Genomic DNA, 115,343 nt, shown 5'->3' with positions numbered 1-115,343 from the left:
GCGGTCGCCTGCGGCACGCCGATCTTCATGGGCGCGGCCGGCCGGCTGGTCGCCGAGGTGCTCACCGGCGACGCGTACGTGCTCGGGCGCTCCGCCCTGAACGCCGCCTCCTCCGGCGCCCAACTGCTCGGCCTGGCCGTCGGTGGCGTCGCCGTCGACGCCCTCGGAGCACAGCAGGCGCTGCTCATCGCGGCGCTCGGCCACGCGCTGGCGGCGTTGATCGTCCGGCTGGGCCTCCCCGACCTCGACGGTGTCCCCGGCGAACCCGGCTCGGCGGTCCGCGCGAGCCTCAACGGCGTCGGCGCGCTGCTCGGCGACCCGGTGATCCGCCGCCTGCTGCTGCTCCAGTGGCTGCCCTCGGCGTGCATCGCGGGCGCCGAGGCGCTGCTGGTCGCCTACGGTGACAACCGCGGCTTCCCGTCCGGCGCGGCCGGCGCGCTGATGGCCGCCCTCCCGCTCGGCATGCTGCTCGGCGACCTGATCGTCGGCCGCTGCGTCCGCCCGGCCACCCGGGAACGCCTGGTCAGACCGCTGATGCTGCTGGCCGGCGGAGCACTGGCCCTGCTGGTCACCGGCCTCCCGATGAGCGGCACCCTCGCCATCCTGGTCATTTCCGGTAGCGGCTACGCGTACCAACTCGGCCTGCAACGCCCCCTGCTGGACGCCACCCCGGAAGCCCGCCGCGGCCAGATGTTCGCCCTGCTCTCCACCGGCCTGATGACGCTGCAGGGCCTCTCCCCGGTCGCCGTCGGCGCGCTCGCCCAACTCACCACGCCCGCCACCGCCATCGCCGCGGCCGGCGCCGCCACCATGCTCTGCACCCTCCTGGGCACCCGCCGCAAACCCGCTCGCCCCGACCACGAGCGATGATCAACTTCAAGATCCATTTCTTGGTACGACCTACGGGTCCCGTGGCCAGGCTCGAGCCGAGTCCCGTGGCATCGGCCTCGAGCCGAGTCCCGTGGCATCGGCCTCGAGCCGAGTCCCGTGGCACCGGGCTCGAGCCGGCCGGCTCCAACACATCCGGCCGGCTCCCGCCAGCCGCTTCAGTTCACGGGTTACCGCGCAGCTCAGTGACTTTCCGAGGCCCGCAGAACACGACGGCGAGGACACCCAGCAGCAGCGGCACCAAGCCGAGGACAAGGCCGGCGTCAGACCCGATCACACCGTCGGGGCCGGCGAACCCGGTCGCGGTGGCGGTCCACATGAACGCGACAACCAGCAGAGCGGCCCCGAGCAGGAACCCGAACATGGCCGCCTCACCCGCACTCCGCCACGCCCGCCCCGCGGCCTTCATCGCCGGAGCCGCACCGCGGAGCAGCACCACGACGCCCCAGCCGAGCAGGGCCAAACCGCCCGCCCCGGAGACGACGATCTCCCCAACGTGATCCACGGCCGGGAGCATAACGTCGCCGCTCCACCCGATCGGCGGCGTGTTCCCTGCTCCCGGCGCACCCGAAGCCGCCGCTTGACGATGGGTTCCATCGTGGACTGATGAGTGATGAGGGTGACCTCCGGCCGGTGTCGCAGCTCGCGCATCGAGTGGCCGAGCGTCCCGCCGGAGCAGCCGAACCACACCTGCCGGTCACGCAGTGGTTCGAGCTGCACCCGGTCCCGGTCGACCGCCCCGCCGCGGGTGTCACCGAGGCACAGGTCCGCTGCGGCACCTGCGGCGAGACGGTCGACTGCGTCGTCGCCAGCGTCGCCGGACGGAACAGGGAGCGGGCCGCCGCCCGCTGGGTCCGCAACCTTCTGCGCGCCATCCAGGTGTTCGGGGCGGGGCTCGGGGTGGCCGCGGTCGTCTACGGCGCGGCGAACGGCACAGCGATCAGCGGAGCCGGGCTCATCGGGCTCATCGCAGCGGTACTGACCGGCGGCGGGCTGGTGATCTGGGCCGGCGAGACGGTCACCGAGGTCCGACCGGACCTGACCTCCGACGGAGTGCGGCTGGCGTCCCCGTCACCGGTCCACGAGATCCGCCGCCCCGGCGACAATTACAACTACACGTTCCACACCGACAGCGCCCTCGGCGGCGAGTGATCCCCGACAGCGCCCTCGACGGCAACGATCCGGAAGGCACCACGCCCAACGCCCCACGGGAGGGCACCCTGCCCAATGCCCTGCAGGAAGGCACCACTCCCGACGCCATGTCGGAGGGCACCACGCCCGACACCCCACCGGAAGACACCACGCCCGATGCCCTGCAGGAAGGCACCATGTCCGACCCCTTGCCGGAGGGCGCCACGCCCGACGCTGTACCGGACGACACCATGCCCAAGGCCCTGCGGGAAGGCGCCGCTCCCGACGCCATGCCGGAGGGCGCCACGCCCAACGCTGTACCGGACGACACCATGCCCAAGGCCCTGCGGAAAGGCGCCGCTCCCGACGCCATGCCAGAGGGCGCCATGCCCGCCGCCCTGCCGGACCCCGCCGTGTGCGCCGGCTGGCGGTTGACTCCCGGCGCCCTGCTGAGCGCCCGGTCCACGCACACCTGGGCCGCCACCCGGGGCGACAGCGAATACGTCCTCCAGCGGGTCAGCCGGGCCACCTCCCCGGACTGGCGCTATCCGCTGCGGGTCGCCGCCGCCCTGCGCGAGCGGGGCTGGCCGACACCGGAGCTCGCGGAGGAACCGTGGGAGACAGCGGACGGCGTCTGGCTGCTCGCCCACCGGCTGCCCGGCCGCCCACGCTCCGCAGCCGGTCCGGACAGCCCCACCGAGCAGCGCGAACGCGGCCGGCTGCTGGCCGGGCTGCACGCGACCCTGGCCGAAACCGGCATCACCGAGCAGCGAGACGGCTACCGCTCACCCGCGGAGGTCGTCGGCGATCCGGAGCTGGACCGCACGCTCCGGTCGTACGAGATGATCCATCCGGAAGACGGCGCCCAGCTCCGCGCGTGCCGCGAGGAGACCGCGGCCTGGTTCGAGGCCAACCCCGCCGACGACGCCCCACGCGGCGTGATCCACGGCGATTTCGCCCCGTGGAATCTGCTGTTCGACGGCGAGCGCTGACCGGCGTGCTCGACTTCGAATTCACCCACCTCAACTTCCGGGTCGCCGACTTCGCCCTGGCCTGGCGCGGCTACCAGTACGAGGTGATCCGCGGCTACCACGAGGTCCAGCCGCTCTCGGAGCTGGAGCAGGAGCTGATCCTGCCGACGTACCACGCCTGGCTCTTCCTGGGCCTCGCCGGTGAGGACGCCACCGGCCTCGACCTCACCTGGAACCTCGCCCACCTCCAACGCCATCTGCCGAGCTGACCTGCGCCAAACCGCGGAACGCGGGAAAGGCGAGCCACACCAGCATCAATGCCGCCCGACCCAAGTCGATCTTGCACTGGGACGTCGGGTCGCCGCTGTGCGACGGCGGGCGGGCTACTGCCGATGAAGCTGCCCGCGCTTGCTTGTACTCGGACGTCGGGTCGCCGCTCCGCGACGGCGGGCGGGCTACCGCCATGAAGCTGCCCGCGCTTGGCAAGCGGCCGGGCTCGACCACCAAGCGACACAGCCACCCGGGTCACTCCCGATGGACCCACCCACGATTAGCGCGTCGCCGAGGTTGAACGCCAGGCAAGGTGGCCAGCGGGTTGCCGCCGTAGAGCCGCTCGCGGTTGCCGGGCGGCGATACGTTTCCGCAGGGCGGTGGGTTCCTTGATGAACCAGCAAGGTCAGAGGCACCAAAGTTCGCCGATACCGCACTCCTCGACGAAGCCGAGCAGGCCGGCGACCGCTTGGGCCACGAGGGCAACCACATGTGGACCGCCTGACAACCGGCCTGACTCCCCCCGCTCCCCGGTTCCGAGTGCCGAAGAGCACGCTGACCAGCATCGCACCGACAGCGGCCGCCGTTCAGGATGCGACTCCCGAGGCCACCTTCAAGATCAGCTCAGGCGAAGCGGCACTGCGCCCCAGCGTGGCTGACGCGGGGAAGATCGTCGCTCGGCCTAGGGTGGTGGGTGCTATGACGACGCAGGATCAGCCCGCCGAAGAGGCGACCGAAACCCGACCCTGTTCCCACTGTGGCCGTCCGGTGCCCCAGCGCGCCTCCGCCGGCCGCCCGTTCCGGTACTGCCGGGACAACGACGGTGAGTGCCAGCGCGCCTCCCGCAACCTGCGGATGCGGCACCGTTCCTCGCCGGGGCTGGCCGGTTCGGTGGCCCGCACCTGGGAGGTGGTGGACCGCCTCGACCAGATGGTCGGGACCCTGACCGAGGCGTTGCATTCGGAGATGTCCCCGGCCGGCGTGGAACGGCAGGTCGCCGAAGTTCGCGCGGAGACGTCGCGAGCGGTCGCGGCCGCGCACGGCGAGCGCGACGACGCGCGCCGGGACGCGGAGCAGGCGGCGACCGCGACCGCGTCGGCCCAGCAGATCGCGGCGGCCGCGACGGCCGAGCGCGACGAGGCGCGGCAGCGGGCGGCGGCGGCGCAGCGGGCCGCGGAGGAGGCCGGCAAGCGGGAGCAGGACGCGGTCACGGCCCGCGACGAGGCGGTGAAGGCGGCGACGGCCGCCGCCGCGCTACGGGAACGTGCCGAGGCGGAGCGCGACACCGCCGGTGCGGAGCTGGCCGTCGCGCGCAGCGAGGCGCAGGAGACGAAGAACCAGCGAGACGCCGCCGAACGCGATCTGGCCGCGGCCCTGCGCGACCACAACGATTTCCGCCGTACGACGGAGGAAGCGGCCGCCCGCGCGGAAGAGGCCCTGGCGGCCGCCCGGGGGACCGCCGACGAGTTGCGGGAGGCGGGCGAGCAGGCGAACCGCCGCGTGAAGATCGCCGAGCAGGCGGCCGTCGAGGCCACCAGGCGCGCCGAACAGGCGATCACCGACGCCGGCACTCGCGCCGAGCAGGCGATCTCGGAGGCCGCAACGCGCGCCGAACGGGCAGCCGCCGAGGTGGCCGAGGTGCGGCGTGAACTGGCCGCGGTGACCTCCGCCCGCGACGAGTTGCGGCGCACGGCCGACGACTTCGAACGTGCCCGCAAGGACCTGGAACGGGCCGCCGAGGAGCGCGCCGACCTGGAGCGCCGTCTGCTGGCGGCACGGGCCGACGCGGACGCCGCGCATCAACGGGTGGCACAGCTGACCGGCCAGGTCAGCGACTTGGCATCGGCCCTTGCCGCACTCGGCACCGGCCGCCCAGCCCAGCCCACCCCGGCCCACTCCAGCCCAGCGTCGACCCCCGCCCCACCCCAACCCGGCCCACCCGACGACTGACCGCCCCAACCCAGCCCACCCGACGACTGACCACCCCCAACCCGGCCCAGCGTCGACCCCCGCCCCACCCCAACCCGGCCCAGCGTCGACCCCCACCCCAACCCGGCCCACGCGACGACTGACCGTCCCAACCCGGCCCACCCGACGACTGGCCTCACCCCACCCCTCCTCAGCCCGGCCTGCGGGCATGTCCTGCTTCCGCCGCCCGCGCCGCCCTCGATGCGTTGTGGGCAAGGCTGTTTCGCATGTGCGAGCGCACCGTCAGAACGAGACCAGCCGACGCGGGACATCCCCCGGGCGCGCCCCACGACCAACCCCGGCCGCCACCCCGCGCCAGCAAGCTTCCAACGCCCAGCGACTACGTCCCGAGACCCCAGCCAGGCCCATCCACGACCAGCCCCGACCACCACCTCACGCCAGCAGCCTTCCAACACCCGGCGCCACATCTCAGGACCCCAACCCAGCCCACCCCCGGCCACCGCCCCGCGCCAGCGGGCTCCCAACACCCGGCACCTCTGTCCTAGGACCTCAGCCAGGCCCACCCCACGACCAACCCTGGCCACCGCCCCGCGCCAACGGCTCCCAACACCCGGCAGCTCCGTCCCAAACCCAAGCCAGGCCCACCCCACGACCACCCCCGACCACCGCCCCGCGCCAGCGGGCTCCCCACCCCCGGCACCTCTGTCCCAGGACCTCAGGCAGGCCCACCCCACGACCGGCCCCGGCCGCCACCCCGCGCCAGCGAGCGTTCAACGCCCAGCGATTACATCCCCGGACCCCGGCTACGCCTGCCCGATGACAGACCGCCCCAGCCCGGCCGACGATTGGCCTCCGCCACCCACTTTCGATGTGATCTTGGCGAGTTAGGGCTGATATATGGGCATGGGTGGTAAAGATCGAAGTGATGGAACGAGGCGACGGGTGGGGACAGTGAGCTAGCGTTGTGTCAGCGCGCGATCACAGCGCGGGATCCGAAGCGGTGGCGGGCGATGGATCGAGGGGCGGCGGGCACTCGAGTGACCGACATCGCACCACCCGCAGATGTGTCAAACGGTCGTAAAATGGACCAAGGTCCACTTCACGACCGCTCAATTAGCGATGTAGAGTCGCACGCCGGTTACGCTCATAGCGTTACTTCGCCTTTACCGGGCGGGTAAAAGACCGATAGAACACTCGGCGGGCGCAGGAATCCGGCGGCCGCCCCTCTCGTTACATCAGCGAGAGCAGCACCACGAGCGAGGGGAAGCCGATCATGGGCGAACGCATGCTGCGCGGCAGCCGTCTAGGCGCAGTCAGCTACGAGTCCGACCGTAACACCGAGCTGGCACCCCGACAGACCCGTGAGTACCTGTGCGTCAAGGGTCACCAGTTCGAGGTTCCGTTCGCCGTCGACGCCGAGGTGCCGACCACCTGGGAGTGCAAGTTCGACGGCAGCGTGGCCCGCCTGGTCGACGGCAGCGAGCCGGAGCAGAAGAAGGCCAAGCCGCCGCGCACCCACTGGGACATGCTGCTCGAGCGGCGCTCGATCGCCGAGCTCGAGGACATTCTCAACGAGCGCCTGCAGGAAGTCCGCACCCGCCGCGGTCGCTGACACCAGCTAACGAACACTGAAAAGGCCGTCCCGGATGGGACGGCCTTTTCGTGTGCTCTCTGGACAACGGGTGCGGAATCGGTCAGCAGTAGCCAATTAACGCAGAAGACAGCTGATTAGCGAACAATTTCGCCCTCGATCGCGGCGACCGGATCGCGCGGAACGTCATCGCTTACGACGCTCGAGTCGACGACCGTCGGGTCGTCGACGCGGACCCGGACCTTGCGCGGACCGAACAGGTCACCAGTGAGCCCACCGCCGAGACGGCGCTCGGCGAACCGCTCCACGGCCCGGCGGGCCAGGATCCGCCCCGGAGGCACCAGCAGGAGCAGGCCGACCACCCCGGTGACGAAACCGGGCAGTGCCAGCAGCAGCGCCCCGCCGAGGCCGACCAGCGAGTTGGTCACCTCAGTGCCGGGTGGCTGTCCGGCCGCGGCGGCCTGCTGGAAGGCCCGCCAGCCGCGCATGCCCTCCCGGCGCACCAGCGAGAACCCGGCGAGGGTGGCCGCCGCGAGCAGCAGGAACGCCCAGCCGGCCCCGATCAGGTGGGCCACCGTCAGGAAGGCCGAGATCTCGACGATCGCGACCAGCGGGAAGACGAAGGGCAGATAGGCCATCCGGCTACGACGCATGGGATCCTCCAGGTTTTACGTGCCACTCCAGCATGACACCGGAACCTGCGACTCGCCTGAGTGCGCCGTCACTGCCAGGTCTGTTCCTGCTTCGGCTTGCGGCCCATCATGTTCAGCAGGCTCTCCTTGCGGGCCTGCGCGCCCCACAGGGTGACCCGGAGCAGCTGCTCCTTGAAGATGTTGCCGCTCATCTTGCTCACGCCGTGTTCGCGCTCGGTGAACGTGATCGGCACCTCGACCAGCCGGAACCCGCCGCGGTGCGACCGCCAGGCCAGCTCGACCTGGAACGAGTACCCGGTGGAGGCGACGCTCGAGACGTCGATGGCGTCCAGCACGGCCATCCGGTACGCCCGGTAGCCGCCGGTGGCGTCCTTGAACGGCATGCCGAGCGCCATCCGGATGTAGATGTTGCCGCAGCGCGACAACAGCAGCCGGTGCACCGGCCAGTTGTGCACGCTGCCGCCCGGGATGTACCGGGTGCCGAGCACCGCGTCGGCCTCGCCCAGCGCGTTGAGCAGCTTGGGCAGCTCCTCGGGGGCGTGCGAGCCGTCCGCGTCCATCTCGACGACCGCGTCGTAGCCCTTGTCCTTGGCCCAGGCGAAACCGGCCTTGTAGGCGGCGCCGAGGCCCTCCTTGCCGGCCCGGTGCAGGACGAAGATGTGGTCGTCGGCCAGGGCGAGCTCGTCGGCGATGGCGCCGGTGCCGTCCGGCGAGTTGTCGTCCGCGATCAGGATGTCGACCTCGGGGACGGCGCGGCGGACGCGGCCGGTGATCAGACGTACGTTGTCGGCTTCGTTGTACGTGGGGATGATCACGAGGACACGCCCCACTCCCGGGTAGCCTTCCGCCTCGCTCAACTTTCCTCCACGCTCTTGTTGTCACCAGTGATGTCAGCCATGCGCCGGCGACGCAGGAGCGCGGCGCCGGTCAGGGCGATCACGGTCAAACCGACCGCAATCAGCTCGGGCCAGATGCCCGAACGAGTCGCCAGCGTACGCGTACGACCGGTGGACATTTTATGCACCACCACTTCAGCGGTGTTGAACGATGTCCCACCGTGCACGCCACCGGCGGTGTCGACGAAGGCGGAAACGCCGACCGTCGATACCATCAGCGAGTCGAGACCGTGCTCGACCGCCCGCAGCCGCACCATGGCCAGCTGCTGCCGGGCCTCGCCCTCGTCGAACGTGGCGTTGTTGGTCTGCACGGCCAGGATCTGCGCTCCCCCGGCGACGGTGTCGCGCACGATCCCGTCGTAGGCCACCTCGAAGCAGATCACGTCGCCGACCGTCAGTGCGCCGGTGTCGATCACGCCGGGGTGGTCGCCGGGCAGCATGTTCCTGACCAGGTCGACCTTGTCGCTGACCAGCCGCGCGACCGAGCGCATCGGCATGTACTCGGCGAACGGCACGGGGTGCTGTTTCACGTACGTCTGCGAGAGGTCCGGCCCGGTCAGCGGCATCCACAGCAGGCCCGCGTTCTTGATGTCGGCGGGTTTGTCGGTGCGCAGCACCGTGCCGACCAGGATCGGCACCCCGATCGCCTGGGCCGCGGCGGCGATCTCCTCGGCGGCGTCCGTGTTGCGCAGCGGGTCGATGTCGCTGGAGTTCTCCGGCCACACCACCAGGTCCGGTTTCGGCTGCCGGCCGGCGGCCACGTCGGCGGCCAGCAGCCGGGTCGCGGTCACGTGGTTGTCCAGCACCGCCCGGCGCTGGGCGTTGAAGTCCAGGCCGAGCCGGGGCACGTTGCCCTGCACGATCGCGACGGTGCGGGTCGCCCCGCCCGGCTCGGCGAGCGGCACCGCGGCCGGGCCGCCGATCAGCACCGCCGCCGCGGCCGCGAACCCGGCGACCGGCAGCATCGCGGGCCGCCGCCAGGACCGCCAGGCCAGCGCGACCAGGGCGCCACCGGCGGCCGCGACCGCGAACGTCACCAGCGGGGCGCCGGCCCAGACGGCGAGCCGCAGCGACGGCGCGTCGCCCTGGCTGAACGCGAGCCGGCCCCACGGAAAACCGCCGAACGGGGCGCGGTCGCGCAGCGCCTCGTCGGCGACCCAGACCAGGCCGGTCAGCAGCGGCCACAGCGCCCGGCGGCGGTCGATCAGCGGGGAGAGCCAGGCGGCGGCGAGCCCGGTCAGGCCGAGCACGGCCGCCTGCATGGTGGCCAGCAGCGCCCAGGGCAGCCAGCCGGCCGCGATCCCGGTCCACCTCAGCAGCGGGTAGAACAGGACCAGTCCGGCGAGGAAGCCGAGACCGAACCCGGACCGCAGCCGCCGCCGGTGCACCGCCGCCGCCAGCAGCGCAACGCCGGCCGGGGCCAGCCACCACAGGTCGTACGGGGGAAGGGCCAGCAGCAGCGCCGCGCCCGCGGCCACCGCGAGCGCCGCGGCCACCGGCAGCCGCAGTGGCCGCCCGGATGCGGGGGGCGGCGGGGCGCCCGGACCCGGCTCGGCCAGTTCCGGTGGCGGCATCGTCATTTCCACGCCAGGCAGGCTACCTGCCGTTCCGCCCCACCCCGGCTGGACAGTCGGCTTCGATGTCGTACCAAGCGGATGGGAGTCGGCTGGGAGAACTGGCGGAGGGGCGCGGCGTCCAGCGGCCGCGCCCCTCGGGTGCTTCTGTCCCGCCACGGCTGGTCTACCCGGCGAACGTCCCGCTGACCTTCGGACCGACTCGTCACAGGCTGGCTGCCCGCGCCGTGCCGTTGTCTACTGGCCAGGGTCTGCTCGCCCCGGCTTCCGGTGTCGCGACCCGGTCCGCGCCGCCTGCGCACCCGGACCCCCTGGACCTGGCTGAACGCACGACCCCTATGAGGACGGCACTGCGGCCAGTGGATACGGGAACGAAGCGGATCACAGTCGCATGCCGGTGGGACAGGACCTGAAGACGGTACGTCCGGACGGGGGCGGTCTGTCAACCGGGTGATACCCGTTCCGGCGTGTCGCATCCTCCGGCGTGTCCGAAAATGCACTCTATCGATATCGCTCGGGGGTGAGCAGGGTGTCCAGCAGCCCACCGGCCGCGACCGGTTGATCGACGGCCAGTAATCCCGCGGCGGCCAGCACGTATTCACGGTCGACGACACTTCGCGCCCGGTCCGGAAGCGCCCAGCCACCGGCCGTGTCCCCGAGCACCGCGCCCAGCACGTGGTCTCCGCCACCGTGACGCAGGACTCCACCCGAGCCGACGACCAGGCGCACGTCGCGCAGGTCCCGGCCACCGGTCCGGGGCAGGCCGGGACCGGCCGAATGACCCCGGGCGTGCCGGCGCAGCGCGATCATCGCGGCGGTCGCGGCCAGCTGCGGATCGGTTGCGGGAGCGGCCAGCTTCTCCACGGCCGCCGCGTCGCGCGTGGATGCCGCGCCGACCGCCACCCCGAGGTCGCCCTCGACCGTGCGCGAGCGCCACAACGTCCCCGCCACCTCCCGGCGAGGACCGGTGGCGAGCTCGGCGTCCGGCAGCAGGGCCGAGTACACGTCGGTGGTCGCCCCGCCGACGTCGACCACCAGGACCCCGAACCCGGCCCGGTCGGCGAGCAGCTCCACCCCGGCCAGGACGGCATCCGGGGTGGCCGCGCGCACCAGCGACGCGAACCGGGGCCCCTTCGACAGCCGCTTCCCACCGATCACGTGCCGCAGGAACACGTCGCGGATCGCGGCTCGGGCGGGCAGCGGGTCGAGGACCCCGATCCTCGGCAGCACGTTGCCGGTCACGGTCACCGGCACGCCGCGCGCCGTCAGGATCTCGAGCGCTTCCGCCCGTACGTCCTGATTGCCGGCGAGGACCACCGGCAACCGCAACCGGTTGTTCGCCAGCCGCCGCGCGTTGTGCAGCAGCACCTCGCCGTCGCCGCCGTCGGTTCCGCCGACCAGCAGCACGACGTCCGGGCGGGCGGCGCGCAGCGCGGCGACCGCCGCCCCGGTCAGCGGGCCGGCGGTGACATGCACCACCTGCGCGCCGGCCGACAGGCCGACGCGATGTCCGGCCTCCGCGGTGACCAGGCTCTCGTAGCCGACGACCGCCAGCCGCAGGCCGCCGCCGGCGGACGAGCAGACGTAGAGCGGCGCGCCGTGGCCGTCGACGGCGGCCACGGCGGCGTCGAGACCGGCCAGGACGTCCGTCCCGGAGGTCGTCGGCACCTCGGCCCGGCGGATCAGTCCCCCGCCGCTCAGATCGATCCTGGCCGCCTTGGTGTACGTCGAACCGACGTCGACGCAGACGGCCTCCGACGACTTCCTCACCGGTCCACCGTCGCCGCGCGGCCGGCCCGGCTCACGCCTTGGGCGGCACGACGACCGTGCCCACCGCGGTCACCGCGACGATCGGCTGCTCCAGGACGGCGGCCGCCGAACCGCCGGTGCCCCGGCACACCACCGTCGAGGTGAACTCGATCCGGCGGCTGCGGGTGCCCATGTGCACCACCGTCGCGGTGATCTCCAGTACGTCCCCGGCCTGCACCGGCGCCTTGAACTGCACGTCGTCGTACGACGCGAACAGCCCCTCGTCGCCGTCCAGCTGGATGCAGACCTCGGTGGCGACGTCGCCGAACAGGCCGAGCGAGTACGCCCCGTCGACCAGGTTCCCGGCGTAGTGCGCGTGCGAGTACGGCACGTAGCGCCGGTGCTTAACAGTGATCATGCTCGGTTCTCCGTCAACGCGTGGACCAGGTAGGAAGCGACTTCACGAGGGGTGGTGCCACGGCTGAAGATCCGGTCGACGCCCAGTTCGCCGGTCATCAGCTCGTCGAAGCGGGGCCCGCCGACGATCAGCAGCGGCCGTTTGCCGGCCGGCAGCGCCTCGCGGAACGCCGCCGACATGGCCCGGGTGTTGTGCAGGTGCGCGTCGCGCTGGGTGACCACCTGGGAGACCAGGACCGCGTCGGCCTTCTTCTCCCGGGCGGTCTCCACCAGCTCGGGCACCGACACCTGCGCGCCCATGTTGGTCACCGACAGCTCCGAGTAGTACTCGAGGCCCTTCTCGCCGGCGATGCCCTTGAGGTTGAGGATCGCGTCGATGCCGACGGTGTGCGCGTCGGTGCCGATGCAGGCGCCGACCACGTTGAGCCGGCGCCGCAGCCGCCGTTTGATGGCCGCGTTGACCTCCTTGGCGCTCAGCAGCGGGAAGTCCCGCTCGACGACCTGCACCTTGTCGGTGTCGACGAGGTGGCCGACCTTGCCGTAGACGACGAAGAAGGTGAACCCGTCGCCCATCTGCTTGGCGTGCACCAGCATCGCCGGGTCCATGCCCATCTTGCCGGCCAGTTGCAGGGCGGCGCCCTCGGCGCGCTTGTCGTGCGGGATCGGCAGGGTGAAGGAGAGCTGGACCATCCCGTCGCCGGTGGTGTCTCCGTAAGGGCGGACGATCACAGCATCTCCTCGACCGGGTTGTAGTAGTCCTCTTCCTGCCTGGCGACGCCGTCGAGCCCCTTGCCGCGGTCGGCGGGGCGCTTCATCAGGCCGAAGGTGCCGTCGGCGATCGCGTCCATCAGGGTGTCGTCGACGATGCGCTCGAGCAGGTCGATGGCCTCGTTCAGGACCTGGTCGGCGCGGCCCCGGATGAACGGGCCGGGGGTGAAGTCCTCGTGCAGGTTCCCGGCGCCGTTGAGCACGTACTTCACGTTCTGCAGCGCGATGTCGCGGTCGGAGAGCCACGGGGTCACCACGGCCTCGGTCATCATGCCGACCAGCAGGATGCCCTGCCCGGTCAGCGCGCCCGCGAGGTTGAAGAACCCGTCGAGCAGGTTTCCGCGGAAGACGTCGCCGGTCATGTGCTTGGTGGGCGGCATCCACTTCAGCGGCGCTTCCGGGAACAGTTCCCGGGCGAGCAGCGCGTGGGCGAGCTCCAGGCGGAACGAGTCCGGCAGGTCCGGGTTGATCTCGAACGCGTGCCCGAGCCCGAGCTGCCAGTCCTGCAGCCCGGCCTCGTGCGCGAAGAACTCGTTCAGCAGCTGGGAGACGGTGACGGTGTGCGCGGCCTCGACCGCGTCCGCCGTGGTCAGGTAGTTGTCCTCACCGGTGTTGATGATGATCCCGGCGCGGGCGTGCACCTGCCGCGAGAACCGCTGGTCGACGAAGGTCCGGATCGGGTTGATGTCGCGGAACAGGATGCCGTACATCGAGTCGTTGAGCATCATGTCCAGCCGTTCCATCCCGGCCAGCGCGGCGATCTCCGGCATGCAAAGCCCGGACGCGTAGTTGGTCAGCCGGATGTAGCGGCCCAGCTCCTTCGACGTCTCGTCGAGCGCGGCCCGCATCAGCCGGAAGTTCTCCTGGGTGGCGTACGTGCCGGCGAACCCCTCCCGGGTCGCGCCCTCCGGCACGTAGTCCAGCAGCGACTGCCCGGTCGACCGGATCACCGCGATGATGTCGGCGCCGGCCCGGGCCGCCGCCTGCGCCTGCGGGATGTCCTCGTAGATGTCGCCGGTCGCCACGATCAGGTAGATCCACGGACGCTGCTTCGGATCGCCGAACCGCTTGATCAGCCGGTCCCGCTCGGCCCGGCGCCGATCAACGATCTTGAGACCGGCCCCGGCGGCCCTGCGCGCCAGCCGCCGGGCCGTGGCGATCTCGGCCTTCTTCTCCGGTACGTCGAATCGCACCGAGCCCGCCGCCGCCTTCTGCGCGAGCACGGTCAGGTCCTCGACCCCGGTCGTGGTGGCCGCGTGGAACACCGGCACCGCCACCCCGTGGCCGAGCCCGACATCCGCGCGCACGGCGTCGACCAGACGGTTCACCCAGGGGATCCCGTCCGCGTCGGCGCCGTGCACGCCGGCCAGGCGCAGCACCGCCCGCTCCACCGAGACGGTGGTGTGCGACCGCGCGAGGTCGACGACGGGCTGCCCGGCTTTCGCGGCGAGCGCCCGTGCCCGCGCGACGGTCCGCGGGTCCAGATCCAGCTTCCCGGCCAACTGATAGCTCCTAGCTCTCGTAAATCGTGTCGCCGTGCAGCACTGTGCGCCGGCAGACCGGCCGCTGCGGAACAACGCCGTCGAGGTCCGGCAGCAGCGCCGGCAGGCCCTCGACGACCGCGGCCGGGGTGTCCCAGGCCGCGAAGGTGGCCGAGGCGCCGGGCGCGAGCACGCCCACCCGGTCCACACCGGCGGCCCGCCAGCCGCCCCGGCTGCTGGCCGCGAACGCCGCCCGCACCTTCATCCGGTGCACCGGATTGCGCGGGGCCGCGGCGGCCACCACCATCGCCCACGGGTCCAGGGCCGTCACCGGTGAGTCGGAACCGAACGCGAGGGCGACCCCGGTCGCGTGCATCGCCCCGATCGGGTTGCTGGCCAGGGCCCGGTCGACGCCGAGGCGCTGCGCGTACATCCGGTCGGTACCGCCCCAGAGCGCGTCGAAGACCGGCTGCACCGAGGCGATCACCCCGAACTCGACCATCCGGGCGATCATCGCCTTGTCGATCAGCTCGACGTGCTCGATCCGGTGGTTGCCCTCGCGCAGCCGGTCGACGCCGACCTGCTTGGCGGCGATCGCGAAGCCCTCGAGGACGGTCTCGATGGCGGCGTCGCCGATCGCGTGGAAGCCGCCCTGGAAGCCGATCCGGACGCAGTCGAGCAGGTGCTCGGCGGCCTGCTCGGCGGTGAGGAACGCCTCGCCGCAGCCGTGGTCGCCGTCGAGGTACGGCGAGCGCACCGACGCGGTCCGCGACCCGAGCGCGCCGTCGGCGTACAGGTCACCGGCCGCGCCGTGCGCGCCCAGCTCCCGGGCCCGATCGGCACCGCCCAGCTCACCCCAGTAGCCGAACACCTGCGGCAGCCCCTGCCCGGACAGCTCCAGCACCGACCGGAAGTCGGCCTCGCTCGACGTGCCCGGGCCGCCGCACTCGTGCACTGCGGCGATGCCCAGCGACGCCGCCCGGCTCAGCGCGGTCCGCTGCGCCGCGGTCCGCTGCGCGGCGGTGAGCGAGCCGAGCGCGACCGCCCGTACCGCGTGGTGCGCCTGCTCGCGCACCCAGCCGGACGGGTGGTAACCCTCCACGCCCTCGGCTTCCGGCAGCAGCGCCGACGACACCAGGGCGGAATGCACGCAGGCCTGCGACAGGTACACCATGCGGCCCCCCGCGGCCCGGTCCAGCTCGGCCGCGGCCGGCGGAGTCTGCTCGGACCAGGTCGACTCGTCCCAGCCGTGCCCGTGCACCACGGCACCGGCCGGGCGGGTCGACGCGAACGCGGCGACCGCGTCCAGCAGCTCGCGCGCCGAGCGCACGCCGGACAGATCGAGGCCGTCGAACGCCAGACCGGTGTCGGTGGCGTGCAGGTGCGCGTCCACGAACGCCGGGGTGACCAGCGCGTTCTCCAGGTCGACGGTGTGGTCGGCGGCCGGCGCGTCGGCGGTGTCACCGAGCCAGGCGATGACACCGTCACGGACCAGCATCGCGGTAGCGCGCGGCTCGGCGGCGGAGTAGAAGCGACCGTTGGTGTAGCGGACCGAGGGTTGAGTCATGCGGTCAGTCTCCCGCTACCCGCGCCTCGAACAACGCGCGCACCGCTGGCGTCGTGCGCAGCAGGTCCACCGCGAACTCGGCGTGGCCGGGCACGTAACCGTTGCCGACCAGCATGGTCACGTCCGCGGCCAGGCCCTCGGCACCGAGCGCGGCCGCGGAGAAGCTGGTCGCCATCGAGAAGAAGATCACGGTGCCGCCCGGCGCCGTCGCCAGGATCGCGCCGTGCTCGCAGCCGGGCACGTCCACGCAGACGACCGTGATCTCCGCCGGCCGGTCGAAGCTCGCGGCCACCTCGACCGGGTTCCGGGCGTCGGCGATCGCGATCTGGTCCGCGACGCCGACTCGCGCCAGCGTGTCCCGCTCCGCTTCGGAGACGACGATCGCCTGGGTACGGGCACCGGCGCGCTTGGCCGCGGCCAGGCTCAGCGAGCCGCTCTTGCCGGCCCCGCCGAGCACCAGCACGGTCGGCTCCCGATAGCCGCGGACGACCCGGTCGACCAGGGCCGGCGCGCCGCACACGTCGTAGACGGCCAGGGCCAGCTCGGGCGGCAGGTCGTCGGGGAGCACACCGACGATCGAGCGGCCGAACAGGATCGCGGTCCCCTCGGCGGGGACCTGCTCGCTCAGCCCGTCCCAGGCCTTGAGCCCGTCGGTGATCCGCAGTGGGGTCAGGGTCAGCGAGACCAGCGTGGCCACCCGGTCACCGGGCTTGACGCCCAGCGGCGACTCCGGGCCGACCTGCTCGACCACGCCGATCAGCATGCCGCCGGAGCCGGTGACCGGGTTGTGCATCTTGCCGCGGGTCTCCACGATCTCCAGGACCTCGGCGCGGATCTTCTCGCCGTCCCCCTCGTGTTTCTGCGCGAGCTGCCGATAACTGGCGGCGTCGAGGTTGAGCCGCTGCACCCGGATGCGCACCTCGTCCGGGCCGATCTCCGGGGAGGCGTTCAGACGCCAGGCGGCCTGGGGCAGCACCCCGGCCGGCTCCACGACCCTCGACAGACCCACCGAACCCGACATCAACATCCTCCTTGACCACAACAATTATCGTCCAGAGCCGGTCTACCGTAAATCTTTCGTACCCTGGGTTTCTAGACCGAAGATTCTCCAGTACGTTGGGGATCCTATACAACCGATCATGGGAGGACGCGGTGGCCGAGCTCTCTGCCGGACAGCCCTACGAGTACCAACGGCGCGAGCTGGTGGAGCCGGACTGGACCCGGTTCCCGGGGTGGCGCGATGTCACCGCCGCGCAGTGGCAGTCCGCCCAATGGCAGCGCGTCAACTGCGTGAAGAACGTGAAGCAGCTGCGAACCGTGCTCGGCGACCTGGTCGACGAGTCGTTCTACGCCGACCTGGAGGCCGACCAGGAGCGCCTGGCCACCATGTCGATGCTGATCCCGCCGCAGATGCTGAACACGATGGTGCCGCACCAGGTGCCGGACACCGCGTCGTTCTACGCCGACCCGGTGCGCCGCTACATGCTGCCGGTCGCCAGTGACCGGCAGCTGGACTGGCCGTCACACCCGAACGCCAGCCGCGACTCGCTGCACGAGCACGACATGTGGGTCGCCGAGGGCCTCACCCACCGCTACCCGACCAAGGTGCTCGCCGAGCTGCTCTCCACCTGCCCGCAGTACTGCGGGCACTGCACCCGGATGGACCTCGTCGGCAACAGCACGCCGGCGGTCGCCAAGCTCAAACTCGTGCAGAAGCCGGTCGACCGCTACGCGGCCCACCTGGACTACCTGAAGGCCCACCCCGGCGTCCGCGACGTGGTCGTCTCCGGCGGCGACGTGGCCAACGTGCCGTGGAAGCAGCTCGAGGCGTACCTGATGGGCCTGCTCGCGGTGCCGACTGTGCGCGACATCCGGCTGGCCACCAAGGCGCTGATGGGTCTCCCCCAGCACTGGCTCCAGGACGACGTCGTGGAGGGAATGCACCGCGTCGCGGTCACCGCCCAGCGGCGCGGCGTCAACCTGGCCGTGCACACCCACGTCAACCACGTGAACTCGCTGACCCCCGCGGTCGCGAAAGCCACCCAGACGCTGCTCGAGGTCGGCGTGCGCGACGTGCGCAACCAGGGCGTGCTGATGCGCGGCGTCAACGCGACCACCCCCGACCTGCTCGACCTGTGCTTCGCGCTGCAGGGTGAGGCCGGGATCCTGCCGTACTACTTCTACATGTGCGACATGATTCCGAACGCGGAACACTGGCGGGTGCCGGTGTGGCACGCCCAGCAGTTGCAGCACGACATGATGGGCTACCTGCCGGGTTACGCGACGCCGCGGATCGTCTGCGACGTGCCGTTCGTCGGCAAACGGTGGGTGCACATGGTCGCCGAGTACGACCGGGAGCACGGCATCTCGTACTGGACGAAGAACTACCGGACGTCGATCGAGAAGGACGACAGCGAGGCGTTGAGCAAGCTGTACGCGTACTACGACCCGATCGACACGTTGCCGGAGTCCGGACAGGAATGGTGGCGTAAGCAGCAGAGCGTGGCGACGGTCTGAGAAAAGGGGCTCCCGCGGGAGCCCCTTTTCACGTCCTGCCTGTCAGTCGTGCTGCCGCTCAGCTCAGGGCGTCGCGGACGTCGCGGCCGGCGTCCTTCACGTGTTCACCGGCCTGCTTGGCATGCGCGGCGGCCTCCTGAGCCTCGCCCTCGGCGTACAGGCGGGGGTTGTCGGTCGCCTCGCCGACGCCCTGCTTCGCCTTGCCGGACAGCTCCTCGGCCTTGTTCTTGATCTTGTCGCCGATGCTCATGATGTCCACCCTCCGTGGTCTCTCCGGACTCTGGAAATGCCTCGATCATCAGGGTTCCCGCCCGGCGCGTCTTTGAAACGGATGAGTGATCGCAGCCGATTCATAGACAACGCCCATAGGATCGCTTCCGTGGATCAGGACACCACCTCCGCCGCGTCCTCCTTCGGTGCGGCGGCCGCCGCCTACGAACGGGGCCGTCCGCCGTACCCGGAAACCGCCCTTGATTTTCTGCTGCCTCCCGGCCGCCCCCGCGTCCTCGACCTGGGCGCCGGCACCGGCAAACTGACCCGGCAGATCCGCGACCGTGGTCTCGACGTCCTCGCCGTCGACCCGTCCGAGGGAATGCTCGGCGAACTACGCCGGGCCATACCCGAGATATCCGCCCAGATCGGCACCGCCGAACACATCCCGCTGCCGGACGCATCCGTCGACGTCGTCCTGGTCGCACAGGCCTGGCACTGGATCGACCCGGCCCGCGCCATCCCGGAGATCGCCCGGGTGCTCACCCCGACCGGCCGCCTCGGCCTGATCTGGAACCTCCGCGACGAACGCACCGACTGGGTCCACCGGCTCGGCAACATCATCGGCCGCGAGGACCGGCACCGCGACATCACCATGGGCCCACCGTTCGGCCCGGTCACCACCAGCACATTCGGCTGGACCCACAACATGCGACCGGCCGAACTGCTCGACCTGGTCGCCTCCCGCAGCCGGCTGATCCTGATGCCCGCCGACGAACGCGCCGCCGTATTGGCCCAGGTGCGTCAACTGAGCGCAACCCATCCGGCGCTGCTCGGCCGTGACGCGTACGCCCTGCCGTATCGCACCCAGTGCGCCTACGCGGACCTGAAGCCCTGACCGGAAGCACTGATCCGGGAGCAGCTGCGACCTTGCCCGGCGGTGGGATTTATGGTCGGATGTCGGGCAGCATCGCGTGTCGACGGCGGACTGCGCCGGACATGGAGGTGTGGAACCGAAGGGACTGCCTGCGTGGCCTCCCCCAACGGCGACCAGGTCGCCGGGATCGACCAGAACCACTCGGCCGGCGACAAACACGTCGCGGCGATCAACCAGAGCCACTCCCCCGACGGCGACCATGTCGCCGGGGTCGATCAACCTCTCGCCGCGGGGACGAGCCGGGGCATTTCCCCCGGCGGGGATCGTGTTGCCGCGCTCAGCAGGCAGCTCGCCGAGGCTCATCAGGAGCTGCGCCGGCGGCTGGCCGACCTGCGTAGCGGCCGCCTTCAAGCAGCCGATCTACGCACCCACTGCCTGGCCTTCTGCACCGCGCTGACCACCCATCACCAGGGTGAGGACGGCGGACTGTTCGCGGCGCTGGCGCGGGAGCGGCCCGACCTCGAGCCCACGATCGGGAAGCTGGTCGAGGATCATGTATTGATCACCGGACTCCTGACCCGGATCACGGAGGCCGACCCCGCGGCGATCGGCCCCGAACTGGACGGGCTGGCCGCGATCATGGAATCGCACTTCCGCTACGAGGAACGCGCTCTTTCCGCGGCCCTCGACGCCGGTGTCCGCGACACCGGCTGGTCGGATCCGGTTCTGCGCCTGCGGTAGTTGCCGGGGAACGGGTGCGGCGGCAGCCCTGCCACCCCAGGAGCGCGATCGTTCGGTCGACCCCGAACGATCAGCCCTCACGGCGTACCCGCCGGAAGATCGATGTCCTTAGAATGGCCCGATGGTGAGCGCGATGTCCTGGCTCAACGAGCCTCCACAGTGGTCGGACAAGGACGGCGTTCTCACCGTCGTCACCGGGCTGAAGACCGACTTCTGGCGGCGGACGTTCTACGGCTACGTCACCGACAACGGACACTTCTACCACCGTCCGGTGACCGGCGATTTCACCGCCGAGGTGGTGGTCGCCGCCGGGCATTCCGCGCTGTTCGACCAGGCTGGGCTGATGCTCCGAGCCGATGAGCGCAACTGGCTGAAGACCGGGCTCGAGGTCACCTCCGGCGCGGTGCAGCTCAGCACGGTCCTCACCCGCGAGCACTCGGATCTTTCCGTGGTGCCGCTGCCCGGCCATCAGGGAACGATGGCGCTTCGCCTGACCCGGTTCGGCTCCGCGGTGTGCGTGCACCGCGGTGGCGAGGACGGATCCTGGCACCTGGTCCGGCTCGGCCACCTGGATCTTCCGGAGACCGTGGACGTCGGCGTGATGTGCTGCTCGCCGGAGCGGGCCGGGCTGGAAGTCACCTTCCACGACTTCCGGATCGGCGGCCCGATCCCCCGCGACGGCCTGGAGTGACCGGAATGGCCAGGTCAAGCTACCGGGCTCGAAATGATCGGCTCGGACCGCTGAGGGCATGAGGACGGGCCGGCTCAGGCGGGGCTGCTCAATCGCTCGGCGATGAAGGCGAAAGCCGCCGGAAGGACGGTGCTCCAGTAGCTGAAGTCGTGCCTGCCCGGACCGAACGTCCCCGCCGCGGGCGCTGCCGGCAACGCCCGCCGTAGCGCCCGCACATTCGAGAGAAGCGGGTCGTCACGACCGCACCACAGCCCGACCGGCGTCCCCAGCAACCGGTCGGCGGCCCGGAACACCGCGTCCCCGGGCACGACCTCCGGGGAGAACGCCGCCACCGCCCGTACGAACCGCGGGAAGGCCTCCGCCAGCAGCAACGAGCCGTACCCGCCCATCGACCAGCCCCACGCCGCCAGCCGCGCGACGTCGAATCCGCGCGCCGCGCACCAGACCGGCAGTTCCTCGCGCACCATCCGCTGCGGATCGTCCCGCCCGGCCGGCTGCCACGCCAGCCGATCCCCGGTCGCCCCGGCCAGTACGAACGGCGCCGCACCCCGGGCCACCGCCTGGGTCAGGAACCGCCCCAGCCCGAGCCCGCCGAAGTCGGCCGGCCGCTTCGAGCCACCGTGCAGCACCAGGCAGACCGGGAGCCCCGATCCGTCCCCGTGCCCGGCCGGCACCGCCGTGTAGAAGTCCACGGTCGTCCCCCGCGCCTTGGAGTACCGCAGCTCACACCGCTCGGGTCCGGGCGGCACCGACGGCACGGCAAGCGGCGCGACGGCCGCCCGTCCGCTGCCGTACGCCCACAGGCCGCCGACAGCCACTGACGCGGCGCCGGCGCCCAGCAGGGTTCGTCGTCGCATGGTGTCCACCTTCCGCTCGCGCCGTTCCTCGTGAGGACAACGCGCGCCCCGGTGAACCTGACACGGGTCACTCCATGGCGGCCCGCAGGGTCCACGAGGCGCGACGGGGATGGCCGGTCGGGGAGGTCTCGGCGGCTATCGCATCCATGGCTATCAGCTTGCCAGCCGTCGAGTGGCGCGGTACACAACCCGCTGGGCGTCCTAGGAGGCTAGGTCGAGAAATCTCGGCCGGGAACGCCGGCAGGCGATCACTCAGTGGACGCCGGCGGCGCGATCCGCGGCGGCCGATTCTCGTACGGCGTCGACAACACCACCGTCGTACGGGTCGTGACGTTCGCCGCCGTCCGGATGTCCTGCAACAGACGCTCCAGATCCGCCGGGCTCTTCACCCGCACCAGCAGCATGTAGAAGTCCTCCCCCGCCACCGAGTAGCAGGAGTCGATCTCGGAAAGATGCGCCAGCCGCTCCGGCGCGTCATCCGGCTGCGAGGGGTCGAACGGACGGATCGCCACGAACGCCGTCAACGGCAGGTCGAGCGCCTCATACGACACCTTTGCCGTATACCCGGCGAGCACCCCACGCTGTTCGAGACGACGGACCCGCTGGTGCACGGCGGAGACACTGAGGCCCACCCGCTCGGCCAGATCGGTGTAGGACAGCCGGCCGTCCACGGTGAGGGCGGACACGATCGCCCGGTCGATCTCTTCCACGCCGGTAAGAGTAACGACCGGGCTCCCCGAGCCGCTCAGCCGGTCAGCGACCGGGCGATCACCATCCGCTGGATCTGGTTGGTGCCCTCGACGATCTGCAGCACCTTCGCCTCGCGGAACCAGCGCTCGGCCGGGTGGTCGGCGACGTACCCGTACCCACCGAGCACCTGCACGGCGTCCGTGGTGACCCGCATCGCGACGTCGGTGGCGAACAGCTTCGCCTTCGCCGCCTCGATCGAGAACGGCCGGCCGGCGTCCTTCAACCGGGCCGCCGCCAGCAGCAGCGCGCGGGCCGCGGAGACCTGGGTGGCCATGTCGGCGAGCAGGAACCCGACGCCCTGGAATCGCCCGATCGGCTGACCGAACTGTTCACGCTCGCGGGCGTACCCGGTCGCGTAGTCCGTCGCCGCCTGCGCGAGCCCGACCGCGCACGCCGCGATCCCGAGCCGCCCCGCGTCGAGCGCCTGCATGGCGATGGCGAAGCCGCCGTTCTCCTCGCCGACGAGGCGGTCGTGCGGGATCCGCGCGTTGTCCAGGACGATCTGCGCCGGCGCCGACGAGCGCAGCCCCATCAGCCGCTCCCGCGCCTGCGGCAGCAGGCCGGGCGTGTTCGCGTCGGCGAGCAGGCAGGAGATGCCCTTCGGGCCGGGGCCGCCGGTGCGGACGAAGATGTTGTAGAAGTCGGCCTGGCCGCCGTGCGTGATCCACGCCTTAACGCCGTTGACCAGCCAGTCCTCGCCGTCGGGCACGGCGCGGGTGGCCAGGCTCGCCGCGTCCGAGCCGCCCTGGGGCTCGGAGAGGCAGTAGGCGCCGAGCAGTTCGCCGCCGAGCATCTCCGGCAGCGCTTTGCGCTGCCGTTCGCTGCCGAAGGCCGCGACCGGGAAACAGGACAGGGTGTGCACGCTGACCGCCTCGGCGATCCCGAGCCACGTTCCGGCCAGGATCTCCAGAACCTGAAGATATATTTCGTACGGCTGGCCGGCGCCGCCGTCGCTCTCCGCGTACGGCAGACCGAGCAGGCCGGAGCGCCCGAGCGTGCGCAGCACCTCCCGGGGGAACTCGCCGCGCGCCTCGAAGTCGTCAACCTTGCCGGCCAGCTCACGGGTGGCGAGCTCCTGCGTCAGGTCGAGCAGTTCGTGCGCCTCGGCGGTGGGAAGCAGTCGATCCACAGTCACACCGTCAGCTTAACGCTCGTTCATCTCCCGGGACAGGCAGGACCGCGAAGGTGCTCAAGTGCGGGGTGAGACTCCTGACCGGGAGATCAGTCGGCGCTGGTGGTCGCGCTGCCCCGGACCCGGCGCCCGACCTCGGCGCGGAGCCGGACGAACTCGGGCTGCTCCCGGGTCGTGATCTGGTCCCCGCGGATCGGCAGACGCACCGGCAGATCCGCCACGACACTGCCGGGCGCCGGCCCGAGCACCACCACCCGGTCGCTCACGTAGACGCTCTCGTCGATGTCGTGGGTGACGAACAGGATGGTCATGCTGGTCCCGCGCACCTTCAGCAGCAGGTCCTCCAGATCCTCCCGGGTCTGCGCGTCCACCGACCCGAACGGTTCGTCCATCAGCAGCAACGACGGCCGGTAGGCGAGCGCCCGGGCGATCGACACCCGCTGCTGCATGCCACCGGAGAGCTGCCACGGGTACTTGTGGCCGACGGCGGCGAGGCCGACCGCGTCGAGGGCCGCCGTCGCCTCCGCTCGCCGCTGAGCCCGGCTCCGGCCGCGCCGGCGCAGCGGCAGCGCCACGTTGTCCCGGACCGTGAGCCACGGCAGCAGCGAGCGGCTGTACTCCTGGAACACGACGGCGAGATCGTCCGGCACACCGGCCACCGGGCGGCCGTCGATGCGGATGCCGCCCGCGGCCGGCGGGACCAGCCCGGCCACGCAGCGCAGCAGGGTGGACTTGCCGCAGCCGGACGGGCCGACGATGCCGACGAGTTCGCCGCGCGCGATCCGGAGGTCGACGCCGTCCAGCGCCACGTGGCCGTCGTACGCGTGCCCGAGACCGGTGATCTCCAGCATCGTGGTCACTCCGGCTCCTCCTCGTAGGCGGCGGCGCCGTCCGCCACGACGGGGACGACCAGCAGGAACGGGCCCTCCGCGGTGAGCGCGTCCGCGAGCGCGGCAGCCAGGCCGGCCGCCGCCGGCACCCGGGCGCCAGGGCAGCCCAATCCGGCGGCCACGGCCACGAGGTCGATGCCGGCCAGCTCGGTGCCGACCGGATCGGGCGTGCCCAGGCGCCGGCCGATCTGCCGGACCGCGGTGTAGCCGCCGTTGTCGAGGACCACGAAGGTCACTCCGGCCCCGTACCGCGCCGCCGTCCACAGGGCCTGGACGGAGTACATGCTGGAGCCGTCGCCGATCACGCAGACGACCCGCTCGGCCCGGGCCGCCAGGGCCCGGCCGACGGCGAGCGGCATCCCCCAGCCGAGGGCGCCGCTGCCCGTGGTGAGGAAGCCCCCGGGCCGGGTGATCGGAAGCCGGGCGTGGAACACCTCGCGGTGGCTCGGCGCCTCCTCCACGACGACGGCACCGGCCGGGAGCAGGGACCGCAGCGTATCGATCACCAGGGCGGCCTCGATCGGATCCCGCGCCGGCGCCGGCCGCGGGGCCGCCCGTGGCGGCGGAACCGGGCGCTCGTGCTTCTCCACCAGCTCCAGCAGTCCGCTCAACCCACTTCGGACGGTGGTCAGCACGCTGGTGCCGACCGGTGCCCAGGACGCTTGCAGCGGATCGCAGTCGAGGTGGAACAGGCGCGTGCCGGCCGGGACGAACGGACCCGGCGTGTGCACGTGGTACTTGAAGAACGAGCCACCGAGCGCGACCACGACGTCGTGACCGTCGAGCCGCCGGGCGATCTGGTCGCGCACCGGCGGCAGGAACCCCCGGAACAGCCGATGATCCTCCGGGAAGCCGGACCTCGCCGACAGCGGCGTCAGCCAGACCGGGGCCGACACCCGCTCGGCCAGTTCGACCGCGAGTTCCTGGGCGTCGTCCTCGTCGACGCCGGCGCCGATGACCAGCACCGGGCGCCGGGCGCCGTTGAGCGCGTCGGCCACCTCGCGCAGGTCGGCCGGATCGGCGCGGTAGCCCCCGCGTACGTCGCGGACGGCGACCGGCTCGGCGGGCTGGTCCCAGTCGTCCTCCGGTACGGACACGAACACCGGCCCGCGCGGCGGCGTCATGGCCATCCGGTACGCCTCGGCGACCGCTGCCGGCACGTCCTGCGGGCGGTCCGGCTGGGCACTCCACTTGACGTACGGACGAGGGAAGGCGGCCGGCTCGTCGGCGGCCAGGAACGGGCGGGTCGGCAGCATCGCCCGGGTCTGCTGACCGGCGATGATCAGGAGCGGGACCCGATCGCGGTACGCGTTGAAGACCGCGCCCAGCGCGTGCCCGACCCCGCCGGCCGAGTGCAGGCTCACCACCGCGGCACGCCCGTTGCCGATCGCGTAGCCGGCGGCGGCCGCGACGGCCACCGACTCCTGCAATCCGAGGACGTACGTCAGATCGGCCGGCCAGTCCCGGAGCATCCGCAGTTCGGTGGAGCCCGGGTTGCCGAAGACCCGGTCCACCCCGCACCGGCGCAGGAAGTCGAATACGGCGTCGCGCACCGTGCACCGGTCCATGGTGAAGCTCCTCTCGGTCAGCGGTCGGTGCCGCCAAGCGCGGCCCGATGCGGACGCAGGACTCGTCGTTCCAGCATCAGCAGCAGCGTGTTGAGCAGGTAGCCCAGGATCCCGAGCAGGACGATGGCCGACCACACGGTCGGTAGGTCCGATCGGCTCTGCGCGTCGGTGAGCTCGAAGCCGATGCCGTCGGCGGTGCCCGGCAGCAACTCGGAGAAGACCATGAGGATGAGGGCGAGGGAGAGGCTGAGACGCAGCCCGGCGAAGATCTTGGGCAGGGCGGACGGGACGACGATCTGCAACAGCCGATCGGTGGCGGACAGCCGGAACACCCGCGCGATGGCGATCTGGAGTGGATCGACCGAGCGGGCCCCGTCCGCGGTGTTCAGCAGGATCGGCCAGAGGGCGCTGACCGCGATCGACACGATCTGCATCGGTGTGCCGAGGTGCATCAGCACGACGAAGACCGGCACCAGCGTCGGCGGCGGGACGGCCCGGCCGAACTGCAGCAGCGGGTCGAGGTAGGCCCGGACCCGCGCGGAACGGCCCAGCGCGAGGCCGAGGGTCACCCCGGCGACCAGCGCCCCGGCCAGCCCGGCCGCCATCCGGCCCAGGCTCGGCAGGACGTTGCCGATCGCGTCGGAGGTCAGCCAGAGGTGCGCGGCGGGCCCGGAGAACCAGAGGTCGTACATCCGCTCCGCGATCCGCGACGGCGGCGGGAAGAACACGTCCGCCGCGCGGCGGGCGGCAAGCTCCCACCCGGCGATCGCGATCATCGGTACGACCCACCGCCGGCCGACCGCGCGCAGCCCTCGCAGTGCGGCGGCGGCCGGCCGCCGGCCGGGAGCGGCGGCGGTCATCGCCCATCCCCGGCCTGGTCGACGTGCCAGTGGAACAGCCGCCGCTCGCCGCCGGCCAGCACGGCGTTGCTGAACAGGCCCAGTCCACCGGCCCAGACCAGGCCCGCCAGCACGTCGAGGGTGCCGTCCGGCGCCTGCTGGGCCTGGGCGATGACGACGCCGAGCCCGTCGCCGAAGCCGGCCAGGATCTCGGTCCCGACCGCGAGGATCAGGCCGATCGCGGCCGCGAGCCGGACGCCGGTGGCGATGAACGGGGCGGCGGCCGGCAGCGAGACCCGCCACAGGACCGCCGGGCGGCTGAACCCGAAGACCCGCAGCGTCTCCCGCGGGACCGGGTCGACGCCCTGCAGGCCGTACAGGGCGTTGAAGAGCACCGGCCAGACCGAGGCGTACACCACCAGCGTGATCTCGGTGGTGAGCCCGGCGCCGAGGACGAGGCTGACCAGCGGGATGAGCGCGACGGACGGGATGGGCCGGAGGAACTCCAGGACTGGCCGGACCGCGACGCCGAGCGCGGGGACGCTGCCCAGGAGCAGGCCGAGGGGCACGCCGACGGCCACCGCGAGCGCCACGCCGGTTGCCCAGGCGCGGACGGTGACGGCCACGTTCAGCAGGAACTCCGGATCTCCGCCGAGGCGTACGGACCGGGTGAGCACGTCCGCCGCGGTCGGCAGGAACTCCCGGGGCACGGCACCGGTCACGGCGAGAAGCTGGCTGATCGCCACCGCGACGGCGAGGCCGGTCAGGCCTCGTAGCCATCGGCCGGTACGCCCGATCGGCGGTGCCGGCGACCGGGACCTCGTCATGGCCGCCAGGTCACGCGCCGCACGTCGATCGGCGTCGTCAGCAGCTTCTGCTGGACCATCAGGTCGGTGAGTCGTTGCAGCCCGGCCGGGTCAACCACGGTCGGGTACGCGGGAAGGGCGAGCTTCGCGGCGGTCGCCGCGTCGACCTTGGCGTAGCCGGGCAGCACCCGCTCGACCTGCGTGCGATCACCGGCGGCCAGCGCCTGGGCCTTCTGGATCGCCCGCTGGAAGACCGCCGCCGTCTTCGGATACCTCGTGACGAAGTCTTCGGTGCTGACGTAGCCGCTGACCGGCAGCCCGGTGTTCGGCGCGGCGCCGCCGTCGACGACCATCCGGGCGTTGAGCTTCTGCTGGAGGACGGTGCCGAACGGTTCGGCGGTGTGCACCGCGTCCACGTCATGGTTCGCCAGAGCCTTGTCCATCAGCGGGAACTGCACCGCCCGGTATCCGACGCTCGCCGGATCGACCTGATTGGCCTTGAGGAGCTCGTTGAACGTCAGCGACTGGATGTTGTTGAGGATGTTGACGGCAACGGTCTTGCCGGCGAGGTCCGACACCTGTTTGACCGGCGAATCGGCGGGCACCAGCAGTCGCATGAATCCGGGTGCGACGGCGGCGGCGTCCGCGATGATTCTCAGGTTCAGAGTTCCCTGCTGATAAGCCTGAAGAAAGGTCACGTAATTGGCGCCGGCGATGACATCGACCTGCCCGTTCTTCAGCGCGGGCAGGGCGGCCAGACTCTGCGCCACCGGCTCGATCTTCACGGTCAGCCCGTCGGCCGCGAAGAACCCCTGTTCCTGCGCGATATGGACGGCGGCGGCGTCCAGCAGCGGCAGCGCAGCCACGGTGATGGTCGACTTCTCCAGCGCGCCGGATTCGGCGGGCTTCGCGCCGCCGTCGCAGGCCACAGCGAGGGACGAAGCGAGCAGAAGGGCGCCGACAGCTGCGGGAAATCGATTCCATCGCATAGTCGGTAGTCAATACCACGCGGCACGCGGACACAAGCGGAAACGGTTCGGCGCGGTCCGATTCCGGCGGGCGTTTCCACGATTCGCCGATCACCTGGGCCGGTGGATCTCTCACGAACCCGGGGTGACCAGGCCCGTCTCGTAGGCGAGGACGACCGCCTGGGCGCGGTCGCGCAGGTCCAGCTTGGCGAAGATCCGGGCGATGTGGGTCTTCACCGTCGCCTCGCTGAGGGTGAGCGTCCCGGCCAGCTCCGTGTTCGACAGCCCGCGCCCGAGCAGGGTGAGCACCTCCAGCTCGCGGGGCGTGAGCGGGGAGAGGTCGCGGTGCACGGCCGGCTCCTGGCCGGTCGCGAAGCGCTGCACCAGGCGGCGGGTGATCGACGGCGCGAGCAGCGCGTCCCCGGTGCCGACCAGGCGGACCGCGGCGGCCAGGTGGTCGGCGGTGACGTCCTTGAGCAGGAAGCCGCTGGCGCCGAGGGCGAGCGCGGAGTACACGTACCGATCGAGGTCGAAGGTGGTGAGCATGAGCACGCGACACCGTGGGCTCCGGGCCAGGATGCGCCGGGTCGCCTCGAGGCCGTCCATGGCCGGCATCCGGATGTCCATCAGTACGACATCGGGGCGCAGCCGGCGCTCCGCGTCGACCGCCTCGACGCCGTCACCGGCCTCACCGACCACGTCGATGCCGCGCGCGGTGAGGATCAGCCGGAAGCCGGCCCGGATGAGCTCCTGGTCGTCGACGATGAGCACGCGCGGCGACGCGGTGCCGGTCCTGGCCGCGCCATCGGTCGGTGCGACGTCCGTCATGGCCGCTCCACCGGGATGCGCGCCCGGACGCGGAATCCTCCGCCGAGTCGTCGACGGGCGTCGAGGTCTCCGCCGTACAGCGAGACCCGCTGCCGCAGCCCGAAGAGACCGCGACCGGTGCCGGAGTCGTCCGCGTCGCCGCGCTCGGCGGGGGCTTCCCCGGTGAGCACGCTGGGCCCGGTGGTGAGCACCTCCACGCGGAGGGCCTTCTCCGCGTAGCGGATGGTCACCTCGGCCTTGCCGCCCGCGCCGTGCTTCAGCGCGTTGGTCAGCGCCTCCTGGACGATCCGGTAGGCGGTGACGTCGATGCCCGACGGCAGTGGTCTCGGCTCGCCGGAGACCCGGACCTCGACCGGCAGCCCGGCGAACGCGATCCGGTCGACGAGCGACGTGAGGCTGCGCAGCGTCGGCTGCGGCGCGAGATCGGAATCGGACCCGTCGGCGGCGGGCGCCAGCAGACCGAGCAGCGCCCGCAGCTCGGTCATGGTGGTGCGACCGGCCTTCTCCACCTCGGCGAGCGCGGAATCCGCCGTCTCCGGCAGCGATCTGAGCACCTCGCGTGCCGCCGCCGTCTGCACGATCATCACGCTCACGTTGTGGCTCACGATGTCATGCAGCTCGCGGGCGATCCGGGCGCGCTCCTCGTCGACCGCGGCCCGCGCCGCGCTCTCCCGCTCCCGTTCCAGCAGCCAGCCGCGCTCGCCGAGATCGCGGGTGTGCCGTCGCCGGGACCGGACCAGCGCGATCCACAGCGCGGCGACGGCCACGCCGGCCACCGCCAGCGCACCCGCCGTCCAGACTGTCCCCACCCGTCATACCTTGGCAGACGGCCGCCGCGGGCACGTCATCCCCAGCGCCTACAGCGCCTACATCCGTGGGATGACCCGGCGCCGGGTTGCAACCATGGACGGATGCTCTTCCGGTACGCCCGTCCATACGGTTGTCGTCCATGACCGATCAGAAACCCGTGGTCCGCCTCGATGGCGTCCGCAAGGAGTACGGCGAGACCGTCGCCCTCGACGGGGTGTCCCTGGAGATCCGCTCCGGCGAGGCGGTCGCCGTGATGGGCCCATCCGGGTGCGGCAAGTCCACCCTGCTCAACATGATCGCCGGCCTGGACCGGCCGACCGGCGGCACGATCGAGGTGCACGGCGAGCGCGTCGACGCGATGAACGAGACGAAGCTGGCGCTGTTCCGCCGGCACCACCTCGGGATGATCTTCCAGTTCTTCAACCTGCTGGACGACCTGCCCGCGCTGGACAACGTGGCCCTGGCGGCGCAGCTGACCGGCAGCAAGGCCGGCCCGGCCCGCAAGCGCGCCCTGGAGCTCCTCGACGAGCTGGGCATCGCCGACCGCCGCAACATCTACCCGGCCGCGCTCAGCGGTGGCGAGCGGCAGCGGGTCGCGGTGGCCCGGGCGCTGATGAACCGGCCGGCGCTGCTGCTGGCCGACGAGCCGACCGGCGCGCTCGACTCGAAGGCCGGCGAGCAGGTGATGGACCTGCTGCTGGACCTGAACCAGATCGGTCAGACGCTGCTGATCGTCACGCACGACGAGCGGCTGGCGCACCGCTGCGCGAGCCGGCTGGTGGAGATGGGCGACGGTCGGATCGCCCGCGAGTCCGCGCTGGAGCGGTCATGAGCGAGCTTGCGAGCGAATCGGCTGGCTCAGTTGTCGGCTCATGCCGACGCCGGAGCGCAGCGGAGGTGGCGGAATGAGCGAGCTTGCGAGCGAATCGGCTAGCTCAGTTGTCGGCTCATGCCGACGCCGGAGCGAAGCGGAGGTGGCGGAATGAGCGAGCTTGCGAGCGAATCGGCTGGCTCAGTTGTCGGCTCATGCCGACGCCGGAGCGAAGCGGAGGTGGCGGCATGAGCGCCGTCTGGCGGGCGGCTCGCGCGGCGGTGCGCCGGCGCAGGCTGCAGACGTTCCTGATCGGGCTCGTGGTGCTGCTGTGCAGCGCCACGACCGTGGTCTCGCTCGCGCTCCTGGACGCCTCCTCCGCGCCCTTCGACCGGACGTTCGCGGCGAGGCACGGAGCGCACGCGGTCGCCGCCTACGACCCGGCCAAGGTCACCGAGGCGCAGCTGACCGCGGCCCGGACCGGAGTCGCCGCCGCGGCGGGCCCGTTCGGCCAGATCGTCCTGGAACCCGACGACCGGAGCGTCGGGCCGTTGCCGCCCCACGCGATCACGGTGGTCGGACGCGCCGATCCCGGCGGGCCCGTCGATCAGCTCGACGTGTGGCACGGGCGCTGGCCGTCCGCGCCGGGCGAGATCGTCCTGGCCTTCCCGCCGGAGGAGAACATGGACCGGGGGCCGCTCGCGGAGATGACCTCGGTCAGCGCGAACGGCGTCACGCTGAGGGTGGTCGGATTCGCGTACGGCATCAGCGACTCGGCGGACGGCTGGGTGACCCCGGAGCAGGTCCGCGCCCTGCACCCGACCGGCCTGCAGATGCTGTACCGGTTCACCGGCGACGTCTCGACGAAGGAGGCGGTGAACGCCCGCCTGTCCGGGGTGACCACGGGGCTCCCCACCGGAGCGCTGATCGGCGCCGAGCCGTACCTGACCGTCAAGGAGGACGCGGCCGAGGACCTCGGCACCTACCTGCCGCTGCTCGCCACGTTCGGCGTACTCGGCCTGGTGGTGGCGGTGCTGATCGTGGGCAACGTGGTCAGCGGCGCGGTGGTCTCCGGGTTCCGGCACATCGGCGTGCTCAAGGCGCTCGGCTTCACGCCCCGCCAGGTCGTCACCGTCTACCTGCTGATGGCCTCGGTGCCGGCGGTGGCCGGGGCCGTGCCCGGCGCGGTGATCGGCGCGCTGGGTGGCCAGGCGCTGATCGGTGAGGCGTTCCGCGGCTTCGGGTTCGGGGACACCGAGATCAGCTGGTGGGTGTGGCTGGCCGCGCTGCTCGGCATACCGCTGATCGTGCTGGTCTCGGCGCTGGTGCCGGCCCGGCGGGCGCACCGGCTCTCCGCCGCCGAGGCGATCACCGCCGGCAGCGCGCAGCGGCGCGGGCGCGGGCTGCGGGTCCAGCGGGCGCTGAGCGGCACCCGGCTGCCCCGGGCGGTCAGCCTCGGCCTGGGCCTGCCGTTCGCCCGGCCGGGCCGCACCGCGCTGACCATGGCGGCGCTGCTGCTCGGCGTGACCACGGTGACGTTCGCGGCCGGTCTGGCCAGCACCCTCAACCGGGTCGCCGAGATCGACGTCCAGGTCAGCGGCGACATCGGGGTCCGCGGGCTGCCCAGCGACTTCGGCACCCCGACCACCCGCACCGACGCACAGGTCGAGGAGCTGCTGCGCGGGCTGCCCGGCACCGCCCGGGTCGGCGTGTTCGCCGACACCGAGCTGGCCGCGGCCGGCAGCAACGAGCCGATCCGGGTCATCTTCGGCCGCGGCGAGGTGGCCGAGCTGGGTTACCGGGCGCAGCTGCTCGAGGGCCGCTGGATGGCCGCCCCCGACGAGGTGGTCGCGCCCTCCAACCTGCTGCTCGAACGGGGCTTGAAGGTCGGCGATCAGGTCGCCGTCGAGTCCGGGGGCCGGCGCGGCACGCTCCGGATCGTCGGGGAGACGGTCCGCGGGCCGTCGGGTCCGCCGGGCCTGATGGCCGACTGGTCGTCGCTGACCACCTTCGTCGCGGACCCGAAGCTGGCACCGAGCGACTTCTACTACCAGGTGCAGGTCACCCCGGGAACCAGCGTCGCGGGGTACGTCGCGGCGGTGCGGGCGGCCGACAGCGGGCTCGACGTGTGGGACAACACCGGCGGGGACGAGTTCACCGTCATCGTGGCCGGCTTCTCCACCGTGCTGGGCCTGCTGCTCGCCACCGTCGCCGCGCTCGGCGTGCTCAACACGGTCGCGCTCGACGCCCTGGAGCGCCGCCGCGACCTGGGCATGCTCAAGTCGATCGGGATGACCCCGGCGCAGGTGGTGGCCATGATGGTCACCTCGATGGCGGCGCTCGGCGTGGTCGGCGGGCTGCTCGGCCTGCCGCTCGGGATCCTCACGCACCGGTTCGTCGTCCCGATGTCCGCGAGCGGCGCCCGGGTCCGCCTGCCCCTGTCGGTGCTGACGGTCTGGTCCCCGGCCGTGGTGATCCCGCTCGTGCTGACCGGCGTGCTGATCGCGGTGCTCGGCGCGCTGCTGCCGGCCCGGGCCGCGGCCCGGATGACGATCGCCCAGGTGCTGCACAACGAGTGAGGCACGGTCCGGCCGCCCGGTGTGCGCCGGGCGGCCGGACCGCACCTGTCGGGGGCTGATCGGCCGCGCGGTGTCCACCTGGCGTTCTAGGCTCGGACCGCAGGCTGTGACGTCCGCCGAGGCGGCGCCGGTCAGGAGGTCAACCGTGCTGTCCGACAAAGCTCGCCCGATCGTGGAGGCCACCCTGCCGGCCATCGGCGAGAACATCCAGGAGATCGCGAGCCGCTTCTACGCGCACCTGTTCGCGGCCCACCCCGAGTTCCAGGACGGGATCTTCAACCGTGGCCACCAGGCCGAGGGATCCCAGCCGAAGGCCCTTGCCGGGTCGGTGGCCATGTTCGCCACGACGCTGCTGGCCGATCCGCCCCAGCTCCCGGAGCGGTTGCTGACCCGGATCGCGCACAAGCACGCCTCGCTCGGCATCCGCCCCGACCAGTACCCGATCATCTGGGAGCACCTGAGCTGGGCCATCGGCGACGTCCTCGGCGACGTGGTGACCCGGGGTGTCACGGCGGCCTGGGAGGAGGTGTACTGGCTGATGGCGTATGCGTTGATCCACCAGGAGCGCGGCCTGTACAGCGCTCGCGGGATCACCGCCCAGCGGGTCTGGCGGCAGTGGTGGGTCGCCGCGAAGGAGAAGGACACCGACGACGTCGTCGTCTTCACCATGCGCCGGGTCGACAACCGCCCGGTGCGGGCCTCGCTGCCGGGGCAGTACGTCAGCGTGCTCGCGACGATGCCGGACGGGGTACGGCAGCCCCGGCAGTACAGCCTGATCCGCGCCGACGACGGTGAGCACCGGTACTTCGCGGTCAAACGGGTGCACGGTGACGGCAAGCCCGACGGGGAGGTGTCGAGCCTGCTGCACGATCGGATCAAGGTCGGCGACGAACTGACCATGAGCGTCCCGTACGGCGACGTGGTCCTGGACGACTCGGGCCGCCCAGCGGTCTTCGCCAGCGCCGGCATCGGGATCACCCCGATGGCCGGGATGCTGTCGCACCTGGTCGCGGCCGGCTCCCGGCTGAGCGTGACGATGCTGCACGCCGACACTGACGAGCAGTCGTTCCCGTTGCGCCGCCAGATCGCCGACGACCTCGCCCAGTTGCCCGGATCCTCCCTGAATGTGTGGTACGAGCGCGGGGCGCACTCCGACCTGCCGGTCGCCGGGGTGCACGAGGGCACGATGGACCTGGCACAGGTCACGCTTCCGGTGGGCGCCGTCTACTACCTGTGCGGCCCGCTGCCGTTCCTGCAGGCCGTCCGGAGCGCACTGATCGACCGCGGGATCGCCCCCGCCGACATCCAGTACGAGATGTTCGGACCCGACCTGTGGCAGGCCGACTGGTCGTGACCCGATGTCGGACCCGTGTGGCAAGGTTGGCGCGTGACCCGACCACTGCTGGCCGTCGACGCCCCCAGCCTGTACTTCCGCGCGTTCCACGGCATTCCGGAGAAGGCCGCTCAGACCGAGGCCGGCGAGCCGGTCAACGCGATCCGCGGTTTCCTCGACATGATCGCCCAACTGGTCCGGACCAGACGGCCCGACCGGCTGGTCTGCGCGCTGGACGCGGACTGGCGGCCGGCCTGGCGGGTGGAGCTGGTGCCGTCGTACAAGGCGCACCGGGTCGCCCACGGTGCGGTCGAGGAGGTGCCGGCCTCCCTGGAGCGGCAGGTGCCGGTGCTGCTGGAGGTGCTCGCCGCGGTCGGGATCCCGGCGTTCGGCGTGCCGGGTTACGAGGCGGACGACGTGCTCGGCACCCTCGCGGCGACCCAGGAGGCGCCGGTCGAGGTGGTCTCCGGCGACCGCGACCTGTTCCAGCTTGTCGACGACGCGCGCGGGACCCGGTTGCTGTACTGCGGTCGCGGCGTGGCCAAGTTGGAGGACGCCGACGAGGCGCTGGTGCAGGCGAAGTACGGGGTGCGGGCGCACTACTACGCGGACTTCGCCGCGATGCGCGGCGACGCCAGCGACGGACTGCCGGGGGTGGCGGGCGTCGGCGAGAAGACCGCCGCGCGGCTGATCGAGCGGTACGGCGGGATCGCCGAGATCCTGGCCGCGCTCGACGATCCGGAGTCGGGGTTCGCGCCCGGCGTCCGGACGAAGCTGAACGCCGGCCGGGAGTACCTGGCTCGGGCGCTGCCGGTGTGCCGGGTCGCCCTCGACGTCGAGCTGCCCGCCTTCGACGCGGCCCTGCCGAAGGCGCCCCGCGACCCGGACGCCCTTCTCGCGCTCGCGCAGCGGTGGAACCTGGCCGGCTCGGCCCGCCGTCTGGTCGACGCGCTCGCCGGCTGAGGTCCGCTCCGGCTTTCCCGGCGAGTGGCTGAACGAGTCGTCTCCCCCGTGTTAGAACCGCTGTGACCCGGGGCATCACTCTGCGCCGAGATGCTCAACCCCGGAACCGCGCAGACGACGCGAAAGCCGCACAGGCCCCACGATGAGGGGAGACCACCCGTGATCACGCAGGAGTACGTCAGTTCACTGCCCGGGCGCAAGGTGCGCGACCGCGACGGGCACAAGATCGGTTCGGCCGAGCAGGTCTGGACGGACACCACTGGGCTACCCGCCTGGGTCTGCGTCCGTACCAGCTTCTTCGGCTCGAACGAGTCGTTGATCCCGCTGCACGAGGCCGATCTGCTCGACGACCGCCTCGTCGTGCCGTTCGACAAGGCGACCGTCCAGGACGCGCCGGACGTGGACTTCGCCTACGACGAACCGCTGTCCCGGGCCGAGGCCGCCCGGCTCGGCACCTACTACGGCCTCGACGACCAGGCGATCGACGACTCGTACCAGGTCGGCGTGCCGGCGAAGACCGAGTACTTCGCGGACGGCGAGCCCGGCTACGAGCGGGGCGAGGACTACTCGCGCGACGCCGACTTCGCCCGCGCCGACGAGCTGGACGACGCGATAATCCGCTGGTAGGAGCTGCCACCGGCGCGCCGGGTCAGTTCCAGAGGGCGGCGGGGGACTCGGCGTCCGGGATCAGCAGGTGCGGGGCGCCGGAGCCGTCGGCGGGGACGGACCAGACGTCGGCGCCGCGCGAGCCGCGACGAACGGCGTACATCACGGTGTGGTCGTCGTACCAGGCGGCCTGATCGTCCACGCCGCGGGTCTCGGCGAGCGGCGTCCGGCGCATCGTCGCCAGATCAAGAACGGTCAGCCGCCAGCCCTTCGCCGGATCGCCCCGGATCGCCTCCTTGAAGGCGATCCGGGTCCGGTCCGGCGACAGCGACGGACACTCGACGTTCTCGGCGAGCGTCCGCACGCTCTGCGTGGTCAGGTCGCCGGCGACCAGGTAGCGCTTCCCCGCCGTCGACAACGTCGCGTAGAAGTGCCGGTCGTCCAGGAACGTGACACCCCAGTAGTTGACGTCGACGGCCCGGTACGGCTTCCCGTCCCGGACGACCGAGAAGAGTTCCAGGGAGTCGGCCGTCTCCCGGGTGGCCAGGTTGATCGTTCCGGCCCGGGTGGAGAACCGCCCACCGTTGTACGAGTCCCCGGTCACGAAGACGGTGAACGCCAGGACGTTCCCGCTCGGCGACACCCGGGCCCGGTTCGGCACCCCCACCAGTGGATACGTGTCCTGGACGCGGAGCGACGCGTCCACCACGGCCAACTGGTAGGTGGTGAGCGGGCCGTCCGGGCGCAGGCAGATCCCGCGCCCGGCCGCGGCGTAGACCCGGACGCAGTCAAGATCGGACAGCTGCCGCGCCCCGCTCCCGCTCCCCCGGGCCACCGTGCCGACCCGGCCGTACCCGGCGGCGGCGGTGCTGCGGAACAGCACCCGGTCCCCCGGGCCCGCGTCGACCGCCGCCGCGGCCACCGCCGGCCGGTCGCCACGGTGCCCGGCGACCAGCACGTAGGCCACGGCGCCGCCGAGCAGCACCACCGATACCAGCGCCGCGAGCAGCACCCGCCGCCGCGGTGTCATTTCACGACTCACGAGCGAACCTGAGCAGGAGAAGGGCGGAACCGGACAGGGTCAGGACGGCCAGGACGGTGACGGCGCGGATCGCCCCGGTCGCGCCCCACCACTGCCAGGCCAGGCCGAACAGCACCGAGGACGCCAGGTAGGCCAGCGCCTGACCGGTCTGCACCAGGGCGAGGCCGGTGGTGCGCAGCTCGGCGGGGAGCAGCGGCCCGGCGAGCGCCATCAGCACACCGTCGGTGGCCGCGTAGTAGACGCCGTACAGCAGAAGAATGAAGATCACCACTAGCGGGCCGGCCAGGCCGGAGTCCAGCAGGAGATAGACGGCGCCGAGGGCGGCGTAGCCGCCGAGGACGACCGGGGCCCGCCCGACGCGGTCGGCCAGGTTGCCCAGCGGCACGGCGAGGATCAGGTACGCCAGGCTGGTGCCGACCGCGAGCAGCGGGAACCACCCGGTGGCGAGGCTCTCCCGGCGTTGCAGGAGCAGGTAGACGAAGCCGTCGCCGATCGTGCTGAGCCCGAGCAGGACCGCGCCGGCCAGCAGCGCGCGGACCGGCCGGCGGCGCAGCAGGCCGGCTGCCGCGACGAGGCTGACCGTGTTCGACGGCGGGCGCGGGCCCCGGTGGTCGCGGACGAAGAGCACGAGCGTGAGCACGCCGATCATCGCGACGCAGCCACTGACCACGAAGACCGCGTCGTAGGCCTGGCCGGAGGCGGCGAGCACGGCGAGCGCGACCAGCGGCCCGGCGAAGGCGCCGGTGGTGTCCATCGCCCGATGCACGCCGAAGGCCCGCCCGAGCTGGCCATCCGGGGTGGCGAGAGTGATCAGCGCGTCCCGGGGCGCGGTGCGCAGGCCCTTGCCGGCCCGGTCGGCGACGATCACGGCGCTCAGCCACGGCACCGAACCGCCGGCCGCGAGCAGCCCGAATTTCATGAACGCGGAGAGCCCGTAGCCGGCGGCGGCGACGGTCTTGCGGCGCCGCGCCCGGTCGGCGAGATATCCGCCGGCCAGGCGCAGCAGTGCCGTCGCCCCGGTGTAGAGGCCGTCGATCAGCCCGTAGACGGCGGGGCCAAGCCCCAGCCCGGCGACCAGGTACAGCGGCAGGATCGCCGAGACCATCTCGCTGGACACGTCGGTGATCAGGCTGACCGTGCCGAGAGCCAGGACCGTCCCGGCGAGGCGCTTGGTGCGGTCGGCCGCGCCGGCCGACGGCCGTTCCACCGAGGCCAGGTACACGGGTTACTGCCAGACGTCGGTGATCGGCGAGACGCCGGCCGCGCCGCCCAGGGCGGGCAGGCCGTACGCGGCCTCGATGGTCCGCAGCACGGTGTAGTGGTTGATCTTCGTGGAGTACGAGCCGACCTTGACGTTCGCCCCGACGAAGGTCGTGTGGATACGGTTCAGCGCGAGGTAGTTGTCCTCGTCGAACGTGACGATCAGCAGGCTGTTGTGGGTCTTGGCCCACTGGGCGTACCCGTCGAGGTTGTTCTTGAGCCAGGTGTTGCCGGTCGCGATCGAGCAGTCGTGCATGTCGTTGCACATGTCCGGGCTCACGAACGACACCGTCGGCAGCTGGCTGTAGTCGGCCGGGAAGGTGCTGTACCGGACGTTGCCGGCGGCCGGCACGGTGCTGAAGTCGACCCAGCTGTTGTGCTTGCGCCGGTAGGTGCCGCTGGAGCAGCCGGTGTAGCCGTCCGAGGGCATCGCCTCGGAGTAGCCCTTGAACGTCCTGCCGGCGGCGATCAGCTGAGCGCCGAGGTTGCCGGTGGTGAACGTCTTGGGGCAGTCGTCGTTGGTCACGCCCTGTGTCGAGCCGGAGAACAGGGCGATGTAGTTGGGCTGGCTAGGGTGGGTGATCGCGTACGACTGCGTGAACGTGGCGCCCTGCGCGGCCAGGGAGGCGAAGTAGGACGCCGAGGACGCGGTGATCTGGGACGCGGCCTTGTTCTCGAACATCACCAGGACGATGTGGTCGAACGCGGGCACGGTGGCGGCCGCCTGGGCGGGCGGCGACGCGGCGGTGACGCCGCTGGCGAGCAGGACGAGGGACGCGAGCGCGATCCCGGTACGCCGTAGGGACATGCCGAGCATCCTCGCCAAGATCATCGAAGGTTTCCGGCACGGCATGTGGCCGAGAGGTGAAGAAACAACGTCCGTCTATTGATTGCGAACCGGGTGCGAGCCGGTTCCCATCCTCAGGTCCGCGTGGAGCCCCCCGATAGACGCGAAAGGCCGGACCACCCACTCGAACGGAGCACGGCATGTCGACGGGAACAGTTCGCGCATGCTTCAGCGCGTGGGCCCTCGTGCTGGCCGCGCTCTATTACGCGGTCCCGGGCAGCCACCTGTACACCTGGGCGCTGCTCGGCTACTCGTCGGCCGCCGCGGTCCTCGTGGGGGTGCGGCTGCACCAGCCGGCCCGGCGCCTGCCGTGGTATCTCACCAGCGCCGCGCTGACCTGCTTCATCACCGGTGACACCTGGTACAACCTGGTGCGGGTGCTCGGTCACCAGCCCGCGTTCCCCAGCGTCGCCGACCTGTTCTACCTGGCCGTCTACCCGCTGGTGATCGGCGCCCTGCTGCTGTTCATCCGGACCAGTTCGGACCACGGCGGCAACCGGGGGCCGCTGCTCGACGCGCTGGTCCCGACCGTCGGCCTGGGGCTGCTGGCGTGGATGTACTGGATCGCCCCGTTCGCCCGCGCCCAGGACCTCGCCCTCCTGCAGAAGGTCGTCTTGATCGGCTACCCGCTCGGTGACGTACTGGTGCTGGCGATGATTTTGCGGATGCTGACCGCCGGCGAGCGCCCGAAGGCGTTGCCCGGCCTCGGCCTGGCCATGCTCGGCCTGCTCGTCTCCGACATCTTCTACGGCCAGTCCCAGCTACGCGGCGACTGGCAGGTGGGCGGCCCGGTCGACCTCGGCTGGATCGTCTTCTACGTGGCGATGGGCTACACCGCCCTGCGCCCGGCGATGCGGCAGCTGACCGTACCGGCCCCGCGCTCCGGCACGGTGATCGGCCGGCACCGGCTGGTCTGGATGGCCGCGGCCGCGCTGATCGCCCCGATCGTGCTCTTCCTGGAGTACACGCAGGACCGGACGGCCGGGATCGCCGACGCGCCGGTGATCGCGGCCGCCGCGGCGGTGATGTTCCTGGTGGTCCTGGCCCGGGTCGCGGACCTGGCGGTGGCTCAGCGACGAGCCGTCGCCCGGGAGCGGGCCCTGCGCGAGGCGGGCATCCTGATGTTCGCGGCGACCGATCTGGCCGAGGCGCGGGAGGCCGTACGCGAGGCCATCGTCCGGCTGATCCCGGCCGGCGCGCGCTACAGCCTGGACGTGAGCCCTCCGGTCCCGGGCGACACCGACCGCACCGTGTCCTGGCGCACGGCCGCCGACCTGCCCGAGGACCGGCAGACCGGCGGGTTCCCGCTGGTCCTGTTCGCCACCCAGCCGCTGCCCGGCGACCGGCACGGCCAGATCGTCCTGGGCGCGGACGAGGAGGTGCTGCACACGGTACGGCCGTTGCTGGAGATGCTCTGCGCGCAGATCGCCGTGGTCGTGGACCGCATCTCGCTGACCGCGAAGATCAACCAGCGCAACAGCGAGGCGTACTTCCGCACCCTGATCCAGAACACCGCCGACGTCATCCTGATCCTCGATGAGGACGACACCATCCGGTACGCCAGCCCGTCCGCGGAGAAGCTGTTCGGCGCCCCGGTCGCGGTGACCACGCCGCTGGCCGCGCTGATCACCGCGGACACCCGGGAGGCGCTGCGCGACGTGCTCCGCCGGCTCCGCCGCGGGCACGGCGACCTGGACGGCATCGAGCTGACCGCGCACGGCGCCGGCCGCCGCCGGGTGGTGGTCGAGTGCGACATGCGCAACCTGCTCGAGGACCCGACCGTCAACGGCGTCGTCGTCACCATGCGCGACGTCACCGAGCGGCGCCGCCTCGAGGACGACCTCACCCACCAGGCGTTCCACGACTCGCTGACCGGGCTGGCCAACCGGGTGCTCTTCCGCAACCGCCTCGAGCAGGCGTTCATGGTCGCCGAGCGCGACGCCGCCACGCTCGGCGTGCTCTTCGTCGACCTGGACGACTTCAAGGAGGTCAACGACACCCTCGGGCACGCGATCGGCGACCAGCTGCTGCTCGCCGTGGCCCAGCGGATCTCGTCGATCATCGGGGCCGGCAGCACCGCGGCCCGGATGGACGGCGACGAGTTCGCCGTCCTGGTCGAGCAGAGCGACACCGCGGAGGCCGCCGAGGACGTGGCGGCCCGGATCGTGGCCGCGCTGGAGGCCCCGCTCGAGGTTCCCGACGGCCAGGGCGGCGTGCACCTGGTCAGCGGCAAGGTCAGCATCGGCGTCGCCACCAGCCGGGACGCGAACAACGCCACCGAGCTGCTGCGCCACGCCGACCTGGCGCTCTACCTGGCCAAGGGGATGGGCAAGGGCGGCTGGCAGCGCTACCAGAGCGACCTGGCGCACGCCATGGTGCAGCGGCTGGAGATGCGCACCCAGCTGACCGAGGCGATCGAGGACGAGCAGTTCATCCTGCAGTTCCAGCCCATCGTCGAGATCGCCGAGCAGCGGGTCACCGGCGTCGAGGCGCTGGTCCGCTGGCAGCACCCGACCCGCGGACTGCTCGGCCCGTTCCACTTCGTGGAGGCGGCCGAGGAGAACGGCGCGATCGTCGGGATCGGCAACTGGGTGATGCGCGAGGCGCTGCGGCAGCTCGCCGAGTGGAAGGCCGCGGACCCGGGCACGTCGCTGCGCTACATCAGCGTGAACGTGTCACCGCGGCAGTTCCGCGCCGCCGACTTCGTGGAGCAGGTCCACACGGCGCTCGAACAGGCCGGGGCGCGTCCCGACTGGCTGCTGCTGGAGATCACCGAGAGCCTGGTGCTCAAGGACGCCGAGAAGGTGATCCAGGACCTGCGCGCGTTGCGCGCCATGGGCGTCCGGATCGCGATCGACGACTTCGGTACGGGATACTCGTCCCTGAGCTACTTGCGGCAGATGCCGGTGGACGTGCTGAAACTGGACAAGTCGTTCATCGACGACATTCTGACCAGCCGGCAGCAGCACGCGCTCGTCGACGCGATCGTCACGCTCGCCGGGAATCTCGACCTCACCGTCGTCGCCGAGGGCATCGAGGAGGCCGGGCAGCGGACCGCGCTGAAGACCATGGGCTGCCACTACGGCCAGGGATACCACTTCGCCAAGCCGGTCTGGCCGGCGGAGATCCCGGCGCTGACCGGTTCGGCCGAGCCGGCCGCGCTCAGCGCCTGACGCCCACCGCCACCCACCACGCAACGATCCACCCTAGGCAGCGGACGTCCGATTGATTCTCGACTGTCGGTAACCGAACACTCACTCACCGGGTGAGCCGTCGATTATCGACTGGCGCCGGAGGCCGGTAGCGGGCAGGGTCACAGGGGTGCTGAACAATCCCGTGTGGGCTGCCCTCTCCGGGCCGCAGGCCGGCTATGCCGAGGCCGCCGGAGACGCCGCCCGATACCTGCCCGAGATCTCCGCGTTCTGCGCCATCAGCGACCCGGCCGACCCGGCCGCCTGGCGCGACCTGGCCACCCTCACCGACCACGCGCTGCTCACCGGCCCGTCGATCACCGCCGCACCCGGCTGGGTGGAGGACAGCCGGATGCGCGGCGTGCAGATGGTCGGCACCGCGATGTCCGCCGTCGACGACCCCGAGGCCGTCCCGCTCACCGAGCACGACGTCCCGGAGATGCTCGAGCTGGTCGCCCGGGCGCAACCCGGCCCGTTCCGCAAGCGCACCGTCGACCTCGGCCGCTACCTGGGCATCCGTGCCAAGGACGGCCGCCTGATCTCGATGGCCGGCGAGCGGTTCCGGATGGCCGGCTGGACCGAGGTGTCCGCGGTCTGCACCGATCCGGAGTTCCGCGGCCAGGGCCTCGGCGCCCGCCTCACCCTCGCCGTCGCGGCCGGCATCCTGACCCGCGGTGAGCTGCCGTTCCTGCACGCCGTGCACGACAACGAGAACGCGATCCGGCTCTACGGCCGCCTCGGCTTCGAGCACAGCACCGACGTCGTCTTCGCCTCCTTCCGCTACACCGGCTGAGGTCCGCGGCCGGCGCTCAGAGCTGGCCGTGGTTGGGCGGCTGGACGTCGGCGAGTTCGTACGCGGCGATGTGGTGATATTTGTAGTCGAGCGGGTCGTGGACGCTGTGCGTGCGGGCGTTGCGCCAGTGCCGGTCCAGGTCGTACTTCGAGGCCGCCGCGCTGGTGCCGCAGAGCTGGAACAGCTCGGAGCCGGCGTCCACCGCGACCTCGCTGCCGAAGGCCTTCGCGGCGGCGACGGCGAGTGAGCCACGAGCCGCGGCCTCGGCGTCCGCCGGGGTCAGGGTGATTTCCTCGAGCGTACGGGCGGCGGAGTCCAGCAGCGCCTCGGCCGCCCGCACCCGGGTCGCGAGCCGGCCGTAGCGGTGCCGGACGTGCGGATCGTCGGCGGCCTGGGTGACTCCGGTGCGGACCGCTTCGGTGGACGGACGCGCCTTGGTCCGCAGATATCCCCGGGCGTCCGCCAGCGCCGCGCCGGCGATCCCGACCTCGATCGCGGCGTGGTAGAGCTGAGCGCGGGCACCCAGCTGCTGCGGCTGCTGATAGGCGTGCCCGTAGTCGACGCACATCCCCGGCTCCACCAGCACGTTCGTGAACGTGGCGGTGCCGCTGATCGTGGCCCGCTGGCCGATCACGTCCCAGTCGGTGTCGACGGCCACGCCCTCGGCGTCGCGGGCGACGAAGGCGAGCACCAGCCCGCCGGTCTCGTCCCGGGCGCTGACCGCGATCCAGACGCTGGTCAGCGCGCCGGTGGTGTAGTACTTGACGCCGTCGAGGCGGCCGCCGGCGATCCTCGTCCGCAGGTCCTGGGCGTGTGCTCCGCCGCGCTCCGCGAGGGCGTTGCCGAGCCGCCGGCCGGCGAGGATCTCGCCGTAGAGACGCTTGCGCGCCTCCGGGGTGCCGTGCACGGCGAGCACGTCGACCATCAGGAAGTGCCCCTGCGGGACCTGGGCGATCGACGGGTCGGCCCCGGCGAGGACGCGGGCGACCTCGGCGAGCGTGCGGGGCCCCAGCCCTGGCCCGCCGTCGGCTGCCGGGACGGTGATGCCCAGCAGCCCGGAGTCGTCCAGGGCGGCGAGCGCCTCGACCGGGATCACCGTCGCGCCGTCGCGATCACGCTGGATCGCGCCCGGGGCGAGCTGCGCGGCGAGCCGGTGGGCGGCCGCGACCGCCTCGTCGTGCGTCTGTGGGACGGGCATCCACCGATCCTACGGTTCGCCGGCTTCCCCGAGTGGCCCTCGCGGCGACCGGGCAAACCCCAGGTCAGCCGTACACCCTCCGGTCGCAGGTTCCGGAACCTGCGACCCGGACCACCAGTCACCCCGGCCTTGACCTGCATCGATGTCGGAACCGCTGCCGGAACCGGTTCCGAGCGGCCATTGACACCCATTGCGACCGGGTTCAGAGTGACCGGCAAGAGAGCGGGTTCACGTCTAGTTCCCAAGTCGGAAACACTTTCGCCACATCTTCAGGGAGTCCCCCATGTCGATGCCCCCTGCCCAGAAACGGCCGCGAAGACGCGTCCTCACGGCCCTGACCGGCCTCATCGCCGCCTTCCTCGCCGTGCCCGCCACCGGTGCGGCGGCCGCCGAGACGCTCGTCTCGCAGAACAAGCCGGTCAGCGCCTCGTCGACGGAGTGGGCCGGAACGCCGGCCTCCGCCGGGGTCGACGGCGACAACGGCACCCGATGGTCGAGCGCGTTCGCCGCCACCCAGTGGTTCCAGGTCGACCTCGGCGCGCCCACCTCGGTCAGCCGGATCGCGATCAACTGGGAGAACGCGTACGCGAAGGCGTTCACCCTCCAGTTCTCCACCGACGGCGGGACCTGGACGCAGGCCTACGCGACCACGACCGGGACCGGCGGGCAGCAGAGCATCACGGTCACCGGAACCGCCCGGTACGTGCGGATCAACCTCACCCAGCGCGCTCTGGACCTCTACGGATACTCGTTCTGGGAGTTCCAGGTCTACTCCGGCAGCGGCCCGACCAACCCCACCAACCGCCTGCTCTCGTACGCGAAACCGGCCCGCGCCTCGAGCGAGCAGAACGACGTCAACTGCAACCCGTGCACCGCCGACAAGGCGTTCGACAACGACCCGGCGAGCCGCTGGGCGACCAGTTCCACCACCGGCTGGGTCGACCCGGGCTGGATCTACGTCGACCTGGGCGCGACCGCGCAGGTCACCCAGGTGGTGCTGCAATGGGACCCGGCGTACGGGAAGTCCTATCAGATCCAGGTCTCCGGCGACGCCGCGAACTGGACCACCATCTACTCGACCACCACCGGTGACGGGCTCAAGGACGTCATCAACGCCACCGGCACCGGACGCTACGTGCGGATGTACGGCACGGCGCGCGGCGGCCCGTACGGCTACTCGCTCTGGGAGTTCAGCGTGTACGGCACCGGCGGCAGCCCGGTCGACCCGCCCGCCAAACCGGCCGACCCGTCCTTCCCCGCCACCCGGCTCGTCTTCGCCGACGAGTTCAACGGCGCGGCCGGCGCCAAGCCGGACACCGCGAAGTGGACCTACGACCCGGGCGTCCCGCAGAACGGCGAGATCCAGTACTACACCCCGAACAGCGAGAACGCCTCGATGGACGGTCAGGGCTCACTGGTGATCGAGGCCCGCAAGCAGGACTACCAGGGGCGGCAGTACACCTCGGCCCGGATGAACACCAGCAACAAGTTCCACGTCCAGTACGGCCGGGTCGAGGCGCGGATCAGGGTGCCGAAGGGCAACGGGCTGTGGCCGGCCTTCTGGATGATGGGCGCGGACTTCCTCAACGGGCGGCCCTGGCCGTACAACGGGGAGATCGACATCATGGAGGTGCTGGGCCGCAACACCTCGGAGGCGTACTCGACGCTGCACGCCCCGGCGTACAACGGAGCCGGCGGTTACGGCCAGAAGTACTCGACGGTCGACCTGTCGCAGGCCTTCCACGTCTGGGCGGTCGAGTGGGACAGCAAGGGCATGCGGTTCTACCTCGACAACACACTGGTGTTCAACGCGGTCAAGGACACCGTCGAGAACACCCGCGGCCCGTGGATCTACGACCACCAGTTCTACGTGATCCTGAACCTGGCCGTCGGCGGCGACTTCCCCGGCCCGATCGACGCCACCACCCCGTTCCCCAGCCGGATGCTGGTCGACTACGTCCACGTCTACCAGTGAGAGACGCCGTGGTGGGGCTCCCCCAGAGGCCCCACCACGGTTCACTGGAGCTTGGCGACGTCCGGCGCGTAGACGGTCATGAAGTGCGGGTGCAGGCGGTAGTAGACGACCTCGTTCACCCAGTCGAACGCGTCGTCCCCGTAGAACCGCTTGAAGTAGGCCAGCAGCTCGGGCTCGGCGGTCAGATCGACCGTCTCGACCTTCCCGTGGACGAAGACGCCCAGGTCCTCACCGCGCAGGTGGGAGACGCTGGCGGCCGGCCGGGCGGCCAGATGCCGGGCCTTCGCGGCCGTCCGGGCCGTCCCGAAGACCCAGCGCCCGTGCAGGAAGTGCCCGTCGACGGCGCTGACCCGGGGCTCCCCCGCGGCGGTCACGGTGGCGAGCGACAGCACGCACATGCCGGTCAGCACCCCGGCGAGCTGCTCCGCGGTGATCGTGCGCTCGGCGACGATCGACCGCAGATGCGCGGTCGAGCCGGCGAGGGAGCCGTCCAGCAACCGCTGCAGCTCACCGATCTCCTCGGCGGTCTCCCGCACGGTCAGGGCCTCCGGTCGGCCGCGACATAGGACGCCGCGGCGGTGATCGCGGAGACCGCGAGGACCGCCGGCCAGGCACCGATCCGCTTGGCCAGCGGATGAGAGAGACCGAAGGCTCCGACGTACGTCGCGGCCAGCGCCCCGGTGACAGCGGGGCTGGTGCGCCGGGCCCACTCCCGCCCGGCCAGCACACCCCCGGCGGCCAGCACGACGCCGCCGAGCGGCCGGACACCGGTGCGGCGAGCGAGCTGCCATCCACCGATCAGAGAACCAGCGGTGATCACCGCAGTGGGAACACGCATGCCCCGACCCTACCGGCGGTCCCTTCGTTTTCAGCCCCGCCGTCACGCTTCCGCAGTCTCGCCCGCGTTCGAGGAGCGATTGATGTCCCGCTTGTCGGGCCAGCCGGCGGCGATTGCCCGCACCGCGGCCTCCCGCACGAACGGCTCCTCGATGGAGGCACGGTCACGCAGCAGAGGCAGGGTGCCAGGGTCGTCGAACCAACCGGCCACTACCGCTTGAAGCGCAACCGTCCGCACGATCCCATCAGGGTCGGTGACGGTGCGGTCACGTAGCAAGGTCAGGGCGTCAGGGTCACTGGACCAACCGGCGCCGATGGCCTGCACCGCGGCTTTCCGCACGAACGGGTCTGGGTCGGTGGTGGCACGGCCATGCAGCCACGACAAGACGCCAGGGTCCTCGGACCAACCGGCGGCAACGGCCTCCACCGCAACCCGCCGCACCGAACCGTCACGGTCAGCGACGGCACAGCCACGCAGCCACGACAAAGCATCAGGCTCATCGGACCAGCCAGCGGCAACGGCCCGCACCCCGGCCCCCCGCACGGACCCGTCGGGATCGGTCACGGCACGGCCACGCAGCCACGACAAGACGCCAGGGTCGTCGGACCAGCCGACGGCGACGGCCCGCACCGCGGCCCCCCGCACGGGCCCGTCGGGATCGGTCACGGCACGGCCACGCAGCCACGACAAAGCATCAGGCTCATCGGACCAGCCAGCGGCAACGGCCTCCACCGCAACCCGCCGCACGGGCCCGTCGGGATCGGTGACGGCACAGCCACGCAGCCACGACAAAGCATCAGGCTCATCGGACCAGCCAGCGGCAACGGCCTCCACCGCAACCCGCCGCACGGACCCGTCGGGATCGGTGACGGCACAGCCACGCAGCCACGACAAGACGCCAGGGTCGTTGGACCAGCCAGCGGCAACGGCCCGCACCGCGGCCCCCCGCACGGGCCCGTCGGGATCGGTGACGGCACAGCCACGCAGCCACGACAAGACGCCAGGGTCGTCGGACCAGCCGACGGCGACGGCCCGCACCGCGGCCTCCCGCACCGACTCGTCGGAGTCAGCGGTGGCACGGTTGCGCAGCAACGGCAGGGCGCCACGGTCGTCGGCCCAGCCCACGGCGATGGCCCGCACCGCGGCCTCCCGCACCGTCGCGAAGTCGTCGGTGGCGGCACGGTCACACAGCCACGGCAGAGAGTCAGGATCGCCGGGCCAACCGACCACGATGGCCCGCGCAACACCTTGCCGTACGGACTCGTCGGAGTCGATGGCGGCACGGCCACGCAGCCAAGATAAGGCGTCAGGATGGTCGGACCAGCCCACGGCGATGGCCAGTACCGCAGCCTCCCGCACGAACGGGAAGGGGTCGGTAGCGGCACGATCGCGCAACCAGGACAAGATGTCAGGGTCGCCGGGCCACCCGATCACGATGGCCCGTACCGCGGCCTCCCGCACGTACGGGGAGGGGTCGTTAGCGGCGTGGTCACGCAGCAGGGGCAAGGTGTCAGGGTCGCCGGGCCAGCCCACGGCGATGGCCAGCACGGCCGCCTCCCGCACGAACGGGTCCGGGTCGGTGGTGACACGGCCGCGCAGCCACCGCGAGGTGTCCGGGTCATCGGGCCAAACCACGGCGATGGCCTGCACCGCAGCCCGTCGGATCGTCACATGCGTGCCGAGGACGGCGGTGGTGCGTAGTTGCTGGACGGTGCTACTGGTGCCGAGCGCCGCAGCGATGAGGGTGGCAAGGGGTACGGCCTCGGTGGAGCTGTACTCGGTATCGGAAATGACGCGGCTGCGGATGCGATACCAGCCCAGATAGTGGTCACGGCCGGTCCAGCGCGGGCCGAGGCCGGTCATGACGGGAACGATCGTCTGCCGGATTGCGGTGGGCAGGGCCAGGTCGAACGGCCGATCGGTGACGGTTTCGAGCAGGTCGGTGAGGGCCCGGGCAATCGCGATGTTCTGCCGGTGGATGGCGCCGGGTTTGCGGATCTCCGCGAGGCAGCGGATCGCGAGCAGCAGGTGCTGGGGCAGCGTGTCGGGGCGTAGGTACCACAGTGGGTCGGCGGTGAGGAGGCGGTCGAGGATGGCGCCGGCGAAGTGTTCGCGCATTCCGGTGAGCAGGAGCAGGACCTCGTGCCAGGCCGGGTCGTTGTAACGCCGGAAGAAGACGCCTTCGATGAGGTCGTTCTCGGACAGCTCGCGGTTGGCGAAGCGGATGTCGATGTCGGCGGCGGCCAGGTACTCGAGGAAGGCCCGGTGGACGAAGCCGTACACCGAGCCGCCGAAGCGGCTGAGGATGAAGTTGCGGTGCCGGAACTGCTCCAGCATCGCCCGGGCGGCGACGCGGGCCGGGCCCGGCGCCAGGGCGTGGCTCTCCCGCAGGTAGGTCTCGAACATGGTGAGCAGGTCGGCGCCGGCGATGTGGTTGCCGGCCAGCCCGGACGGGCCGTCCTGCATCCGGCGGGCGATCAGCCGGAGCAGCTCGAGCTTGTCCTCGCGGTCCAGCTCCGGCAGGCCCGGCGCGGCGGCGGCGAGGTGTTTGCTGACCTCCCAGTGTTCGACGAGCACGGTGACCGCGTGCTCGTAGACGCTGCGCCGGTCCCGGGGCAGTTCGCGACGGCGGCCGATGACCGCCAGGATGGTCAGCAACAGTGGGTTGCCGGCCAGTTCCCGGACCGCGCGGGAGCCGTCGACCGCGGTCAGCAGGCGGTCCTTGAGCCGGGCGGCGTCGGCCGGGTTGCCGGGGCAGGCGATGCGGTACCAGCGCTGCGCGAAGCCGGCGATCTGGTCGCGGTGCAGGTCCTGCAGCATGTGGTGGCTGAACCCGGCCGCGTCGAAGGCGCCGCGCTGGTAGCCGACGTACCGGGAGGTGACCAGCACCCGGGCGCCGGGGTAGCGGGCGGCGAAACCGGTGATCTGATGGCTGACCGTCTCCCGGTCCTTGCGGTCGAACAGCTCGTCCAGCCCGTCGAAGATGAACAGCACCTGGCCGTAGCCGTTCAGGAGCCGTTCGAGCAGGTCGCGGGGCAGTCCGAGCCGATCGTCGGTGTACCGGTGCTGCTGGTCGAGGTAGTCCAGGAAGCTGCTGTCGCGCCAGCGCGGCTCGGCGTAACCGCGCAACTCGATCAGGACCGGTAACAGCCCGGTGAGGGCGGCCGGGAGAACCCCGTCGGTGCGCTGGGCGAGGGCCACGGCCAGGTACCGGGCCAGGGTCGACTTGCCCGCGCCGGGGTCACCGAGCACCACCGTCCGCTGCCCACCGGGTTCGGCCAGGACGTCGAGCACCGGCCGGGCCGGGCGGGCCTCGTACGACTGACGGACCCGGGCCAGGAGCGTCCGATCGAGATCCTCCGGCAGGTCCCGGTCCTCGACCGCCCCGGACTCGGCCAGCCGATGCCACAGCTCGCGGGGCAGCTCGACCGGCGGCGGGTCCGCTCGGACGTGCTGCGCGACGAACACCTCACGTACGCCGATCGGGATCCGCTCCTCCTGACTGTCCAACGGCAGCAGGGAGTCGATGTCCAGCTGTCCGTACCGGCCTCGCAGCCGGGCCAGGTAGTTCTCGACCAGGTCGTCCAGGGGCAGCCGGGGTGTCGGCGTCGTGCGGGCGGCGACCCACAGCCGGCGGACCCGCTCCGCTGTCCGAGCCGTGTCCTCGCGGCCCGCGGCCCGGGCCAGCGCCACCGCGACGGTGACCGTGTCCTGCTGTGATCCCAGCCCATCGGCACGGATGATCTTGCTGATCAGATCCTTCTTCGGCGCCCCGGGAAGACGGTCGTCGGCGGCGATCATCCTGACCAGCTCATCGAGCCGGGGGCAGTCCGCCTCCGCGTACAGCTGGTAGAGGGCCTTGTGCAGATCGCGTTCCGGCCCGGCGGGGAGTTCAGCGGGCTCCAGCGGCCGGGCACGGCGGTTCTCCGGTCGGGACTCGTCGGCATCCATCGTCTATCGAGAATGCCCGAGCTGGAGCGCCGTCGCTATCGGTCGGCACTCATCGGCTCTGGGATCGACCCCCGCCGAGTGACTCGAAGCTGGGACGCACAGCCGGCGCCGGCTCCCCCGTTCCATCGCAGACGCTCAGGGAGTATCCGATGACCCGACCGACCCGAGCACCACGCCGGCCCGACCGCCGCCCGGACGATCCCCGGACCCGGATCGCCCTCGCCGCGATCACCGGCGTGCTCGCCGGCGCCACCCGCGCGGTGGCCGACTGGCTGCTCGCCCACTTGACATAGCGCCGGCCTGAGTACGGAAGTCCGGCCACCCCGTGGCCGTCCAACGTTCATACCACCATCGGGCCCAGCCGCCAGAACCAGGCTGGGCCCGATGGTGGTGCAGCGGCCATTTTGACCACTGTGGGCGCCGGCCACGGGACCTCGGCGCGGGCGGGCGAACCCAAAGCTGGCCGACCGGGCCGAGAGCCGGCCGGCGGGTTCAGGTGAGGCTGGTGGTGGCGAGGGCGGCGGCGATCAGGAGGCCCAGCCCGTTCGTCGCCCAGTGCAGGGCGGCGGCGGCCAGGAGGCTGCCGGAGCGGCGGCGGAGTTCGCAGAGCAGCAGGCCGGCCAGGGCGGTGAAGGCGACCGCGCCGAGGATGGCGAGGATCCGGCCGGTGAGGCCGACGCCGAGGGCCGCGCCGACCGCCTGGTTCACCTGCGTCAGGCGCAGCGACGGGAGGATGTGCCAGAGGCCGAAGAGGACCGACGACGTGATGCTCGCCCAGGTGGCGCCGCGGTGGCGGTTGACCAGGCCGAGCAGCACGCCGCGGAAGGCGACCTCCTCCAGCAGGACCGTGCCGAGTGGGACCACGACGAACGCGGTGAGCAGCGCCGCGCCGGGGTGCAGGTGGTATCGCACGTCGTGGAAGGCGACCCGGGTGGCCGGGATCGCGGCGCCGGCCGTGTAGACGACGGCGACGATCGCGACGGCGCCAAGGGCGTATTTCAGGCCGGGGAGCAGGGTGCGCCGGGAGAGGCCCAGGTCGTGCCAGGAGAGGCCGGCGCGGCGGGCGATCAGGACCAGGGTCAGGGCGACCAGGGGGCCGGCGACCAGGCCGGTGTGGCGCGGGCCGAACTTGTCGGCGACGTTGACCGCGGTCAGGATCGCGAGGACCACTCCGAGGATCAGCAGCAGTCGGCGTCGGGACGGGGCCGGGAGGTGGGTGGATTGGTCTGACATGGCCCGGCAGACGGTACCCGGTCGGGGAGGCCGGACCCAAAAGTGGAACGGGCCGTGATCGGGAGTGCGGCGGGCGGCCGTCGGAAGTGGAGCGAACCGTTAGCGGGCCGTCGTCGGGCCCGGCGGGCGCCGGGCGGTCGGGGCCCGGGACGGCGCCGCGCGGGACTCGCACGGGGCTTGGCCGAGAGGCCTGGGCACGGGAGGCGTAGGTCGTACCCGGAAAGGATTTTGGAAGGAGGCGGCCGCCGTGCGGAACGGCGGCCGCGACCGGGTCAGCTACAGGTGTTGAGCATGGTCTGGAGGGCGGTCTTCTCGGAGGACTGGAGGGTCAGTCCCCAGTAGTACTTGACCGCGATCCACATGCGGGCGTACGTGCAGCGGTAGGACGTCACCGACGGCTGCCAGGTGCTCGGGTCCTGGTCGCTCTTCGACTGGTTGACGTTGTCGGTGACGGCGATGAGTTGCGGGCGGGTGAGGTCGTTGGCGAAGCTCTGGCGCTTGCTGGTGGTCCAGGCGCTGGCGCCGGAGCGCCAGGCCTCGGCGAGCGGGACGACGTGGTCGATGTCCAGGTCGCTGGCGGCGGTCCAGGTGGCGCCGTCGTACGGCGAGTACCAGGAGCCGCTGGTGGCGGCGCAGGCCGAGCTGACGACCACGTTGGAGCCGTCGCGCTTGAGCACGGTCTCGCGGGTGTTGCAGGTGCCGCTGATGGTGATCCAGTGCGGGAAGAGGTCGCGGTCGTAGGTGCCCGCGTTGGCCTCGGCGGCGACGGTGAGCGAGTTCAGTTCGGTCTGTGCGGTGGCCTTGGAGGGGATGTTGGGCGGGGTGGCCTGGGCCGGGGAAGCCAGCAGGCCGGTGGCGATCGCGACAGTGGCGAGAGTCGCCAGAGCACGGGTGACGGTACGCAAGGGGTGCTCCTATCGGGGATGGGATGGAACACCAAAGATCTACGGGATTTCGACGTCCATGGATTGGTTTTGATGTGAACATCTTGTTGCCCGGGAGCGAAGACCGATTCGCGCGGGTTTCTAGCGTGTGTACAGCAGACCAACACGCCGAAGATCAGCACGAGCGGCGGTATTATTGTCCGAAATAGAGACATATTGGAGCTGTTATGCTGCGGTTACCTCGGCGCCGACTCTTCGTGCTGGGTGGAGCGGCCCTCGCCGGAACCCTCCCCGCGCCGAGGATCTCGAACCCGTTCACGCTCGGCGTGGCGTCCGGGGACCCGCTGCCGGACGCCGTCGTGATCTGGACCCGGCTGGCCACCCGGCCACTGGAGCCGACGGGCGGGATGCCGCCGGTGAGCTATCCGGTGCAGTGGCAGGTCGCCGAGGACAGCCGGTTCGCCCGCGTGGTCCGCAGCGGCACCGGGAGCGCCGAGCCGGGCTCCGGCCACTCCGTCCACGTCGACGTGCGGGGCCTGCGGCCGGGCCGGGACTACTTCTACCGCTTCCGCAGCGGCGGCCACCTCAGCCCGGTCGGCCGGACCCGGACCGCGCCGGACGAGTCGAGTTCGCCGCGGAGGCTGCGCTTCGCCGTCACCTCCTGCCAGTCGTACGCCGACGGCTACTACGAGGCGTGGCGGCACCTGGTCGACGAGGATCTCGACGTCGTGCTCTTCCTCGGCGACTACATCTACGAGGGCGCGATCACCAGCGTGGGCGGCGCCCGGATGGACACCTCGCTGCGGCTGCCGGACACCTTCGCGCTGGCGACCGACACGCTCGACCTCTACCGGATGCGGTACGCGCTGTACCGCACCGATCCGGACCTGCAGGCCGCCCACGCCGCCTTCCCGTGGATCCTGACCTGGGACGACCACGAGGTGCACGACAACTACGCCGGCGACGTGTCGCGCAGCCCGATCGTGACGGTCCGGGACTTCGTGGTCCGGCGGGCGAACGCGTACCGCGCGTACTGGGAGAACCAGCCGCTGCGGGTCCCCCAGCCGGCCGGGCCGGACCTGTCGCTCTATCGCCGGCTGCGCTTCGGGGACCTGGCCGACGTCCACGTGCTGGACACCCGGCAGTACCGGACGGATCAGGCCTGCGGCGACAATCTGGAGGCCGGCTGCGCCGCCCGATCGGATCCCAGCCGTACGTTGCTCGGCGCGCCGCAGCGGGACTGGCTGCTCGACGGGATGGGCCGGTCACCGGCCCGGTGGAACCTGATCGCCCAGCAGATCATGATGGCGGAGTGCCGGTACGGCGGCACGGCGAACCGTCTCGACATGGACAAGTGGGACGGCTACACCGCCGATCGGAAGCGGATCCTGTCACGGGCCCGCAACCTGCCCGGGACGGTCGTGCTCTCCGGCGACATCCACTACAACTACGCGGCCGACCTGAGGCTCCGTCCCGGGACACCGCCCGTCGCGGTGGAGTTCGTCGGGACGTCGATCTCCAGCGGCGGGGACGGCAGCGACACCACACCGCAGCTGGAGACGCAGCTCAAGTACAACCCGCACCTGCACTTCGCCAACGGCCAGCGCGGCTACATCCGGTGTGAGCTGGACCGGGACACGATCCGGGCGGACTACCGGGTGCTGTCCCGGGTCACCAGGCGCGGCGGGACGATCTCGACACGGGCGTCGTTCGTGTCGGAGCGGGCACGGACGGGACTGGTGCCGGCATGATCTGGATCGCGACGGCGGCACTGCTGCTGAGCCGGGCCGTCGTGCCCGCCGGGCCGGCGGCCGCGCACAACGGGGTGACCGTCGATCCGGACGGACTGCGGATCACGACCGGGCAGTGCAACGGGGACGAGCTGACGGTGCGGCTCACCAACACCGGGCGCAAGGCGATCTACGCGGACGCCTCGCTGAGCGCCCCCGCCGAGCTGCACCTGCCCCGGACCCTGATCTCCACCTGGCTGCCGCCGCGCTACACGAGCAGCGTGCCGGTCCCGGTGCGGGCCACGGACGGAGCCCGTCCCGGGACCTATCACGTGCGGGTCAGCAGCCGGGGACGCACGGCCGACGTGCCGGTCACGGTCACCGACCCGCCCGCCTCCGCCGACCTGGTGCGAAGTGCCGCGCGGGTCACCGTCTCGTCGGCCCGGGCCGACGCCGCGGCCTGCAACGCGATCGACGGGAACCCCGTCTCGATGTGGATCGACGCCACCGGGAAGCGATGGCCGGACTGGTGGCGTGTGGACTGGGCCGCCGCCCGGCGGGTCAGCCGGGTCGCGGTGACCACCACGGCCCAGTGGGGCCTGCGGGACTGGGACGTGCAGGTCGCCGAGGGGCAACGGTGGGTGACGGTCGCTTCGGTCCGGGACAACACCGCGGTCGAACACGTTTCGCAGTTCGCGGAACGGCGTACCAGATCCGTTCGGATCGTCACCCGCGCCGGCAATCAGGTGAACGATGTCTCCCGCCTCGTCGAGGTCGTCATCCGGTAGCCGTGCCGTAGCCGGGCGCACAGTAATCTCGTGCCATGGCTGACTCGGACGACGTACGCCGGCTCGCCCTGGCACTCCCCCAGGTGACCGAGATCGACAGCGACGGTTTCGACTTCCGGGTGGCGAACAAGGGCTTCGTCTGGTCGTACCCGGAGCGTCTGCCCGGCAAGCCCCGGGTGATCCGCACCGACGTCGCCGTCCTCTACGTCGGCGACGAGGCCGAGAAGCAGGCCCTGCTGCTCGGCGAGCCGGACCTGTTCTTCACCACGCCGAGCTACGACGGCCTGCCGCTGGTCATGCTCCGGCTGCCTCCGGTCGGCGTCGGGCGCCTCACCGAGTTGATCACCGACGCCTGGCGGATGCGGGCGCCCGACGAGCTTCAGAGCGAGTCCGCCGGCGATCTCAGCGCCTGACCACAACGCGCGCCCGCTCGTGCGTCAGTGCGCGCCGGCGACGAGCGATGGGCTCAAGCGGCCGGTGAGCAGGGCGGGAAGGTCGGCCATGCTGGTGAAGACGTGGGTGGCACCGGCATCCAGGAGGGTCCGGGGCTCGTGGTGGGCCGGGCTGCCGGGCGGGCAGTAGCCGAACACCACAGCTCCGGCGGCCACCCCGGCACGCACGCCGGTCGCGGTGTCCTCGACGACGGCGCAGCGCGCCGGGTCCGCGCCGAGGGCGGCCGCGGCGGCCAGGTACACGTCCGGCGCCGGCTTGCTGCGGGGCATCTCCATGCCGCTGAAGATCTTGCCCTCGAAGACCCGGTCCAGGCCGACCTTCTTCAGCTGCAGCTCGATCTTCGGGCGGTCGGCGCCGCTCGCGCAGGCCAGGCGGCCGCCGAGCAGGCGGTCGACCTCGTGCGCCGCGGCCACCGCGCCCGGGATCTCTTGCAGGTCGACCAGCAGGGCCTCGTTGCGGCGCCGGCGGAACTCGGCGATCCACTCGTCGGTCACCACGAAACCGGTGTTGGCGGTGATCACACCGACCTCGTCCCAGAGCGCCTTGCCCACGAAGAGCCGGAAGCAGTCGGCCTCGCTGAGCGCCCACCCGAGCTCGTGCAGCATCGCCCGGAGCACGGCGTTCGTGATCCGCTCCGAGTCGACGAGCACGCCGTCACAGTCGAAGAGCACGGCGTCGAACGGGGAAGCGGCGTTGTCCGGCATGCCGCCGACCCTAACCGCGGCAGGTCCCGGAGCGCCGTGGCGGAGCCCACAACCACTCGCCCGACCTCCGCCGAACGGGAGGACGTCGGCTGGTACGTTGTGCGCCCGCACGAGTGGAAGAGGCGTTGTGGGCAGGATTCTCGAGTGGTTCCGTAAGCACCCCGGCCCAGGTGACGACGAACCCGCGGCGGGGACGCAGCAGGCCGCTGACCTGTGTTGCTGCTGCGGACGGCCGAGGGATACCCACGATCGGCATGCCCGGTTCCGGCTGCCTGATCCGGTCCTCGACACCCGTCGGCAGCACCGGGCACGAGGCGCCTGGCTGAGTCATGCAAACCCGGACGTCTCGGTCATGATGCAGGTCCCCGGGGTTGGCGCCTTCGTGCGGGCACTCCTCCCGGTGAAGTTGACCGGTGACTTCAGCGTCACGTTCGGAGTCTGGGTCGCGGTCGATCCGGCTGACCTCAAGCGCGCGTCCGCGGTGTGGTCGGAACCGGAGTACCAAGATCTGCGGCTGCGAGGCCGGCTCGCGAACGCGCTCCCGGTCTGGGGCCTGCTGTCCGCTCCGGTCGAGTTGGAGGTGCGTGACCCGGAGCAGACGCCATACTGCACATCCAGTTCCGACCCGGGCCTGGCCAAGGTGCTTACGGAGATCTGGCCGCATGAGGATGTGCTGTCCGAGGTGCCATGAGTTCCGTGCCGGCCCCTACCACTCCCAGGATGGATCTACGAGCCGCCCGGCTTGCTGTTCAGCAGCGCCAGCGGGCATGCCCGCCAGTTTCATTCAGGCCCCCGATCTTGGCGGAATTCGCCGGTCCGGGGCGTGTGTCAAGCCGGATGTCTCCGCTCTGGGTATCGCCGCACGGCCCGGCTCAGGACGGCTCGGGCGCGCCGAGAAGTTCGAGCGTACGGACATCGGGACCGTCGTAGTACCGCTCGAGGACCCGCCTGAACACCGCGGGATCGCCGGCCGCCTCGGCGAACAGCGTCATCGACGAGCGCAGTTTCAGGTCGTCCGGAAATCCGAAGATCTGGGACGCGGTGCGCCCCTCGACCGCGAGCAGCGTCTCGGCGCACTCGGTCAGCCGGGGCCCGAGCACCGGATGCGCGAGGTAGGCGCGCGCCTCGGCCAGGTCCCGGATCGCGTAGACCCGCGCGGTCGGGCTGGAGCCGAGGCCGGCAAGCTGCGGGAAGATGAACCACATCCAGTGTGAGCGCTTGCTGCCGGCGGCCAGTTCGGCGCGGGCCTGCTCGTAGACGCCCTCCTGGGCGCCGACGAACCGTTCCAGGTCACTCATCCCGCCGAGTCTAGGCACAGCGGGCGATGTGGGCGCCCGGGTCGCCGGGAAACGCGCGCCGGGCGGCGCCGAGGCCGCTCACCCCCTCGACGGTGACCTCGACGATGTCCGCGTCGGCCAGGATGGTGGTCTCGCCGCCGGCCGGCATGCGCAGGATCAGGTCGCCGTGGTCGCGGACCTCGCCGTCCGTGGCGGTCAGGCCGGGGACGCCGTTGACCAGGTAACGGTCCAGGTGGGGGTGCGGGGAGGCGAGCAGGCTGGTGCCCCGTACCGAGAGGATCCAGGGGACGCTGAGGGTGCCCGCCCAGGAGGAGCCGCCGACGCGGGCCAGAACGCAGCGGCGCCCGGCGGCGTCGAGGAACGGCGCGGCGGGGCCGAGGCTGCCGCGGCCGAAGACGCCCCAGGCGCGGGCGGTGAAGCCGAGGCCGTCATAGGAACCTATCGCGTACGCCGCGTCGCCGCCCGCCAGGAGCAGCACCCACTCGCCGTCCAGCTCGAACAGCCGCGGAAGGCCCCAGCCGGCGTCCTCGCCCGTGGTCAGCACCCCGTCGCACTCCCAGGCCAGCAGATCTGTCGAGCGGTACTGCAGGACCGCCGAACCACCCGTGTCGGGGGATGCCGCGACGAGCATCCGCCAGCCGTCACCGGCCGCCCAGACGAACGGGTCCCGCAGGTCGGCGAAGCCGTGCGAGAGCGGTCCGAGCACCGGGTGCGGCGGCTCGGCCCGCCAGCCGTCCAGGCCGGGTGCGACGGTCGCCCGCCACACCCCTTCGCCGGTACGGGAGTGGAAGAGCACGGGGCCGTCCGGACCGTCGACGACCGACCCGCAGCGCGGGGCCCCGGCCTGGTCCGGCCCCGCGACGGCCGCGCCCTCCCGCCAGATCACCAGGTCGTCGGAGACCGCGTGGCCCCACCGCGCGGCCGGCTCCCCCGTGCTCCGGTGCTCGTAGAACAGTTGGTAGCGGCCGTCGATCCGGAGCACCCCGTAGAGGTCGCCGACCCGGCCGTCACGCGGAGTGAAGTGCATCCGGGGCCGTAGGCCCACATCCGGTCCGACATCCATGTCTCTGCGTAACATCACCGGGCCCCGCGCGCCAGGCCGAACGGCGCAAATTCAATGGATCAATTGTCGAACTCGCCGTCCTTGGCGCCGCCCACGAACGCGGCCCACTCGGACAGGGTGAAGAACAGGATCGGCCCGTCCGGGTTCTTCGAGTCGCGGACCGCCCGGCCCCCGTCCGGCAGCTCGGCCACCTCGACGCAGTTGTCCGCGGAGCTACGGGAGCTCCGGCGCCAGATCGCCGCTCTCCGGTCGAAGTTCGCGGCGTAGGTCTTCTCTGTCATCACGCACCTCCGGGGACATTCTCAGCATTTCCGCAGACGTGAAACTGTCCGAGATCTGTCCGCGCCCGCCTAACGGCACGACGCCGCACGTGCGTCCGCCCCGTGCACCGCGACGGGCGGTCAGAAGAGGGTCGGCGGCTCGTCCGTCACCGGCGGTGCGGGCTCCGGCAGTGGGGCGAGCGCCGGCACCACGGCGCGCACCTCGTCGTGGAAACGGCGGGCGAGGGCGGGAGCGTCGGCGTTGTCGGGAGTGTGCACGAAGACCGTCGGTGAGCGACCCTCGCGCAGCCAGCCCGCGACCGTCTCCACCCACGGCCGCCAGCCGGCCACGGTCCGGGCCGGGTCGTCGCGGCCCAGATAGCGGACGATCGGGCGGTCGGTGAGCGCGGTGTCCCGCCGGGGCATGCGGGGCTTCTTCAGCCAGGCGTCGCGCTCGGCGTCGCTGGTCGGCGGGGTGTCGAAGAACGCGGTGGTGTCGAACGGGATCCACTCGGCCCCGGCCTTCAGCAGGAGCTCCTCGAGGCGGCGGGGATCGGCGAAGAAGTCCGGGTGGCGCACCTCCACGGCGTACCGGAAAGCAGAGGGCAGCGAGCGGAGGAACCGCGACAGGACCGCGAGGTCGCCGGGTCCGAAGGAGCCGGGAAGCTGGATCCACAGGGCGGCGGCGCGCGGGCCGAGCGGCTCGACGGCGTCCAGGAAGATCCGCAGCTCCTCGTCCGCCCCGGTCATCCGCAGCTCGTGCGTGACGCGCTTGGGGATCTTCGGGATGAACCGGAAGTCCGGACCGGTCTGCTCGGCCCACGTGGCCACGGTCTCCCGGGACGGGGTGGCATAGAAGGTGGTGTTGCCCTCGACCGCATTGCACCATTGCGCGTACGCCCGCAGCTTCTCGCCGGCCGGCGACGTGAAGCGGCCCTGCCATGCCTTCAAGGACCACATCGCACAGCCCACGTGGAGGGCTTCGGCTTCGGAACGCACAGCCGTACGTTACGGGTCGCGTGCGGTGCACCGGACGGGTACGGTCAGCTCTTCCGACGGGGAGGATGGGCGATGCCGTACACGCCGGGCGAGGTCGCCGGGAAGCTCGGGGTCAGCATCGACACCCTGCGCTACTACGAGCGGATCGGTTTGCTGCACGGCATCGAGCGGACCACCGGCGGCCAGCGGGTCTTCTCCGACGACGACCTGGGCCGGATCGGGCTGCTGCGCTGCCTGCGCGACTCGGGCATGCCGATCGCCCGGCTGCGGCGCTTCGCCGAGCTGCTGCACGACGGCCCCGACGCGGCCGAGCAGCGCGTTCAGCTGCTCGCCGAGCACGATCGGGAGATCGACGAGAAGGTCGCGCGACTGCGGCGGGAGCAGGAACGCGTACGGGAGAAGATCGCCTGGTACCGTGCCGAGACCGCTCGTCCGAAGGGATCCTCGTGACCGCTTCCGTGAGCCGGATCGGCGTGCGCGCCGCATCCGCCGCGTTGCTGCTCGCCGGCCTCGCCGGCGGCGTCTACATCGGCCGCCAGCGGTCGCCCGAGACCACCGCGACGATGGATCAGGCACGAGCCGAGGCCGCCGACATGCGGCTGCTGAAGGACCGGGAGAACGTCCACGCCGCGACCCGCGCCCAGCGGGTGCTGGCCGAGCAGGCCGCCGCGAAGAAGGCCGCGTCGGTCGCCGAGACCGCCTCCGGGTACGCCAAGAAGCTGGACAAGAGCGCGGTCGCCGCGAAGAAGGCCGCCCAGCAGAAGAGCAGCGGCCCGGTCGCGTTCGCCGGCCCGATCCCCAGCTCGTGCAGCGAGTTCAGCGGCAGCCGGGCGGTCGGCTGCGCGCTGACCCTGAACGCCGCCTTCGGGCTGGATCAGTTCGCCTGCCTGAACAAGCTGTGGAACAAGGAGAGCGGCTGGAACTACCGGGCCGAGAACCGCAGCTCCGGGGCGTACGGCATTCCACAGTCGCTGCCCGGCTCCAAGATGGCGTCGTTCGGCTCCGACTGGAAGACGAACCCCGCCACCCAGATCAAGTGGGGCCTGGACTACATCAAGAAGCGCTACGACACCCCGTGCGGCGCCTGGGACCATTCCGTCAAATACAACAATTACTAGCCCCTGCGAAACCGCGCCTGACTCCAGGCTGGAGTCACGGGCCAAGCCCCGTTGCAGTCGTGCGCGGCGTCACCCACCCCGCGCCACCAGCGCAACGGCCCGGTCCCGAAGCCCGAGCGCTGGACACGCCCGGGCAGAATCACGGGCATGCACGACGGAAAGACAGACGGCGACTCGTTCACCACCCGTGGCGGCGTGGCCTTCGTCGATCGAGCGGCGACGCCACAACGACTCGAGCCGGCGCCGGCCGGAGGGTGGTACGTCACCTGGCCTTTTGCGCGGCTTCGGGTCGACGCGCACGGCGTGGAGATCGCGTCCATGTTCGGCGATGTGACGGTCACCAGGGACAATCTCGTGTCGATCTCCCGGTTTCGTCGCGTCCCGGTCCTGTCGGACGGTTTCAAGTTCGTCGTCGCCGACCGGGACGATGCCGTCGTCTTCTGGGCGCTGAACCCCTCGACGGTGCTCCGCCGGCTGCGCGAGCACCACTGGCCCGTGCGCGGCGACGCCTGACGGCATGACCCACGACAGAGCTCGCAGGTCCGCCCCTCCAGACCGCAACGCGCCACCAGACCCGCGGCTGGTCCCTACGGGGCTCCATCGGTCGTACCGCCGAAGGGATTTTGATCATTTCGCGGCCCGGCATCCGAGGAATTTGATCATCTTGCGGTTCGGCAGCGGAGGACTACGAGGGCGTGCCGGACGACGTCGACCCGGCTGCTCGCGCGGGCGGTCTTGCGGCGCCGGGCCAGCAGCGGATCCGCGGTGTGCGCGACGATCTCCCAGGTCCGGCCGTACTCCCGGGCCGGCAGGGTGAACGTGACGTCCTCGTCGAGCGGGTTGAACAGCAGCAGGAACGAGTCGTCGACGATCTCCTCGCCGAGCGTGTCGCGTTCCGGGATGCCGTGGCCGTTCAGGAAGACCGTCATGGTCATGCCGAGGCGGGTGTTCCAGTCCGCCTCGGTCATCACCGCGCCGTCGCGGCGCAGCCAGGCGATGTCCGGCAGCTTGTTCTCGTCGGAGTACGCGCCGGTGAAGAAGCGGCGGCGCCGGAAGATCGGATGGTCGGCGCGCAGCTTGGTGAGCATCCGGACGAAGTGCGTGAGCACGTCCTCCTCGCGCGCGTTGTGCCAGTCGACCCAGCTCAGCTCGTTGTCCTGGCAGTAGACGTTGTTGTTGCCGCTCTGGGTGCGGCCGAGTTCGTCGCCGTGCAGGATCATCGGCACGCCCTGGCTGAGCAGCAGCGTCGCGAGGAAGTTCCGCTTCTGCCGCTCCCGCAACACGATGATCTCGGCGTCCTCGGTCGGGCCCTCGACGCCGCAGTTCCACGACCGGTTGTGGCTCTCGCCGTCCCGGTTGTGCTCGCCGTTGGCCTCGTTGCGTTTCTCGTTGTACGACACCAGGTCGTGCAGGGTGAAGCCGTCGTGCGCGGTGACGAAGTTGATCGACGCGATCGGGCGGCGGCCGTCGTCCTGGTACAGATCGGAGCTGCCGGTGAAGCGGGAGGCGAACTCGCCGAGGCTGGACGGTTCGCCGCGCCAGAAGTCGCGCACCGAGTCGCGGTACTTGCCGTTCCACTCGGTCCAGTTCGGTGGGAAGCCGCCCACCTGGTAGCCGCCGTCGCCGACGTCCCACGGCTCGGCGATCAGCTTCACCTGCGAGACCACCGGATCCTGGTTGACCAGGTCGAAGAAGGCCGCGAGCCGGTCCACCTCGTGGAACTCCCGGGCCAGGGAGGCGGCCAGGTCGAACCGGAACCCGTCGACGTGCATCTCGGTCACCCAGTACCGCAACGAGTCCATGATCAGCCGCAGCGACTCGTGGTGCCGCACGTTCAGGCTGTTGCCGGTGCCGGTGGTGTCGTAGTAGTACCGCTTGTCCTGGTCGACGAGCCGGTAGTAGGCCGGGTTGTCGACGCCCCGGAACGACAGGGTGGGGCCCAGATGGTTGCCCTCGGCGGTGTGGTTGTAGACGACGTCCAGGATGACCTCGATGCCGGCCTGGTGCAGCGCCTTGACCATCGACTTGAACTCCTGCACCTGCCCGCCGTGACCGCTGAACGACGCGTAGCCGCCGTGCGGGGCGAAGAAGCCGATGGTGTTGTAGCCCCAGTAGTTGGTCAGACCGCGCTCGACCAGGCCGCTGTCGTGCACGAACTGGTGCACCGGCATCAGCTCGACCGCCGTGACGCCGAGCCCCTGGAAATACCTGATCATCTCGGGGTGGGCCAGGCCGGAGTACGTGCCGCGGACATCGTCCGGGATCTTCGGGTGCGCGATCGTCATGCCCTTGACGTGCGCCTCGTAGATCACGGTCTGCCACATCGGCACCTTCAGCGGCCGGTCGTTGCCCCAGTCGAAGAACGGGTTGATCACGACGGAGCGCGGCGAGAACGGGGCCGAGTCCAGGTCGTTGCACGACTCCGGATCACCGAAGTCGTACGCGAACAGCGCCTGGTCCCACCGGTAGTCGCCGTCGATCGCCTTCGCGTACGGGTCGAGCAGCAGCTTGCTGGGATTGCACCGCAGCCCCCGGGCCGGATCGTACGGGCCGTGCACCCGGAAGCCGTACCGCTGGCCGGGCACGATCCGGGGCAGATAGCCGTGCCAGACCAGGGCCTCCCGTTCGGGCAGGTCGACCCGGCTCTCCCGACCCTCGTCGTCGAAGAGGCACAGCTCGACCCGCTCGGCGACCTCGCTGAAGACGGCGAAGTTCGTGCCGCCCCCGTCATACGTCGCGCCCAGCGGGTACGGATTGCCCGGCCAGATCTTCATGCCGCCCACCATGCCCACATGGTGTCCGCCAGGAAACGCCCGTGTCGATGTGACCTGGACGACGGAGCCACCCGATCGGCGGGGACGACCGGGTGGCTCCGTGGCTCAGGAGAAGTGGGCCGCGATCCAGTCGGCCACCAGCTCGGCCGACTCGATCACCGCGGTGTCGTGCGTCGCCCCCTCGATGGGCTCGAACTGCACGGGCTGGCTGTACGCCTCCAGCTGCGGGATCAGCAGGCCGGCGGTGATGTCGTACGGGACCGCCTCGTCCTCGGTCCCTTGCACCACCAGGATCGGCGCGCTCGGCGCGGTCTGCGCGGGGTTGTCGTACTGGGCCAGCTTGGTCAGCACGTTGTTCGGTACGACGCCGCCGACCACCAGCTGCGCCGCGGTCAGGCTCGCGTACGCCGCGAGGATCTCGTTGAGGCAGCCCGTGGTGAGCACGCCGGTCTTGGTCTTGGCCGCGGGCGCCAGGATGGTCTGCGGCTGCACGCTCGAGTCGACGGCGTTCAGGCCGTACAGGGCCATCACCAGGTAACCCTGCTCGGCGGTGCCCGGGATGTAGGGCGCGATGACGTCCGCGTTGGAGAGTGGGGCGATGCTGGACGTGCCCTTGAGCACCAGGTTCCCGTCATAGGCGGGGGCGATCTGGCTGGCGAACAGCGCGCCCTGGCCGCCCTGCGAGTGGCCGTCGATCACGTACTGGGTGCTCAGCGCCGAGTCCAGGTTGCGGGCCGCCTTGACGCTGTCGATGATCGCCCGGGCCTCGCTGGCCCCGATCAGGTACGGATGCTGGCCCGCCGCGCCCAGCCCGGGATAGTCGGTGGCGGCGACCGTCCAGCCGCGACTGAGCAGCTCGGCCACCGCGATCCGGGCCTCCGCCCAGAAGACGCTCTGGTTGGTCGAGGGCGCGCACTGATTGGCGAGGCCGGTCGTGCCGTGTGCCCAGGCGACGATTCGGTTCGTCTTCCCGGTCTTGGGGGTGAGAATGAGTGCGGTGCTGGTGATCGCGCTCCCGGTGATCGTCGTGGACAGATACTGGATGCGCTTTCCGGTCGCCAGTGCGGAGAGCTCGGCCGGGAGGGTGGCGGTCGAACTGCTCAGCACATACCCCGACGCCAGTGCCGCGGACGCCGGTCGGGCGGCCGCGACGGACACCCCGCACACGCTCAGCAACGTGGCGAGGAGCAGGCGGAAGATTTTTTTCATGAACACCCCGTTCCGATTGGGGAAGATCCGAAATGGATTGTGGAACGGACACACGGTAAGCACGCGGCGCCGCGTGATGGAGCGCATTCCCGGCCAGGAAATCATGGCCCTTCAGACATCCGCGCACGTCACTAGGCTGATGGAGGAAGATCGCCGTAAAGATCGATTTAATCGCGACTTGAATTGCGATTACACACCGCTCGGGTACGTCTCCGGCTCGTGGGCGTTGACCCGCAACGTGTGCAGCGGCCGCACCGGGTGGGTCTCCTCGAACCAGAGGAACGCGTCGTAGCGGTCGCCGAGCACGGTGGGTACATAGTTCGCCCAGCGTTCCCGCTCGGGCCGGTAGACCACCCCGATCGCCCGATGCGGCAGCACCGTGGTGAGCAGATCCGGTCGCTCGTCCCCGGCCGGGAAGACGAAGAGCGCGTCCGGCGGCGCGGTCAGGTGCAGGATCTCCTCCAGCGAACCGGCCCGCGCCGGCGGCACCGCCATCGCCTCCATGTGGGCGCCCCACTGCGGGCCGGCCACCACGCCGCCACGGTAGGAGCCCATGCCGACCAGCAGCACCTCGTCCCAGCCGTACCGGTCCCGGGCCAGCTGCCCGAGCGTCAGCTCGCCGCGATCGCCCTGGTCGGTGGCGCGGGCGTCGCCGACGTGCGTGTTGTGTGCCCAGACCACCGCCTTCGAGCGCGGGCCGTACCGGGTCAGCAGCCGGTCCAGGGTCTCGTCCATGTGCCGGTCCCGGCCGTTCCAGGCCTCCGGCCCGCCGCGCACCATGCACCGGTAGTAGTTCTCCGCACCCGCCACCACGGCCGCGTTCTGCCGCACCTCGAGGTCATGCCCGCGCAGCTCCTCGAGCATCGCGGCGACCCGCTTCTCGCAGGTCGCGTTGATGAACTGGGTGGCCCAGCCGTACGCGTTCGGGTCCTCGTCGTACGGCTCGAAGCAGCGGTACGCGTCCAGCGCGACCGGCACCCGGTCCGGGTCGTGCTCGCGCAGCCAGGTGAGGATCTCCCGCATCGACTCCCACAGCGAGTAGACGTCGAGGCCGTGGAACCCGGCCCGGCGCCCCGGCGGGCGCACCGCGTTGTAACCGTGCAGCCAGCGGGTGAAGTCGACGATCTCCTCGTTCGCCCACATCCAGGTGGGCCACCGGTCGTAACGGATCAGGGCGGCGCGCGGATCGTCCGGCTCGCCCGGCTCGGCGCGGACCGCGCGGTCGACCCGTTCGCAGTCCGGCCAGTCCCCCTCGACCGCCACGAAGGAGTAGCCGCGCTCCTCGATCAGCCGCTGGGTGAGCACGGACCGCCAGGCGTAGAACTCGTGCGTGCCGTGGGTGGCCTCGCCGATCATCACCACGCGCGCACTCTCCGCGCGGTCCAGGAGGATCTCGAGATCGCCCGGATCACGCAGCTCACGGGCGATCGACGCCACCTCGTCCCCGTACCGGATCATTCCCGTTCAGATACCCGCCGGAGCCGAACCCATACGTCCGATTTATAGAGGTACGTGCCAGCGGACCGCCAGCTCGCGGCGATCGGCCGATGTCCCGGTTTTCCCAGGCAGCCTAGGATCGTCGAGATGAACGCGGGAGTATCGGTGTCGTTTCCGGAGACCTTGGCGCAACTGCTCAAGGCCCGGTTCCCGGTGCTCTGCGTCGAGACGTTCGAGGAGCAGCGCGCCCTGCACCAGATCGCCACGGTCGCCGGGGACGAGGCACTGGTGCGCCGGCCGCGAGCGATGTGGACCTGGTCGGTGACCGCTGGACTGATTCAGCCGGACGGCAAGCCGCGCGCCGGCGGGCAGCGGGCCACCGACGCGCTGCAGGCACTCCCGCGGATCGACGAGCCGGCCGTCTTCGTCTTCCGGGACCTGCACCCGCTGCACGTCGACGGGCAGTACCCGCAGAACATGGAGATCGTCCGCCTGCTGCGGGACGTGGCGCAGGCGTTCCGCTCCGGCCCGCACCCGCGCACGCTGGTGCTGCTCACCCCGGTGCCGCAGATCCCGGCCGAGCTGAGCAAGGACGTCACCCTGGTGGACTTCCCGCTGCCCGGGCCGGCGGAGCTGCGCGGACTGCTGGGCGCGATGATCCAGGCGAACGCGGCGACCGGGCGGCTGCGGGTCGCGCTCGACGAGGCCGGACACGAGCGGTTCGTGACGGCGGCGGCCGGGCTGACCATGCAGGAGGCGGAGAACGCGTACGCCCGGGCGATGGTGGACGACCCCGTCCTCGACTTGGCCGACGTGCGCATCGTGCACGACGAGAAACGCCAGATCGTCCGTAAATCGGGGGTTCTCGAATTCATCGACGCCGGCGTGACCCTCTCCGACCTCGGCGGCCTGCGGAACCTGAAGTCCTGGCTGGTCAAACGGAACGGCTCGTGGCTGCCGGAGGCGGCCGAGTGGGGTCTGCCGGCACCGCGCGGGGTGCTGATCACCGGCGTGCCCGGCTGCGGGAAGTCGCTGACCGCAAAGGCCATGGCGACCGCCTGGGACCTGCCGCTGCTGCGCCTGGACGTGGGCCGGGTCTTCGCCGGCCTGGTCGGCTCCAGCGAGCAGAACATGCGGTCGGCGCTGCGGGTCGCGGAGGCGGTGGCGCCGTGTGTGCTTTGGATCGACGAGATCGAGAAGGGGTTCGCCGCCGGGACGAACGGCGACTCCGGCACCGGCGCCCGCGTCTTCGGTACGTTCCTGACCTGGATGCAGGAGCGGCAGCAGCCGGTGTTCGTGGTCGCGACCGCCAACGACTTCGAGGGGCTGCCGTCCGAGCTGCTCCGCAAAGGACGGTTCGACGAGGTGTTCTTCGTCGACCTGCCGAGCCGCGCCGAGCGGGTCGCAATCTGGCGGGTGCACCTGGAACGCGCGCTGCGCCGCCCCCGGGCCGCCGGTGAGCTGGCCGTCGACCCGGCCCTGCTGGACGAGCTGGCCGGCCTGACCGAGGGTTACGCGGGCGCCGAGATCGAGCAGGCGGTCGTTGCCGGACTGTTCGACGCGTTCTCCGAGCGGCGGGGGCTGCGCCGCGACGATCTGGTGCGGGCGGTGATGACGATCGTGCCGCTCAGCGTCACCCAGGCCGAGCGGATCGACGGGCTGCGCGGCTGGGCCCGCAATCGGGCGGTCTCGGCGACGGGGACCGATGACTGGGAGTTCCGGAACGAGACGGGGAGTCTGAGGTGAGCGTTTCACTGCTTCTGGTGCCGCTGGCGCTGGCCGGCGTGGCGGCCGTGCAGGCCCGGGCCGAGCGGCGCCAGGACGGCATGACGGTGGTCCGGGTCGGCACGCGGATGCGGGACGTGACGCTGCTGGCGGACGCGTTGCGGGACACCGGCGCGACGGTCACGTCGAGCAGTGGGAGCGCGCTGACCGCGGCCTGGGGTGAGCAGCTGCTGGCGTTCAGCCGCGACGCCGAGGGCATCTGGTCGGCGCACGCCTCCGGCATGCCGGCGGAGCGGGCGATCGAGCTGGTCACGGCGGTGGACGCGGCGTACGGGCGGCGGGTCCAGCAGGCCGTGCTGGAACGGATCCGGGATCGGGCGCCGACGGCCGGGCTGCGGCTGGAGTCCGAGTCGGTGCAGGACGACGCCAGCGTGCGCCTGGTGTTCGAGGTGGAGCGGGCGTGAGCGTGAACAAACCGCGAATCGTCGTCACCGTCGGTGAGGACGGGCAGGTCAGCGCGGAGACCCTGGACATCCTGGGCGAGCGCTGCGTGGACTACATCGCCGTACTCGAGGATCTGATCGGCGGGCCGGTGCAGAGCAGCTCCTGGACCGCCGACTTCGCAAGAGAGTCACAACAAGCACAGGAACAGCAGGTGAACCGTGACGTGGACCCCGCCTGACGGAACGAACCCCGGCGCTCGGCCGCCGAAGCCGACCGGGCCGGCGGCGCTCTCCTGGCGGCTCGGGCACAGCGCCTGGGTGCTGTTCCCGGTCTTGGGGTTCGGCTGCCTGGGCGGGCTCGGCTTCCTCTACGTCGGCGTCCGGGCCCGGCGGCCCTCGTGGTGGCTGCCGGGCGTCGTCTACACCGTGATCGGCTGGGTCGGCATCCTGGTCGGCAGCCGCTTCGGCAAGGACACCGCCGGGCAGGACATCTTCTTCACCTGCTGGGTGATGGCCTGGTTGGTGAGCATCGGCCACGCGCTGATCATCAACTCGGCCTGGCTGCGGTGGCGGGCCGGGTACCAGCCCTGGTACGCGCAGCCGGCGCAGACAGCGTGGGTCGGCCCGCAGCCGGTGCACCAGCAGCCGGCGCCGCCGTCGCTGCAGAACGTGATCCCGCCCCAGCAGCAGTACTACTCGGCGTATCAGCCACCCGTGCCCGCCCCCACGCCCGATCCCTACCAGCCGCCGGTCCAGGTCGACGTCAACACCGCCACCGAGCAGCAGCTCGCCACGCTCCTCGGCCCGGAACGCGCCGCCCGGGTGCTGCTCGTCCGGCAGTCGCGCGGCGGCTTCGCCGGTGTCAACGACTTCACCGCCGCGGCCGGCCTGGCCCCGCACGAGTTCGTCGCCCTGCGCGACCGACTGGTCTGCACTCCCCCGGCGCCTCCGGACGACACCGTCACCGGCCCGTACGGCCGGATCGTCGATGTCTGACGTGCTCCTGGCCCGGTTCCTCGAGCGGACCACCGCCGAGGGACCGGGCCTGCGGACCGCGATCTGGGTCCAGGGCTGCTCGATCCGCTGCCCCGGCTGCTTCAATCCGCACCTGTTCACCACCCGTGGCGGCGTACCGACCCGGCCCGCCGACCTGATCGCCCGGATCCTCGCCGCCGGCACCGAGGGGGTCACCCTGCTCGGCGGGGAGCCGTTCGACCAGGCCGAGGGCCTGGCCGAGGTGGCCGCCGGGGTCCGGGCCGCGGGCCGCTCGGTGATGACCTTCACCGGTTATGAGTACGACGACCTGCGAGCCCGCGCCGACGAGCACGTGACCGCCCTGCTCACCGCCACAGATCTCCTGGTCGCCGGCCCGTTCCGGCAGGACCTGCTGGACCACGCCCGGCCCTGGGTGGGCTCCACGAACCAGCGGTTCCTGCGGCTCACCGACCGCCTGCCGATGGCACCCACCCCGGACCGCCTGGAGGTGACCGTGTCAGCTGCCGGCGACATCGCCGTCAACGGCTGGGCCGACGCGGAGACCCTCGACGCACTGCTGGCCGGCCTGCCGGCGAAGCGCGCGAGACGGTCACCAGTGCAGTAGGGCGAGGGTGGCGTCGAGCTGGGAGTGCCGCGGGGAGGGCAGATCGTCCGGGGTGCACCAGGTCAGCGCGTCGAACTTGTGGGGCTCGCCGATCCGGACCTCGGCCGGGTCGACCCGCACCGCGAAGATCACCGCGACCCAGTGCGACGGCGGGTCCTCCCGTAGTACGTTGCGGACGCCGAGCTCCTCGATCGCCTGCGGCACGGCCGTGTACTCCTCGATCACCTCGCGGGTGACCGCCGCCTCGAACGTCTCGCCGAACTCCAGCGCGCCGGCGCCGCAGTCCCAGGTCCCGGGCTCGTCGCGGGCCTGCTCGGAACGCTTGGCGAGCAGGATCCGGCCGGCGCCGTCGTGGCAGACGAATACACAGGAGACCGTTGGCTTCACCGGGGCATCCTGTCAGACCGCCGACATGGTACGGAGCTCGGCCGATGCTGACACGACCTCGACGTGATAGGCCCAGTGCCGCAGGACCCGCGCCACCTTGGCCGCCTGGAGCGGGCTGGCCGAGTAGACGTTGACGAGACCGACGTCGATGCGGCGCTTCTCGAACGCCGCGTCCTCCAGCACCTTCACCACCGGCCAGATCTCGTCGTCCGCGCCGAGATCGCAGTCCAGCCACAACTCGTCCAGACGCCGCTCCCGGTAACGCTCCAGCAGCGCGATGCCCTCCGCGCTGGTACGGGCGGCCTCGGTGGTGCGCCCATCGGTGAACGAACGCCGGCCGTCGATCAGGGCGGTCCGCCAGGGCCGGGGTGGACGGAACCGGCGGACGGTCCAGTAGCCACCGGCGACGGCCGCCACGAAACCGACGAATCCCACCAAGCCTTGCGGGCCGCCACGGCTCCCGCTGAGCGTGCCGAGACCCGTGACGAAGTCGGTGTGGTCAGCCGGGTTCACCCAGATCGCAATGGACTCACCGGGAAGCAGACACGTCTCGGGGCAGGAGACGATCTCCTCGTACTGCCGGCCGCCGACCTCGTACCGGAAATGCATGGTCGACGTCAGGTCATAGACGAACCCTCGGGCCGGTACGCCCGTGGCTCGTAGGTGAGCCGCCCAGTCGTCGAGCTCCAGTTGGGTGTGGATCGGCAGGTAGAGCGCGGCCAGTCCGGCCACGAGCAGCGCCGGATATCCGAGGGTCTTCCGGCCCGAGGGCCACAGGGTCGTCACACGAAGATGATCGCCGATGAATACAACACCGGGCGGGTCAGTCCCGGTAGACCGGGGCCGGCGGCTGCGGAGCGGGGCCCAGCGCCGACAGCCAGCGCTGGTAGCTGCGGGTCCACGTACCGTCCGAGCGCACTTTCTCCAGCACCCCGTTGACGAAGCGCACCAGGTCGGGCGAGTCCTTGGAGATGCCGATCCCGGCCGGCTCGTCGCTGCTGCGCGCCCCAGTGACCTCGGTGCTCGGATCCTGCGCGGCGAGACCGGCCAGCAGCACGTCGATGGTGGAGACCGCGTCGACCTGGCCCTGCTGGAGCATGACCAGACAGTCCAGGGTGCTGTCGGTGGCCACCGGGATCGGCTTCGACGGCTGCGCCGCGATCGTCCGGATGCTGGTGCTGCCCCGGGTGGCGCAGACCTTGCGGCCGCCCAGATCACTGAACTCACGGATGCCGGAGCCCCGGCGGACAAGCAGCCGCTGGTGCGACGCGAGATATTCGGTGGAGAACGAGACCTGCTGCCAGCGCTCGCAGGTCATCGTCATGGTCCGGACGACCATGTCGACGGAGCCCTGCTGGATCACCCGGATCCGGTCCGCGGTGGTGATCGCCTGGAACTGGATCTTCCCCGGATCACCGAAGATCGCCTTGGCCACCGCGCGCGCCATGTCGATCTCGAAGCCGACGAGATCGCCGGTCGCCGGGTCGCGGAAGCCGAACAGGTACGCGTTCTGGTCGACGCCGACGATCAACCGGCCGCGCGCGGCGATCTTCGCCATCGTGCTGCCGGCCGGCATCCGCCCGGGTGCCGGCAGCGTGCCGGTGGGCCGCAGGCTGGCCCGCGGCGTGCAGTTCGGAGCCGGTGGGGGGCTCGGGACCTCGGCCGGGTCCTGCACGTTCTCCGGCAGCGGCACGACCGCCCGGACGCCGCCGGTGGGCTGCGGCCGCGCCTCGGAGCCGCAACCGGCGAGCAGGGTGAGCAGGACGAGCAGGGCGACGGGACGCTTCATCGGTACTCTCCGATCCGGGGCCGGAACCCGAGGATGACCGCGGCGGTCAGGCCCGCGGTCAGCAGCAGCAACGCGATCTCCAGGCCGGTCAGGGCGCGGCCTCCGTTCCCGGCCTGCCGGGCGACCCGCTCGTTGGCGACGGCCAGGGCGGCGGAGACGGCCGAGTCGAGCTCGGAGAAGGCGGCCGGGAGGTCGGCCGGGCCGGTCGCGGTCGCCTTCGCCACCGCGGCCAGATAGTCACCCTTGTCGTCCAGCTCGCGCATCCCGTCGTGCAGCTTCTGCCATCGGCTCGCGTGCTCGCGGGCTTGCCGGATCAGCTTCCGGTCGGCCTCCGGCGCCTGGACCGCGGCCGCGCCGAGCAGGCCCGCCAGGTCCCTCATGGCGACGTCGTAATCATTCTCCATGGCGCCGCTGCCGGCCCGGGCGACCAGCGTGAGCGCCTCGTCGGCGCGGGCCTGCAGGGCCGCGCGCCGGGCGGTGGCAAGCGTGGTGACCACCTTCGAGCCTTCCTGACGGCCGGCCTCGACCCGGGTGGCCGCGGCGCCCAGCGCGACGGCGGACCAGGCCAGCATGATCAGCGCGACCAGGCTGGCGGCGACCAGGCCGACGTTGAAGACCCGGTTGGTCCGGCGGGCGAGCAGCACCTGGGCGGTGAGCAGCGCGGCCACGGCGAGCAGGCCCAGCAGCAGGATCGGCCAGGGCAGCCCGGCGGCGTCCCGCTGCGCGCCGCCCAACCGGCCTTGCGCGGACTCGAACAGGGCCTGCGCCTGCGGCAGCAGGGTCTGCCGCATCAGAGCTGACGCTTCCCGCAGGTATGCACCCCCGAGCGGTACGCCCAGCCGGTTGTACGACCGTGCCGTCTCGACGAGTCCGGAGTAGACCGGCAGCTGGTCGGTGAGCACCGCGAGCCGGGCGGTGTCCGCGTCGTCGGCGTCCCGGGCCGCCACGGTCAGCGCGGCGCCGGCCTGGGCCAGGTCGTCGAGGTAGCGCTGCCGCAGCGCGGCCGGTTCGGCTCCGTTGGCCAGGAACGCGTTGGCCGCGGTCGCGTCCGCGTCGGACAGCGACCGGTAGAGCTCCTGCGCGCTGACGCTGAGCGGACCGCTCACGCCGGTGATGTCCCGGGTCAGGCCGGAGCGGTGATGCACCGTCGCGAGGGCGGTCCCGCCGAGGGCGAGACCGAGCACGACCAGTGTGGCGGCGATCAGCCGGTAGAGATCCGGTGTGACGAGACGGCGTGTGAGTCGTGGCAACGTCCGCTCCCGAGGTTCGCCGATGACTGCCGACGACGGTACGGCGCGGGAGCAACATACTCGGTGGTCAGATCCGGCCCAGCAGGTGGCGCAGGTCGCGGGTCCCGCCGGTGGACGGCCGGGCGGCCAGGATGCAGGTGTCGTCGTCCGGATTGGCCCGCCGCAGCCGGCCGACCAGCTCGGCGAGCGGCTGGTGCGGGGCGCTCCGCACGGTGTCGTCCACCGTGGCGATGACCGCGTCGAGGCCGGCGTCCAGGCTCTGCCCGCGGTGCTCGACCAGCCCGTCGGTGTAGAGCAGCAGCACGTCACCGGGGCGGAACTCGGTGACCGCGGCGGTGTAACGGGCGTCCTCCACGACGCCGAGCATCGGGCCGGACGGCCGGGCCAGCGTCGCGGTCCGGCCGTCCCGGCAGAGCAGCGGCGGCGGGTGCCCGGCCTGCGCCCAGACCAGTTCCCGGCGGCGCGGGTCGAAGCGGGCGATCACCGCGGTCGCGGCCAGCTCCGGGGTCTCCCGCTCCAGCTCGCAGGTGAGCCGGTTGAGGTGGCCGAGCAGGGTGACCGGGTCGCTGTCCACCACCGCCAGCGCGCGCAGGGCGTGCCGGAGCTGGGCCATGTTGCTGGCTGCCTTGGTGCCGTGGCCGGCGACGTCGCCGACGGCCAGCAGCACGGTCCCGTCGCGCAGGTCGGCCGCGTGGAACCAGTCGCCGCCGACCATGGTCTCCTGTCCGGCCGGCAGATAGCGGACCGCGGCCTTGAGCCCGGGCAGTTCGATCGGCTCGTCCGGGATCGGCAGGATGATCTCCTGCAGGCGCAGGGCCAGGTCGTGCTCGGCGACCGTGGCCCGGCGCTGCTCGTCCAGCTTCCGCTCGACCTCGGCCAGCCGCTGCGCGCTGACCGGCTGCCCGGTCACGTCCTGGACGATGCCGAACAGGCGCACCGGCCGGCCGTCGGCGTCCCGGACGGTGTCCGCGACCGTGCGCAGCCGCCGGATCCGGTCCCCGATCCGCACCTGGCTGACCAGATCGATCCGGTCGGTGTCGTGGGCCGCGGCGAGCACCGCGTCGCCGAGCGAGGAGGCCTTGCCGGAGCGCTCCGCCTCGGCCCTGGTCAGCGGGCCGAGCGCCGGGTCACGCTCGAAGATCCGGTAGAGCTGCGGCGACCAGTAGACGTCGCCGGTGACCAGGTCCCACTCGCCCCAGCCGAGGTTGGCCATCTCCTCCACCCCGGCGAGCCGGTCAATGGCCAGGTCGGTGGCGGCCGACCTGGCCCACCGATCCCTGAGCGCCTCCGCATACGCCTGACCACCCACTGATACGCCTCCCCGCCCCGCCTACCGGTTCCGGTTTACGCCAGCGCACCGGGCGTACACATCCCCCGATCATCCGGGCCGGACCGCTGCCTGGGGTGTCCGTCACACAGTCACCCGGTCGGGCGTAAGGCTTTCGGGGGCGGCCGGGGACGGATCGGCGGCTACAACTCGAAGAGGTCCCGCATCGCCTCGGTCAAGCGGGCCATGCTGGAGCCGGTCACCATGCCGATCCGCTCGGCGCCGACCGAGGCGGGCAGCCGGCGCATCCGGTTGACGACCACGACACCGGTGATCGGATCCTGCTCGGTGAGGGCGACCGCGAACGGCGGGAGTTCGGTCACGCCGCGCTGGCGTACGATCGGCGCGCAGTACGGCGACGCGTTGTCCCGTTCGTTGTAACTGTCGGCGGAGAGCACGAGCACGCGGTATCGCAGGTCGGAGCGGTCGCCGATGGTCCAGATCTCGCCCCGGCGCATGTCAGGGCCGACCGGCTGACGGCACGATCCGGTTCGGCATGGCAGGAAGCGTACCGCCGCACGGATCTCGCGCGCGCCCGCCCCGCCCGGGCGTTTCCGGCGGCGTACCCGGCATGACCGGCCCGCGCGGGGCAGCATGGACGGGTTGAGCTTTTCACCACGTGGACGTGATCGAACCCGCGGCCGTTCGATCCCGTAGAAAGAGCGCGTGGGCCCGTGACGGGCCGGTTACGAGAGGACGTAGGAATGTCGCAGAAAGCGCAGATCGGGGTCACCGGCCTTGCGGTGATGGGCCGCAACCTGGCCCGCAACTTCGCCCGGCACGGGCACACCGTGGCGGTGCACAACCGGTCCTACGGCCGGACCAAGGAACTGGCCGAGGAGTTCGGCCATGAGGGCACGTTCCTGCCCGCGGAGACCGCCGAGCAGTTCGTGGCGAGCCTTGAGCGCCCACGCCGGGTAGTGATCATGGTGAAGGCCGGCCCGGCCACCGACGCCGTGATCGACGAGTTCGCTCCCCTCCTGGAGGAGGGCGACATGCTGATCGACGCCGGCAACGCGCACTTCGCGGACACCCGGCGCCGGGAGGCCGCGCTCCGCGCCAAGGGCCTGCACTTCGTCGGCATGGGCGTCTCCGGCGGCGAGGAGGGCGCGCTGCACGGGCCGAGCATCATGCCGGGCGGCCCGCGCGAGTCGTACGACGCGCTCGGCCCGCTGCTGGAGGACATCGCCGCGAAGGTCGACGGCGAGCCGTGCTGCACGCACGTCGGCCCGGACGGTGCCGGCCACTTCGTCAAGATGGTGCACAACGGCATCGAGTACGCCGACATGCAGCTCATCGCCGAGGCGTACGACCTGCTCCGCCAGGTCGGCGGCCTGTCCCCGGCGGAGATCGCCACCACGTTCGGCGAGTGGAACGCGGGCCGGCTCGGGTCGTACCTGATCGAGATCACCGCCGAGGTGCTCAAGCAGAACGACGCCGCGACCGGCAAGCCGTTCGTGGACATCGTGGTGGACCAGGCCGAGCAGAAGGGCACCGGCCGCTGGACCGTGCAGGCCGCCCTGGACCTGGGCGTGCCGGTCAGCGGCATCGCCGAGTCGGTCTTCGCCCGCGCCCTCTCCGGCGGCGCGGACGTCCGCAAGGCCGCCGCCGACGCCGGCCTGCCGGGCCCGTCGGCCGGCGCCGCCCACGCCGGCGGCGACCTGCGCGCCGACGTCGAGCAGGCGCTCTTCGCCTCCAAGATCGTCGCGTACGCCCAGGGCTTCCAGCAGATCCAGGCGGCCAGCAAGGAGTACGACTGGGCGATCGACCCGGGCGCGATGGCCAAGATCTGGCGGGACGGCTGCATCATCCGCGCCAAGTTCCTGGACTTCATCAAGCAGGCCTACGACAAGAACCCGTCGCTGAGCACGCTCCTGGTCGACGACTACTTCCTGGACGCGGTCAGCGGCGCCCAGGACGCCTGGCGCCGCGTCGTGGTCACCGCGGCCCAGCAGGGCATCCCGGCGCCGGGCTTCGCGTCCGCGCTGGCGTACTACGACGGCCTGCGCGCCAAGCGCCTGCCGGCCGCGCTGATCCAGGGCCAGCGGGACTTCTTCGGCGCCCACACCTACCACCGGGTGGACCGCGCCGGCGCGTTCCACACCCTGTGGGCGACCGAGGACCGCGCCGAGGTCGACGCCTGACCTCTGCACGCGGACGCCCCGGGCCCCTTGATCCAGGGACCCGGGGCGTCTCCCGTCCGCGCCACCCAAAATCAAGATCATTATCTGGTACGAACGTTGGAGCTCCGTGGCCAGGCAGAGCCGAGCCCCGTGGCGATCCCGCGCGGAGCGGGTCCCGGCGCACGCCCGCAGCGCGCCCCACGGTGATCCCGGTGTCCCGATTCGATCCAGAGACGCCCCTCTTCCGTAGTCATCGATGACACCGGCGCAGGAGGGGCTATGAGCGAGGTTCCGGACGGCAATCCCTCGACCGAAACTGATCCAACGACACCACCGGAACAGGAGTCTCCGCCGGTCCGCTACACCTCCGGAACCCACCCGGTCCTGGCAACCATCCTTTTCCCCGCCCCCGACGACCCGTCTCAGCCGACGACGCCCGCGCCGACCCCGGCAGCCCCCGCACTGGACCCGGCGGCGCCCGTTACCGAGCAGATCCTCGAGCCGACGGGCGAATGGCCGACACCCGGTCCGGAGGACTTCGCCGAGGAGGACACCGATCCCACCGGGTTCCCGCCGCTGTCCGGGGCGTCCTACCCACCGGCCAGCGACCCCTTCGACGATCCCGGTTTCACCTCCGCCTACCCGCTACCCGGCTGGAGCGCACCGCCCGACCTCGAACCGCCGCACACCGGAACCCCCGGCCGCCGGCCGATATTGATCGGAATCGCCGCGTTCGCCGGCCTGGCCGCCCTGATCGCCGCCTTCTTCCTGGTCCCCCGCGATCAGGCGGCCCTCGACCCGGCCGCCGCCCAGCGCGCCCCGGAATCCACCACGACCACCGGCCAGGCCGGAACCACCGGCCAGGCCGGAACCACCGGCCAGGCCGGAACCACCGGCCAGGCCGGAACCACCGACCCAGCCGCGAACACCGGCGACCGGGCGGTCACCGGCGCCCGCAACGGCCTGGAGACGGCCTCCTTCGACGTGCTGGACAGCGCGACCCTGGTCCAGCTCACCGCCGCCGACCTGGGCGACGACCTGTTCCGGGTCAGCACCCCCGCGAACAGCGGCCTCACCCCGTCCGCCGAGCAGACCGACGGCACGGTCAAGCTGCGCCTGCGCTCGGACGGCAGCGGCGGGAACGGAACCGTGACGATCCAGCTGAGCTCCGCGGTCCGCTGGACGCTGCGGATGGACGGCGGCACCGCCCACTCCCGCCTGGACCTGACCGGCGCCGACCTGGCCGCCGTCGACCTGAACGGCGGCGCCAGCCGCATCGACCTGGCCCTGCCCGAACCACACGGCCTGCTCCCGGTCCGGATGTCCGGCGGCGTCGACCAGCTCCTGGTGAACCTGGCCGGCGGCACCCCGGTCCGGGTCCGCGTCCAGTCCGGTGCCGGCCAGGTCACCGTCGGCGGCGCCACCCACCAGGGCATCGCCCCGGGCCGCTCCTTCACCGCCAACGACTGGTCCGGCTCCACCGGAATCGACCTGCTCGCGGTCGCCGGCCTCAGCACCCTCACCATCGCCGACAGCTGACCCGAGCCCCGAATCCCCACCGCCACGACCATTCCCCGCAGCCCACCCCCAATCGGGGGCAGCTCGCGCCGGACGCCCAGCTGATCGCCATGCGGTGTGGTCGGCAGATTGCGGTCGGCGTCGCTGCTTGCGGTCGGCATCGCCGCTTGCGGTCGGCATCGCCGCTTGCGGTCGGCGTCGCCGCTTGCGGTCGGCTGGTGGGCGCGGTCGTCCCGGAATGCGGTCGGGCGCTCCCGGCAGATGAGCCGCGACGGCAACATCCGGGGGTTGCAGGCCCGTGGCGCGGCATCACGTGCGCAAGGTTTCCGCAATCCCGCCGTACCCCGGCAAGCAAACGCCCCCACCGCCGAACCGCAAGCGGCGGCCGGAACGGTGACCAAAGACGGACGGTGGCCGGCGAGCACCAGCGCCCATCCGCGAACCGCAAACGGCGGCCGAGACAGCGACCGGAAACACCCCGCCCCCTGCAAGCCGACCTCCCCGGCGACCGGCCTTCCCGGTTCAGGAGGACCTTGTGTTCAGAAGACGTGGGCGGGTGCGGCGGACATCAGCTTGCCGCACTCCTCGGCCGGGAGAGGCTTGGCCATCAGATAGCCCTGGCCGTACCGGTACCCCATCTCCCGCAGCCGCTCCAGCTGCTCCACGTTCTCGATGCCCTCGGCGACCGCCTTGAGCTGCAGATACTCCGCGAGCTGAGCGACCGCCGCGGCCACCGCGAGGCGCCCCCGGTCGGCCCCGTCGGCGATGCCGTCCACGAAGGACTTGTCCAGCTTCAGCACGTCGACCGGGAACGCGCGGAGCAGGCTCAGCGACGACTGCCCGGTGCCGAAGTCGTCCAGGGCCAGCTGGACACCCATCTCGTGCAGCGACTGCAGGGTCTCCCGGACCTGCCAGCCGTCGACGACCGACGACTCGGTCACCTCGATGATCAGGTTCCCCGAGGTCAGGCCGGTCTCGCTGAGCACCGCGGCGACCTCGTCCACGAAGCCGGCCTCCCGCAGTTGCCGCACGGCCACGTTCACGTTGATCGAAGGGATCGCCTCGTCGCCGAACTCGGCACGCCAGCGGGCCAGCTGCTCGCAGGCCTCGCGCAGCACCCAGCTCCCGAGCGGGACGATCAGGCCGGAGCGCTCGGCGACCGGGATGAAGTCGGCGGGCGAGACGAAGCCACGCTCCGGATGTTGCCAGCGGACCAGGGCCTCGGCCCCGGACGGCAGGCCGGTGCGCAGGTCGAAGACCGGCTGGTACACCAGGCGAAGCTCGCCCCTGACGATCGCGTTGTGCAGCTCGCTGGCGAGCCGGGCGTGGTGCGCCATGTCCTGGCGCATCTGCGGCTCGAAGCGCACCCAGGAGGCCTTGCCGGACTCCTTCGCGGCGTACATCGCGATGTCCGCGTTGCGCTGCACCTCGTCGGCGGTCTCGCCGGCCGCCGCGATCGCGATGCCGACGCTGGCGTGCAGCAGCAGCCGCTGGTCGGCGACGTTGAACGGCTCGCCCAGCCCGGCCAGCAACCGGGCCGCGACCGCCTCGGCCTCGGCCGGGTCGTCGGTCGGCAGCAGGACGGCGAACTCGTCGCCGCCGAGCCGGGCGGCCAGCTCGCCGGCGAGGCAGTGCGCGCGTAGCCGCTGCGCCACCTGGTAGAGCAGCTGATCACCGGCGGCCGGGCCGAGCGTGTCGTTGATCATCTTGAAGTCGTCGACGTCGATCAGCAGCGCGCTGGCCGGCTGATGCGCCTCGATCCGTTCGCCGAGGGCGACCGCGAACTTGGTGCGGTTGGGCAGGCCGGTCAGTGTGTCGCTGAGCGCGAGCCGTTCCAGTTCGGCCTGCTGCCGGCGGATGCCGGCCAGGGCGAGCTTGTTCTCCCGCAGGCTGAGCAGCTGTCGGGCGACCACGAAACAGGTGATCAGCACCGCGCCGATGATCAGGGTGCGCTGCCGTTCGGTCATCTCCTGAGCGCTGACGGTGATCACCAGGGCGGCGGTGGCGGTGACCCCGATGAGCGGCAGCAGGTTCAACACCGAGCGGCCCTTGGCCTCGGCGACCGGGCGCTCCGGGGCGTCCAGCGCCCGCTGCTGCAGGTGGGCGGCGAACGCGATGGAGAACCCGACCAGCGGGAGCGCGAGAACGGCGAACACCAGGCGCGCCATGCCGGTGCCGGCGATCAGCAGGATGGTGCCGACCCCGCCGGCCAGCGGCGCGATGGTCAGCACCCGCAGCGAGGCGGGGTCGACCGTTCTCGCCGGGGAGGCGGCCGCCTTGCCGAGCACCACGAGCAGCAGGACGCCGCTGACCCCGATGGTCGCGGCGACCACCCGGGCGAAGAGCGGCGTGTCGGAGGGGGCGAGGTCGAGGACGACGTACCAGTAGATCAGCGTGCTGGCCACGGCCACGGTGGCGCCGTCGAGCAGGGCCTGGGCCCGGCCGAGCGTCGTGCGCTCACCGAACGGCAGGCGCAGGAACGCGATCATCAGGATCAGGACGCCGACCAGCAGGGGCAGGCCGACGTAGATCGACACCCCGGTGTCGTTGTTCTCTCGCAGCACCGCGATCACCGCGGCGAGGAACAGGAATCCGGCGGCGTACCGCAGCAGCCCCCAGAACGTGCGGACCGGCCGGGGCACCCGCTCCCGCGAGGCGACCCCGTGGGCGGCGAAGGCCGCCGCCGCCATCGCCACCGGCCCGCCGACGAACCCGAGGTAGAGATCCCCGGGCACGCCGAGCAGGAGCCACACCAGCACCGCTGCGGTCGCGGCGAACGCGATCACCGCGGGTGCGTGTCCGCCGGATCGTGGCCGTTTACCGGCGGTGTTGCGAACGCTCATGACGGTCTTCCAGTCGGCCGGAGCCGCGGGAAACTGAGCGGATTCTCAGCCCCGCAGGGCGGCTGAGACGACCGCGCGAGCCTCCTCCTGGATCCGGGCCAGGTGGTCGGGGCCGTGGAACGACTCCGCGTAGATCTTGTAGACGTCCTCGGTGCCGGACGGACGCGCGGCGAACCAGCCGGAGCCGGTCACCACCTTGAGGCCGCCGATGGCCGCGCCGTTGCCGGGCGCGTTGGTCAGCACCGCGGTGATCGGCTCGCCGGCGAGTTCCTTCGCCGTCACCTGCTCCGGCGAGAGCCGGCCCAGGACGGCCTTCTCCGCGCGGCTGGCCGGGGCGTCGATCCGGGCGTAGGCGGGGGCACCGAACCGCTCCGTCAGGGCCCGGTAGTGCTCGCTCGGCGTCCTGCCGGTGGTGGCGATGATCTCCGAGGCGAGCAGGTCGAGCAGGATGCCGTCCTTGTCGGTGCTCCACACGCCGCCGTCGCGGCGCAGGAACGAGGCGCCGGCGCTCTCCTCGCCGCCGAAGCCGATCGACGCGTCCAGCAGGCCGGGCACGAACCACTTGAAGCCGACCGGCACCTCGTCGAGGCGGCGGCCCAGGTCCGCGGCGACCCGGTCGATCATCGATGAGGAGACCAGGGTCTTGCCGATTCCGGCGGTGACCGGCCAGCCCTCGCGCGCCCGGAACAGGTAGTCGATGGCGACGGCGAGGTAGTGGTTCGGGTTCATCAGGCCGCCGTCCGGCGTGACGATGCCGTGCCGGTCGGCGTCCGCGTCGTTGCCGGTGGCGATCTGGAAGCGGTCCTTCCGGGCGATCAGGGACGCCATCGCGTACGGCGACGAGCAGTCCATCCGGATCTTGCCGTCCCAGTCCAGGGTCATGAAGCCGAAGCGCGGGTCGACGACCGGGTTGACCACGGTCAGGTCGAGCCCGTGCCGCTCGGCGATCTCCCCCCAGTACGCGACGCTCGCCCCGCCGAGCGGGTCGGCGCCGATGCGCACCCCGGCGTCACGGATCGCCGCGATGTCGATCACCGACGGCAGGTCGTCGACGTACGAGCCGAGGAAGTCGTACCCGGAGACGTTCGCCGAGCCCCGGGCCCGCCCCGCGCTGACCCGGTGCACGCCCTTGAGCCCGCCCGCGATCAACTCGTTCGCCCGGTCCTGGATCCACCTGGTGGCGTCGGTGCCGGCCGGCCCGCCGTCCGGCGGGTTGTACTTGAAGCCGCCGTCGTCCGGCGGGTTGTGCGACGGCGTGACGACGACCCCGTCCGCTTTGCCGTGATTCTTCGCGTTGTACGACAGAATCGCGTGGGAGACCGCGGGCGTGGGCGTGTACCCGTCCCGGCTGTCGATCAGCACGGTGACGTCGTTGGCGGCGAAGACCTCCAGGGCGGTCAGCTGAGCCGGCTCGCTCAGCGCGTGCGTGTCCCGCCCCATGAAGAGCGGGCCGCCGATGCCCTGCTCCCGGCGGTACTCGACGATCGCCTGGCTGGTCGCCGCGATGTGGTCCTCGTTGAACGCGGTGCGCAGGCTCGACCCGCGATGCCCGGAGGTCCCGAACGCGACCCGCTGGGCCACCTCCGCCCCCTCCGGGTGCTCGGTGTAATAACGCGAGATAACCTTCGGCACGTCGATCAGATCGGACGGCTCAGCGGGCTTACCGGCACGGGGGTGTACGGACATGGCGAGCCTCCTCGGGGTGTCCTCGGATGGTAACCAGCGGTCAGCGTCTTGAACCTTTCCGTACCGCGATCCGAACTATCCGGTGTGACCGGGAGACTTCCGCGCTTGTTCCTGCTGCTCCTGCTCGCGTTGGGGGGTCTGCTGGCGGCGCCGGAGCCGGCTTTCGCGCACGCCGCGACGGTCGGCTCGAGCCCAGCGCCGGGCAGCGTGGTGGGCAGCTCACCGACCGAGGTGACGGTCACGTTCAGCGAGGCGATCAGCCCGGTCAGCGGGCACGTGCAGGTGGTCGCGCCGGACGGCGAGCGGATCTCCGGCCTGGCCACGGCGCGCGGCGCGGTGCTGCACATCCCGGTCCGTTCCGCGAAGCACCCGCTCGGGACGTACCTGATCAGTTATCGGGTGATCTCCGCGGACAGCCATCCGATCGGCGGCGCGATCACCTTCTCGGTCGGCGCGCCCTCGGCCCGGCCGGAGGCCGCGACCAGCACCGGCATCCATCCCTCGGTCCGGGCCGCCGTTCCCACCCTGCGGACTCTGGGGTACGCCGGGCTGACCCTGATCGTCGGCCCGGCGATGTTCCTGGCGTTCCTCTGGCCCCGCCGCTCCCGCACCGGGGCGATCCGCACCGTGCGACTCGGCTTCGCCCTGACCGCGATCGCCACCCTGGGCTCGCTGGGCACGCAGGCCCAGCAGGGCAGCGGCGCCGCCCTGTGGCAGGTCTCCGCCGGTGAGCTGGCCGAGGTCGCCGGCAGCCGGTTCGGTCTCACCCTGCTGGCCCGGCTGGCCCTGCTGGTGGCCCTTGTCGTCGCGCTCCCCCCGGTGCTGCGAGGCACCGCGACGCGGCCGCGGGCCGCCCTGGTCCTCGGGCTGGGCCTGGCCGGCCTGGCCACCTGGCCGCTGACCGGGCACGCGATCGCCACCCCGATGCCGGCCGTGACGGTCACGGTCGACGTCGTGCACCTGGCCACCATGGCGCTCTGGCTGGGTGGCCTGCTCACCTTGACGGTGTTCCTGCTGCGGGGCACCGACCGCCGGGTGCTCGGGGTGCTGCTGCCGGCCTGGTCCCGCTGGGCCGCCCTGTCGGTGCTCTGGCTGGTGATCGCCGGCACCGTGCAGGCGGTGGTCCAGCTGGGCTCCGTGGACGCGCTGTTCCGGACCGGGTACGGCCGTCTCCTGCTCGTCAAGCTCGGCGTGCTGGCCCTGGTGCTGGCGGCCGCGGCCGTCGCCCGCCGGTTCGTCCAGCGCTCGGGCGCGGGGTCCGGGCTGCGCCGCACGGTCGGCGTCGAGGTGGCGGCGACCGCGGTCATCCTGGCGCTGAGCGCGGTGCTGGTGCAGGTCAACCCGGGCCGGACGGCCGGCGCCGAGGCGGGCGCGGTCACCGGCGTCGGCGTCTCGCAGACGCTGACCAGCCCGCTCTACACGCTGCAGTTCAACATCTACCCGGTGGAGCAGGGCGAGTACAACACGGTGCACGCGTTCCTCTACACGCCCGAGGGCAAGCCGTTGCCGCCGGCCGAGTGGCAGGTCAGCACGCAGCTGATGGGACAGGGCCTGGAGGCGGTGAAGGAGCCGCTGCTCGGGCTGGATCCGCCGCACCACGCGCTCGGCTCGATCTCGTTCCCGCTGCCCGGGACGTACGAGATCGCGTTCACGATCCGGGTCGACGACCTGAACCGGGCGACCGTGAAGACCACCGTGACGGTGCCGGCTACGTCCTGACCCGTGCGGCGGTGACCGTGACCGACGTGTACGACATGACGAAGTCACCGCCCATCCGGTCGATCGTCGCCCCGACCGCCTCGGTGATCGCGGCGAGCCGGTCGGCCGGGAGCCGGGTGAGCGCGCCCGAGGTCGGCAGCTGGTCCAGCCACTCGTCCCGGCTGTACCTCTTCTCCCAGTCCACCTGCCACTGCTCCGGCTCGGTGAAGCCACCGGCCGCCCGGATCCCGTCAGCCGCCCTGGTCAGGATCGGCTGGTAGCCCTCGACGGCTGACCCGACCGGCTGCCGGCCCGGGTCGAACGGCGAGTCCGGCACCAGCCGCCGGAACACCTCGCCGAACCCGGCCGCCATCTCGTCCGGCAGCTTGAACGTGTGCCAGAACGGCGCGAGCCGCCCGCCCGGCCGCAACACCTCGGCCGCCTTCGCCGCACCCGCGACCGGGTCGATCCAGTGCCACGCGGTCCCGGCGACGACCAGGTCGAACGTGCGCCCGGCCGGTCGCCAGTCCTCGAACCTGGCCTCCTCGACCTCGATGCCGGTGCGCCGGGCGAATCCGGCCATCCGCGGGTCCGGCTCGACGCCGAGCACGGTGCAGCCGCGCTCCCACAGCTGCCGGGACTCGATGCCGGTGCCGCAGCCGGCGTTCAGCACCTGCCGGCCGGGTGCGGCCTCGACGATCCGGTCGAGCAGCGCGGCCGGGTAGGGCGGGCGGGTCCGGTCGTAACGCTCGGCGTCCACGCCGAAGGACTCGGCGGCCTGCCGGAGCTGATGGATCTCGGGGGGAGTGGGCATGCGCCCACTCTAGTGGGCACTCGCCCACTCGCCAAGCCGGTAGATTGTCCAGGCAGGTGAAGAGGCCAGGAAGGAACGCCGGTGCCGACAGGGGTCGCCCTCCGTGACGTACGCCGCCAGCTGTTCGACGCCGCCGACCGGATCCTGCTACGGGACGGGCCGAGCGGCCTGACCAGCCGGGCCGTGACCACCGAGGCCGGCTGCGCCAAGGGCGTCCTGCACCGCCACTTCGACGACTTCGACGCGTTCCTGGCCGACTACGTGCTCGACCGGGTCGAACGGCTCGTCCCGGAGGCCGCCGCCCTGCGCTCCGCGGCCGGCACCGGCACCGTTGCCGGCAACCTGACCACGGCCCTGACCGCGCTCTTCGGCTCCGTGGCGGTGGCGATCATCGCGCTGATCACGTTCCGCGACGAGCTGCGGGCCCGGCTGCGGCACACCTGGCCGGCCGGCGTCCCGGTGCTCACCGAGGCCGCCGAGATGATCGCCGATTACCTGGCCGCCGAGCAGGAGCTGGGCCGGATCCCGGCCGGGGCCGAGGCGCAGACCCTGGCGGCGATGCTGATCGGGACCGGGCACCTGCTCTTCGCCGACCGCACCGGCACGCCGCCCGACGAGGAGGCGGTGCACCGGATGGTCGGCTCGGTGCTGAGGTCCTGAGGGACTCGAGCGATCGATCGTTGATCTGACCGTACCGGTCGGGCCCTTCCTCGCGGTCGGGACGACAACCCTGCTCACCCGGCCACGGCTGGTGCTGGTACGCCGCGTCCGATAGCCCAGGACGGACTCAGCCATCCGGAGAATCGGCTGTTCGACCTAATCTCCGGACCCCGACGGTCGTTTACAATCCGTGCTGGGAGCGCTCCCACGAGTCGGTACCACCAACGGAGGTTCTTGGTGCGCTACGGATACTTCGACGACCACGCCCGCGAGTACGTCATCGATCGGCCGGACACCCCGCTGCCCTGGATCAACTACCTGGGCAGCGAGGCGTACTTCGGACTGATCTCCAACACCGCGGGCGGCTACTCGTTCTACCGCGACGCCCGGCTGCGCCGGTTGACCCGCTACCGCTACAACAACGCCCCGCTCGACCTCGGCGGCCGCTATCTGTATCTGCGCGACGACGCCACCGGCGACTACTGGTCCGCGTCCTGGCAGCCGACCCAACGCGACCTGGACGACTACGAGTGCCGGCACGGCCTGTCGTACACCCGGATCGCCTCCGCGCGCCGCGGCATCCGCGCCGAGACGCTCTACTTCGTACCGCTGAACGAGACCCTCGAGGTGTGGCGGGCCCGGATCACCAACGAGCGGGACACCCCCGCGGAGATCTCGCTCTTCTCCTCGGTGGAGTTCTGCCTCTGGGACGCCCAGGACGACGCGACCAACTTCCAGCGCAACTTCTCCACCGGCCAGGTCGAGGTCGACGGCGGGGTCATCTACCACAAGACCGAGTACCGGGAGCGGCGCGATCACTTCGCGTACTTCGCCTGCTCGGAGCCGCTGGCCGGGTTCGACACCCAGCGTGAGGCGTTCCTCGGCGCCTACCGCGGATGGGACCGGCCGGTCGTTGTCGAACACGGCGCCGCCACCGGCTCGGTCGCGAACGGCTGGGCGCCGATCGGCAGCCACCACGTCCGGCTCGCCCTGGCCCCGGGCGAGACCCGCGAGGTGATCTTCGTGCTCGGTTACGCGGAGAACCCGCGCGCCGAGAAGTTCGATCCGCCCGGCTCCCAGACCCTCAACAAGCGGCACGTACGACCGGTGATCGAGCGCTGGCTGCGCCCGGAGACCGTCACCGAGGGCTTCGCGGCGCTGGCCGCCCACTGGGACCGGCTGCTCGGCGGGCTGCGGGTGCGCACCCCGGACGCCGACACCGACCGGATGGTCAACATCTGGAACGCGTACCAGTGCATGGTGACCTTCAACCTGAGCCGGTCGGCGTCGTTCTTCGAGTCCGGGATCGGCCGCGGCATGGGCTTCCGCGACTCCAACCAGGACCTGCTCGGTTTCGTGCACATCATCCCGGAGCGCGCCCGCGAGCGGATCCTGGACATCGCCGCCACCCAGCTGTCCACCGGCGGCGCGTACCACCAGTACCAGCCGCTGACCAAACGCGGGAACAACGACATCGGCGAGGGCTTCAACGACGACCCGCTGTGGCTGATCCTCGGCGTCGCCGCCTATCTCAAGGAGACCGGCGACCTGGGCATCCTGGACGAGCCGGTGCCCTTCGACAACCTGCCCGGCAGCGAGAAGCCGCTCTACGAGCACCTGACCCGCTCCCTGAACTACACCCTGGACCGGCTCGGGCCGCACGGCCTGCCGCTGATCGGGCGGGCCGACTGGAACGACTGCCTCAACCTCAACTGCTTCTCCGACACCCCGGGCGAGCCGTTCCAGACCACCGAGAACAGCATCGGCGGTCAGGCCGAGTCGGTCTTCATCGCCGGCCAGTTCGTGCTCGCCGCCAAGGAACTGGCCGGCATCGCCGACCTGCTCGGGCTGCACGGCAAGGCGGCCGAGTACCGGGCCGCGGCGGAGAAGATGACCGGCACGATCATCGAGCACGGCTGGGACGGCGCCTGGTTCCGCCGGGCCTACGACTTCTACGGCAACCCGATCGGCTCCGGCGAGAACGACGAGGGGCAGATCTTCGTCGAGCCGCAGGGCCTGTGCGTGCTGGCCGGTGTCGGACTCGACGACGGGCTGGCCGCCCGGGCCCTGGACAGCGTCGCCGAGCGGTTGGCCACCCCGCACGGGATCGTGCTGCAGCAGCCCGCGTACTCCGGGTACCGGATCGAGTTGGGCGAGATCTCCTCGTACCCGCCCGGGTACAAGGAGAACGCCGGCATCTTCTGCCACACCAACCCGTGGATCATGATCGCCGAGACGATCCTGGGCAACGGCGACCGCGCCTTCGACTACTACCGGCGGATCAGCCCGTCGGCGCGGGAGCGGATCAGCGACGTGCACCGCAGCGAGCCGTACGTGTACGCCCAGATGATCGCCGGCCGGGACGCGCCCACCCACGGCGAGGCGAAGAACTCCTGGCTCACCGGCACGGCGGCGTGGAACTTCGTGGCCATCACCCAGTGGATCCTCGGCATCCGGCCGGAGCTGACCGGCCTGCGCGTCGACCCGGTGCTGCCCACCGACTGGCCCGGCTACCAGGCCACCCGCTCCTATCGCGGCGCGACCTACGAGATCACCGTCCGCAAGCCCGCCGGATCCGGCCGCCGCGCCGACCACCTGCTGGTCGACGGCGAAAGGGTCGAAGGCACGCTGGTGCCGCCGGCCCCGGCCGGCTCCACGGTCCAGGTGGAGGTCGTCATCTCGTAGACAAGATCAAGATCCTTTCCTTCGAGTACGACCTGTGGGGCCCCGTGGCCAGGCTCGCGCCACGTCCCGTGAGGCGCTCGCGCGAGGCCGGCACCACCCCGGGCCGTTGCCGCGCGCCGCGGCCGCGGTGCCGCGGACCTCGCGCGGCAACGTCACGGGACGTGGCCCGCGAGGGCTGGCCACAGGGCCCCACCGGTCGTACCGGAGAAAGATCTTGAATTTGCCCGGGTGAAGCGGACGTGTCAGGTCTCGTCGTATCGGAAGACCTCGTCGAGGGGCTGCTGGAAGATACGGGCGATCTGGAAGGCCAGCTCCAGCGACGGGGAGTAGCGACCCTGCTCGATCGCGATCACGGTCTGCCGGGTGACGCCCAGCCGCCGCGCGAGGTCGGCCTGGGTCATGTTGCCGGCGCCGGCGCGCAGGGCACGGATCCGGTTGGTGACCTTGGTGGGTTTCGGTGCCATCGTCAGAAGCCGCGCCGGTAGAGGCGAAGTTTGGTGATCGCTTCGGCGACCGTCGCGAGCAACCCGCAGAGGAACGCCGCGTTGCCGATCCAGAAGTGGTCGGCGCCGATCGCGGCCAGGATGACCACCGCGCCCAGGCCGGTGCCGAGCACCGCCGTGGCAAACCGGCTGCCGCTGCGGCCGATCTCCCGGTCCCGCACGTCGACGGCGATCGCGCCCTGCTCCTCGTCGCCGGGACGCCGGACGGCGACCACGATCTCCAGGACGATCGCCACGACGATGGTGCCGACCATGCCGGCCAGCATCGACCAGAACATCGGCGGGACCCAGGAGATCTCGGCGACCGGGGTGCGGACCAGCACCGGAACCAGCCACGCGTAGTACAGCAGCGCCGACGCCGCCATGGTGACCAGGCCCGACCAGACCTGGCGCTCCTCTCTCGTGGTGTACAGCGGCTCGTCCTCGGCCATCTCCGGCACGCCTCCCCTGGTCAAAAATGTTTTACATGTCGAAGGTAGGGCCCGCACCCGCTGAAGTCAAACTTCTTTGACATGGAGGCCGAAACCGGCACGCCCGCCGGGGCGCGGGGCGTGGCGGCGCTAATCTCGCCGCGTGCTGATTCTGTTGCCGCCGTCCGAGGGGAAGACCCCCGCCACCTCCGGTGATCCGGTGAACCTGGCCGAGCTGTGGCTGCCCGAGCTGAGCGCGGCCCGCAAGCGGGTCCTGACCAGGCTGGTGAGCCTGTGCCGGCGCGGCAGTGCCCGGTCGGTGGCCGATTCGCTCGGCGTGCTCGGACTCAGCGAGGGGCAGCGCGGGGAGATCGCCCGCAACGCGGAGCTTCCGGACGCGCCCGCGGCGCCGGCCGCCGAGGTCTACACCGGGGTGCTGTACGAGGCGCTGGGCGCGGAGACCCTGGACGAGGCGGCGCGCAAGTGGCTGTTCGAGACGGCGGTGGTCTTCTCCGGGCTGTGGGGCGCCGTGCGACTCGGTGACCGGATTCCGGCGTACCGCTGCTCGGTGGGGGTGACGCTGCCGGCCCCGGTCGGCGGGCTCACCGCGTACTGGAAGAAGAACCTGCCGAAGGCCCTCGACCCGGCGGCCGCCGACGGACCCGTGCTGGACCTCCGCTCCGGCGCGTACGCGGCGATGTGGACGCCGCCCGCGGCGGCCGCGAGCCGGGCCGCGGCCCTGCGCGTGCTGCACGAACGCGTCGTCGACGGCGTGCCGAAGCGGTCCGTGGTGAGCCACTTCAACAAGGCCACCAAGGGGCGGCTGGTCCGCGCCCTCGCGGTCGAGGGCGCGGCGCCGGAAGGCGTCGACGACCTGGTCACGGCCCTGCGTGACCTCGGCTTCACGGTCGAGGAGCAGCCGGGGCCGGCCGGCGGGGTCCGCCGGCTCGACATCGTCGTCGCGGAGCTCTGAGGGCTACCAGGCTGTCGCGGGCCACCGAGCGGTGCGCCCGGGCCGCTTCATCGGGCGGACAGGATGTCGATGACGAAGCGCAGGTCCTGGTCCTTGTAGGCGAGGGCGGCCGGCACGTCCAATTGGATCCGGCTGCCCACCCGCTGACCCGGGATGCCCTGGTCCCAACCCTGGATCAGCTGGCCGGCGCCGATCGGTGAGGTGAACGGCTCGCCGCGGCTCCAGGACGAGTCGATCACGTCACCGCCCTTGTACGGGATCAGCTTGTAGTTGAACGTCACCGTCTGGCCGGATTTGACCACCGGCCCGGTCCCCTTGACCAGCTCGGTGATCTCCAGCTTGGTGAGCGGCCCGCCGGTGCCCGGCTGGATCTCCGGTTCCTTCGCCAGCTCGGGCGGCAGCGAGGGGTTCCCGGCCAGCGGCGCCACACTCTCCGCCGGCGGCGGCGCCGGTTCGACGGCCGTCGTCGAGGTAGCGGCGGCGCTTGTCGTGGCGATGCTCGTCGGGGCGGGCTGCTCGTCGTCGTCGCCGGCGCGGACCACGAAGTAAACGATCACCAGCGCCAGGACGACGAACGCGCCGGTGAGCCCGCCGGCGATGGCCTGGGTACGGCGCTTCTCCGCCGCGGCGGTCCGGTCACTCATCTGCGAGTTCCTCCATAAATCGGTCGGAAACACCGGAAACCGTACTCGCCGATTACCGAGAACCTCGCCCGAATCGCCGATACCGATCATCGGCCGTACGGCCCATACCCGGGCCCGCCCTTCACCCGTCGCGACAAAGATGAGATGGTTTCAGCCGCTGCCGTCCGATCTTCGCCCCGCATCGTTGGAGAACAGTTGCGCCGTCGTCGCCCCGAGGTGCCCGATGTGCTGCTCAAGACGAACAAGCCGACCTGGCGGGAGCACCTGGGCCCGGCCGCGGTGATCATGGTCGGGGTGCTCGCCGTGGTCCTGGTGGGCATCGTGGCCCGAGTCAGCCGCTCCGACCGTCCCGCGGCCACCGGCCCGGTGACCGGCTCGGTCACCGACCCGACCCTGGACCAGGTGCCGATCCCGCTGCCCAGCCCGTCCGTCTCGACCAGCCCGGCGCCGATCAACTCGATCACCATCGAACAGGGTTCCGTGCCGGACTCGGTCGACCTCGCGCACGAAGGCAAGATCGACTGGGTGCACTGGGGCGAGGGCGGCACGTACTCGCTGGAACGGAGCGCCGCGGGCGGGTTCGCCATCCTGGAGGGCACCCCGGACGCCCCGCGCCGGCGGCACACCCTCAGCCCGGAACGGTTCCGCTGGAGCGGCGGCACCCCGGCGGCCGGCAACGACGGCACCACCAGCGGCATCCGCACCTGCGGCGCCGACAACGGCTTCACCCTCTCCGCGCCGGCCACCCCGGAACCGCGGAAACTCCGGCTCTACCTGGGCGTCACGGCCGGGCGGGGCCTGCTCAGAATCAAGCTCAGCACCGGCGATCTCGTCACCGGCGACAAGGCGATCACCTCCGAACTGGTCGAGGACGGCGACGCGTTGAAGACCGCGAAATACACGATCAGCTATCGCGCCACCGGTCCCGGCCGGATCTCGATCGAGTGGATCACCGACGAGTCCTTCTCCTCGGACTGCGGTGGCGTCGCTCTCCAAGCCGCGACGCTTTTCTAAACGTTTTTCAGGACCGACCGATGGTCGCGTAGTCGGCTGTCGGGAAAGGGGAACAGGGTGTTCGCGGGCTGGGGATCGCGGGTCGCCCGCTTCCGGTGGCCGGTGCTGATCGTCACGCTCGTGGCGGTGCTCGGCGCCGGCGTCTGGGGGATGGGCGTTTTCGGACAGCTCACCGAGGGTGGCTACGGCGATCCCGCGAGCGAGTCGGCGCGCGCCGCCGACGCGGTGGCCGAGGCGGTCGGCGGCCAGGGCGCCGACGTCATCGCGATCTACACACCGGCCTCCGGCGGCACCATCAACGACGCCGCGCTCACCGGGCAGATCAGGGAGCGGCTCGCCGCGCTGCCCGCGACGGCGGTGACGGCGACCACCTCGTACTGGGACAAGAAGAACCCGGCCTACGCCGCGAAGGACAAATCCAGCGCGGTCGCGATCATCACCCTGGCCGGCACGGACGATGCCGCCAAGCTCGAGGCGTACGGCGAGATCGAGGACCGGTTCGCCGTCGACGGCGCCACCGTCCAGCTGGCCGGCGGCGCGCCGCTCGCGCACACCTCCAACCAGCGCTCCACCGACGACCTCGCCTCGGCCGAGCTGATCTCGATGCCGATCGTCCTGGTCCTGCTCCTGCTGATCTTCGGCTCGCTGGTCGCCGCGTCCCTGCCGGTGCTCGTCGGCGGATGCGCGGTGCTCGGTTCCCTGGGCGTGCTGCACGCCGTCGCGCTCGGACACGACGTCAACTCGTTCGCCGTCAACGTGGCCAGCCTGCTCGGCCTGGGCATGGCGATCGACTACGGCCTGTTCATGGTCGGCCGGTTCCGGGAGGAGCAGGCCGCCGGGCACGATCCGGCGGAGGCCGTGCGCCGCACCGTCGGGACCGCCGGCCGTACCGTGCTCTTCTCCGCGACCCTGCTGATGACCGCCCTCGCCGGCCTGCTCCTCTTCCCGCAGGGCTTCCTCAAATCTTTGGCGTACGGCGGCCTCGCCGCCGTCTTCCTCGCCATGCTGCTCTCCCTCACCCTGCTCCCGGCGATCCTGGCCATCCTCGGCCCGCGCGTCGACAAGCTCCCGATCCGCCTGCCGTTCGGCGGACGCGCTCGGGAAGGTGGCGGCTGGCGCCGGCTCTCCGGCTTCGTGCTGCGCCGGCCGGTCGTGGTGGCGATCCCGATCCTCGCCGGGCTGATCGTGCTCGCGCTGCCGATCAAGGACGTCGGGTTCGGCCAGAACGACGAGCGGGTGCTGCCCGCCGGCGATCCGTCACGGGTCGCGGTGGAGACGCTCAAGACGTCGTACCCCCAGTTCAGCAGCGACGGCGTGCAGGTCGTCGTGCGCGGACCGGCGGCCGGCGCCAAGGCCTTCGCCGCCGAGATCGCCAAGATCCCCGGCGTGGCCGCAGTCACCCCGGCCGGCGCCGGCGCGAACGTCACCGTCCTCAACGCCGCCCTCACCAGCACCGACTCGTTCAGCCCGGCGGCCCGCCAGGTCGTCGACGACCTCCGCACCAGCGAACCGCCGGCCGGGACCGAGGTCCTGGTCGGCGGCGTCACCGCCCGCAACGTGGACAGCCTGGACGCGATCGCCGACCGGCTCCCGCTGATGATCGGGCTGCTCACCGGCGCCACCCTGCTGCTGATGTTCCTCGCCTTCGGCTCCGTCCTGCTGCCGATCAAGGCGGTGCTGATGAGCGGCCTCAGCCTCAGCGCCACCTTCGGCCTGCTCGTCTGGCTCTTCCAGCAGGGACACGGTGCCGGCCTGCTGCACGTCACACCCGCCCCGCTCGAAGCCGGCATCGTGGTGCTGATGGCGGCCGTGGTCTTCGGCCTCTCCACCGACTACGAGGTCTTCCTGCTCTCCCGGATGGTCGAGGCGCGCGTCAAGGGCGCGACCACGGCCGAGGCGGTCACCACCGGCCTGACCCGCACCGGCCGGGTGATCAGCGCGGCCGCGCTGCTGCTCATCGTGGTGACCGGCGCGTTCGCCCTCTCCACGGTCACCACCATGCGCTTCGTCGGCGTCGGCATGATCATCGCCCTGGTACTGGACGCGACGGTGGTCCGGATGCTGCTGGTGCCGGCCGTTCTCGCCCTGCTGGGCGACGCGGCGTGGTGGGCACCGGGGCCGCTGCGGCGCCTCCAGGAGAAGGCCGGCCTCGCGGAGCACGCGGGCGAGGAGAGCGTTTCCGGTACGACCGCCGGCGAGCAGCCTTCCGAGACGACGGCGGGCGCCGGTACCGAGATCCTGGATCACGCGGCTGCTGCCGCTCATCTGTCCGTCGACGGCTCCGATGACGCCACGGCGATCCTGCCGGTGGTCAAGGACGACGACGATTCCCTGGTCACCACTCCGGAGGAGACCGCCATCATCGCCTTGGAACCGGAGTCGTCCGACTCCCCCGCCAGCGCTGAGTCCCCCGACCCGGAATCCACCACCGACTCCGGCCCGGCCGACTCCAACACCACCGAAGCCGATCCGGCAGACACGGCCACCGCCGAAACCGATCCAGCAGACACCGACACCACCGAAACCGATCTGGCAGACACCGGCACCACCGAAACCGATCCAGCAGACACGGCCACCGCCGAAACCGATCCAGCAGACTCCGGCACCGCCGAAACCGATCCGCCAGACACCGGCACCGCCGAAACCGATCCGCCAGACACCGGCACCGACAGCACCGAAACCGATCTGGCTGACACCGGCACCGCCGAAACCGATCTGGCTGACACCGGCACCGCCGAAACCGATCTGGCTGACACTAATCCGGCTGACTCCATTCCGGACTCCGCGGACACAATCGACACCGCTGGTTCTTCCGTGGGCGCCGCAGCGATCGCCGATCCCGGCGAGTCGTCCGACGGCGAGGAGATCGTTTCCGGTCAAACCTCGTCGACCGGAGTCGGCACCGACGTCACCGAGCTCCTCCCGGTGATCTCCAGCGACCAAACCGAGACGGATACTGAAGCTCCCGCCGGAACGTCCTCCGCCGCGCCGACGACAGCGGACGAGCCGAAGATCGAGGTGGCCCCGGCCCCAGAAGCCGAGACAGTGACCGCCGGCCTCCCTGAGCCGGAGGCCCACGCCCGGCCCTCGTCGATCCCGGATCACGAAGCGCCCGAGGCCGACGAGGTCCAGAGCAAGGCGACACCGGACGTCGCTGCCCACCCGATCTCAGAGCTGCCAGAACACGTCGTCGCGACGCCCGAAGCAGCCCCGGAGCACTCCCCCGCCAAGCCGGAAACAACAGAACCAACACCAGCCGAACCCGAAGCAGCCGAGCCGGCACCAGAACCCGCGACGGCGGAATCCGACGTTGTCGAGCCCACGCTTGCGAAGCCGGAAGTTGACGAGCCCACAGCATCACCGCAAGTTGTCGAGCCCGTAGCAGAACCCGCGACAGCAGAACCGGAAGCAGCCAAGCCCGCTGCAGAGCCGGAAGTTGTCAAGCCCACAGCAGAGCTTGCGGCAGCAGAGCCGGAAGCAGCCGCGCCCGCAACAGCAGAACCGGATGTTGTCGAGCCCGCAACAAAGCCCGCGACCGCCGAACCGGAAGCAGCCGCGCCCGCAACAGAACCGGACGTTGCCGAACCCGCTGCGGAGCCGGACGTTGACGAGCCCACACTTGCGGAGCCGGATGTTGACGAGCCCACGGGTGCGGAGCCTGACGTCGTGGAGCACGCCACGGCAATGGCGGGTTCACCGGTCGGGGTGATCCCGGCCGCGGTCGCGGACTCGTTCACCTGGATGTCCGACCCCCGAATCGCCGGAATCGTCGGTGGCCCCGGCACACCCACCACGACCGCCGATTCGGACTTCACCTGGCTGACCGGCCTGGCAGACCCAACGCCCGCTCCGAGCACCCCGGAACCGGCCGTCACGATGAGTCCAGAACCGGCCTCCGCGAAGGAACCGCTCTCCGCGAGCGATCCGGTCTCCGCAACGACGCCGACTCCCGCAAACGAACCGGCCTCCGCACCGACGCAGGTTTCCGCAAACGAGCCGGCCTCCGCACCGACGCCGACTCCCGGAAACGAACCGGCCTCCGCAACGACGCCGACCTCCGTAAACGAACCGATCTCCGCGATGGGCCCAGTCTCCACGAAGGAACCGAGCGGTCGCCGGCCGCAAACCCTCGACGACTGGCTCGGTGGCAGGTCCACCGAGCGGGACCACCCGCAGCCGCTGGAGGTTCCCGCCGCACGCTCGAGCCGTCCGGCGACCTTGGGTGACTTCCCCAAGCCACCCCGCCGCTCCCGGCCTGCCCCAGCCGAAGAGCCGGCCATCCCGACGCAGGCCACCGGATCCATCCACAAACCGAAGGAATCGGCCCAACCGCTCCTTGGCGACACGCCACAACGGCCGAAGCCGCTGGACGACCTGTCTCCGGCAAGTCCAGTCCCAACCAACTCGGTCCCAACCAACTCGGTCCCGACCAGCGCAGTGCCGCGGAACTCGGTGCCGACCAACTCGATCCCAACCAGCTCAGTCCCGACCGACTCAGTGCCGACGAACTCGGTGCCGACGAACTCGGTGCCGACCAACTCGGTCCCGACCAACTCGGTCCCGACCAGCTCGGTCCCAACCGACTCAGTGCCGACCAACTCGGTCTCAACCAACTCGGTCCCGACCGGCTCAGCGCCGACCAGCTCGGTGCCGGTGAGTTCGGTGCCGGCAAGGCGGCCGCAGACGCTGGACGAATGGCTGCACGGCAACCCGACGCAGCCCCGCCCGCAGAGCCTCGACGACATGTTGGGCGGAAAGTCACCGGCGCCGGACCGGCGGCCGGTGACGCTCGCCGACCACACCCCCAACCCGAGCCGCCCGCACCGCTCCAACGGCGGTTCCAGCCAGGAGGACCCCGCTACCACGTAGGTTGATCTCTGGCTGGCGTTGGGCTGACCTTTCGGCGAGCTGACCACCAGCCGCACTGCCACCCGTCAAGATCTAGGCAAGTTGCGGTTGAAACATGGGCGAAGATCTCGGAGAGCTGATCCCGCCAGAATGATTTGTCTGGATATAGGCCACTCGAGCGGTGTTGCAGCTAGCCGAAGTCGCCCATCCGCGCGGCCTTACGTATCAAGGCTTTCGACACCACGCTGGACGCCAGTTTCCGCAATCCCGCCGCGCCCCAGGGCAGGCAACGCGCCCACCCCCGAACCGCCAGCGACGGCCGAGACGGTGACCGAAAACGTGCGGTAGATGGCAAGCACCGGCACCACCCGCGAACCACAGTGGCAGCCGGGACGGCGGCCAGGAGTGCACGGTGGCTGGCGAGCATAAGCACCCACCCACAACCGCAGGCAGCGGCCAAGACGGCGGCAAGAAGCAGACGGTGACCGGCGAGCATCAGCACCCGCACACGGCGGCCAAGACGGTAGCGAGAAGCAGACGGTGACCGGCGAGCATCAGCACCCACACGCGGCGGCCGAGAGGGCGGCAAGAAGCAGACGGTGACCGGCGAGCATCAGCACCCACACGCGGCGGCCAAGACGGCAGCTAGAAGCGGACGGTGGCTGGCGAGCACCGGCAGTGGCGCTGCGGGTGCGACGCATGAGACCACAGGCAAGATCAAATTGTGCTGGGTGGCGTTGGGGCCGGCGCGGTTGGCCGCCGGTGCGGGCAAGAGGGCGGGGACTGCACCACGGCGACCGGCTGGGCTTTCTCGGGGCGGCGCGCCACCGCCGTACCGGAGAAAATTGCGGGTGGTGGGTGACCTGGGCCCCTTGAGGGGCGCGTGCGGCGGCCGATAGAACCGCAGGGAATAAAGTGCCTGCGGTAGTACGGCCGATGAGGGAGAAGTTACGAATGACCGGCAGTGACCCGACCCTGGGCGTGGACCCGGACCGCTTGGCGGTCTGCCTCGCCGTCCTGGCCGAGGTGGAAGCTCTGCCGGTGGAGCATCCGGACGCCGTGCGGGTGCGGCGGGCGACGGCCGGCCTGTTCAAGACCGCGAAGCTGGAGCGGCGGCGGGAGCGCCGGGACGCCGTGCTCGCGAACGACCGGGCCGTCACCGCGGCGACCGCGACCGGGGCGCCGGGGCGGATCGATGACGAGACGGCCGGGATCCCGCTGAAGAGTACGACGGCGGGGGCGAGCGCCGGGGTGCTGCGGCAGGCGCGCGGGTGTTACGTGTGCAAGCAGCGCTACACCGTGGTGGATGCTTTCTATCACCAGTTGTGCCCGGACTGCGCGAAGGTCAACCACGAGCGCCGGGACGCGCGTACCGATCTCACCGGGCGGCGGGCTCTGCTCACCGGCGGGCGGGCCAAGATCGGCATGTATATCGCGTTGCGCCTGCTGCGTGACGGTGCGGATCTGACGATCACGACTCGGTTCCCGCACGACGCGGTGCGGCGGTTCACCGCGATGCCGGACAGCTCCGACTGGCTGCACCGGCTGCGGGTGGTCGGCATCGACCTGCGGGACCCGGCCCAGGTGGTGGGTCTGGCCGACTCGGTGGCGGCGCGCGGGCCAGTGGACATTCTGATCAACAACGCGGCGCAGACCGTACGCCGGACCGCGGGGGCCTACGCGGCGATCGCGGCCGCCGAGGCCGAGGCGCTGCCCGGCGGGAAGCTTCCCGAGCTGGAGTACTTCGGTGGTGCGGGGGCGTCGCCGGCGGCCGTGCTGACCGCCGGGGCCGGTGCGCTCACCCCGCAGCAGATCACCGAGCTGGCGCTGACCGCGCGGTCGGTGGCTATCGACGCGGGTGGCCTGGTGCCGGACACGACGGCGACCAACAGCTGGAGCGACCGGGTGCACGAGGTCGATCCGCTCGAGCTGCTCGAGGTGCAGCTCTGCAACGTTACGGCGCCGTTCATCCTGGTCAGCCGACTGCGGCCGGCGATGGCCAAGTCTCCGTTCCCCCGGCGGTACATCGTGAACGTCTCCGCCATGGAGGGCATCTTCCGGCGCGGGTACAAGGGTGCCGGGCATCCGCACACCAACATGGCGAAGGCCGCGCTGAACATGCTGACCCGCACCAGCGCGGAGGACATGTTCTCCGACGGCATCCTGATGACCAGCGTCGACACCGGCTGGATCACCGACGAGCGGCCGCACCCGACGAAGATGCGGCTGCACGAGGAGGGTTTCCACGCGCCGCTGGACCTGGTCGACGGGGCGGCCCGGGTGTACGACCCGATCGTGCGCGGTGAGCAGGGCGAGGACGTGTACGGCTGTTTCCTCAAGGATTACGCCCCCGTCGCCTGGTGAGACGGTCGCGGGCCACACCCCGCGTGGGTGTGGCCCGCGGCCCTACGGCACCGGCCAGAACGTCCCGCCGGAATTGTCACGCGGCGGGGTTCCCTTCACCGGCTGGTCCGGGAGACGAGCGCCGACCGGCTTTCCCTGTGGCGGCGAAACGGCCGGCTCGCTGTGCATCGGCGAACCGGCCGGCTTGCTGTGCGTCGGCGAACCGGCCGGCCTGTTGTGCGTCGGCGAACCGGCCGGCCTGGCATGCGACGAGCCAACGGGCCGGTCGACCGGCGACAGACCGGCAGGCCGGCCGACCGACGGCAAACCAGCGGCCTGGTTGATCGGCGACAACCCGGCAGGCCGGCTGATCGGCGACAGGACGGTCGGCCGGACCTGCGGCTCCAGTCCGTCGTCGACGCTCATCAGCCCGCTCGGATAGTCCGTCCGGTACGGCCAGCCACTCGGCCACGGCCCGCCGGCACCCAACCAGTCGCCCTCGTCGACGATCAGCTGGAACAGCCGGCCGCGCCAGCCGACGCGGACCGGGTCGCAGTCGTAGTCTTCCCAGGCGCTGTACCACTGGCCGGCCGAGCCGGCCTCCTCACAGGACCGTTTGGTGTCGTAGTAGCCGATCACGAAGTCGCGGGAGTGCGACGCCTGGCCGGAGGCCGGTCGGCCGACCGACGGATCGGCTTGCGCCGGGCCCATACCGATCATCGCGCCGGCGGCGACACCCACGCCGACCAGCGCGAACATATGCCTCATCATGTTCATGACACACCTTTTCCGGACATAGCGCCATTGCGGGCTTAGCGCATCACGGCGCCTCGGACCGTTCCGGCGTTTTTCCGGGGAACTAGCCCGTTCGATCGACCCCCGACGAGTCCGAGAAACTACGGAACGCGGCGCGAAGCACTTCGGTCAGGGGACGCCCGCGATGAGCGAGGCGCGGCGCGTCGAGCTGGTCGAGCAGCGCGTCCGAACGCCCACCGACCGGCTCCTCGCCAGCGGATTCTCCGAGATCCAGGGAAATCCCCCAGAACGCCTCCGGATCCTCGGGGTCGATCAGCGGCGGCTCGGGCTCGGCGGCGTCCCCCGCCCGGGAAGCGGTCTTCGCTCCGGCGGCGTCCCTGTCGGCGGCGGAGGCGTCCACCCCAGCCTCGGCGGCGTCCACCGCGGCGGCCTCCCGCAGTCGCCGCAAGCGCATGAGCAACTCGTCCCGGTGCCGGCCACGCCAGGCGAACACCTCGAACGGATCGGACTCGAACCTCCGGGCCAGGGCGTAACACGTGGTGGCGAGGTGGACGCACGGCATCGGCCACCGCTCGCAGGTGCAGTCCATCGCCACCTCGTCCAGCGACAGCGGCAACAGCGTCAGCCCCGCTTCGGCGAAGACCACCTCGACCCCGGGCGGCATCCGGCCGTCGAGCAGACCGGCGACGAAGCCGGCCTCTCTGACCAGGGCGGATTCGACCCGGGCCCAATCGGCCGCGCCGAAGGCACGGACCGCGACGCGGGACCGGAACGCGACGGGGTCGTCCGGGCCCCGGACCAGGGCCACCGCGAGGCTGCTGGAGACGGTAAGACTGCGTACGTGGCCGGCGCGTTCGTCCCGGCGGCCGCGCGCGAACGTCGGCCCCATCCGCAGCGCCTCGAACATCCCGAGAAACGCGGGCGCGAAGTCAGTCATCGTTCACCTCCGAGGCCGGGGCGCACCGCCCGGACACGGGCGCGAAGTCAGTCAACGATCGCCTCCGGGGCCAGGGCGACCAGGTCGCGCAACTCACTCGTGGACAACGCGGTCAGCCAGCCCTCGCCGGACCCCACCACCCGCTCGGCGAGCACGCCCTTGTCGGCGAGCAGCCGGTCGATGCGCTCCTCCAGCGTGCCGAGGCAGAGCAGGGTGTGCACCTGCACGTCCCGGCGCTGCCCGATCCGGAACGCGCGATCGGAAGCCTGGGCCTCGGTCGCCGGGTTCCACCACCGGTCCACATGCACCACGTGGTTCGCCGCGGTCAGGTTGAGCCCGGTGCCGCCCGCCTTCAACGACAGCAGGAACACCCCGGGCCGCCGCGCCCGCTGGAACTCGTCGACCATCGTGTCCCTGGCCCCGCGCGGCGTCCCGCCGTGCAGGAACGGCACCCGCACCCCGAACCGCGCGGCCAGGTGCGGCGCGAGCATCCCGCCGAACCTGGCGAACTGGGTGAAGCACAGCACGCTCTCGCCCGCCCCCAGCGCCCGGTCCACGATCTCCTCCAGCCGGTCGATCTTGCCGGACCGGCCGGGCAGCGGGGAGGCGTCCTTGAGCAGCAGCGCCGGGTGCACGCAGACCTGTTTCAGCTTGGTCATCGCGGCCAGCACCAGGCCCTTGCGGCGGGTCTCGCCCGGCTCGGCGAGCCGTTCCAGCAGCTCGTCGAGGACCGCGCGATAGAGGCTGACCTGCTCGGTCGTCATCCCGCACAGGTGCCGGACATGCCGCTTCGAGGGCAGGTCCCCGGCGATGCCCGGGTCGGCCTTGGTGCGGCGCAGCAGGAACGGCCGGGTGGCCTGGCGCAGCCGCGCGGCGGCCTCCTCGTCCTCGTACCGCTCGATCGGGACGGCGAACCGGGCGCGGAACGTGTGCGCGGAGGCGAGCAGGCCCGGGTTGACGAAGTCCAGGATGGACCAGAGCTCGGCCAGCCGGTTCTCCACCGGGGTGCCGGTCAGCGCGATCCGGTTGCGGGCCGGGAAACGCCGCACCGCCCGGGCTGCCGCCCCCGCGCTGTTCTTGATGTGCTGCGCCTCGTCCAGCACCACCCGGTCCCAGTCGATCGCGGCGAGCGCGTCCGCGTCGCGGACGGCGGTCGCGTACGTGGTGAGCACCAGGTCGGCACCCACGCTCAGCGAGGCCGGATCGGCCCGGTCGGCGCCGTGCAGCACCCGCACCCGCAGGCCCGGCGCGAACCGCTCCGCCTCACGCTGCCAGTTGCCGAGCACCGAGAGCGGGCAGACCAGCAGCGCCGGCCCGTCCCGCCGGTGCAGCAGCAGCGCCAGCAGCTGCACGGTCTTGCCCAGCCCCATGTCGTCCGCCAGGCACGCGCCCAGCCCCAGCGAGTCCATGAAGACCAACCAGGAGAAACCCCTCGTCTGGTACGGCTTGAGCACCCCCGTGAGCCCGGCCGGTGGATCGATCAGCTCCAGCCGCTCGTCCAGCTCACCGCTGAGCAGGTCGCCCAGCCAGCCGGTACCGCGCGCGTCGGTGACCGGCAGCGGCAGGTCCTCGGGCGGCAGCAGCCGGGTCACCCGCAGCGCGTCGCCGGCGGTCATCGTGCCGCCGCCCCGGCTCAGGAACGCGAGCCCGGCGGCGAGCCGCTCCGGGTCCAGGAACACCCAGCGCCCGCGCAGCTTGACCAGCGGAACCTTGGCCCGGGACAGGTCGGCCAGGTCGTCGGAGGTCAGGGAGCGGCCGCCCAGCGCCAGCCCCCACTCGTAGTCGACCAGGTCGCGCAGGCCGGCCGTGCGGTCCCGGAGCACGTGCGCGATCGGCTCCGGGGTCCGCACCCGCAGCGACAGGCCCAGCCCGGATCCCCGCTGCCACCAGGACGGCAGCAGCACGCCGTGGCCGGCCTCCGCGAGCACCGCCGCGTGGCTGAGGAAGCCGTGCGCACCCTCGGTGTCGAGGATCATCTCGACCGGGTGCGCCTCGCGCAGCGCGTCACCGAGCGCCGGGTAGAGCCGCGCCGCCCGGCCCAGCCCGGCCAGCAGGCGCTCCTGCGGGTGGGCGGTCCACCGGCGCAGCGGGGCGAACCGGTCCCGCCACACGTCGGCGGCCGGCACCAGCACGCTCGGCTCGTCGGCGGCCTGCAGCAGGAACTCCAGCCGCCACGCGTCGTTCGGCAGCGGCACCTCGCCGGGCATCACCGGCTCGTGTTCGCGCGGGTCGCTGAGCCGGAAGCAGACCCGCACCTCGGCACCGCGCGCGGCCTGTGCGAACCAGGCGTCCAGGGCCCGGATCAGCTCGTCCAACTCGTCGTGCGGCGCGTCGAAGCCGGGCTCCCCGGTCAGCGCCGCGAGCCACCCGTCGCCGGCCAGGGTCACGCCGGCCTCGGCGAGTCGCGTCCGCGCCAGCCCGTCGACGAGCCGCTCCAGCGCCGCCGTCAGCAGCTCGCCCGCCCCGGCCACCTCGGCGGTGCTGTCGCCCGGGCGCACCGGCCGGGCCTCGGCGCCCGAGGCGGTCTCGGCCCGGCAGGCCGGTGGCATGCGGTCCAGCAGGGTGGCGTGGCGGGCCGCGTCGGCGCCGATCAGAACCGGACGCCAGTGCGCCGCCGGGCGCGGGCCGTCCAGGCGCACGCCGGGCAGCACCCGGCCGCGCCGGACCAGGCTCGCGGCGAAGCCGCACAACTCGATCAGCCACCGGACCGCCGGCGCGACGCGGCCGTCGAACTCGGCGGCCAGGTCGGCGTCGACGAACGGCACGCCGACGGCGGGCACCCGCCACACCCGGGGCCGCCGCACGCCGCGCCGCGGTGGGACCCCGACCTGCGGCGACGGCAGCGGCCCGGCCCCGGTCGACGGGAGGGTCAGCAGGGCGGGCTCGCGCCTCTCCCCGGCCGGCAGCTCGGTGGCCGGCACCGCGGACGGGTGCCACGGCACGCCGCGGCCGCCCTTGGCGAGAGCGCCCGGCGCGCCGTCCTCGGCCCACAGGTTCAAACCGCCGTCCCGGCTCACGAATCCGTGCAGCACCCGCACCGCGGGCTCACCGCTGGGCAGGATCTCGCTCATGCGGGAGACCTGGCGGGTATGGCGACGAGCTTCAGCACGCCGACGACTCTAGGCCGCCCCTCCGACACTTTCCCGGCCACACCACGCGGCCGGTCAACGAATGAGTTGTCCGGAAAACGCGGGCCGCGCGCCCAACCGTTCCGAAAACGTTTCACGCCAGGTCTGCCTCTACCTCGTACAGGCGGGCATAATCGTCATCCGCCGGGCCGGTACCGTATCGGCGGAACGAACTCTGGCGGCACATCAGGGGAGGCGGTCACGTGCACACTCCCGTCCTCGCCGACCTCGCCGTCCCGGCCCCGATCACCCCGCCGGACACCCCGATGGGCGAGATCGAGTCGATCCTGCGAACCGACCCGGAGCTGCTCGGCATCGTCACCGAGACCGGCGAGGACCGCTTCCTGGTCGATCGCCGCTTCCTCGAGCTGGTGCTGGCCGGCCGGCTCGGCTTCGGCCGCGCCCTGCTGCACCGCAAGCCCCTGCGCAGCCTGCTGCGCCGCCCGGCTCTGGTGCTGCCGGCCGGCACCGAGTGGGGCGACGCGGCCCGGGCCGCGATGCAGCGGCCGGACGGGTTCAAGGCGATCCCGCTGATCGTCGCGTTCGACGACGGCACGGTCGGGATCGCTCCGGTCGGCCCGCTGGTCGAGCACCTGAGCAAGCGTTACCAGGCGATGGCGCACACCGACGACCTGACCGGCCTGGGCAACCGGCGCAGCCTGATGGAGCAGCGGGCGGCCGCGCCGGCGGCCCTGTTCGTGGTCGACCTCAACCGGTTCAAGGAGATCAACGACACGCTCGGCCAGCGCCACGGCGACGAGCTGCTGCGGCACGTCGCCGTGGCGCTGGCCGCGGCGTGTGCCCCGGCGCGGGCGTTCCGGCTCGACGGCGACAAGTTCGTGGTGTTCACCCCGGACCCGGCGATCTGGCCGGGGAAGGAGCCGGCCGCGGCCGCGCACGAGCTGTTGCACGCCATCCAGGGGCCGTTCCCGGTAGCCGGCATCCCGGTCACGGTCGAGGCGTCGACCGGTGTCGCCCTCGCCGACCATCCGGACCGGACGGAGATGGAGGATTTGCTGGCCCGGGCCGACGCCGCGATGTACACGGCGAAGCGCGACCGCACCCAGGTCGAGCTCTGGCGGGCCGCGCTGACCGCCGGCAACATCGATCTCGGTCTGGACACCGACCTGCGGGCCGCGATCGGCAAAGGTGAGCTGGTCCTGCACTATCAGCCGCTGGTCGACGCGCGGACCCGGGAGACCGCCTCGGTCGAGGCCCTGGTGCGCTGGTCGCACCCGCGGCGCGGGCTGCTCCCGCCGCGGGTCTTCCTGCCCCAGGCGGAACGCTCCGACGTGATCCACCTGCTCACCGCGGCGGTGCTGGCCGACGCCGTGCGGCAGGCCGCGGCCTGGCACCGGGCCGGTCGCGACGTCCCGGTGGCGGTGAATCTCGCCGCTCCGGTCCTGGCCTCGGACCGGGTGGTGGCCACGATCGACGCGCTGCTGGCGGAGACCGGGCTGCCGCCGCGGGCGCTGATCGTCGAGGTGACCGAGAGCGCGGTGATGACCCGCCCCGCCGAGTGCGCTGATCGATTGCGGTCATTGCGCAGGATGGGCGTACTGGTCGCGATCGACGACTTCGGCATCGGGAACACGTCGCTGGGCCTGCTCACCCAGCTCCCGCTGGACGAGTTGAAACTGGACCGCTCGTTCGTGACCCGGATCCACGAGCCGCGGGGCCGGGTGATCGTCGAGTCGGTCGCGCGGATGGCCAACGGCCTGGGCCTGACCCTGGTCGCCGAGGGCGTGGAGGACGAGCGCACCGCGGAGACCCTCACCGAGCTGGGCTTCCACCTGCTACAGGGCTACCACTTCGGCCGTCCCGAGCCGGCCCTGGCCGCGGGCACGGCCACCCGGGACCAACAGGGCGTCACTCCAGGGTCCAGGTGATCAGCGGCGGGCGGACGCGGGCGCACCGCGGCTCGCCCCGCTCGTCGGTCAGCCCGAGCCGCCCGACCAGCACGCCCCGCTCCTCGAAGGCGGCCCGCAGCAGCTCCCCGGGGACGTCCCCGAACAGCAGCTTCGCCCGCCGGAACATGGTGAACTCGTCGTCGCGCACCGCACCCCAGCTCAGGTAGAGGAAGCGGGCGCCGGGCGGGCCGTGCACCCAGGGACCGCCCACGTCGAGCAGCCCGTCCACCTCGCGGCCGGCCACGTCCAGCTCCCAGGTCGCGTGATCCGCGGTCACCGGGACCCGCCCGATCACCTCGGCGCGCCGCTGAACACCCACGTGCACGTCGTTCAGCCGGAGTTCGGGCGATTGTGGCAGGTCACGTCCCTCGATCCGGATCCGCATGTCAACACCCCCGTACTCTGCACGATATTCCCGAGTGGTCGCTTTTATACTTGATCAAGCGCGGTGACCACCAGCACCGCTTTCGATGCGACCTCGGCGGGTCCGGCCGCGATTCGGGCGAGGCTCGCCGAGCTCGAACCGGGGTGGGCAACCCGGCGAACGGGGGTGGCGTGGCGGAGATGTATCGGGGCGCGCACACGGCCGGCACCGTCGCGGCGGCGGAGAACGAGCGCGGTGAGATGCTACGCCGGGCCGGGCGGCCGGGTGAGGCGGCCGGGCACTTCGCGCGGGCGCTGGAGGCGCTCGGGACCGTGGACGAGCCGGATCCCGGGACGCATTCGGCGATCCTGAACAATCTCGCGCTCACCGCCCATCAGCAGGGGGACCTGGCCGGAGCGCGGCGCTGCCTGGTCCGCTCGCTGGAGGTGGGTCCACTGGTCGGTGACCCCGTCGGGCGGGCGATCACCTACGACAACCTGGCCGTCATCGAGGTCGAGCTGGCCCGCCGGGCGCGGACGGACCGGCATCTCAACGAGGCGGAACAGTACTTCGCGGCGGCGGAGCGACTGTTCCGCCGGGTGCTGCCCGAGGCCATCGACGACTACCTGCGCTCGGTGCTGAACCGGGTGGACGCCGCGCAGATGCGCGGGGACCGGGCCCGGATGGACCGGCTTACCCGGCACGCGACCGAGGTCGCGGCGCATCACGGGGTCGCGCCGGAGAACGCGCTCGAGGCGGTGACCATGCGCGGCGACTTCCTGCACCGCCACCGGGATCATCCACGGTCGACGGTCGCGCTGATGACCGATCGGCTGCCGGCGCTGCTGCCGGAGTGCCCGCCGGAGCAGACCGCGGCCGCGCTGGCCGTGCTGCTGCGGGCCGCGACAGCGACCGGGGATCCGGTGCTGGTGGCGGATGTGAGCGCGCGGATCGACGAACTCGACGTCCGGCCCGGCCGGCATCATCTGGTCCTGCTCACGCCCGGTGAGCGCGGCGCCTGACCGGCCGCCGAGCGCGGATTCCGCACTCGGAGTGTTGTTGACGGGGTGACACCAGGTAATCAAGATGGTCTCCATGCATTTATGGGAGCGCTCCCCCGTCATCGCCGCGGTAGCCACCCTCGCGCTCGTCGGTGCGGCCGTACCGGCCCGCGCGGACGAGGTCGAACAAGTGGTCAACGGCGGATTCGACGGCACCACCGACCCCTTCTGGTCCACCCCCGGCATGCCGATCGTCTCCACCGACGGCCGGGCCTGTGTGGACGTGCCCGGCGGGACCACCAACCGCTGGGACGCCGCGATCGGACAGAACGACATCGATCTGGTCGCGGGCGAGACGTACCGGTTCAGCTTCGACGCCTCCGGCGACGCGGGACACGTGGTCCGGGCGATCACCGGGCTCGCGGTCAGCCCCTACGACACCTACTTCGAGCAGTCGCCCGTCCTCGGCGACACCCAGCATTACTCGTTCACCTTCACGGCCTCGGCCGGAACCGCGCAGGGGCAGGTCGCCTTCCAGGTGGGCGGGAGCGCCGAGCCGTGGCACTTCTGTGTGGACAACGTGTCGCTGGTCGGCGGGGTCCCGCCGGAGGTGTACGTTCCGGACACCGGGCCGCGGGTGCGGGTGAACCAGGTCGCCTACCTGCCCTCGGGCCCGAAGGCGGCGACCCTGGTCACCGACGCGACGACGGCGCTGCCCTGGCGGCTGACCGACAAGCGCGGCAGGACCGTCGCCACCGGGCACAGCACCCCGCGCGGCGTGGACACCAGCTCGGGACAGAACGTCCAGACCATCGACTTCAGCCGCTACCGCCGGACCGGCACGGGTTACACGCTGACCGCGGACGGCGAGACGTCCCGCCCCTTCGACATCGGCGGGAAGGCGTACGAGACGCTGCGCGCCGACGCGCTGAAGTTCTACTACACCCAGCGCTCCGGCATCGAGATCCGCGACGACCTGCGCCCCGGTTACGGTCGCGCGGCCGGTCACGTCGACGTCGCCCCGAACCAGGGTGACGGGAACGTGCCCTGCCAGCCCGGCGTCTGCGACTACACCCTGGACGTGCGGGGCGGCTGGTACGACGCCGGCGACCACGGCAAGTACGTGGTCAACGGCGGCATCTCGGTCTGGGAACTGCTCAGCGAGTACGAGCAGTCCCGGAGCGTCCGCAAGGTCGATCTCGCCATCCCGGAGAGCGGCGACCGGACCCCGGACATCCTCGACGAGGCGCGCTGGGAACTGGAGTTCCTGCTCAAGATGCAGGCGCCGAACGGCATGGTGCACCACAAGATCCACGACCAGGCCTGGACCGGCCTGCCGCTGCTGCCCGCCCAGGATCCGCAGCCGCGCGAGTTGCACCCGGTCTCCACCGCCGCGACGCTGAACCTGGCCGCGGTCGCCGCCCAGGCGGCCCGGGTCTACCGCGCGTACGACCCGGCCTTCGCGGCCCGGGCGCTCAGCGCCGCGCGTAGGGCGTACACCGCGGCGAAGACCAACCCGATCGTGTACGCCTCGGCGTCCGACGGCACGGGCGGCGGCGCCTACAACGATGACAAGGTCACCGACGAGTTCTACTGGGCGGCCGCCGAGCTGTACCTGAGCACCGGGGAGAAGGGGTACTCCGCCGACGTGCTGGCCTCGCCCGAGCACACCGCCGACGTGTTCGGCGCCGGCGCCTTCGACTGGGCGGCGACCGCCGCGGCCGGCCGGCTCGACCTGGCGCTGATCCCGAACCGGCTGCCCGGCCGGGACCGGGTCAAGCTCTCCGTGGTCCAGGCCGCCCGGAAGTACCTGGCCCTTCAGGATTCGCATCCGTACGGCGTCGGCTACGCCCCGGCGAACAACATGTGGGACTGGGGCTCGAACAGCATCATCGTGAACAACCTGGTGGTGATCTCCGCCGCGCACCAGCTCACCGGCGGTCGTGAGTACCGCGACGGCGTGCTCACCGGCCTGGACTACCTGTTCGGCCGCAACGCGCTCAACCAGTCCTATGTCACCGGTTACGGCGAGGTCAGCTCGCAGAACGAGCACAGCCGCTGGTACGCCCATCAGCTCGACCCGAGCCTGCCGAACCCGCCGGCCGGCACCCTCGCGGGCGGCCCGAACTCGTCGATCCAGGACCCGCTGGCCCAGGAGAAACTGACCGGCTGTGTCGGCCAGTTCTGCTACATCGACGACATCCAGTCCTGGTCCACCAATGAGGAGGCAATCAACTGGAACGCGGCGTTGGCCCGGCTTTCCGGGTATGTCGCTGATCTGTCCTAGTTCGCCTACCGCAATACCGACATCTCATGGCGTAACGTGCGAGAGATGCAGGCTCTAAGCTTCGCCGTCGCGCTCTACCGGCGCCGTCTCGCCATCAACTACTGGGGCCGGGTGCGGCGGGACCCACTGTCCCGTCTGCACCTGGCCGAGGGGCGGGCGAACCCGTACGCCGTCTACGACGAGATCCGGGCGTACGGGCCGCTGATGCCCACCCCGCTCGGCAACTGGGTGACCGCGAACCACGCGGTCTGCGACGCCGTACTGCGGGACCGCCGGTTCTGTCCGCGCGCGGCCCAGATGAACGGGCCGGGCGCGCCGGGCGACAAGTTCGACATGTCGTTCCTGGACAAGGATCCGCCGGAGCACACCCGGCTGCGCCGCCTGGCCCAGCCCGCGTTCAGTCCGAAACAGATCGCCGGGTACCGCCCGCGGGTCGAGCGGGTGGTCGGCGAACTGCTCGACACGGCCGCCGCCAAGGGCACCTTCGACCTGGTCAGCGATTTCGCCGCGCCCCTGCCGATCGCGGTGATCTCCGACCTGATGGGCATCCCGGACGCGGACGTCGACGAGTTCACCGAGCACGGCGCGTTGATCGGCAGCGCGCTCGACGGGGTCCGCTCGCTCCGGCACGCGGCCCGGCTGCTGGCCGCCAGCGACGCGTTGGACAAAGTGTTCGTGCGGCTGTTCGAGCTGCGCCGTCGCGAGCCGGCGGACGACGCGGTGAGCCGCATCCTGGCCGCCGAGGGTGATCAGATCCAGCCGCACGAGGTGCTGCCGCTGTGCCGGCTGCTGCTCGTGGCCGGCTTCGAGACCACCGTCAACCTGATCGGCAACACGGTGAACGCGCTGCTCGACCACCCGGAGCAGTGGGACGCGGTCTGCGCCGACCCGGCCGGGCTGGCCGACGCGGCCGTCGAGGAGACACTGCGCTGGGACTCGCCGGTGCAGCGGACCTCCCGCTGCGCGGTCGAGGACATCGAACTGGCGGGTGTCACGGTCCGAAAAGGCGAGCTCGTCGTCCCGCTGCTCGGCGCCGCGAACCGGGACCCGTCGGTGTACGCCGACGCCGACCGCTTCGACCTGCACCGTGTCCCGGAGGCCGACCACCTCTCCTTCTCCAGCGGCATCCACTACTGCGTGGGCGCGCCGCTGGCCCGGATGGAGGCCGGGGTCGCGCTGCGCCTGCTGGCCGAACGGATGCCCGGCCTGCGCCGGGCCGGGGCCCTGCGCCGCCGGGACGCCGGGATCATCCGTGGCCCGCTCGCGTTCCCCGTCTCCACCGCCGTCCCGGCCACCCAGCACTCGCTGACCGCCTGACGGGCCGATCGGCACTCGGCTCGGCCGAGAGGCCCGGGGGCGGGACTCCATGTTCGTACCGGAGGAAGGGGTTGAGAGGGACCGGCGTCGGCCGGGAGCGGCGGGGTGGTTCTCATCTCCCGGAGGGAGAGCGCATCCGGTCGAAGAGGTTCCGCGTCGCGCGCTGGATCCGGGCGTCGGTGCACCCCGAGTCCACCAGGGCGAGAGGCCAATTGAAGGTCCCGGCGGCGAACATGATCGTGCCCTTCGGGGTGACGCAGAGGCTGGTGTTCTGGACCTTGTCGCCGCGGCCCTGCGCGTCCGTGTACGGGCTGTTCGAGAGGATGACCTGCCGGGCGTCGTACCCGAGCGGCAGCACCGGGTCGTGTCCGTCGGCCTCGCCACCGACCAGGTTCCTGATCCGGTCGCCGTCGCGCACTCCGGTGCCGGCCCAGAGCCAGTGGCCGGCTTCCCGGACGACGAGCGGGGCCGGGGTCTTCGGGATGCCGTTGTACTGGACGCCGAGCAACCGCGCCTCGGCGCGCGGGCGGCCCTCGCCCATGTTGCGCCAGAGCATGGTGGGCCCGGACCGGCCGGGCGTCGGATCCGGGTGCTCCTTGTAGCAGGTCACGACGCGGCCGGCGCGGCCCCGCCGGTCCTCGTCGAGGCGGATGTTCCAGTACACGTTGTTGGCGCCCAGGAACGCGCAGTGGGTGCCGGTGCGGAATGCCTTCTCGAGCACGTCGCGCATCTCGCTGGACCAGTACTCGTCGTGGCCGGAGAAGACCAGCGCCCGGTACCGCTCCGGATCGATCCGCCCCTCGTGCAGGTCGACGCCGCTGGCGTAGGCGACGTCGTATCCGTTCGTCTCCAGCCACTGGGCGGCGGCCACGTCGAGTGCGAACAGCTTGGGCCGGCCGCCGCGGCTGTAGGGGCGGTTGAACGACACCTGGTAGGCGCGCTCGGCCGGGCCGCCGACCGAGCCGCCGGCGCGATAACCGCGGTAGAGGCTCTTCCCGGTCCGCCCGTCGAGCGGCCACATGTTGTACGCGGCGTAGGTGGTGAACGGCAGCACGAGCAGGAAGTCCGCCCGGCGCCTGTCCTCACGCACCACGAACGGGGTGCTCGCCCGGTGACCGTCGCGGGACTCGAACACGGCGAGGAACAGCCCCGAGGACCAGTCGGCCGGCACCCGCAGGGTCCACGCGACCGGCCACTCGCAGTCGATGAGCCCGGTCTCCCTGCCGACCGCCGGGATCGGCTGCGGGCTCCCGGCCAGCTCCTCGCTGACCTTCATCAGTCGGCTGCCCGCACCGGCGTAGTGCCCGATCCGGTAGACGGTGACGGTGAACGGCTGGGGCCGCGCCACCGTGACGTGGAAGTCGATCGAGTCCCCGACGTTCACCGAGGTCGCCGACGCGTAGCCCTGGATCTCCCGGGACCCGTCGGTGACATTGGTGGGCAGCAGCAGACCGTCGGGGTCGGGCTCCGGGACGGGATCGAACGGGCGGCGGTGGAGCTCCCGGCGGGGCCGGCTGATCGCCTTGCCCGGGATGCTCAGCCCGGCCGCCACGGCCGCCGCGCCCAGGGTCAACGCTCCGAGCACCGTCCGGCGGGCGGAGCGCGACAAGGACGCCAACCTTTCGTATGACCGTCAACAGCCGGCGGCCTGTCGCCGTGGCGAGCCGGACGCTATCACAGCGTGACAACCTCGAATGTCCTCTGTGTCACACGTCAGAGGCCGAAGTGACGGGTGCCACTGACCCCGAGCAACTCGGTGAGGCCGGTGACGCGCAGTTGGCGGTGCACGAACTCGTTCGGGTTGCGCACCTGGAACCGGGCGCCGATCTCCTGGGCCGCCCGCTGGCCCGCGATCAGCGCTCCGAGGCCCACCGAGTCCATGAAGGTGACGTAGGTCAGATCGACGATCATCACGGCCGGACGGTCCCGCTGGAGCGTCTCCAGCAGGGTCTCGCGCAGCGACTCGACGGTGGCCGCGTCCAGGCTGCCCCGCACGTCCACGACCACGGAGCCATCGGCTTGCCGCCGTGCGGTGATCACGGCCTCGCCCATTCGACCTCGCCCACCGAAAACCGAGTCGGGCGATTTGCCCGTTCTCACACCGTACCTGTCCCGGTGTACTCGTCGCAGGCTGCCGCGCGGTTTACCGGAGGCGGCGGACAACCCGTACGCCGAGCGGGTTTTCACCCACACAACGGGCCGGACGGCAACTCGGAGGACTGAAGTTTCCGCATGATGCTGATCTTTCCGCCGGGTGGTTTACGGAGAATGTGAACGCGGGAGGACGGTGATCTGAAGCGGCGAGGGGGACCAGGATGAACAGGGCGGGGCTGTTCGCGATCCGCGACGTCGGATCGCTGGTACACGAGACGTCCGAGCAGGGCACCGAGCTCAAGAAGACGGTCGGGGTGACGCAGCTGACCGCGATGGGGGTCGGCGCGATCATCGGGACCGGCATCTTCGTGGTGATCGGCAAGGGCTCGGGCATCGCCGGCCCGGCCGTCGTCCTGTCGTTCGTGCTGGCCGCGGTGGCCTGCGTCTTCTCCGCACTGTCGTACGCCGAACTGGCCTCCTCGATCCCGGTCTCCGGCAGCGCCTACACCTACGCCTACGCCACGCTGGGCGAGATCGTCGCCTGGGTGATCGGCTGGGAC

General features: G+C 71.6%; 101 protein-coding genes (2 of these 101 only partly in view). 45 read left to right on the top strand and 56 right to left on the bottom strand.

Annotated features, from left to right (window positions below; translation table 11 throughout):
• On the top strand, positions 1–870 hold the 3' portion of the coding sequence (locus CHC09_RS21295; RefSeq protein WP_089294900.1) for an MFS transporter. It extends 342 nt beyond the left edge of the window; the window shows 870 of its 1,212 coding nt (coding positions 343–1,212); its start codon lies off the left edge, out of view; it ends in the stop codon at positions 868–870.
• A gap of 181 nt (positions 871–1,051) precedes the next feature.
• Here CHC09_RS21295 and CHC09_RS21290 read toward each other — a convergent pair whose 3' ends face one another.
• Complete coding sequence (locus CHC09_RS21290; RefSeq protein ID WP_143232448.1) at positions 1,052–1,393, bottom strand: hypothetical protein; 342 nt, start codon at positions 1,391–1,393, stop codon at positions 1,052–1,054.
• 101 nt (positions 1,394–1,494) lie between these two features.
• On the opposite strand from CHC09_RS21290, the gene CHC09_RS21285 reads away from it, so the two are divergent.
• From CHC09_RS21285 to CHC09_RS21265, 5 genes are all read left to right on the top strand, one after another.
• Positions 1,495–2,040, top strand: coding sequence for a hypothetical protein (locus CHC09_RS21285; protein ID WP_089294898.1), 546 nt, complete (start codon positions 1,495–1,497; stop codon positions 2,038–2,040).
• On the top strand, positions 2,037–3,011 hold the full coding sequence (locus CHC09_RS21280) for a phosphotransferase enzyme family protein (RefSeq protein ID WP_089294897.1): 975 nt from the start codon (positions 2,037–2,039) through the stop codon (positions 3,009–3,011). Before CHC09_RS21285 ends, CHC09_RS21280 begins: the two co-directional genes overlap by 4 nt.
• A 5-nt stretch (positions 3,012–3,016) precedes the next feature.
• The gene (locus CHC09_RS21275; RefSeq protein WP_089294896.1) at positions 3,017–3,259 is read left to right on the top strand and encodes a hypothetical protein; all 243 of its coding nucleotides are present in this window, start codon (positions 3,017–3,019) and stop codon (positions 3,257–3,259) included.
• A gap of 700 nt (positions 3,260–3,959) precedes the next feature.
• Positions 3,960–5,210: a coiled-coil domain-containing protein gene (locus tag CHC09_RS21270; RefSeq protein ID WP_089294895.1), complete on the top strand. Its 1,251-nt coding sequence runs from the start codon at positions 3,960–3,962 to the stop codon at positions 5,208–5,210.
• Positions 5,211–6,462: 1,252 nt separating this feature from the next.
• Entirely contained in the window at positions 6,463–6,801 is a 339-nt protein-coding gene (locus CHC09_RS21265; protein ID WP_014689763.1) for an RNA polymerase-binding protein RbpA, read from the top strand.
• 116 nt (positions 6,802–6,917) lie between these two features.
• On the opposite strand, the gene CHC09_RS21260 is transcribed toward CHC09_RS21265, so the two are convergent.
• From CHC09_RS21260 to kdd, 9 genes are all read right to left on the bottom strand, one after another.
• A complete protein-coding gene (locus CHC09_RS21260) occupies positions 6,918–7,433 on the bottom strand; it encodes an FxsA family protein (protein WP_089294894.1) in 516 nt (171 codons plus the stop codon).
• A gap of 68 nt (positions 7,434–7,501) precedes the next feature.
• On the bottom strand, positions 7,502–8,290 hold the full coding sequence (locus CHC09_RS21255; protein WP_089294893.1) for a polyprenol monophosphomannose synthase: 789 nt from the start codon (positions 8,288–8,290) through the stop codon (positions 7,502–7,504).
• On the bottom strand, positions 8,287–9,909 hold the full coding sequence (lnt, locus tag CHC09_RS21250; protein WP_239138885.1) for an apolipoprotein N-acyltransferase: 1,623 nt from the start codon (positions 9,907–9,909) through the stop codon (positions 8,287–8,289). Before lnt ends, CHC09_RS21255 begins: the two co-directional genes overlap by 4 nt.
• A 495-nt stretch (positions 9,910–10,404) precedes the next feature.
• The gene (locus CHC09_RS21245; protein ID WP_089294892.1) at positions 10,405–11,673 is read right to left on the bottom strand and encodes a glutamate mutase L; all 1,269 of its coding nucleotides are present in this window, start codon (positions 11,671–11,673) and stop codon (positions 10,405–10,407) included.
• Between the two features lie 31 nt (positions 11,674–11,704).
• Positions 11,705–12,070 (bottom strand): 3-aminobutyryl-CoA ammonia lyase, encoded by a 366-nt coding sequence (kal, locus tag CHC09_RS21240; RefSeq protein ID WP_089294891.1) that lies wholly within the window; start codon positions 12,068–12,070, stop codon positions 11,705–11,707.
• Positions 12,067–12,798, bottom strand: coding sequence for a lysine 5,6-aminomutase subunit beta (gene kamE / locus CHC09_RS21235; RefSeq protein ID WP_089294890.1), 732 nt, complete (start codon positions 12,796–12,798; stop codon positions 12,067–12,069). The genes kal and kamE overlap by 4 nt, the downstream gene beginning before the upstream one ends.
• Positions 12,795–14,339 (bottom strand): lysine 5,6-aminomutase subunit alpha, encoded by a 1,545-nt coding sequence (kamD, locus tag CHC09_RS21230; RefSeq protein WP_089294889.1) that lies wholly within the window; start codon positions 14,337–14,339, stop codon positions 12,795–12,797. The genes kamE and kamD overlap by 4 nt, the downstream gene beginning before the upstream one ends.
• 10 nt (positions 14,340–14,349) lie before the next feature.
• A complete protein-coding gene (locus CHC09_RS21225) occupies positions 14,350–15,885 on the bottom strand; it encodes an amidohydrolase (RefSeq protein WP_089294888.1) in 1,536 nt (511 codons plus the stop codon).
• Between the two features lie 4 nt (positions 15,886–15,889).
• Complete coding sequence (gene kdd / locus CHC09_RS21220) at positions 15,890–16,906, bottom strand: L-erythro-3,5-diaminohexanoate dehydrogenase (RefSeq protein WP_089294887.1); 1,017 nt, start codon at positions 16,904–16,906, stop codon at positions 15,890–15,892.
• A 131-nt stretch (positions 16,907–17,037) separates the two neighbouring features.
• Between kdd and CHC09_RS21215 the strand changes: the two genes are divergently transcribed.
• Positions 17,038–18,402 carry a KamA family radical SAM protein gene (locus CHC09_RS21215; RefSeq protein ID WP_239138883.1) on the top strand — a complete coding sequence of 455 codons (1,365 nt, stop codon included), beginning with the start codon at positions 17,038–17,040 and terminating at the stop codon, positions 18,400–18,402.
• A gap of 58 nt (positions 18,403–18,460) precedes the next feature.
• Here the strand turns inward: CHC09_RS21215 and CHC09_RS21210 are convergent, their stop codons facing one another.
• On the bottom strand, positions 18,461–18,652 hold the full coding sequence (locus CHC09_RS21210) for a CsbD family protein (RefSeq protein ID WP_089294963.1): 192 nt from the start codon (positions 18,650–18,652) through the stop codon (positions 18,461–18,463).
• 129 nt (positions 18,653–18,781) lie between these two features.
• On the opposite strand from CHC09_RS21210, the gene CHC09_RS21205 reads away from it, so the two are divergent.
• The 3 genes from CHC09_RS21205 to CHC09_RS21195 all read left to right on the top strand — a co-directional run bounded on the left by CHC09_RS21205 (position 18,782) and on the right by CHC09_RS21195 (position 20,921).
• Positions 18,782–19,510, top strand: coding sequence for a class I SAM-dependent methyltransferase (locus CHC09_RS21205; protein ID WP_239138884.1), 729 nt, complete (start codon positions 18,782–18,784; stop codon positions 19,508–19,510).
• Between the two features lie 132 nt (positions 19,511–19,642).
• Complete coding sequence (locus CHC09_RS21200; protein ID WP_203833425.1) at positions 19,643–20,230, top strand: hemerythrin domain-containing protein; 588 nt, start codon at positions 19,643–19,645, stop codon at positions 20,228–20,230.
• A gap of 121 nt (positions 20,231–20,351) precedes the next feature.
• Positions 20,352–20,921 (top strand): DUF1349 domain-containing protein, encoded by a 570-nt coding sequence (locus tag CHC09_RS21195; protein WP_089294883.1) that lies wholly within the window; start codon positions 20,352–20,354, stop codon positions 20,919–20,921.
• A 74-nt stretch (positions 20,922–20,995) separates the two neighbouring features.
• On the opposite strand, the gene CHC09_RS21190 is transcribed toward CHC09_RS21195, so the two are convergent.
• From CHC09_RS21190 to CHC09_RS21145, 10 genes are all read right to left on the bottom strand, one after another.
• Positions 20,996–21,778 carry an alpha/beta hydrolase gene (locus CHC09_RS21190; protein WP_089294962.1) on the bottom strand — a complete coding sequence of 261 codons (783 nt, stop codon included), beginning with the start codon at positions 21,776–21,778 and terminating at the stop codon, positions 20,996–20,998.
• Between the two features lie 248 nt (positions 21,779–22,026).
• Positions 22,027–22,488: an Lrp/AsnC family transcriptional regulator gene (locus tag CHC09_RS21185; protein WP_089294882.1), complete on the bottom strand. Its 462-nt coding sequence runs from the start codon at positions 22,486–22,488 to the stop codon at positions 22,027–22,029.
• A 35-nt stretch (positions 22,489–22,523) separates the two neighbouring features.
• Entirely contained in the window at positions 22,524–23,663 is a 1,140-nt protein-coding gene (locus CHC09_RS21180; RefSeq protein ID WP_089294881.1) for an acyl-CoA dehydrogenase family protein, read from the bottom strand.
• A gap of 86 nt (positions 23,664–23,749) precedes the next feature.
• On the bottom strand, positions 23,750–24,511 hold the full coding sequence (locus CHC09_RS21175) for an ABC transporter ATP-binding protein (protein WP_089294961.1): 762 nt from the start codon (positions 24,509–24,511) through the stop codon (positions 23,750–23,752).
• 5 nt (positions 24,512–24,516) lie between these two features.
• The gene (gene mdlC, locus CHC09_RS21170; RefSeq protein ID WP_089294880.1) at positions 24,517–26,118 is read right to left on the bottom strand and encodes a benzoylformate decarboxylase; all 1,602 of its coding nucleotides are present in this window, start codon (positions 26,116–26,118) and stop codon (positions 24,517–24,519) included.
• Between the two features lie 17 nt (positions 26,119–26,135).
• The gene (locus CHC09_RS21165; RefSeq protein WP_089294879.1) at positions 26,136–26,978 is read right to left on the bottom strand and encodes an ABC transporter permease; all 843 of its coding nucleotides are present in this window, start codon (positions 26,976–26,978) and stop codon (positions 26,136–26,138) included.
• A complete protein-coding gene (locus CHC09_RS21160; RefSeq protein WP_089294878.1) occupies positions 26,975–27,784 on the bottom strand; it encodes an ABC transporter permease in 810 nt (269 codons plus the stop codon). Before CHC09_RS21160 ends, CHC09_RS21165 begins: the two co-directional genes overlap by 4 nt.
• Positions 27,781–28,752, bottom strand: a complete 972-nt coding sequence (locus CHC09_RS21155; protein ID WP_089294877.1) for an ABC transporter substrate-binding protein — start codon at positions 28,750–28,752, stop codon at positions 27,781–27,783. The genes CHC09_RS21160 and CHC09_RS21155 overlap by 4 nt, the downstream gene beginning before the upstream one ends.
• A 111-nt stretch (positions 28,753–28,863) precedes the next feature.
• Positions 28,864–29,559, bottom strand: a complete 696-nt coding sequence (locus tag CHC09_RS21150; RefSeq protein WP_089294876.1) for a response regulator — start codon at positions 29,557–29,559, stop codon at positions 28,864–28,866.
• Complete coding sequence (locus CHC09_RS21145) at positions 29,556–30,368, bottom strand: sensor histidine kinase (protein ID WP_089294875.1); 813 nt, start codon at positions 30,366–30,368, stop codon at positions 29,556–29,558. Before CHC09_RS21145 ends, CHC09_RS21150 begins: the two co-directional genes overlap by 4 nt.
• Positions 30,369–30,508: 140 nt before the next feature.
• Here CHC09_RS21145 and CHC09_RS21140 point away from each other — a divergent pair, with 140 nt between their 5' ends.
• The 5 genes from CHC09_RS21140 to CHC09_RS21120 all read left to right on the top strand — a co-directional run bounded on the left by CHC09_RS21140 (position 30,509) and on the right by CHC09_RS21120 (position 36,682).
• On the top strand, positions 30,509–31,201 hold the full coding sequence (locus CHC09_RS21140; protein ID WP_089294874.1) for an ABC transporter ATP-binding protein: 693 nt from the start codon (positions 30,509–30,511) through the stop codon (positions 31,199–31,201).
• A 227-nt stretch (positions 31,202–31,428) separates the two neighbouring features.
• A complete protein-coding gene (locus CHC09_RS21135) occupies positions 31,429–33,759 on the top strand; it encodes an ABC transporter permease (RefSeq protein WP_089294873.1) in 2,331 nt (776 codons plus the stop codon).
• A gap of 145 nt (positions 33,760–33,904) precedes the next feature.
• Positions 33,905–35,113 (top strand): globin domain-containing protein, encoded by a 1,209-nt coding sequence (locus CHC09_RS21130; protein ID WP_089294872.1) that lies wholly within the window; start codon positions 33,905–33,907, stop codon positions 35,111–35,113.
• Positions 35,114–35,146: 33 nt separating this feature from the next.
• Entirely contained in the window at positions 35,147–36,055 is a 909-nt protein-coding gene (locus CHC09_RS21125; protein ID WP_089294871.1) for a 5'-3' exonuclease, read from the top strand.
• A 159-nt stretch (positions 36,056–36,214) separates the two neighbouring features.
• Positions 36,215–36,682: a PRC-barrel domain-containing protein gene (locus CHC09_RS21120; RefSeq protein ID WP_089294870.1), complete on the top strand. Its 468-nt coding sequence runs from the start codon at positions 36,215–36,217 to the stop codon at positions 36,680–36,682.
• Positions 36,683–36,704: 22 nt separating this feature from the next.
• Here CHC09_RS21120 and CHC09_RS21115 read toward each other — a convergent pair whose 3' ends face one another.
• From CHC09_RS21115 to CHC09_RS21105, 3 genes are read right to left on the bottom strand one after another with little or no spacing between them, the layout of a single operon-like run.
• Positions 36,705–37,703 carry a TolB-like translocation protein gene (locus CHC09_RS21115; protein ID WP_239138359.1) on the bottom strand — a complete coding sequence of 333 codons (999 nt, stop codon included), beginning with the start codon at positions 37,701–37,703 and terminating at the stop codon, positions 36,705–36,707.
• Positions 37,693–38,910, bottom strand: coding sequence for an MFS transporter (locus CHC09_RS21110; protein WP_239138360.1), 1,218 nt, complete (start codon positions 38,908–38,910; stop codon positions 37,693–37,695). The genes CHC09_RS21115 and CHC09_RS21110 overlap by 11 nt, the downstream gene beginning before the upstream one ends.
• Before the next feature lie 18 nt (positions 38,911–38,928).
• Entirely contained in the window at positions 38,929–39,771 is an 843-nt protein-coding gene (locus CHC09_RS21105) for an alkaline phosphatase family protein (protein ID WP_179277210.1), read from the bottom strand.
• A 179-nt stretch (positions 39,772–39,950) separates the two neighbouring features.
• Between CHC09_RS21105 and CHC09_RS21100 the strand changes: the two genes are divergently transcribed.
• Positions 39,951–42,983: a putative bifunctional diguanylate cyclase/phosphodiesterase gene (locus CHC09_RS21100; RefSeq protein ID WP_089294866.1), complete on the top strand. Its 3,033-nt coding sequence runs from the start codon at positions 39,951–39,953 to the stop codon at positions 42,981–42,983.
• A gap of 148 nt (positions 42,984–43,131) precedes the next feature.
• Positions 43,132–43,794: a GNAT family N-acetyltransferase gene (locus tag CHC09_RS21095; RefSeq protein ID WP_089294865.1), complete on the top strand. Its 663-nt coding sequence runs from the start codon at positions 43,132–43,134 to the stop codon at positions 43,792–43,794.
• Positions 43,795–43,810: 16 nt separating this feature from the next.
• Here CHC09_RS21095 and CHC09_RS21090 read toward each other — a convergent pair whose 3' ends face one another.
• Positions 43,811–44,992 (bottom strand): acyl-CoA dehydrogenase family protein, encoded by a 1,182-nt coding sequence (locus tag CHC09_RS21090; protein WP_089294864.1) that lies wholly within the window; start codon positions 44,990–44,992, stop codon positions 43,811–43,813.
• Between the two features lie 283 nt (positions 44,993–45,275).
• Between CHC09_RS21090 and CHC09_RS21085 the strand changes: the two genes are divergently transcribed.
• Positions 45,276–46,967, top strand: a complete 1,692-nt coding sequence (locus CHC09_RS21085) for a discoidin domain-containing protein (RefSeq protein WP_089294863.1) — start codon at positions 45,276–45,278, stop codon at positions 46,965–46,967.
• Positions 46,968–47,008: 41 nt separating this feature from the next.
• On the opposite strand, the gene CHC09_RS21080 is transcribed toward CHC09_RS21085, so the two are convergent.
• Genes CHC09_RS21080 through CHC09_RS21070 form a run of 3 tightly spaced genes read right to left on the bottom strand, consistent with a single transcriptional unit; the run spans position 47,009 to position 51,756 of the window.
• Positions 47,009–47,503, bottom strand: a complete 495-nt coding sequence (locus CHC09_RS21080) for a pyridoxamine 5'-phosphate oxidase family protein (protein ID WP_089294862.1) — start codon at positions 47,501–47,503, stop codon at positions 47,009–47,011.
• 2 nt (positions 47,504–47,505) lie between these two features.
• Positions 47,506–47,805, bottom strand: a complete 300-nt coding sequence (locus tag CHC09_RS21075) for a hypothetical protein (RefSeq protein WP_089294861.1) — start codon at positions 47,803–47,805, stop codon at positions 47,506–47,508.
• Between the two features lie 42 nt (positions 47,806–47,847).
• Entirely contained in the window at positions 47,848–51,756 is a 3,909-nt protein-coding gene (locus CHC09_RS21070) for a HEAT repeat domain-containing protein (protein ID WP_089294860.1), read from the bottom strand.
• Between the two features lie 149 nt (positions 51,757–51,905).
• Between CHC09_RS21070 and CHC09_RS46410 the strand changes: the two genes are divergently transcribed.
• Complete coding sequence (locus CHC09_RS46410; protein WP_179277209.1) at positions 51,906–52,049, top strand: hypothetical protein; 144 nt, start codon at positions 51,906–51,908, stop codon at positions 52,047–52,049.
• A gap of 199 nt (positions 52,050–52,248) precedes the next feature.
• Here the strand turns inward: CHC09_RS46410 and CHC09_RS21065 are convergent, their stop codons facing one another.
• Both CHC09_RS21065 and CHC09_RS21060 read right to left on the bottom strand, forming a co-directional pair.
• Complete coding sequence (locus CHC09_RS21065; protein ID WP_089294859.1) at positions 52,249–52,989, bottom strand: CPBP family intramembrane glutamic endopeptidase; 741 nt, start codon at positions 52,987–52,989, stop codon at positions 52,249–52,251.
• A gap of 272 nt (positions 52,990–53,261) precedes the next feature.
• Positions 53,262–53,894 (bottom strand): HNH endonuclease family protein, encoded by a 633-nt coding sequence (locus tag CHC09_RS21060; RefSeq protein ID WP_089294858.1) that lies wholly within the window; start codon positions 53,892–53,894, stop codon positions 53,262–53,264.
• A 206-nt stretch (positions 53,895–54,100) separates the two neighbouring features.
• Between CHC09_RS21060 and CHC09_RS21055 the strand changes: the two genes are divergently transcribed.
• Genes CHC09_RS21055 through CHC09_RS21045 form a run of 3 tightly spaced genes read left to right on the top strand, consistent with a single transcriptional unit; the run spans position 54,101 to position 56,804 of the window.
• Positions 54,101–55,624: an alkaline phosphatase D family protein gene (locus tag CHC09_RS21055; protein WP_089294857.1), complete on the top strand. Its 1,524-nt coding sequence runs from the start codon at positions 54,101–54,103 to the stop codon at positions 55,622–55,624.
• Complete coding sequence (locus CHC09_RS21050; protein WP_089294856.1) at positions 55,621–56,391, top strand: galactose-binding domain-containing protein; 771 nt, start codon at positions 55,621–55,623, stop codon at positions 56,389–56,391. Before CHC09_RS21055 ends, CHC09_RS21050 begins: the two co-directional genes overlap by 4 nt.
• A 35-nt stretch (positions 56,392–56,426) precedes the next feature.
• The gene (locus CHC09_RS21045; protein ID WP_089294855.1) at positions 56,427–56,804 is read left to right on the top strand and encodes an MmcQ/YjbR family DNA-binding protein; all 378 of its coding nucleotides are present in this window, start codon (positions 56,427–56,429) and stop codon (positions 56,802–56,804) included.
• 24 nt (positions 56,805–56,828) lie between these two features.
• Here CHC09_RS21045 and CHC09_RS21040 read toward each other — a convergent pair whose 3' ends face one another.
• A complete protein-coding gene (locus CHC09_RS21040) occupies positions 56,829–57,548 on the bottom strand; it encodes an HAD family hydrolase (protein ID WP_089294854.1) in 720 nt (239 codons plus the stop codon).
• Here CHC09_RS21040 and CHC09_RS21035 point away from each other — a divergent pair.
• Positions 57,547–58,239, top strand: a complete 693-nt coding sequence (locus CHC09_RS21035; RefSeq protein ID WP_089294853.1) for a DUF2199 domain-containing protein — start codon at positions 57,547–57,549, stop codon at positions 58,237–58,239. The genes CHC09_RS21040 and CHC09_RS21035 overlap by 2 nt on opposite strands.
• Positions 58,240–58,420: 181 nt before the next feature.
• Here CHC09_RS21035 and CHC09_RS21030 read toward each other — a convergent pair whose 3' ends face one another.
• The 4 genes from CHC09_RS21030 to CHC09_RS21015 all read right to left on the bottom strand — a co-directional run bounded on the left by CHC09_RS21030 (position 58,421) and on the right by CHC09_RS21015 (position 61,129).
• On the bottom strand, positions 58,421–58,846 hold the full coding sequence (locus CHC09_RS21030; protein ID WP_089294852.1) for a DUF1810 domain-containing protein: 426 nt from the start codon (positions 58,844–58,846) through the stop codon (positions 58,421–58,423).
• Between the two features lie 10 nt (positions 58,847–58,856).
• A complete protein-coding gene (locus CHC09_RS21025) occupies positions 58,857–59,873 on the bottom strand; it encodes a glycoside hydrolase family 32 protein (protein ID WP_179277207.1) in 1,017 nt (338 codons plus the stop codon).
• 95 nt (positions 59,874–59,968) lie between these two features.
• On the bottom strand, positions 59,969–60,190 hold the full coding sequence (locus CHC09_RS21020; protein WP_089294850.1) for a DUF397 domain-containing protein: 222 nt from the start codon (positions 60,188–60,190) through the stop codon (positions 59,969–59,971).
• A 120-nt stretch (positions 60,191–60,310) separates the two neighbouring features.
• Complete coding sequence (locus CHC09_RS21015; RefSeq protein WP_089294849.1) at positions 60,311–61,129, bottom strand: DUF72 domain-containing protein; 819 nt, start codon at positions 61,127–61,129, stop codon at positions 60,311–60,313.
• 111 nt (positions 61,130–61,240) lie between these two features.
• Here CHC09_RS21015 and CHC09_RS21010 point away from each other — a divergent pair, with 111 nt between their 5' ends.
• The 3 genes from CHC09_RS21010 to CHC09_RS21000 all read left to right on the top strand — a co-directional run bounded on the left by CHC09_RS21010 (position 61,241) and on the right by CHC09_RS21000 (position 62,799).
• A complete protein-coding gene (locus CHC09_RS21010; RefSeq protein ID WP_089294848.1) occupies positions 61,241–61,618 on the top strand; it encodes a MerR family transcriptional regulator in 378 nt (125 codons plus the stop codon).
• Positions 61,615–62,286, top strand: a complete 672-nt coding sequence (locus tag CHC09_RS21005; protein ID WP_089294847.1) for an aggregation-promoting factor C-terminal-like domain-containing protein — start codon at positions 61,615–61,617, stop codon at positions 62,284–62,286. Before CHC09_RS21010 ends, CHC09_RS21005 begins: the two co-directional genes overlap by 4 nt.
• 195 nt (positions 62,287–62,481) lie before the next feature.
• On the top strand, positions 62,482–62,799 hold the full coding sequence (locus CHC09_RS21000) for a hypothetical protein (RefSeq protein ID WP_143232446.1): 318 nt from the start codon (positions 62,482–62,484) through the stop codon (positions 62,797–62,799).
• A gap of 146 nt (positions 62,800–62,945) precedes the next feature.
• Here the strand turns inward: CHC09_RS21000 and glgX are convergent, their stop codons facing one another.
• From glgX to CHC09_RS20985, 3 genes are all read right to left on the bottom strand, one after another.
• The gene (gene glgX, locus CHC09_RS20995; RefSeq protein WP_089294960.1) at positions 62,946–65,060 is read right to left on the bottom strand and encodes a glycogen debranching protein GlgX; all 2,115 of its coding nucleotides are present in this window, start codon (positions 65,058–65,060) and stop codon (positions 62,946–62,948) included.
• Between the two features lie 105 nt (positions 65,061–65,165).
• Positions 65,166–66,269 carry an alpha/beta fold hydrolase gene (locus CHC09_RS20990; RefSeq protein WP_089294959.1) on the bottom strand — a complete coding sequence of 368 codons (1,104 nt, stop codon included), beginning with the start codon at positions 66,267–66,269 and terminating at the stop codon, positions 65,166–65,168.
• Positions 66,270–66,458: 189 nt separating this feature from the next.
• Positions 66,459–67,727 carry an erythromycin esterase family protein gene (locus CHC09_RS20985; RefSeq protein ID WP_089294845.1) on the bottom strand — a complete coding sequence of 423 codons (1,269 nt, stop codon included), beginning with the start codon at positions 67,725–67,727 and terminating at the stop codon, positions 66,459–66,461.
• A gap of 126 nt (positions 67,728–67,853) precedes the next feature.
• Here CHC09_RS20985 and CHC09_RS20980 point away from each other — a divergent pair, with 126 nt between their 5' ends.
• From CHC09_RS20980 to CHC09_RS20960, 5 genes are read left to right on the top strand one after another with little or no spacing between them, the layout of a single operon-like run.
• The gene (locus CHC09_RS20980; RefSeq protein ID WP_089294844.1) at positions 67,854–69,452 is read left to right on the top strand and encodes an AAA family ATPase; all 1,599 of its coding nucleotides are present in this window, start codon (positions 67,854–67,856) and stop codon (positions 69,450–69,452) included.
• The gene (locus CHC09_RS20975; RefSeq protein WP_089294843.1) at positions 69,449–69,895 is read left to right on the top strand and encodes a hypothetical protein; all 447 of its coding nucleotides are present in this window, start codon (positions 69,449–69,451) and stop codon (positions 69,893–69,895) included. The genes CHC09_RS20980 and CHC09_RS20975 overlap by 4 nt, the downstream gene beginning before the upstream one ends.
• A complete protein-coding gene (locus CHC09_RS20970) occupies positions 69,892–70,113 on the top strand; it encodes a DUF2997 domain-containing protein (RefSeq protein WP_239138361.1) in 222 nt (73 codons plus the stop codon). The genes CHC09_RS20975 and CHC09_RS20970 overlap by 4 nt, the downstream gene beginning before the upstream one ends.
• The gene (locus tag CHC09_RS20965) at positions 70,094–70,870 is read left to right on the top strand and encodes a ComEA family DNA-binding protein (RefSeq protein WP_089294841.1); all 777 of its coding nucleotides are present in this window, start codon (positions 70,094–70,096) and stop codon (positions 70,868–70,870) included. The genes CHC09_RS20970 and CHC09_RS20965 overlap by 20 nt, the downstream gene beginning before the upstream one ends.
• Positions 70,863–71,474 carry a 4Fe-4S single cluster domain-containing protein gene (locus tag CHC09_RS20960; protein ID WP_089294840.1) on the top strand — a complete coding sequence of 204 codons (612 nt, stop codon included), beginning with the start codon at positions 70,863–70,865 and terminating at the stop codon, positions 71,472–71,474. The genes CHC09_RS20965 and CHC09_RS20960 overlap by 8 nt, the downstream gene beginning before the upstream one ends.
• Here the strand turns inward: CHC09_RS20960 and CHC09_RS20955 are convergent.
• From CHC09_RS20955 to CHC09_RS20930, 6 genes are all read right to left on the bottom strand, one after another.
• Entirely contained in the window at positions 71,460–71,861 is a 402-nt protein-coding gene (locus CHC09_RS20955; protein WP_089294839.1) for an NUDIX domain-containing protein, read from the bottom strand. The genes CHC09_RS20960 and CHC09_RS20955 overlap by 15 nt on opposite strands.
• Positions 71,862–71,873: 12 nt before the next feature.
• On the bottom strand, positions 71,874–72,647 hold the full coding sequence (locus CHC09_RS48865) for a cyclic-phosphate processing receiver domain-containing protein (protein ID WP_373871914.1): 774 nt from the start codon (positions 72,645–72,647) through the stop codon (positions 71,874–71,876).
• A gap of 37 nt (positions 72,648–72,684) precedes the next feature.
• A complete protein-coding gene (locus CHC09_RS20945; RefSeq protein WP_089294838.1) occupies positions 72,685–73,650 on the bottom strand; it encodes a glutamate ABC transporter substrate-binding protein in 966 nt (321 codons plus the stop codon).
• Entirely contained in the window at positions 73,647–74,900 is a 1,254-nt protein-coding gene (locus CHC09_RS20940; RefSeq protein WP_089294837.1) for a hypothetical protein, read from the bottom strand. The genes CHC09_RS20945 and CHC09_RS20940 overlap by 4 nt, the downstream gene beginning before the upstream one ends.
• A 67-nt stretch (positions 74,901–74,967) precedes the next feature.
• Positions 74,968–76,209: a PP2C family protein-serine/threonine phosphatase gene (locus CHC09_RS20935; protein ID WP_089294836.1), complete on the bottom strand. Its 1,242-nt coding sequence runs from the start codon at positions 76,207–76,209 to the stop codon at positions 74,968–74,970.
• A 161-nt stretch (positions 76,210–76,370) separates the two neighbouring features.
• Positions 76,371–76,685, bottom strand: a complete 315-nt coding sequence (locus CHC09_RS20930; RefSeq protein ID WP_089294835.1) for a type II toxin-antitoxin system PemK/MazF family toxin — start codon at positions 76,683–76,685, stop codon at positions 76,371–76,373.
• Between the two features lie 246 nt (positions 76,686–76,931).
• On the opposite strand from CHC09_RS20930, the gene gndA reads away from it, so the two are divergent.
• Both gndA and CHC09_RS46405 read left to right on the top strand, forming a co-directional pair.
• The gene (gndA, locus tag CHC09_RS20925; RefSeq protein ID WP_089294834.1) at positions 76,932–78,371 is read left to right on the top strand and encodes an NADP-dependent phosphogluconate dehydrogenase; all 1,440 of its coding nucleotides are present in this window, start codon (positions 76,932–76,934) and stop codon (positions 78,369–78,371) included.
• 258 nt (positions 78,372–78,629) lie between these two features.
• Positions 78,630–79,889, top strand: a complete 1,260-nt coding sequence (locus CHC09_RS46405; protein WP_089294833.1) for a hypothetical protein — start codon at positions 78,630–78,632, stop codon at positions 79,887–79,889.
• Positions 79,890–80,407: 518 nt separating this feature from the next.
• Here the strand turns inward: CHC09_RS46405 and CHC09_RS20915 are convergent.
• Positions 80,408–82,711 carry a putative bifunctional diguanylate cyclase/phosphodiesterase gene (locus CHC09_RS20915; RefSeq protein ID WP_089294832.1) on the bottom strand — a complete coding sequence of 768 codons (2,304 nt, stop codon included), beginning with the start codon at positions 82,709–82,711 and terminating at the stop codon, positions 80,408–80,410.
• 45 nt (positions 82,712–82,756) lie between these two features.
• Positions 82,757–84,397, bottom strand: coding sequence for a phosphoglucomutase (alpha-D-glucose-1,6-bisphosphate-dependent) (gene pgm, locus CHC09_RS20910; RefSeq protein WP_089294831.1), 1,641 nt, complete (start codon positions 84,395–84,397; stop codon positions 82,757–82,759).
• A 105-nt stretch (positions 84,398–84,502) separates the two neighbouring features.
• Here pgm and CHC09_RS20905 point away from each other — a divergent pair, with 105 nt between their 5' ends.
• A complete protein-coding gene (locus tag CHC09_RS20905; protein ID WP_089294830.1) occupies positions 84,503–86,116 on the top strand; it encodes a copper resistance CopC/CopD family protein in 1,614 nt (537 codons plus the stop codon).
• Here the strand turns inward: CHC09_RS20905 and CHC09_RS20900 are convergent.
• Positions 86,106–86,909, bottom strand: coding sequence for a class I SAM-dependent methyltransferase (locus CHC09_RS20900; protein ID WP_179277206.1), 804 nt, complete (start codon positions 86,907–86,909; stop codon positions 86,106–86,108). The two genes, CHC09_RS20905 and CHC09_RS20900, sit on opposite strands and share 11 nt — an antisense overlap.
• An 81-nt stretch (positions 86,910–86,990) precedes the next feature.
• Between CHC09_RS20900 and CHC09_RS20895 the strand changes: the two genes are divergently transcribed.
• Together CHC09_RS20895 and CHC09_RS20890 are read left to right on the top strand one after the other, a co-directional pair.
• The gene (locus CHC09_RS20895; protein WP_089294829.1) at positions 86,991–87,569 is read left to right on the top strand and encodes a TetR/AcrR family transcriptional regulator; all 579 of its coding nucleotides are present in this window, start codon (positions 86,991–86,993) and stop codon (positions 87,567–87,569) included.
• A 237-nt stretch (positions 87,570–87,806) separates the two neighbouring features.
• The gene (locus CHC09_RS20890) at positions 87,807–90,254 is read left to right on the top strand and encodes a glycoside hydrolase family 94 protein (RefSeq protein WP_089294828.1); all 2,448 of its coding nucleotides are present in this window, start codon (positions 87,807–87,809) and stop codon (positions 90,252–90,254) included.
• Between the two features lie 242 nt (positions 90,255–90,496).
• Here the strand turns inward: CHC09_RS20890 and CHC09_RS20885 are convergent, their stop codons facing one another.
• Complete coding sequence (locus tag CHC09_RS20885) at positions 90,497–90,718, bottom strand: helix-turn-helix transcriptional regulator (RefSeq protein ID WP_089294827.1); 222 nt, start codon at positions 90,716–90,718, stop codon at positions 90,497–90,499.
• Positions 90,719–90,720: 2 nt separating this feature from the next.
• A complete protein-coding gene (locus CHC09_RS20880) occupies positions 90,721–91,188 on the bottom strand; it encodes a hypothetical protein (RefSeq protein ID WP_143232443.1) in 468 nt (155 codons plus the stop codon).
• Between the two features lie 142 nt (positions 91,189–91,330).
• Here CHC09_RS20880 and yaaA point away from each other — a divergent pair, with 142 nt between their 5' ends.
• On the top strand, positions 91,331–92,140 hold the full coding sequence (yaaA, locus tag CHC09_RS20875; RefSeq protein ID WP_089294825.1) for a peroxide stress protein YaaA: 810 nt from the start codon (positions 91,331–91,333) through the stop codon (positions 92,138–92,140).
• A 47-nt stretch (positions 92,141–92,187) separates the two neighbouring features.
• On the opposite strand, the gene CHC09_RS20870 is transcribed toward yaaA, so the two are convergent.
• Positions 92,188–92,784: an FKBP-type peptidyl-prolyl cis-trans isomerase gene (locus tag CHC09_RS20870; RefSeq protein ID WP_089294824.1), complete on the bottom strand. Its 597-nt coding sequence runs from the start codon at positions 92,782–92,784 to the stop codon at positions 92,188–92,190.
• 195 nt (positions 92,785–92,979) lie between these two features.
• Here CHC09_RS20870 and CHC09_RS20865 point away from each other — a divergent pair, with 195 nt between their 5' ends.
• The 3 genes from CHC09_RS20865 (at position 92,980) to CHC09_RS20855 (ending at position 101,010) form a co-directional block, all read left to right on the top strand.
• The gene (locus tag CHC09_RS20865) at positions 92,980–93,798 is read left to right on the top strand and encodes a hypothetical protein (protein WP_239138362.1); all 819 of its coding nucleotides are present in this window, start codon (positions 92,980–92,982) and stop codon (positions 93,796–93,798) included.
• A gap of 57 nt (positions 93,799–93,855) precedes the next feature.
• Complete coding sequence (locus CHC09_RS48460; RefSeq protein WP_275407873.1) at positions 93,856–98,667, top strand: MMPL family transporter; 4,812 nt, start codon at positions 93,856–93,858, stop codon at positions 98,665–98,667.
• A 933-nt stretch (positions 98,668–99,600) separates the two neighbouring features.
• Positions 99,601–101,010: an SDR family oxidoreductase gene (locus CHC09_RS20855; RefSeq protein WP_089294822.1), complete on the top strand. Its 1,410-nt coding sequence runs from the start codon at positions 99,601–99,603 to the stop codon at positions 101,008–101,010.
• 42 nt (positions 101,011–101,052) lie between these two features.
• On the opposite strand, the gene CHC09_RS20850 is transcribed toward CHC09_RS20855, so the two are convergent.
• From CHC09_RS20850 to CHC09_RS48860, 3 genes are all read right to left on the bottom strand, one after another.
• Entirely contained in the window at positions 101,053–101,766 is a 714-nt protein-coding gene (locus tag CHC09_RS20850) for a hypothetical protein (RefSeq protein WP_143232442.1), read from the bottom strand.
• 82 nt (positions 101,767–101,848) lie between these two features.
• Positions 101,849–102,682: an SWIM zinc finger family protein gene (locus tag CHC09_RS20845; protein ID WP_089294820.1), complete on the bottom strand. Its 834-nt coding sequence runs from the start codon at positions 102,680–102,682 to the stop codon at positions 101,849–101,851.
• Between the two features lie 47 nt (positions 102,683–102,729).
• Positions 102,730–104,658 carry a DEAD/DEAH box helicase gene (locus CHC09_RS48860; RefSeq protein WP_425320679.1) on the bottom strand — a complete coding sequence of 643 codons (1,929 nt, stop codon included), beginning with the start codon at positions 104,656–104,658 and terminating at the stop codon, positions 102,730–102,732.
• A gap of 1,355 nt (positions 104,659–106,013) precedes the next feature.
• Between CHC09_RS48860 and CHC09_RS20835 the strand changes: the two genes are divergently transcribed.
• On the top strand, positions 106,014–107,699 hold the full coding sequence (locus CHC09_RS20835) for a putative bifunctional diguanylate cyclase/phosphodiesterase (protein ID WP_089294818.1): 1,686 nt from the start codon (positions 106,014–106,016) through the stop codon (positions 107,697–107,699).
• Here CHC09_RS20835 and CHC09_RS20830 read toward each other — a convergent pair.
• Complete coding sequence (locus CHC09_RS20830) at positions 107,680–108,105, bottom strand: DUF5990 family protein (protein WP_089294817.1); 426 nt, start codon at positions 108,103–108,105, stop codon at positions 107,680–107,682. The two genes, CHC09_RS20835 and CHC09_RS20830, sit on opposite strands and share 20 nt — an antisense overlap.
• A 179-nt stretch (positions 108,106–108,284) precedes the next feature.
• On the opposite strand from CHC09_RS20830, the gene CHC09_RS20825 reads away from it, so the two are divergent.
• From CHC09_RS20825 to CHC09_RS20815, 3 genes are all read left to right on the top strand, one after another.
• Complete coding sequence (locus CHC09_RS20825; protein ID WP_239138365.1) at positions 108,285–109,106, top strand: tetratricopeptide repeat protein; 822 nt, start codon at positions 108,285–108,287, stop codon at positions 109,104–109,106.
• Positions 109,107–109,179: 73 nt separating this feature from the next.
• Positions 109,180–111,372, top strand: coding sequence for a glycoside hydrolase family 9 protein (locus tag CHC09_RS20820; protein WP_089294956.1), 2,193 nt, complete (start codon positions 109,180–109,182; stop codon positions 111,370–111,372).
• A gap of 45 nt (positions 111,373–111,417) precedes the next feature.
• Positions 111,418–112,689: a cytochrome P450 gene (locus CHC09_RS20815; RefSeq protein ID WP_089294815.1), complete on the top strand. Its 1,272-nt coding sequence runs from the start codon at positions 111,418–111,420 to the stop codon at positions 112,687–112,689.
• Between the two features lie 112 nt (positions 112,690–112,801).
• Here the strand turns inward: CHC09_RS20815 and CHC09_RS20810 are convergent, their stop codons facing one another.
• Together CHC09_RS20810 and CHC09_RS20805 are read right to left on the bottom strand one after the other, a co-directional pair.
• Positions 112,802–114,298, bottom strand: a complete 1,497-nt coding sequence (locus CHC09_RS20810; protein ID WP_089294814.1) for a N,N-dimethylformamidase beta subunit family domain-containing protein — start codon at positions 114,296–114,298, stop codon at positions 112,802–112,804.
• Between the two features lie 104 nt (positions 114,299–114,402).
• On the bottom strand, positions 114,403–114,741 hold the full coding sequence (locus tag CHC09_RS20805) for an STAS domain-containing protein (RefSeq protein ID WP_089294813.1): 339 nt from the start codon (positions 114,739–114,741) through the stop codon (positions 114,403–114,405).
• Between the two features lie 263 nt (positions 114,742–115,004).
• Between CHC09_RS20805 and CHC09_RS20800 the strand changes: the two genes are divergently transcribed.
• On the top strand, positions 115,005–115,343 hold the beginning of the coding sequence (locus tag CHC09_RS20800) for an amino acid permease (protein ID WP_089294812.1). The gene runs 1,071 nt beyond the window's last position; 339 of the gene's 1,410 nt are visible here — the first part of the coding sequence; its start codon is at positions 115,005–115,007; the stop codon falls past the right edge of the window.

Origin of the sequence: Actinoplanes regularis, from assembly GCF_900188005.1 — a bacterium.
Lineage (GTDB): Bacteria > Actinomycetota > Actinomycetes > Mycobacteriales > Micromonosporaceae > Actinoplanes > Actinoplanes regularis.
The sequence above is the reverse complement of the archived record's forward strand: the minus strand, read 5'-3'. Positions and strand labels throughout refer to the sequence as shown.

Excerpts from the sequence above, each read along its gene's own strand:
- CHC09_RS21070 (WP_089294860.1), bottom strand. The coding sequence starts at position 51,756 with ATGGATGCCGACGAGTCCCGACCGGAGAACCGCCGTGCCCGGCCGCTG.
- CHC09_RS21075 (WP_089294861.1), bottom strand. The coding sequence starts at position 47,805 with ATGCGTGTTCCCACTGCGGTGATCACCGCTGGTTCTCTGATCGGTGGA.
- CHC09_RS21155 (WP_089294877.1), bottom strand. The coding sequence starts at position 28,752 with ATGCGATGGAATCGATTTCCCGCAGCTGTCGGCGCCCTTCTGCTCGCT.
- CHC09_RS21160 (WP_089294878.1), bottom strand. The coding sequence starts at position 27,784 with ATGACGAGGTCCCGGTCGCCGGCACCGCCGATCGGGCGTACCGGCCGA.
- CHC09_RS20990 (WP_089294959.1), bottom strand. The coding sequence starts at position 66,269 with ATGAAAAAAATCTTCCGCCTGCTCCTCGCCACGTTGCTGAGCGTGTGC.
- CHC09_RS20805 (WP_089294813.1), bottom strand. The coding sequence starts at position 114,741 with ATGGGCGAGGCCGTGATCACCGCACGGCGGCAAGCCGATGGCTCCGTG.
- CHC09_RS46405 (WP_089294833.1), top strand. The coding sequence starts at position 78,630 with ATGAGCGAGGTTCCGGACGGCAATCCCTCGACCGAAACTGATCCAACG.
- CHC09_RS21025 (WP_179277207.1), bottom strand. The coding sequence starts at position 59,873 with ATGCACTTCACTCCGCGTGACGGCCGGGTCGGCGACCTCTACGGGGTG.
- pgm (WP_089294831.1), bottom strand. The coding sequence starts at position 84,397 with ATGTCCGTACACCCCCGTGCCGGTAAGCCCGCTGAGCCGTCCGATCTG.
- CHC09_RS20850 (WP_143232442.1), bottom strand. The coding sequence starts at position 101,766 with ATGAACATGATGAGGCATATGTTCGCGCTGGTCGGCGTGGGTGTCGCC.
- gndA (WP_089294834.1), top strand. The coding sequence starts at position 76,932 with ATGTCGCAGAAAGCGCAGATCGGGGTCACCGGCCTTGCGGTGATGGGC.
- CHC09_RS21020 (WP_089294850.1), bottom strand. The coding sequence starts at position 60,190 with ATGACAGAGAAGACCTACGCCGCGAACTTCGACCGGAGAGCGGCGATC.
- CHC09_RS21140 (WP_089294874.1), top strand. The coding sequence starts at position 30,509 with ATGACCGATCAGAAACCCGTGGTCCGCCTCGATGGCGTCCGCAAGGAG.
- CHC09_RS21175 (WP_089294961.1), bottom strand. The coding sequence starts at position 24,511 with ATGCTGGAGATCACCGGTCTCGGGCACGCGTACGACGGCCACGTGGCG.
- CHC09_RS21270 (WP_089294895.1), top strand. The coding sequence starts at position 3,960 with ATGACGACGCAGGATCAGCCCGCCGAAGAGGCGACCGAAACCCGACCC.
- CHC09_RS21035 (WP_089294853.1), top strand. The coding sequence starts at position 57,547 with ATGCCGCCGACCCTAACCGCGGCAGGTCCCGGAGCGCCGTGGCGGAGC.
- CHC09_RS21190 (WP_089294962.1), bottom strand. The coding sequence starts at position 21,778 with ATGCGACGACGAACCCTGCTGGGCGCCGGCGCCGCGTCAGTGGCTGTC.
- CHC09_RS21055 (WP_089294857.1), top strand. The coding sequence starts at position 54,101 with ATGCTGCGGTTACCTCGGCGCCGACTCTTCGTGCTGGGTGGAGCGGCC.
- CHC09_RS21135 (WP_089294873.1), top strand. The coding sequence starts at position 31,429 with ATGAGCGCCGTCTGGCGGGCGGCTCGCGCGGCGGTGCGCCGGCGCAGG.
- CHC09_RS20900 (WP_179277206.1), bottom strand. The coding sequence starts at position 86,909 with ATGCCCACTCCCCCCGAGATCCATCAGCTCCGGCAGGCCGCCGAGTCC.
- CHC09_RS21225 (WP_089294888.1), bottom strand. The coding sequence starts at position 15,885 with ATGACTCAACCCTCGGTCCGCTACACCAACGGTCGCTTCTACTCCGCC.
- CHC09_RS21105 (WP_179277210.1), bottom strand. The coding sequence starts at position 39,771 with ATGTCCCTACGGCGTACCGGGATCGCGCTCGCGTCCCTCGTCCTGCTC.
- CHC09_RS21210 (WP_089294963.1), bottom strand. The coding sequence starts at position 18,652 with ATGAGCATCGGCGACAAGATCAAGAACAAGGCCGAGGAGCTGTCCGGC.
- CHC09_RS21085 (WP_089294863.1), top strand. The coding sequence starts at position 45,276 with ATGTCGATGCCCCCTGCCCAGAAACGGCCGCGAAGACGCGTCCTCACG.
- lnt (WP_239138885.1), bottom strand. The coding sequence starts at position 9,909 with ATGACGATGCCGCCACCGGAACTGGCCGAGCCGGGTCCGGGCGCCCCG.
- CHC09_RS21260 (WP_089294894.1), bottom strand. The coding sequence starts at position 7,433 with ATGCGTCGTAGCCGGATGGCCTATCTGCCCTTCGTCTTCCCGCTGGTC.
- CHC09_RS21090 (WP_089294864.1), bottom strand. The coding sequence starts at position 44,992 with ATGCCCGTCCCACAGACGCACGACGAGGCGGTCGCGGCCGCCCACCGG.
- CHC09_RS21195 (WP_089294883.1), top strand. The coding sequence starts at position 20,352 with ATGGTGAGCGCGATGTCCTGGCTCAACGAGCCTCCACAGTGGTCGGAC.
- CHC09_RS20985 (WP_089294845.1), bottom strand. The coding sequence starts at position 67,727 with ATGATCCGGTACGGGGACGAGGTGGCGTCGATCGCCCGTGAGCTGCGT.
- CHC09_RS20945 (WP_089294838.1), bottom strand. The coding sequence starts at position 73,650 with ATGAAGCGTCCCGTCGCCCTGCTCGTCCTGCTCACCCTGCTCGCCGGT.
- CHC09_RS21010 (WP_089294848.1), top strand. The coding sequence starts at position 61,241 with ATGCCGTACACGCCGGGCGAGGTCGCCGGGAAGCTCGGGGTCAGCATC.
- CHC09_RS21050 (WP_089294856.1), top strand. The coding sequence starts at position 55,621 with ATGATCTGGATCGCGACGGCGGCACTGCTGCTGAGCCGGGCCGTCGTG.
- CHC09_RS48860 (WP_425320679.1), bottom strand. The coding sequence starts at position 104,658 with ATGATCCTCGACACCGAGGGTGCGCACGGCTTCCTCAGCCACGCGGCG.
- mdlC (WP_089294880.1), bottom strand. The coding sequence starts at position 26,118 with ATGGACCGGTGCACGGTGCGCGACGCCGTATTCGACTTCCTGCGCCGG.
- CHC09_RS21015 (WP_089294849.1), bottom strand. The coding sequence starts at position 61,129 with ATGTGGTCCTTGAAGGCATGGCAGGGCCGCTTCACGTCGCCGGCCGGC.
- CHC09_RS20980 (WP_089294844.1), top strand. The coding sequence starts at position 67,854 with ATGAACGCGGGAGTATCGGTGTCGTTTCCGGAGACCTTGGCGCAACTG.
- CHC09_RS21040 (WP_089294854.1), bottom strand. The coding sequence starts at position 57,548 with ATGCCGGACAACGCCGCTTCCCCGTTCGACGCCGTGCTCTTCGACTGT.
- CHC09_RS21100 (WP_089294866.1), top strand. The coding sequence starts at position 39,951 with ATGTCGACGGGAACAGTTCGCGCATGCTTCAGCGCGTGGGCCCTCGTG.
- CHC09_RS21045 (WP_089294855.1), top strand. The coding sequence starts at position 56,427 with ATGGCTGACTCGGACGACGTACGCCGGCTCGCCCTGGCACTCCCCCAG.
- CHC09_RS20880 (WP_143232443.1), bottom strand. The coding sequence starts at position 91,188 with ATGGCCGAGGACGAGCCGCTGTACACCACGAGAGAGGAGCGCCAGGTC.
- CHC09_RS20825 (WP_239138365.1), top strand. The coding sequence starts at position 108,285 with ATGTATCGGGGCGCGCACACGGCCGGCACCGTCGCGGCGGCGGAGAAC.
- CHC09_RS20820 (WP_089294956.1), top strand. The coding sequence starts at position 109,180 with ATGCATTTATGGGAGCGCTCCCCCGTCATCGCCGCGGTAGCCACCCTC.
- kdd (WP_089294887.1), bottom strand. The coding sequence starts at position 16,906 with ATGTCGGGTTCGGTGGGTCTGTCGAGGGTCGTGGAGCCGGCCGGGGTG.
- CHC09_RS21150 (WP_089294876.1), bottom strand. The coding sequence starts at position 29,559 with ATGACGGACGTCGCACCGACCGATGGCGCGGCCAGGACCGGCACCGCG.
- CHC09_RS20915 (WP_089294832.1), bottom strand. The coding sequence starts at position 82,711 with ATGAGCGTTCGCAACACCGCCGGTAAACGGCCACGATCCGGCGGACAC.
- CHC09_RS20885 (WP_089294827.1), bottom strand. The coding sequence starts at position 90,718 with ATGGCACCGAAACCCACCAAGGTCACCAACCGGATCCGTGCCCTGCGC.
- glgX (WP_089294960.1), bottom strand. The coding sequence starts at position 65,060 with ATGAAGATCTGGCCGGGCAATCCGTACCCGCTGGGCGCGACGTATGAC.
- CHC09_RS21030 (WP_089294852.1), bottom strand. The coding sequence starts at position 58,846 with ATGAGTGACCTGGAACGGTTCGTCGGCGCCCAGGAGGGCGTCTACGAG.
- CHC09_RS20870 (WP_089294824.1), bottom strand. The coding sequence starts at position 92,784 with ATGAGTGACCGGACCGCCGCGGCGGAGAAGCGCCGTACCCAGGCCATC.
- CHC09_RS20845 (WP_089294820.1), bottom strand. The coding sequence starts at position 102,682 with ATGACTGACTTCGCGCCCGCGTTTCTCGGGATGTTCGAGGCGCTGCGG.
- CHC09_RS21165 (WP_089294879.1), bottom strand. The coding sequence starts at position 26,978 with ATGACCGCCGCCGCTCCCGGCCGGCGGCCGGCCGCCGCCGCACTGCGA.
- CHC09_RS20930 (WP_089294835.1), bottom strand. The coding sequence starts at position 76,685 with ATGCGCCGGGGCGAGATCTGGACCATCGGCGACCGCTCCGACCTGCGA.
- kal (WP_089294891.1), bottom strand. The coding sequence starts at position 12,070 with ATGATCACTGTTAAGCACCGGCGCTACGTGCCGTACTCGCACGCGCAC.
- CHC09_RS20960 (WP_089294840.1), top strand. The coding sequence starts at position 70,863 with ATGTCTGACGTGCTCCTGGCCCGGTTCCTCGAGCGGACCACCGCCGAG.
- CHC09_RS21065 (WP_089294859.1), bottom strand. The coding sequence starts at position 52,989 with ATGTCAGACCAATCCACCCACCTCCCGGCCCCGTCCCGACGCCGACTG.
- CHC09_RS21285 (WP_089294898.1), top strand. The coding sequence starts at position 1,495 with ATGAGTGATGAGGGTGACCTCCGGCCGGTGTCGCAGCTCGCGCATCGA.
- CHC09_RS20815 (WP_089294815.1), top strand. The coding sequence starts at position 111,418 with ATGCAGGCTCTAAGCTTCGCCGTCGCGCTCTACCGGCGCCGTCTCGCC.
- CHC09_RS21265 (WP_014689763.1), top strand. The coding sequence starts at position 6,463 with ATGGGCGAACGCATGCTGCGCGGCAGCCGTCTAGGCGCAGTCAGCTAC.
- CHC09_RS46410 (WP_179277209.1), top strand. The coding sequence starts at position 51,906 with ATGACCCGACCGACCCGAGCACCACGCCGGCCCGACCGCCGCCCGGAC.
- CHC09_RS20830 (WP_089294817.1), bottom strand. The coding sequence starts at position 108,105 with ATGCGGATCCGGATCGAGGGACGTGACCTGCCACAATCGCCCGAACTC.
- CHC09_RS20855 (WP_089294822.1), top strand. The coding sequence starts at position 99,601 with ATGACCGGCAGTGACCCGACCCTGGGCGTGGACCCGGACCGCTTGGCG.